The sequence below is a fragment of the Rossellomorea sp. y25 genome, from assembly GCF_038049935.1.
Lineage (GTDB): Bacteria > Bacillota > Bacilli > Bacillales > Bacillaceae_B > Rossellomorea.
In genome coordinates this window covers 4,438,185-4,553,527 of record NZ_CP145886.1, presented here as the reverse complement: position 1 = coordinate 4,553,527, position 115,343 = coordinate 4,438,185, and the positions used below count along the sequence as shown (strand labels likewise).

Below are 115,343 nucleotides of genomic sequence, written 5' to 3'. Positions count from 1 at the left end.
ATCGATACATGTTTGGTGTATAAAGCTTCCATCAAATCAATCGATATACGGTCAATCGGAATTTTTTTGTGATAGGTTATAGACAATAATGAAGAAGCGACGGCCATTTCATTCTGTTCCAGGAATAAGGAAGGAACAGATAATTGATCGCATATCTCTTTTGAATAATAATAGGGCAAGGCACCTGAGAAAAAAATGGCATCACAAGGCTTTAAGTGTTGGATCAATTCTTTGGATTGATAGGGATCTTGATAAGTGTAGGGGTCTATTTCGATGTCAGTCATGTGAGGTTCTATGGAGTGTAAATCCTGGATAAAGTCTTGAGACCCGATAACAGCAATTTTTATCTTTTCCATGCTTCCACCTACTTTCGGTTTAATTAGCGACTATATAACGACATTATACCAATTTGCAAATAGTAGTGTAAATGAAAAGGAGTTATGACCTATGAAAATTATCGGATTAAACGTATATGCTATTCGTCTGCCTCTTCATGTTCCTTTTGTGGTAAGCTACCATACTTATCATGATATGCCTTCCATCATTGTAGAGATTGAAACCGACGAGGGGATCACAGGGTACGGGGAAGCAGTGGCAGATGAGCACGTTACAGGAGAGTCCTGGGAGAGTACTTATCATGTATTAAAGAGCACTCTAGGGCCTGCAGTGTTAGACCAGAATCCAATGAATATAGAGAGACTTCATGTTCTCATGAATGAATCCATATATGGTGTTCCAACTGCAAAAGCAGCCATTGACATTGCCTGCTTTGATATCATAGGGAAAAAGCTCTCTCAGCCTGTTTATCAATTGATTGGGGGACGTTATCATGAAGAATTTCCCCTTACACATGTTTTAAGCATCGCAGAGCCTGAAGAGATGGCAGATGAGGCAGCGCTCATGGTGGATAAAGGATATCTTTCTTTTAAAATGAAAGTAGGTACGGAAGTAAAAGCAGATGTCGAGCGTATACAAAAGGTTCGTGCAAGGGTAGGGAATCATATTGCCATTCGGGTTGATGTAAATCAGGGATGGAAAAACAGTTCGCAAACGTTAAAGGCTCTCCGCTCATTGGAGGGCATCGATTTGGATTGGATAGAACAACCGGTTCTCGCTGATGATATCGACGGAATGGTGACTGTAAAGTCCAAGACGTCCATGCCTTTAATGATTGATGAAGGTCTTAAAGGAACAAGGGAAATGCGAGAAATCATTCAAAAACAGGCAGCTGATAAAGTGAATATCAAATTAATGAAATGCGGTGGGATCTATCCTGCTGTAAAGCTTGCTCATCAGGCGGAAATGGCTGGAATGGAGTGTCAGATAGGCTCCATGGTAGAGTCCTCTATCGGCTCTGCAGCAGGCTTCCATGTTGCTTTTTCAAAAAGGGTCATCACAAGCGTAGAGCTGACGGGACCATTGAAATTTTCAAAAGATGTGGGTAATCTTGTCTATGATGTTCCTATTATTCGACTTTCTGATAAGCCTGGATTAGGGGTTGAGATAAATAAATCGGTGTTGAAAGAACTGACGGTGTTTCAAGATTCGATTGGATGAGGAGGACAGCGTGTGAACGCACTTCACGAAGGAAAGTTAATCAAGGAGAACAGATTGTATACTGTCCATAAATTATCTATGCTCCACATTGAAGAAATTCTTTCATTGCAAGATATAGTAGTCGCTGATTTAGAGGATAAAACACGTTTACAACCCCTCGCGCGAGTTGAATATGAGTATATTCTTAAGGGGAAGGGCTTGATGGTTGGTGCTTTTCTGGAGCAGGAACTTATTGCGTTCAGAGCGCTTCTTCAACCTGAAATCGATGAAGAACATTTGGGATTGGATATAGGATTAAATGAAGATGAGTTAAATCAAGTCATCTACCAGGAAATCTCGATTGTAGACCCCATTTACCGGGGAAATCGATTGCAGCAAGTGTTAGGCGCTGTCATTATGGAGGAACTTCCCAACCTTCCCGGTGATTTCACGTATATTAGCTGTACCGTAGCTCCCTTTAATATACCAAGTTTGAAAGATAAATTTGCTCAAGGTATGGAAATAGCGGCCTTAAAAAATAAATACGGCGATCAAATGCGCTATATATTTGTTAAAAAAGTAATGAAACAATCTGTGCAAGCCGACCGGAAACGATTGATCATTCCAATGGACGATTTTCACACGCAGCAATCACTCCTGACAACAGGTTGGCGCGGTATTGGCATGAAGAACCTTCAAGAGAAATATCATATTGAGTTCGTTAAGTATCAATGAACCTTTATCAACAGTAGAACTAATGTACTCATAGGAGCAGTCTCATTTTAAGGAGGCTGCTCTTTTCTTATGCCATTTTTTTAAAAGATTTGTTTGAACCTTTAGGATTCCTATTATTTTCACCATTGTAATAATTTAATAGATTACTAGAGTAGTGGGTTGATAGTTACAAATCCTCCACTAAAATATGGATGTAAACAAAAATGTATACAAGTATACAAATACGTACACAATTGTAAACAAAAATGTATACAAGTATACAAACAAGTACACATATTGATATATAGGGATGTGTACAAAATATGTATACAACGATACAATTTGTATACATATTGACCTTGATTACGCTGCGAATATTCGATAGAAAAGTAGGATTGACCGGAGAGGTGAAATTGTATACTCTGAGAGTAAGAGTTGAAATTTTTTGACAAATTCTTACTCATGAATGAAAGGATGATTTTAATGACGAATTCACGAATTGCAGCCATTGACGTTGGTAATGATTCTCTTAAAGGTATTTTTGGAAAGATGGACGCTGAGGTAAATATTCCGAACGTCATTGCCAGGGATATTGAAGATCGCCCAATTATCGGAATCGAAGAGCTGGATACACAAGACCCACTTGACGGCATACATATCCGTGTCCACTCCCCTACTCTTAAAGATAATAATGCGATTTATCGTGTCGGTAATCTGGCAACGAAGAGCAATAACTCTACTGAACTGGATCCGGGCAGCAGTAAATCAGAAGAAGATCAAACACTGGTGATGCTGTTTGCTTCCATTGCACTTGATGCAGCACGCAATGATTCTAATTTTAAGAAGAATAATAACGTTATAGAAGCAAATTACACATTGGGTACAGGTCTTCCACTTCGCGAAGTAAAGGAAGGAAAAGATGTAGGGTACCGTTCTAGACTGTTAGGTTCAGTACACCAAGTTGAGTTTCTGGTAACTCCTCGCTACCAAGGCATCAAAGTGAATATTAAATTTGATGAAGTAAAGGTTTATCCTGAAGGGTTTGCCGCATTCATCAATCTTGTTATGGATAACAATTTAAATATCATCAATAAGGACCTCATTGATAAACGCATCTTAATTCAAGATATCGGCGGCTTATCAACGGATATCGCTGTGATTAAAGATCGAAAAGTAGATGACGATAAAGCTCAAGGATTCAACCTTGGTGTGTCTGAGTCCCTTGAATGGATCCGTGAAGAAATCCGCTCAAGACACGGAATTGAGCTGGACAGCCGTCGTGATGTGGTAGAAATCATCACGAAGAAAAATGATCGTAATCATATTATGGTTAAAGGAAGCCGTACAAGCGTACACGATATCGTTGACCGTATTATGCTTGAACTTGCTAAGAAGCAATATCGTCACCTGCGCAATATGTGGCAAAAGAATTCTCAAACTGAAATCTGCTACTTCATTGGCGGAGGATCAAGTGTTCTTAAAGAATATATCAAAACGCTTAATAACAATCTTGATGGTTACAATATCGACTTCTTTGAAGATGAGAAAGAAAGCATTTGGATGATGGCGAATGCTTATTATAAGCTAATTGCAGACTTCTCAAGAAAGAATCAAAAACAAGCACAAAAAGAAGATCAAAAATTAGCGAAAACCAAATAGGGTGATTGTATGAATGGAAAAGGGATGTCGAGGGGACAGCCGATTACGTTTCGAATTCCTTCTGATACACCTGATCATGTTTTAAAGCATTTACAAAAACTTAAGGAAACGGAAAAACGAAATTTCTCCAGTAAAATTGCAGAGCTTGTATTAAATGGAGTAAATGATACGATTTCCAAACAGAGAGAAGCCATTACGATCCCCCTTCCGAAGGGATTGGATAAATCCCAGCGTGACTGGTTGAAGCATGAACACTCAGAAGCGTTGTTAGGCAGTATCGTGTACCAGCTGTTATCAAACCCGGTTCGTACTGCCTCCCTTCTAGCTTCCTTAAGCAGTAATTCATTGGATATTGATGAAGCCCTCTATCTTCAGGAAGAATCTGCGGCAAGTCACGATTCTTCAAGAGAGTGGTCCCTTGATCAAGTGATGGATGATACTCCAGAAGAAATAGTAGATGAGCGCTCTTACTCTACTGACGAAGAATTGGACAACTTTGACTGGGACAGTGCCATGAAGCCCCAGGAAACCGTTGAAGAAGAACCTAAAGAAGAATCGATGGAAGATCTCTTAGGTGATTTTCTATCCCAAATGAATAAATAGGAAAAGAACCAGAAGCAAAGCTGAAAAGCATAATGCTTCTGGTTCTTTTTTTGCAAAGGCTTATCATGAGAATCAATTACCCCCCCTCCCCCGATGAAAATCACACTTCTCCTCTAAATTCAAACCGATTCCTCCTTTAGAAACTGTAATCTATTTGTCTTATTTGAATTATTCCTTCTACAAAAATCCTTACAAGCTATATAACTGTAAGAAAGAAATATTACAGAGTGAAAGAAACGCAATCAAACATGTATAAAAAATGGCAGTTTATTTCAAATGATTCCCAGGACCTAGTTTAGGGTAGGTGTAAAACGAGGTAAACACCGATTAAACCGAATATAAAATTTGCACACAGTCATTGGCTACACCAATAAAGAGGAGAGATTCGATGAGTATTCAAAAAAGTAACGATAGCTCAAGTCTCGCAGAAGTAATTGATAGAATCCTGGATAAAGGAATAGTCATTGATGCATTTGCCAGAGTTTCCTTAGTGGGAATAGAAATTCTTACAATAGAAGCGCGAGTCGTCATTGCAAGTGTAGATACATGGTTACGATATGCAGAGGCAGTTGGGCTCTTAAGAGACGAAGTCCAAGAAGAAGGTTTAGCCAAGCAGGAAAATGAAAGAGGAACAGCGTTTAGCATTTAAACAAGTAAATTAAATATAGTTTTACTATTTTTGTAGAAAAGAGGATGAATATGGCAGAAACAAAAAGCAGTCAACAAGTAGAAGAAACGAAAAACATTGAAGAAAACGGAGAGCAATCAGCTGAAAATAGACAATCCATGAATTATGCGATTATCGGTGGAGTAGTCGGAGCTGGTATCGGGTTACTTTCAAATCCAGGTACAGGAAAGAAAGTAGTGGACAGTTTAGGGAAATCAGAAGTGATGAAAGCAGCAAGTAAGGAATTGCGAAGATCAGCACAGGAATTTCTGACAGAGCAAGCCATTATCACATTAAGACAATCTGCTACCGGATATATGAGCAAGCTGGAAGGTGGCAGGCTTGCACCTAAGAAGAAAAAAGAAGAGGTATCGGAAAACACTGATGCCAAGGCAGATAGCGGTGAAAATTCTTCTAATAATTCAGAAGAATTAGAAGAAATCAAAGAAGAAAACAAGAATTTGAATGAGCGTTTAGAACGTATTGAAGAAATGCTTAACAGCTTAGTGGAGTCTAAGAAATAATCGCATCCCTGAAGGGGGCATTACATGAGTAAGCCGGTGAAAAAAGCAGTTGGGAAGATGGCTAAAAAAGCATACGATCACGCCCCGGAGCCCGTGAAAGAAAAAGTGAAAGATTCGATAAAAGAGAAGGCGAAAGAAACATTTGTAAACAGTGTCGAAGGCGGTATTCAATCAAAAGCCAATGAAGCATCTGAGAAGTTAGAGAAGGCCAAAGAGAAAAATGCTGATAATGTTCATACCAAAGCTGAAGAAGCAAAGGAAAAAGTACAGGATGTCCTGCTCTCCGTTCGAGAAAAATTAGGCAATGCAAAAGAAGCAGGAGAAGAATTTCAAAAGAAAATCTCTTCATCCAATGATAAACAAACAAAAGTTAAAGGTGTCGCAAATATTAAGGGGGCGAGTGACATCAAGAGCTCCTTTAATATTAAAAGTTCTACAGAAATTAAAAGTTCGGAAAATATTAAATCATCGAAAGACATTAAGACCATCTGTTCTTAAACACCGGAAGGAGAATAACAATTGGCTATTCAAAAGAGTAATAATAGTTCGAGTTTAGCGGAAGTAATTGACAGGATTCTCGACAAAGGTATCGTCATTGATGCCTTTGCAAGGGTATCTGTCGTTGGGATTGAAATCTTAACGGTTGAAGCAAGGGTCGTCATTGCCAGCGTAGATACATGGTTGCGTTATGCAGAAGCTGTTGGCCTGCTTCGGGATGATGTCGAAGAAAACGGTCTTGCTACTCAGCAGAACGAAAGAAGCTCCCAGTTTAGTGTTTAAACAGGGCAGTGGAGAAAAGAAAGTGAAAGGGGGCCATTATTGGCACCCTCCCGCTTTCATAACAGTAGGAGTAGGAGGCGACTATGGTTATCAAAGAGATTATGAATAATGTTACCGACTTCTTCAATGAACATGTAGCCCCGGTCCATAAGATTACGTCAGTGGAACTGACAGAAGATGAAGGCTGGAAGCTTCAAGTCGAGGTAATTGAAGAAAAAGAATATATGAAGAAATATGCTAAAGACGAAATGCTTGGAACATATGATGTTCAACTCAATAAAGAAAAGGAAGTCACATCATTTAAACGACGGGATATCCGTTACAGAAGTGCCATTGGACAGGAAATGTAGTGGATGAGCGAGTAGGAGGGAATTGTAAGTGACGGTCTTAACAAAACGGATCAAAAAGGATAGCAGGGCATTAATACAAGACGATGAAACGAAAGAATTGCTTTCGCGCTCATTGCAATACCTTAAAGCTGGATATCCTGTACATTTTACAGGTCCTTCCGGAGCCGGGAAAACCTCTCTTGCAATCGCTCTGGCGAAGAAGAGAAAAAGACCGGTTATGCTCATGCATGGTAACCATGAATTAAATAATAAAGATTTAATTGGTGATTTCACAGGGTATACGAGTAAAAAAGTGATCGATCAATATGTTCGATCAGTCTATAAAAAGGACGAAAGTGTCACCGAGACATGGAGAGACGGGCGATTACTGGAAGCAGTAAAGAATGGCTATACCCTTGTATACGATGAATTTACAAGATCTCAGCCGACAACGAATAATATCTTCCTATCTATTTTAGAAGAGGGGATCATCCCTTTATATGGATCGAAATTAACGGAACCTTTTATTCGCGTACACCCGGAATTTGCAATCATATTTACTAGTAATCCTGCAGAATATGCAGGGGTTTACCAAACGCAGGACGCTCTCCTGGATCGGTTAATTACCATTAACGTAGATTACAAGGGAGCAGAAAAAGAGGCAAAGATTGTATCCGAAAAAGCAAACTTGGTTATGAGTGAAGCAAGAGCGATTACAACCCTTGTATCTACATTACGTGATCAATGTACAAACGGAAAGAACGGACCGAGCTTGCGTGCTTCCTTAATGATCGCAAGGCTCGCCATTGAATCAGACATTCCCATAGACGGTAAGGATTCAGACTTTCAACGTCTATGTATTGATATAGTAGCACATAGTCTAAGTCGATGTATCGACGAAGAAAACCCACAAAAAAAAGCAGAACGATTAATTATAGATGCATGTAAACATATGAAGGTATCTGAGGAATAAAGGAGAGTTTCATGATGAGTAAGGAAGAAATGGGAATCTATATATTTTGTGCCATTCAAACAGAAGAAGACGATCAATTTGGCTCCATTGAAATTGAAGGCGAGGAACGCGAGACGTTCACGATCAGATATAAGGACTCCGCGATGGTAGCAGCAGAAGTACCGATGAAAATCTATCATCCCAAGAAGCAGAATCTTCTCATGCACCAGGGTGCCGTATCACGGGTGATGGATCAAAAGGATACGGTCATTCCGATCAGCTTCGGGAATGTCTTTAAATCAAGAGACGATGTGCAGGCTCTTCTGGAAAACCTTTATCCTCAGTTCGAAACCCTTTTCCCGGCAATTAAAGGGAAAATCGAGCTAGGGTTAAAGGTTATCGGTAAAAAGGAATGGCTGGAAGCGATGGTTAAAGAAAACCCGCAGGTAGAAAAAATGGCATCAGCCGTTAAAGGGAAATCTGAATCTGCCGCGTATTATGACCGCATTCAGCTTGGAGGAATGGCTCAGAAGCTATTTACTTCCCTTCAAAATGAGGTGAAGCAGGAAGTCTATGCCCCCCTTGAGGAAACAGCCGTATCAGCAAAGGCAAATGACCCTTCAAGTGAGAAAATGCTTCTCAACGCTTCTTTCTTAATTGATCGGGACCAGGAAGAAGTGTTCGATCAAAAGGTCAATGAAGCCCATGAAAAATGGAAGGATAAGGTCGAATTTAATTATAGCGGCCCTTGGCCGGCTTACAATTTTGTCAACATACGCTTGAAGGTTGAGGAAGGCTGATGATTCATAAATTGGTGAGTGCACCAATTAATTTAGTCATTAAAGTCGGCGAAAAGATTAAAGAAGAAGCAGACAAAGAATTGTACGACCTTCCTACCATTCAACAAAAATTGATTCAGCTTCAAATGATGTATGAATTAGGTGAAATCCCTGAGAAAGCATTCCAGGAAAAAGAAGATGAGTTACTAGCACGATATGAAATTGCGAAACAGATGGAAATGGAGCAATGGGAAGAACTAACGAAAAAGAAATAAGGGTGATCAGATGAGCGATTTACTTTATTTATACGGCTTAATCCCAACAAAAGAAGCAAATGAAAAGGCTCTTCCCTCCATGAAAGGATTCGATGGAGAAGGTGAACTATATACGATTGAAATCGGCGAAGTGACAGCAATTGTCTGTGATCTGCCACCGGATGAATACTCAGAAGAAACCATTAAGGACAAAGTCGATAACGATATGGACTGGCTTCAGGAAAAAGCGTTTCATCATCACGAAACCGTACTGATGGTTTCCAAGATGTATACCATCATTCCCTTGAAGTTCTGTACATTGTACAAGAACAAGGATAGCCTTATGGCCACGATAGAAGGCAATCGAAACAAGCTGGAAACGACCTTCGCACAGCTGGATGGTAATGAAGAGTGGAACGTCAAAATCTACTGTGATGATAAGCTGCTGAAGAAGCAGGTAAGCGAAAGCAACCCGTCTATCGAAGCCAAAAGAAAAGAAATCAGTGAATTACCAAAGGGCAGGCAGTTCTTTGAAAAGAAAAAAATCGATCAGCTGATTGATCGGGAACTTGAAAATGAAAAGAATCGTCTCTGTGAAGAGGTTCATGAAAAGCTGAAGGAACATTCCCTCCATGGAAATATCAAAAAGAATTGGAGTAAGGATGTCACAGGCAGACAAGAACATATGGCTTGGAACAGTGTGTTTCTCCTTCCAGTATCCAATGTTGATGAATTTGTAGAGGAAATTAAGCAATACGAAGAAGAACTGGGACACGCAGGTTGGAAAATTGAAGCATCAGGCCCTTGGCCACCTTATCATTTTTCTAGTTTTTCTTAATCACAAAACAAGGAATGAGAAATATGACAGTTAGAGAATCAATCGAGAACAAAGATATTGCCCTTATAGATATATTGGATGTCATTCTCGATAAAGGTGTGGCGATAAAGGGAGATTTGATTATATCCATTGCAGGTGTCGACCTCGTGTATCTGGATTTGCGAGTGCTGATTTCCTCAGTAGAGACATTGGTTCAACACAAGCAAGGGACGCGTAAAACGGTAACGTCCGATCAATTCGATAAAGAAAGGGAGGGATTGATTCATGCCACAGGCCAGCGGGACAAATGGGCGAATTAATTTCGACCCGGAAAAAGCAGAACAAGGCTTAGCGCAACTTGTATTGACCGTTGTAGAACTATTAAGGCAAATCGTCGAAAGACATGCAATGCGGCGTGTCGAAGGCGGTACTTTAACGGATGAACAAGTGGAGAATTTAGGCATAGCCCTGATGAACTTAGAAGAAAAAATGGAAGAGTTAAAAGAGGTATTTGGTCTTGATGCAGAAGACTTGAATATAGATCTTGGTCCTTTAGGGAGCTTAATGTAATGCCGATTAGGGAGGTTACATGATGGGAATGGAGCATCCGGTACAATCCAACACAATCGTGGATGTATTAGAAAAGATTTTAGATAAAGGAGTTGTCGTAGCAGGGGATATTACGGTGGGAATTGCCGATGTCGAGCTGCTCACGATTAAAATCCGCTTAATCGTTGCTTCCGTAGATAAAGCGAAAGAAATAGGCATGGACTGGTGGGAAAATGACCCGTACTTAAGTTCCAAAGCCGCAGATAACAACACGAAAGCACTTGAAGAGGAAAATAAGAAATTACAGGAACGATTGGAATCACTTGAAAAGAAACTGGATACGAACCGTCTTAACACGGCGGAAACAAACTAATTGGAGGTTTTACTGATGGCAGAAAAAAATACGCAAAACACAACAGTTGAGAATCAAGGACAAGAAAAGAATTCAACAAACGAGAACAAAACAAGAAGAAGCGGCCCTATCAAGAGAACCGTAGCTGGAAGTCTGTTGGGAGCAACTGTAGGATATCTGGCAACACCTGAAAATGGAAAAAAACTATTAGATCGTATCGATCAAGAGAAAATCAAAAGCAAAAGCCTGGACTTCGGGAAAGCAGCAAAAGAAAGATCCAGAAAAGCCGCTGTGTCCCTAAAATCATCAACAGCCAATCTGTTTAAGCGTGATAAAGATGAGGAAGCATCTGAAGACACGGAAACGGCCGTAAATTCAACAGAAACAAACAGCTCTGAAGAAGAGTCAAACCAGGACTATGATGCGCTTAAACAGGAAAATGAAGAACTTCAGGACCGTTTGCAGCAATTAGAAGAGAAAATGAATCAAATTGCCGCGACACGTGAAGATGGAAGTGATGAAGAGGAAGACGAGGATGAAGAAGAAAAAGAAGAAACCTCTTCAAGTAAGAAAGCTTCTAAAAAGTCTAAAGAAGAAGCAACAGATGAAGAAGATGACGATGAAGAAGACGAAGACACTAGTGAAGATGAAAATGAAGAAGATGAAGATGATAGCGATGATGAGGAAGAAGCCTCTAGCAAAAAGAAATCTAACGGTAAGTCAGGCTCTACAAAGGGCAAGAAACGTTCTACCCGCAAGTCAAGCGCTAAAAGTAAAAAATCTGCTAAGAAAGATGATGATAAAGACGAAGATCAAGAAGAAGATACAACACTCTCTACCGAAGACGACACAGTAGCTTAACGATAAAGGAGATGTGAAGATGAGTTTAGAATCTGGTACAGGAAAGGATAGCATCTTAGAATTTTTTGTACAGGCATCAAACAAACATGACTTTTCATTAGACATCACGTTAAACGTCAAGGGAGCCGTCATAACGGGTACCCTTGTTTCTGCAAAGGAATACTTCGACTCATTAAGTGAAACCTTCGAGGATGGCAGTGAGGTAGCACAGAAGCTGAGTGAGGAGCTTGCCAGAGCCGGGGAATCTGTAGATGAAAACCAAAATGCTGAAGCCCACTTTATTCACTTGAAGAACACAAAGGTATATTGTGGCGACAGCAAGCCGACCCCTTCAAAAGGGAAGATTATGTGGCGTGGTAAATTAAGTGAGATTGATGGCTTTTTCTTAGGAAAGATTTCTGAATCGAAGAGTAGTAAATAATAAAGAGCAACTGAACATAGAGTTCAGTTGCTCTTTATTATTTGAAAGAACGATACTTTGAATTATTTCCCGGGCAGAATATAACTTCAATTAAAAACAAGCTCCTTTCCAATGCTATGGAATGGAGCCTATCAATGTTTATTTCTTCTGCACGTTGAGCGTTTCTGTACTGTTTGCTGGAATGGTAAGTTGTACTTCAAGATACTGCTTACGATCAGATGCATAATTCTGAAGAACTTCGCCTGTTGATACGTTGTAATTTCCTTCTGTCATATATAAGGGGATGGTGACGGTTAAAGGTTTGTTTAAACGATTTGTCACTTCCACCTGTTGTGATGACGCACTCCCGTCATTACTTGTCTGGTAGGCAGCATCAAAGGACATCGTCCCACCTTTGGTATCACCATTTTGATAAACAGGGATTGAGTGGCCGGTTTCTTCATAATTGTAAGATTCGATCTGACCATCTTGAACAGAAAAACCCCTGAATCCGACCCACGGCTTACCAGTCAATTCAATCGCTGTGGTCGTTGTATATAAAATGCCATCTTCTTTCGTTACGTTATCAATATGAGTGTGCCCGTGGAGACTAACGGTTACATTGTTTTCTTTCATGACATTGATTAATTCTTTAGCATTTTCTCCATGCCATTGCTGGTCATATTTGATTCCCAGTTTTTCCCCGAGTAGTAGTGTTTGCAAACGCTGAGGATCATGCTGTTCATCGTATTGTTCCCAATAGGTTTGGACCTCTGGGTCATCCTTTGGCCACATTTCCCGATCACGCCACAGTGGATTATGATGGGAAAAGAGTCCACGGACTTGCCCGCTCTCTGCAGTCTGGGCATTGCGTTGTAAATCTTCTTTGACCCAATTGAGTTGTTCCTCGCGTATTTGCCCACCCCAGGTTGGAACAGAAACAGTTCCATTACCGCTTCGATCGAACTTGTGCCAGTCAAATGAGTTGTATCCGATGAAGTGGGCATAAGGGCCGTAATCAAAAGAAAAATATTGAGGACCGAAGTACTTTTCCCAGTATTTCGCTCCATCTGTTAGCGTAGCATCCTGAGCGTAGTAGTCATGATTCCCTGGAACAAGATAGACGGGTACGTTCAGTTTTTGAAGCATTTTATACGTTTCCTCATATTCGTATATATACTCCAAGGGATTCATTTGCCCATACATGAGATCTCCTGTCACAACCACAAAATCAGGGTTTTTTAAATTAACTTCTTTAATGGCTTTCTGTAAATATAACCATCTTTTTTGGGGATCCGGGTCCCACATGCCTGCTTCCTTTGCCAAAGCAGGATCTACAGAGGATGGATCTTCTGGATCACCAAGATTCCGAGGGGAACCAATATGAGTATCCGTCATATGCAAGAAGGTAAAATTCTTTTTGTACTCGTCCACTACTTTAACGGAATGTGGTTGTTCATCGTTGATCCTTTGTCCATTTCCAGTGTAGGCTACTTGTAAATCATATAGCTTTTGTGGAGTATTTTCAGGAATCGTGACAGTGACATCAACGATGGAGGAGCTGTCCTTCCAATGAGATTGTCCTTGTTGAACTGATTTGACAGGTAATTCATACTCACTAGTCTGAGAAGAGTGGTTTGTCTGCTTTAATTTGATACTCCATGATCCCGCTTCTTTACCCTGTGTGTCGATTTTTAAGGTAAGGTCCTCACCTTTCTTTTTAATGGCTGGTGTTGCGAATAGCGGGTAAATAATCTGGTTTACCTTCGGATCCAGGGAGATATTTGGAGCGGAATCCAGATAATGAGTACTGTTGCCGATACCGCCATCCCTTTCACCAGCTGAACTAAAAAGGGTTTCCAGTGCTTTCGCTGATAGAGGAAGAATCGATAATATTACAAGTGAAGCGAAACTTTTTTTGAACCATTTTTTCATTTTGGCTGCCTCCTTTTCTGCTTTAAGAGTATCTACCATATGTAAAGGAAGTGTTGATTCTTTTTTACAAATGAGGATTGGGAATGATTACCGACTTTGATTGGATATAGAGGTTTTCCGTTTGCTTAAAACGGGTAAACAACCTATAACAAAGGAGGTTACCTGCATGAAACGTTTAATTGGAAGACTGATCAAATGGGGACCTATTATTTACCCGTTTTATAAGAAGTATCGGAATAAAAGAAGACATAAGAAATCTATGACGTATTAAGAGGGCAGCCATCATTGGCTGTTTTTTTTTATATATTTTTAAGGGCAAATAAAAAACCCCTGGAATTCAGGGGTTTCAGTGTTTTTTAATGAGAAGTCTTTCTCATACCTCTTAACAGTAAGCTTAACAGGAATACAAAGATAATAGCTCCCAGTAAGGCTGGAATGATAGCGATTCCTGCAAGTGATGGTCCGAAGCTTCCTAGAAGTTCTCCACCGATCCATGCACCGATGATACCTGCGATGATGTTCCCGATGATTCCACCAGGAACGTTTTTACCTAATATAAGACCAGCTAACCAACCGATGATCCCACCTACGATTAAGTACAAGATAATACCCATTTTTCTAACCTCCATTTAATGTTTTTGTGATGTGTTGTTACTGATTTAATTCCCTTTTCTTGTGGGATTAAAACCTAATATGTCGTTACTTGGAAGATTTTTTGCAAGATATACATGACATATTTAAAGGCAGGCAGTTTATCCTGATATTCCTCATATTTAACGGTGTAGGTGCCATCATCGTTGTTCCAGATACGGTTAAAATACTGATCAATATCCGACATGGTTTTGCTGTCAGTTGGGGCCACAATCTTTATGTTCTCTTCTAAGTTATAATCATCTAAGTTTCTCGATGTGTAATTACTGGATCCCCCGATGACAGTACTCTCTTTTTTCCCTTTTATATAAATGAATTTAGTATGGTATTGTTCCTTATTGGTGTTATACCACCGAATTGTAATATGGTCATTGTCCAGGTTGTGCAGCTCTGATGCGATTGGCAGGTTGGGTAACCCTATCTTTTCTTGACCGAAGGCATTCTGATTGGGGTCAAGCACTAATCGTACCTCTACTTCACGGTCTGCAGCATCCCCTATGGCATCGATAATGTCCCGATCCGCAAGATAGAACATCCCGATCCAGACTTCATCTCCTTTATTGGCATTATTCATAGCGTTTACGACACTTGTTTGAACTTTCTTTTCAGTAAGGATTTGTGCTTTAACGGAGCTCTCTTTAGAAGAAAGCTTTTTAATAGACTGATCTAAGTCTTCCTCTGTAGGAAATGCCTCTACGTTCCCCCCTGAAAAAGCAGCGACTGCCTTTTCGGCTTTTACCATGTCCTTGAGGATTTCTCCCTTGACCTTGAATCCGATATTAGAGTGAAACCCACTTGCATCGTGGGGATTGGCGGAAAGTATTAGTCCCTCCCTTTCAGTGATGACGACTTTTCGGTGATTGGCTTTAACATTTAATAGTTTTAAATACGATCTCATGGTTACCTTGGGTGCAGATGAAGCCATAGGGTTAGGGAGCCAGCCATAGCCATCCTGACCGAACCAGCCCAGAGCGGTCCTCCACACCCCCGAGTATATGATATTGGGATCCCTGAGGCGGTTTAGATCGGTATAAATGACTTCAGCCCCGAGATCCTCTAAAGGCTCTAATTGCTTTGCGGAATGGGACCCATACGTGGTATTGACGATATCACTGATGAAGACAACCTTTAAATCAGGTTTCTTCTTCATCTGTGCTTGAATCGTTTTCGATAATTTTTCACTGATTCTCGGGTAATCACGATCACCCTTTGTATATCCATTTACTAAAAATAAGTCCAAGATAAGAAAATCCTCTGCTTCTTCAATGGTTTGGTATACTTCATCAAAGATCGAATGGTCATAGAGTTCTTTCCCATCCTTTTGGTATGTAAGGTCGTATAAGAACTCCACATCCTTTTCGGGTATGGTATAGGTATTACCTGCATAGGATATTCCCGGAGGCAACGGCTTAACGCGGTGGTATACCATAACGACGGTAAGGATCAATAGGAGGACACCCCCGATCCACCAGCTTTTCTTCTTATACCACTTTTTCTTTGTTTTCAATTGAATTCCCCTGTTCTACTGTTTTTTTCTTACTATACCCTTATTGGTAGTGGAGGAATCCATTCAGGCTAATATGAGCACTATTTATTTACAAATAATAAGGTCCAGGCAGATATACTGCCTGGACCAGATTTTATTGATGGTTGATTCTCTTGCGGTACAAGAATAATAGAATAAGGGATAGTGTCATTAATACGATCAGAACAAGGAATGTATTCTGAAATGAACGGACTGGGAAATCTGCTCCGCCCATCTCGACAATGATTCCTCCTAGAACAGAACCAGACGCACTGCCTACGAAGTGGGTAAGCTGTTTCATGCCGATTCCTGAAGCAATCAGCTCCTTACTCATGACACGGGATACTTCATTGGTCGAGCTTGACGAAAGACTTGAAAAGCCAAAGCTTGTAAACATATAAGCCAGCATAATCATGTATTCATTGAGGGGTGATAAGATATAAAAGATGACGGTTGAAATGATCAGAAGGATATGAGCAAGGAACATCACCCTCATATTTCCATAGCGATCAATCAGTCTCCCGACATATACAGCTGCCACTGCCGACAGCATCGCACCCGGAAAGATAATGAATCCAACTGCTGTGGGATTTTTACCAAATACATGCTGAAGCATAAGAGGCATGACGATTAGAATCGCAAAGTGAGTGGCGAAACCCAGGAAACTCATATATAGAATCTGACGGTATCCTTTGTCCCGTATCAAACTGGGTTGAATAAAAGGTAGTTCGATCTTATGGATCCGAATCCACAATCCTCCAAAGAATACAACGGCACCTGCGAAATAATACCAGTGGAACGTTGAAATGAACAGCAGAAAGAACGTAATTCCGATTCCGGTTAAAAGGCCTCCCCATACATCAAAGTACCCTTTCCTGGTCGTCTCATCCGGCAGGAAGCGGTAGAGTACAGGTATCATTCCAAGGACACATAACGTGATTAGAAATAAATAGTTCCAACTTAAATAATCGGTAATCACGCCACCTACGACGGGCCCTAATCCAAAGCCCAGGGAAGAAGCTGAGGCAATCATAGCCAATGCCCGGCCGCGTCTTGCCATCGGGACAAAACGTCCGGCAAACACCATGGATAACCCAGGAATGGCTGCAGCACCTGCCGCTTGGAATAAACGGGAGATCAATAGCCAGGTAAAGGTATGAGCAAAGAAACCTATGAACGATGCCAGCCCGAAAATGGAAATGCCCAGGATAAGCAGCCTCCTGATGGGAATGTAGTCTGCCAGGCGCGTATATGTAATGGTGCAAATGGCGAGTACGATAGAATATCCCGATACAATCCAGGCTCCTTCAGAAGGGGCTAAAGAGAAATCCTTTAAGACATTGGGGAGTGCTACATTAAACATGGTGGTATTCATGACAACCAGCCAGACGGTTAAGCTCAAGAACAGAATCGTCTTTGTATAGGAAGGAGATGCCTGTGCATGTGGTAGTTCTGCATTCATCGTGACCACCTCCATAATATATTTAGATACTCGAAGTAATATATCATAAAAAACGTGAATGTGAAATGAATTCGCTTAGAGGTGAAAAAGTTTAATTTATTTAAAATGGTCTATTATATAAGAAGAATGAAAGAGGAGGATGCGTATGTCAAATCTCAATATAAAGGCTTTTGTGTTCGATGCGTATGGAACTCTTTTCGATGTTCATTCCGTCATTGAAAAGTGTAATGAACTCTTTCCTGATAAAGGGAAGGAAATCAGCCAGGTGTGGCGCCAGAAGCAGTTGGAGTATAGTTTTTTACGTCAATTAATGGGTACGTATACGACTTTTTTTACAATAACGAAGGATGCTCTCCATTATGCGGCTAAGCAAGCAGGAGTTGACCTTACTGAAGTAAAAGAGAAGGAATTGCTGGAGGCTTACCTGGAATTAAATCACTACGAAGAAGTAGGGAGTGTATTGCAAGAACTGAAACTTTATCAAAAAGCCATCTTTTCCAATGGTTCACTGGATATGCTATCTCCTCTTGTTGAGCAATCTTCCTTTGGGCATTTGCTGGATGAGGTTTTGTCAGTTGATGAAGTGAAGCAGTTTAAACCAACCCCGATGTCTTACCAGCTTGTTCTTGAAAAGCTTGGGATCAGAAGAGAAGAAGTGTTGTTTATGTCTTCTAACCCATGGGACATTGCAGGAGCGACGAACTTTGGATTCTATACGGCTTGGATAAATCGTCAGGATAAAGTGATGGATGAATTAGGGGTCAAACCGCATTTTGTATATAAGGATTTAACCGGTATTCTGGAACATATGGGGTAACGAATAGGGATTGTTCTGTCTTGGAGATAAGATAGAATAATCCCTTGATTTTTTAGTAAGCTAAACCAATGGATTCATCCATATGCTTCTCTTGAACTATGCTTTGAAGCAGGAAGTGAGCGACATCAGCGCGGCCAATCTTTCTTCCCTTCGACGGAATCAATTCTGCGTCTTGACGGTACGATTTCGATAGAGGCTGGGTAGTCAATTGCATGGGTCTGGCAATCGTATAGTGGACGCTGCTTTTCATTATTTGTCCCACAGCATTCCTGTGATCCATTAAAACATTCCGAAGAATGAACTGAATGATCTTTCCTTGAAGGCCTGGTATTTCTTTATGAATACCAGCTGATGCCACATAGGCAATTCTCGTGATGCGATGTATCTCCATCCCCTTCAGGATATTTGTGGTCATATTGGTAAGGACGTTTGTTTTCTTCAATCCATCGGAACCTAAACAGGATATAACGGCTTCTTGCCCCGTTAATGCTTCTCTCACTTCTGTAGCGTTCAGAGCATCCCCTTTTACGAAAGTTAATTGCGGACTATCTTCTTCCAATTTAGAAGGATTCCGAACAAATACAGTGACTTCATGGCCATCTGCCAATGCTTGCTTCACTACTTCCTTGCCTGTTCCGCCGGTTGCTCCGAATACAATCAATTTCAAGAATCTTCCCCTCCCTTTCTTTTATTATTCATTGTATAGTACAGATAGATAATTAGGCTAGAATGAAGCTAGTAGTTTACGGTTTTAGTAGGAATAGTGACTATGTATATCGAAATTTACTGCATAAGGGGAGGATGATTATGACTGAAAAGCTGATAAAGGTGACCGGTGTGGAAGTGGATTCGAATACAAAGTGTAAACATTACCGAACAAGGAAGGATATCATCGCCATTAAATTTAAATGCTGTAACGCCTATTACCCTTGTCATACATGTCATGATGAAATGGCAGATCATGAACCTGTCCGATGGGGGAAGGATGAATGGAATGCCAAGGCGGTACTTTGTGGCGAGTGCAAAAGTGAGTTAACGATTTTACAGTATATGAACTGCCAATCGGTATGTCCCCATTGTCGAGCCTCTTTTAATCCGGGGTGTCAACATCATTATCATCTTTATTTTGAAGGATGAGTTTGTGTGAGAACGAAGGGTCATTAAATGTTTCACGTGAAACGAAAGGAGCGTTGAAATGGAGAAAGCAACCTTTGCTGGAGGATGTTTTTGGTGTATGGTGGAACCCTTTGATGAGCAGGAAGGAATTGAAAGTGTTGTATCCGGTTATACAGGGGGTGATATGGCCAATCCAACTTATAAAGATGTGACGTCAGGAGGGACAGGACATTATGAAGCCGTCCAAATTACATTCGACCCTGATCGGTTCCCTTATGAGAAACTGCTCGATCTTTATTGGAAACAAATTGACCCTACTGATTCAGAAGGGCAGTTCAATGATCGGGGTGACTCCTACCGTACAGCCATTTTTCATCATAACCACAATCAAAAAATGCTGGCCGAGGAGTCAAAACGAGAGCTGGAGCAGAGTGGAGTATTTAAGGAGACTGTTGTGACACAGATTCTCCCCGCACGTGAGTTTTATCCTGCAGAAGCTTATCATCAGGATTTCTATAAGAGAAATGCCTTTCGCTATGCACTTTATAAGCGTGGATCCGGACGAGAGGATTTCTTGAACAAATATTGGCCAAAAGATCGATCCCATTTAAAAGAACATCTGACGGAAATGCAATACTTCGTTACACAGGAAAATGGAACAGAGCCTCCTTTCGAAAATGAGTATTGGGATAATAAAGAGGAAGGGATCTACGTGGATATCGTTTCAGGTGAGCCTTTATTCACCTCAAAAGACCAGTATGATAGTGGGTGCGGCTGGCCAAGTTTTACAAAGCCTGTCATGGATGCAAGCGTCAAAGAACAATATGATCTCTCTCATCGTTCTACAAGAATCGAGGTAAGAAGCAGGGAAGCCGATTCTCATCTCGGGCATGTGTTCACAGATGGACCCGGTCCTAAAGGTCTTCGGTATTGCATCAATTCTGCTTCTTTACGATTTATTCCTAAAGGGAAATTAGAAGAAGAAGGGTATGGGGATTTTTTAATTTTGTTTAAAGGCAGATAAAAAGACATGGCAGCACAAAAGCCGCCATGTCTTTTTATCTTTCTATCTTCTCTTCAACTTTTTCCCAAAGATTTTCAATTCCTTGTACACGCTTAATAGACGTTATGGCTCCTTGATGTAAGCCTTCATGCCAGTTAGCAAAGGAAAGAACTTCACCCAAAGTGGTAAACGTAGTATGTTCACCAAGGACAAACGGCTTCTCTCCTGTTTCATCCAAACGACCGGAAAACGCTTCTTTCATCCTTTGCGGTTGTGCCTCCAGTTTCTCACGAAGTTCCTTCAGTGTAGGGGGTGTGAGCGCATTCCAAGTGGAAGGGCTTGTATGAAAGCCAAATAACTCCCCATATTCAGGTGGAAGTGTTTTACGGTCGTTTTCCCCTACAAAGGAGAATAACAGGTTTTCCTGAGACAGCAGGATATGTCCTAAATTCCATCGGATAGAATTTCTGAATCCTGGAGGCATTTCATCCGCCTGCTGTTCCGTTGTCGCATCAAGAGCAGCCAGTGTGCGAAGCCGAATGAATTCCATTTGTTGAAATAACATTTGTTCTTGCATCATCTATTCCTCCTAATCAATTTCTCTATAACGTATTCGAGGTCGGCAGTGAGATTCCTCTACGAAAAGATGAACGGACCAGGAGAAAAAAGAAAAGAATAACCTGACGCAGCGGTACTGCCGGTTATTCTTCAATCAGCTAGTCGTTACTAGTCTTGTGGTCGGTTTTTCTTCGTATTCGCTTGACCGGTTGTAAACTCCACTAATTCAGAACTTGTTCGATTTTGTTTAGCATTCGTATTACTTTGAGCATTACGGTTACCTTTTTTAGTACGTCCCATTCAGAATCCCTCCCCAAATAGTAACTCAAGCCTTTATAGTTTGAGACATAATCGAGGAAATATTCTTCTGTGAGATACGACAAAATATGTCAAATACTTTGGAAATCCGGTTTATTTCCCAGGCTATATTCGACAATAATCGGAAGCTTCCTTCCAGAGGTCCGTCCCTCAATCGGTCACTTCAAACCTGGTGAGAGGTTTCTTCGCAGGGCCTTCAATCACATCCCCATCAATGGAGAAACGGGATCCGTGACAAGGACAGTCCCATGTGTGGTCACCGTGGTTCCATTCGGTTTCACAGCCGAGATGGGTGCACGTAGTGTCTACGACGTGCAGCTTTCCTGTTTCATCCCGGTATCCACCACAGCGTCGCCCGTTCAGGTTCACGACATCGCCCTCGCCTTTTTGTAGCTCCTGTACCTTTTTAGTTGGGATTTGCAGCTTTCCTTTAATAAGTTGTCCAGCCACATTTATATTCTCTTTAAAGAAATGCTTAATGCTAGGGTCGGCAACAAATCGTGAAGGAGTGTACACATCAGCATAAATATGATGATTTCCTAAAATCTGATCAGATAGGATCTGCCCCGCTAGAGAACCGGATGTCATTCCCCATTTTTTAAAACCCGTCGCTACGAAAATGGATGGATGTTTTTCCGTTAACTTACCGATGTAGGGTACTTTATCTAGTGTAATGAGATCTTGAGCAGACCATCTGTAACGTACCTCTTCTACTCCAAGGACTTCCTCTCCGAACTCCTTCAGTGCATTGTAATGCTCCAATGTATCTTTACCTTGTCCCGTTTTATGATTATCCCCACCGATTAATATAAGCTTTTCCCCATTTTCATCGTCTTCAGAACGGAGGGAACGGGTAGGGTCTTCTGCGCTTAAGTACATGCCTCCCGGGTAATCCTTTTTCGCTTTCACTCCAAGGATGTACGAGCGTTCGGCATACATTTTTGTGAAATAGAAGCCCATGCCATCATAAAAAGGAAAGTGAGAGCAGATGACTACATGCTCGCTATCCAGGTGATATCCATCATCCGTCACCACTTGTGTGGAGTCTCCTTCGTTAATGGTTTTAGCGGGTGTTCCTTCAAATATTTGACCGCCAAGTCCCGTATAAGAATCAATCAAGGCTTTTAGATACTTTAAAGGGTGAAACTGTGCCTGTTCTTTCATTACGACTGCGTTTTTAATGGATAAATCGATCGGGAGTTTTTCAATGAGCTCTCCCTGAATCTCTAACTTCTGATACGCCTCGTACTCCTTCTCGATTTTTGTGGCATATTGATCAGTAGTCGCGTAAACATACGAGTCCTCTTCTGTAAAATGACAATCTATCTTTTCGCTGGAAATCGTATCTTTAATAAACTGAAGAGCCTTTGTCTGAGACAGGTAGTATTTCTTTGCAAACTCTACTCCAAAATGCTGGATGAGTTCATCATAAATCAATCCGTGTTGTGCCGAAATCTTAGCCGTTGTATGCCCCGTTGTCCCGTTCAATAAGTGGTCAGCCTCAATGAGAGCCACTTTTTTCCCGCCTTTAGCTAACAGATAGGCAGTGGTGATACCTGCAATCCCTCCGCCAACCACGGTTACGTCCACTTTTATGTTTTTATCAAGCTTTTTAAATAAGGGGAGTTTAGCCGTTTCCCTCCAATAGGGTTCCGGTGTTTCGGAAAAAGCATTTTGATGATGTGTGTCCATATGAACGCTCCTTTATCTTTCTATTCCTTACCATTCTTTCCTGAAATGTAGAAAAAATAAGTCCGAAATAGCAAAAAAAGAGACTGGCTCTCCTAAACGAGTCAGTCTCTTGAAATTTAAGGATTATGAATTTTGTAGGACCGAACCATATTTCTCAGCAGAATCAACGGTTTGTTTTAATAGCATGGAGATGGTCACCGGGCCAACTCCACCTGGTACAGGGGTAATCGCGCTCGCTTTTTCATAGCATGCGTCGTAATCGATGTCTCCGACGTTCCCTTTGTTATAGCCTGCATCAAGAACGACAGCACCTTCTTTTAACCAATCCCCTTGAATGAAGTTAGGTTTACCGACTGCTGCCACCACGATATCTGCAGTAGCGAGAATGTCAGGCAGATTCTCTGTATACGAATGACAGGTCGTCACCGTTGCGTTTCGATTCAACAGCATCATGGATACAGGCTTTCCTAGAATCGGACTTCTTCCTACTACGACAGCGTGTTTACCTTCAAGGGATACACCGTAGTAATCGATGATGCTCATGATCGCGGCAGGTGTGCAAGATGGATATTCACCAAACCCAAGAGAGTTTTGACCGAACCCGAGGCTTGTGACTCCATCAACATCTTTCTCAATGGAGATTGCTTCAAAAGCAGCACGTTCATCAATATGGTGAGGAACAGGGTGCTGCAAGAGAATGCCATGAACGGAAGAATCTTGATTAAGCTCCCGGATCACGTCCAACAATTCAGTTGTTGTCGTTTCCTTAGGAAGATGAATCCTTCTTGATTCCATTCCGATCTTCGCGCACGCATTGCCCTTCATCTTCACATACGTAGCAGAAGATGGATCGTCTCCAACAAGCACCGTGGCAAGGCATGGGGTAGTACCATTCTCCTTTAATACAGCGACTCTCGACTTTAGGCTTTCCTTTACCTCAGATGCAACAAGTTTCCCGTCTAATACTAGTGGTTCCACTGCAATCCCTCCTGATTATAGTAAAAGAAGACAAGGGTATCCCCTTACCTTCTGCCCAGGCGAACGGCTAATGGCTCATGATTTATAAGATTCGCAGCTCCCTTGTGGTTGATTCCACATTTTCGCCAGTCACTGCTCTATTTATTTTCAATTTGATTATAACACGAATATAAAACATATTTCTAGTATTAATGTTCGTGTTTTTATGAAACTACATCAAAAGGCTGATAGCTTGCTACATCTAATTTTCTATTCCCCATGACCACTTATAGACGATTTGTCGAAAGGAGATTTTTCATAAACTGTGAGTAATAAGAGTTATGAAAGGGGAAATAAAGATGTTGAAAAGCAAAGTAGTCATGATAACCGGAGCTTCAAAAGGGTTGGGAAGGGCCCTTTCCCTACAATGTGCCAAGGAAGGAGCAAAGCTTGCGATCTGTGCACGAACGAGTGGACCCCTTCGGGAGTTGGAGAAAGAATTGATAGCGTTAGGGGCAGAAGTGGTAGCCTTGGAAGCAGATGTTTCTGATTCCAGGGATGTAGACCGTTTTGTTTCTGTTACGGAGGAAGTATTGGGAAGAGTCGATGTTCTTTTTAACAATGCATCTGTCTTTGGACCTGGTCCCCGCCTTCTGGCTGATTATCCTGAAGAAGAATTCCTTGAGGTGCTAAGAATCAATGCATTGAACCCATTTTTAGTAACGAAAAGAGTCCTGCCGGGAATGATCAGCCGGGGTAAAGGATCAATCATAAACTTAACATCAGAAGCGGGTAAAACAGGCTTTGCTGAGTGGGGGGCATACGGAATTTCTAAATTTGCCGTCGAAGGATTGACTCAAACATGGGCCGACGAACTCAGTGATACAGGGGTAAGGGTGAATATGGTCGATCCAGGGGAAATGGATACGGACATGCACGACAAGGCTGTCCCGGAATGTGATTATCCCCTTGCGAACCCTCATGATCACCTTGACCTCTTTTTATATCTTGCTTCCGACGCTTCAGAACATGAGAACGGGAATCGATTTGAAGCACTGGAATTTCAGTGGAATCGAGGCGGGGAGAATGAATGAACTGGCTAAGACCTTTGATATCCCATCCCATTTAAACGCATCGACTCCCATTGAGCTTCAAGGATTCGAGCGAGACGAAGTAAAACTGATGGTGTTGAACCGGGAGACCGGTAAATGTGATCATACCCAATTCAAGCAGTTACCCGAATTTTTAAATAGGGGGGACGTACTGGTTTTAAACAACAGCCGGACCATTCCTGCCTCTCTCAAAGGGAAGCAAGGAAACAGGCAGTTCGAAGTTCGTTTATCCAGAAAAGTAGATGATAACTGTTGGGATGCGCTTATCATAGGAGACTTCCATCAAGCGGGGGAACCGATTTGTTTTTCAGAGGGAGTCCGGGCAAACATGGTGGGTGAGGGAAGTGAAAAACCACTTGTGCAATTGGAATTTAACAGGAGTGGTGTTGAGCTTTTTGATTTTATTTACAGAAACGGAGAGCCGATCCGTTATGAATATATTGATAGTCCTTGGCCACTTGATTGCTATCAAACCGTATATGGATCAGTCCCTGGATCTGTGGAAATGACATCTGCCGGAAGGGCATTTTCTTGGAAGTTGATACAATCCTTGAAGCAGAAGGGAATTGAGGTCGTGTTCATACAGCTTCACGCAGGCTTGAGCTATTACGGAAATGATTGCTGGCCGACACCAAAAAATCATCCGGAAGAATACCATGTAGGTTCAGGGACAGTGGACCAAATCCTCAAGGCAAAAAAGAGTGGGAAGCGGGTCATTGCAGTGGGCACTACAGTCGTTCGTGCCCTTGAGACCATCATGACGCAATATGGACAGTTAAAGCCTTCTGAAGGGATAACAAACTTATATATATCGGGGGATACCCCCCTTCAACTCGTAGATGGCCTCATCACGGGGCTCCATGAACCGGAAGCGAGTCATCTGGATCTCTTAAAGGCTTTTATTTCAGAGGAAAAATTAATGAACGCCTATCAAACTGCTCTGTTAAAAAACTATAAATGGCATGAGTTTGGCGATATGAATGTAATTTTGTAAGGAGAATGGCTATGAGAATTCATCATATGGGAATGAATGTAAAGAGTTTAGGGCGGTCGAAGGAGTTCTATCAATCTTACTTTGGGTTTGAAGAGGAAACGTATTTCGAATGGGGGTGTGAGAAGATACTATTTATGAAAAAGAACGATTGTCGGTTGGAGCTCATCGAAGAGCTTGGGGAGGATAACGGTTCGAAGCGGACATTTCTTCATTTAGCCTTGGCAGTCATCGATCTGGAAACGGAGATTGCTCTATTAAGGGAGAGCGGGTTAGTACCTGTTGAGGGTCCAGTTGTACTTGAAAATGGCTGGAAAGTGGTCTTTTTCTTTGGACCTGACGGGGAAATTATAGAGCTGGTTGAAGGGTAGAGAATTTTTTTGATGAGCTGCGTTGATTTCATGGATTTTCCACCATGATTTCTATTGTTTTATCAATGAAGAATGAGGATTTAAGTGGTTTTAATGTGTTCTCTGCTTTTTTTCGAGGCGCAGCTTAGTGAATCCAGCCGAAATGGGCGATAATCCAGCCGTTTTTCGTGAAAATCCGGCGGGAATGGTCATAAATCCAGCCGTTTTCAATGAAAATCCGGCCGAAATCACAAATAATCCAGCCGATTAACAAAAAATGTAAAAAAAGAACAGGCGCAATACCCTGAATGAATTATCCCCACCAACCCCATAGGTTTTATGAAATTTTTTTGTTTCTTATTCTGTGATACATTTATCCGGGTAATAAATGAAATGACTATGGTGTAGGAAGGGATTTTCATGAATAGAGAATTTGTATTACGTTGGTCGTTCTTCTTTACTGGCCTCCTTGTACTTGCGTTTGGCATAAGCTTGACGATCAAAGGGAAAGACCTTGGGATCGGACCTTGGGATGTGTTTCATTATGGGCTCTTTAAGCAGCTTGGATTGACGATTGGCACATGGTCCATCATTGCAGGATTTTTGATCTTATTCGTGACAGGTGTCGGAACAAAGACATTTCCTAAAGTTGGAGCCTTTATAAATATGTTGTTAATCGGTATTTTCATAGATTTATTTAATTATGTACTTCCTGACCCTCAATCGTTATTGGCACAGTCGATTGTGTTTGCGATTGGGATTGTGGTAATCGGGTACGGTATCGGATTATATGTGTCAGCTGACTTGGGGGCAGGACCCCGTGACAGTCTGATGCTGCTCGTAGTTGAGAAGACGGGCTGGAAAGTTCAGTGGGTACGGAATGGAATGGAGATCATTGTGTTTTTCTTCGGCTGGTTACTGGGTGGTCCTGTCGGGATCGGGACGGTCATTATCGCACTGGGACTCGGTTCCATCGTCGGGTTTTCATTACCTCAAAGCAAAAAGCTTCTTCACTTTTTCCTTATGAGACAACTGACAAAAAGAGACAATCCTTTAGCTAGCTGAGGGTTGTTTTTTTTGTTTAAAAAAGGTTTTTTACCCGATATTAAAGAAGTATGAAGAGAGTTATGCAGACGGGAGATGTTTTGATTGGAGAATATGCTGGATGATCAATTTAGTGGGAAGGAACCTGTTAAGAAATGAAAGAGCTGGTAGACTACTGTTATCTCTGTCAGAAGCCTCTTTATTGTTTAGACGGGTTTTTTAACGGTGTGCAAAAGGAGAATGGAAAAAGCAGTTGTTTTGAATGCGAAGAACAAAATCAAAAAGGGGAGAATAAGGATGGGGCATGAGTATTCAGATAAAATCATCACTCTATTAAAAAATCATCAAAATAGTGAAAATCGAGAAGCCATGGAAGCGTATATGAGGAATCAATTTCAGTTCTTTGGCATTAGGACCCCGGAGCGAACGGCGTTACTGAGGGATTTTCTAAAGGAGAACGGTAAGCCACCGGTTGAGGAATTACCTGACATTGTTCGTTCCCTTTGGTCTGAACCGCAAAGGGAGTGTCAGTATATCGGTCTTTCCCTTCTGGACAAACAATCCAGATATTTAACGAAAGACCACCTGCCATTTTTGGAAGAAATCATCACAGATAAATCCTGGTGGGATACCATCGATCATATTGCTCCCAATCATGTAGGGAAAATCTATCAAACGGAAGAAGATGACGCATACTTAGAGAAATGGATTCATTCCGATAATATGTGGTTGAATCGGATCTCTATTTTGCATCAATTGAAATATAAAGGAAAAACAGATCAGGATCGTTTGTTCAGATACATATTATTGCATAATGAATCAAAAGAATTTTTTATTCAGAAGGCGATTGGCTGGGCGCTCCGGGAGTATTCAAAAACGGACCCGGAAGCGGTACAGCAATTCATTGAATCAGAAAAGCTGGCACCGTTAAGTAAGCGGGAAGGAATGAAGCATATCCACAGAAGGGCCGGGGAAGGGAAAACCGTTGAAAAGTAGTGAGTGTATTAAGCATTTGGACATGACACTCATCTAATGTAAGTAAGGGGGATTCCTATTTTTAAATTAGGTATTCACCCCGTCCTCAATCTGGTATAAAGTAAGGACAGATATATGTGAGAGGGGTATTAGGATATGAATTGGAATGATTGCATCGAGAGAACAAACACTCACTCTGTGAAATGGTCGTTTCCTGCCGAGGATGTAATTCCTATGTGCATTGCAGATATGGACTTTCAAGTGTCGCCTGCCATTGTCGAAGCCATGAATCGCAAGGCTCAGCATGGCATATACGGTTATACGACATTTAGTGATCGATACTTTGAGTCTGTCATTTCATGGTGGAAGAGGCGCTTCCAAATGGATATAGAGAAAGAGTGGATCAGCTTTAGCCCAGGAATCATTCCGGGTATCAATGTATTGTTGTCCGTGTTAACGGAGCCTGGAGACGGTGTAATCATTCAGGATCCCGTTTATTATCCTTTTTACAGTACGATCGAGAACCATGGCTGCTCGGTTATGAAAAATACGTTGCTCTATCGTGATGGAGTATACTCGATCGATTTTGACGACTTGGAAGAAAAGGCGCGTCATCCCAGAACGAAACTTCTTATTCTCTGCAGTCCTCATAATCCTGTTGGACGGGTATGGACGAAAGAGGAATTAATGAAAATTGGTTCGATCGCTAAGCGGCATGACCTATGGATCATTTCAGATGAAATGCATGGGGACCTGGTATACAAAGGATATGAACACGTTCCTCTGTTTAAAGGGGATGAAAGCTTAGTAGAACGCAGTATTCTATGTGCGGCTCCAAGTAAAACCTTTAATATCGCGGGGCTTCAAACCTCCATCCTGCTCATACCGAACAAAGACCTGAGAGATAAGTATAATGAAAAGCTTACAGGCTATGGACTGATGAGACCGAATGTGTTTGGGATTGAAGGAACGATTGCGGCTTATGAGGAAGGCGAACCTTGGCTAAATGAGCTATTAATGGTGCTTGAAGAGAATAAACAATACGTGCTGAATTATCTGGATCAGCACCTTCCAGAGCTGAAAGCAATCCTCCCGCAAGCCACTCACCTTATTTGGATTGATTGCACGGAATTAGGAATGACAGGTGAAGGGCTGTGTACGTTTTTCTTAGAAAAAGCGAGGGTGAAGTTTGATGAAGGCTTTAAGTTTGGGCAGAGCGGACACTCGTTTGTCAGAATGAATATTGCCTGTCCGAAAGAGCGGATCGACTTGGCATTAAGGAGAATGCACGAGGCGATACTCGAGTACAGGGTCAACCGAAAGGTCATAAAATAAAGAGAGGATGAACAAATGGATGTCATTTGTTCATCCTTTCTTTTTAAAAGAAATAAAGCACGAGAGCACCGATACTCCCTGACAACAGAACGTATAATAACATCGGAACAACAGTTATCCGGATGATCTGACCTTCTTTTCCACTAAGCTGAACAACAGATGCAGCAGCAACTACATTCAGCACACATACCATATTTCCAGCGTTTGCTCCAAGTACCTGTAAGTATAAAACGGTTTGCGGATCTGCTCCGATTTGATCGGCAACACTAAACTGAAAGAGAGAAAACATCATGTTACTAAACGTTGCGCTTCCAGAGATAAACGAGCCGAGTGCACCGATGAGGGGAGCGACAAAAGGCCATCCTTCCCCCACTAAACCCGACACTAAAGTGGCAAGTTCCATTGGCATACTCACTAAATCACTTTCATTGACACCGGAATTAATGAAAATCCTTACCATGGGAACGGCAGCCATTAATGAGATGATACTTCCTTTAATCGTAAATAAAGATTGTCGGAACGTCTCTTTCATTTGTGGCTTGCTCATTTTATGAATCATGAATGTCAGTGCCATGACCAATACAAAGATTGTACCAGGAAGGTAAAGTGGCTCAAACTGAGTGGAAATGCCTGTTCCTAAAATATTGCTCCATCCAACTTTGATGCTTCTTAGCCACCCTTTGACAGGTAGAAGATCCAATCTTGTTAAAACCAACAGGAAAGCGACAAGCAAGTAGGGAATCCAAGCTAACCATATCGGCATTTTCCTCCCAGGAACGGATCCTGGAACAGGAACTTCTTTAGGGTGCGTTTCAAAGTCCCAAACCTCATCTGGTAATAAGAAGCCACGCTTCGCTGCAGGAACGACGATCAGCAGGCCGACTAGTCCACCGATAATGGAAGGAAACTCTGGTCCTAAGAAAGTGGCTACCAGTAAAGCCGGTAATGTAAACGATAGACCTGCAAAAAGAGAGAACTTCCACAGAGCAAGCCCTTCTTTAAAGGAGCGCTTCGGACCGAAAAAACGGGTCAGCATCACGACAAGCAATAGAGGAATGAAGCTTCCTATGAACAAATCGATACTCACAGCTTGACTGGCTACACCGCTTAAATAATCCATCATAGGTTTAGGTCCCACGGTTTGTTCCACTTGCCCTGCAAGGTTTCCTCCCTGTCTCAATCCTTGATCGATCCCTACCATAACGGGAGTACCCACCGCACCGAACGATACGGCACTGCTATCTGCAATAAGAGCGAGAGAAACGGCTGCGAGGGGCGGAAACCCTAACGCAACAAGCAACGGGGCTGCCAGGGCCGCAGGCGTTCCAAATCCAGCGGCACCTTCAATAAAAGAGCCGAATAACCAAGCGATTATTATGACCTGCACACGGCGGTCCGGGGAGATTATAGAAAATCCATTTCGAATGGTTTCCATGGCTCCGCTGTTTTGCAAGGTATTCAAAAGCAAGATCGCTCCAAAAACGATCCAAAGAATAGTGAAAGCAATGATCATTCCTTCAACCGTGGCAGCACTGATCTGTATCAGTGGGATTTTCCAGAATACAATACTTAAAATGACAGTCAGTAAGAAGCTGACAGGCATCGCAACAGAAGCTGGTAACCGCAGAATAACAAGGAATATGAGAACGGCTAATACTGGGGTCAATGAAGTTATGAGTTCAAAAACAGACATTTCCATCACCTGCTTTAAGATTATATGTCTATTCTATTATAAGTTTGTGAAATTATTCACATAATATGTGGATAGTTTATGACAGATGAAGAAAAGATAGTAGATTATTGTTTTGATTAATTGCATGAAGTAGCATATAGAAACACAAACTAAATCGATAAGATATATTTTGTCCATCACAAAAAAACATGTTAAACTAAGAAGCAGAATAATCATTAGCAATCATAAAGAATCAACTGATAGATTTTGTGTTTTTGGAGTGGACATTTGTTTTTAAAACGCTTACATAACGGGAGGATAAGTACATGACAAGTAAAACATTAGATCATTTTCTACAAGAAAATCTTGAGGATTTAAAATCAAGAGGATTATATAATGAGATCGATCCATTGCAAGGTGCAAACGGACCGATGATTACGATTAATGATAAGAAGCTTGTGAACCTTTCTTCTAATAACTATCTGGGGCTCGCTACTGATGAACGCCTTAAGAAGGTAGCGATCGAAGCGGTGAAAGAATACGGTGTAGGTGCTGGAGCTGTCCGTACAATTAATGGTACCCTTGATCTTCATGTGAAACTGGAAGAAAAGCTCGCGAAGTTTAAAGGAACAGAAGCCGCGATTGCATATCAATCAGGATTCAACTGTAATATGGCTGCCATTTCAGCGGTTATGGATAAGAACGACGCCATCCTTTCTGATGAACTGAACCATGCTTCCATTATTGATGGCTGTCGTCTTTCGAAAGCAAAGATCATCCGTTTTGGTCACTCAGACATGGAGGATCTTCGTGCGAAAGCAAAAGAAGCGAAGGAATCTGGTCAATACAACAAAATCATGATCATCACAGACGGAGTATTTTCAATGGATGGAGATGTATGTAAACTTCCTGAAATCGTTGAAATTGCTGAGGAATTTGATATCATGACGTATGTAGATGACGCTCACGGTTCGGGTGTCCTTGGAAAAGGTGCAGGAACGGTTAAGCACTTTGGCCTTTCAGACAAAGTGGACTTCCAAATGGGTACGTTATCGAAAGCAATCGGTGTAGTTGGTGGATACGTGGCAGGAACTCAGAACCTGATCGACTGGTTAAAGGTCCGCTCACGTCCATTCCTATTTTCTACATCCCTTACGCCGGCGGATGTAACGGCTTGTACAGAAGCACTTGACCTGATCATGAACTCCACAGAGCTTCAAGATAATATGTGGGAAAACAGCCGTTATCTGAAAGAAGAGCTGACGAAACTTGGATTTGACATTGGGAACAGTGAGACGCCTATCACTCCGGTTATCATCGGTGAAGAGCAGGCAACCCAGGACTTCAGTAAACGCCTATATGAAGAGGGTGTATATGCCAAATCCATCGTGTTCCCAACAGTACCAAGAGGAACAGGCCGTGTGAGAAACATGCCTTCAGCAGCACATACGAAAGACATGCTCGATCAAGCGATTAAAGCATATGAAAAAGTCGGTAAAGAAATGGGAATTATCTAATCCCGCTTTATGAATAACGTGATAGGGTATGGCTATAAAAGTCAGCCCTATCTGTATGAATATGAAATCATTCTATCACCATAGGGAAATGCAGGAGGAAATACGATGAAAAAGATTTTATTAACGGGTGCATTAGGACAAATTGGTTCTGAACTTACCAATAGACTACGGGAAGTATATGGTTCAGATAACGTTATTGCAACGGATATTCGTGAGACGGATAGTCCGGTTGTAAAGAATGGGCCATTTGAACAACTGGATGTCACGGATGCTCAAAGAATGTTTGATATCGCAAAATCAAATAATGTAGATACCATTATTCACTTGGCTGCTTTATTATCTGCAACAGCAGAAGCAAAACCTCTCCTTGCTTGGAATTTAAACATGGGTGGACTTGTAAATGCCCTGGAAGCAGCAAGAGAATTAGAATGTCAATTCTTCACACCAAGTTCGATTGGGGCATTCGGTCCAACAACACCAAAAGATTCAACTCCACAAGACACCATCATGCGCCCTACTACCATGTATGGAGTAAATAAAGTGTCTGGAGAACTTCTATCTGATTATTACTTCACTAAATTTGGTGTGGATACAAGAGGCCTGCGTTTCCCGGGACTGATTTCATATGAAACATTGCCAGGTGGTGGAACCACTGATTATGCAGTAGAGATCTATTATGAAGCAATCAAGAACAACCAGTATACCTCATACATCGGGGAAGGAACCTACATGGATATGATGTATATGCCCGATGCCCTTAATGCGATTATCGACCTTATGGAAGCGGATGGCTCAAAGCTTGAGCACCGTAACTCCTTTAATGTGTCAGCCATGAGCGTAGCACCTGAGGATATTGCAAAAGCGATCCGCGTCCACCAACCGGACTTTACGTTGGATTATAAGGTAGATCCTGTTCGCCAAGGCATTGCTGAAAGCTGGCCGAACGCCATCGATTCAAGCGCAGCCATGAACGAATGGGGATTCAAAACAGATTACAACTTAGCCAAAATGACAGCCGATATGTTAGAAAAGTTAAAAACGAAGTAAACAGAATGATTCCTGAGAAGCAATAGTTTCTTAGGGGTCTTTTTTTATTCCTTAAAAAGTATTCAACCTCTATCCAACTTAAAATTCTTAAATACGACAAAATATGACAATTGTTAATAGCAAATTGAAATGGAAATGGTATACTAAAAGGAAGCAACAAATCTCTGTTCCCCTCCCTTTTAGTGGAAAAAAATGGTGAAAACCTATATAAGTTATGCTAAAATTCAGAAGTCTAAGGATTTTACATAAGGGGGATTCAGATGAGAGAAAAGTTAAAAGTATTTGGTATACCTATAGGAATCATGCTCCTATTCATAGCTGCTTTGTTCTTTCACCAACTGCTATTAGTGAAAGAGTTACCTCAGCCCAACTGGAGCCGTTCTCTTCCATTCGATTTCACATCTAAAGAGAGACCACAGATTTTTCAAAACAATGGAAAGCTTTACTTGTCGAGCGAAGGGAAGGTCCACTCGTTTACAATCAATGAGGATATGCAAGTATCTGATGAAAAAGTCATGAAGACTAAGATTACTAGAGGTTATCCATTTTGGTCCAATGGGAATGATGTGATTTATTATAAAAATGGAGATCTGGTTCTGACTCAAAACAATGAGGATCAAATCCTCTCAGGAGATATTACAGGATTAGGAGCAGCCTCAAATAACGTTTATTATTGGAAGTACAATCAACTTTATGAATATAACATGCAAGAAGGTTCTTCTAATGAAATCTACACTTTTCAGTCTGAAATTTCTGATATTCATATAGGAGACAATGGAAGTGCCATCATTCAGGTAAAACAAGATGATACTCATGACTTCATCCACTATTTGAATGAAAACCGGGAAGTAAGTGAGAAGCCTTTTCTTCTGGTAAATACGGCACCGAATAAAAAGATGGATGGTTTAACATTTAAAGTAGCAGACGATCGGCTCACCTTGCTATATAATGAGAAATCACGCACTCAGGGCACACTGTCCTACAATGTATACAAGGTTCAGGTTCCATTAGAGGAACTGGGATCATCGATTTTAACCGGAAGTAAGATTGAATTTGAAAATAAAGATACCGGGGAAAAGTTGACGAGTCCTGGCGGGGTACAGTTTGTAAGCGTTGAGGGAGAAGATTCTGTGGTGTTCACTTCAGAAGGACAGCGGATTGGTGATAACAATGCGGTGAGCCTGTATTCGGCCCCTTTTCAAAATCAAGAAATCCTAGAAGGCTCTCCAATAAGCACGACAAAGCATGTCACATATTCTCCAGTGCAATTAACAGACGAGGCACTGGTTTGGTTTAATTATGATGGTGGTACATATGAACTATACGGGGCATCTCAGAACGATCAAGTTGTTTCAGAAAGTACGAACTGGTCAAACAGATCAGTGAAAGAAGCATTGAACAACGGCGTTCTCATGATGTTCAGCAGTCTGGTGACGATATTGACATCCTTTTACTGGGTGCTTCCATCACTCTTTTTATTAATATTATTGTATATATTCAGACCAAATGTGTTTGAAAAAGACGGGATCAGCTGGGCCGAGTATGCATCGATCATTATTTTTATGCTGATGCCGATCAGCTATACAGGCAATGCGATGAACGCTTATTTTTACCAGGTGGCTCCGGAATACTTTGTGTTTCCCGGAAGTGGCTACGCACTATTATTGGTGATTAGTGCGATCACCTGGGTAATCTGGAAATTAGGTCGTGATCCTGATTGGGGATCCTTTGCAGGTGCCTTTTACTTTATGGGAATCTATATATTATTTTATATTACTTCGATCGGTCCATATATATTTAACTTATTTTAACGAACAAAAGTATGAGTGAGACGGGTGACGGGATGAGAGAGAAAAAGAATCGCATAATGACACACACATTCTATAACAAAATAATGATCCTCATGGCTCTATTTGTCTTTCAGCTCACCGTTGTACTCATTCTGGATGAGCCATGGAATGTAATCGCAGCCCTTCTATCAGCCATTGTGGGGGGAACGGTTCTGGCTCTCTTATTAAGAGAAGGGAGATCGTTTCTGGCAGAGCATCAAAAATTACTGGAAGAAGAAAATCAGCTCTCTACTCTTCTTCATTCCCTGCCGGATTTTGTGTGCTTTAAGGATGGAGAAGGCCGTTGGTTAAAGGTCAATCAATTTGGTCGTAGGTTGTATAATCTTGAGGGAATCGATTATGTAGGAAAGACAGACCGTGATCTGGGGAAACTCGTCCCATTCTTTAAAGACGCCTTCGACTATTGTATTGACTCCGATGAACAATCGTGGAAAGCGGAAAAAGTAACGAGATGTGAAGAGGGATTCTACCTTCCGAACGGTGAATTCAAGACTTTTGATGTCATAAAAGTCCCATTATTTCATTCGAATCACACCAGAAAGGGATTAGTCATCATTGGCAGGGATATTTCACAGCAGAAAATAGCAGAAGAAATGCTATTAAGAAAAGAAAAGCTTTCTGTGGTCGGAGAACTTGCGGCAGGAATCGCCCATGAAATCCGAAATCCCCTAACAAGCATCAAAGGCTTCATTCAACTGCTGGAAGAGAATAAGCATGTACCGGACCATTATCTTACCGTCATGTCTTCCGAGATGGATCGAATCAATCAAATCGTCGGTGAGTTACTCATTTTATCCAAACCTCAAATGAGGGAATACCGACTCTTTGATATGAGTGAAGTTCTTCATTATGTGATCAAGGTAATGGGGCATGAAGCGATCCTTAAAGGAATATCATTAAATGTCCAAGTACCGTCATCTCCGATTTATGTATTTGGAGATAAGAATCAATGTGTACAGGTGTTTATTAATATTATTAAAAATGCGATCGAATCGATGGATGAAGGAGAAATCCATGTCGATTGGAACGTTCTGAACGATATGATCACCATTGCTATACAAGACCAAGGGGTTGGGATACCCCCTGATCGTCTAAAGAGACTGGGAGAGCCGTTCTTCACCTTGAAAGAAAAAGGGATGGGGCTCGGGCTGACCATTAGTCAAAGGATCATTGAAGACCATAAAGGGTCTATACTCATTGAATCAGAAATGAATAAAGGAACAAGAGTAGAAGTAACCTTGCCGGTGAAAAATAAGTGAAATCAAAGGCTGCCTCATATTGGTGCAGCCTTTTACTATGCAAACAGGAGGAAACCAAGTGACGAGGACATTGCAAGCTGTCATTTTTGATATGGATGGAGTCATCACAGACACCATGCCTTTTTATTTTCAAGCCAATCAAGAGCTGATGCGTCCCTATGGGATTCAATATACTGAGGAGCAAAATAATAAACTAAAGGGAATAGGTAGAAAAGAAACGGTCCAACATTTGTTGAAGGAAGGAAATGTTCAAGTTTCAGAGAAACAAATCACCGAACTGGCCAATAAGCGTAATGAGATTTATCTATCACTGATTTCAGAACTTACACACCAGCACGTTTTACCCGGTGTAATAGAATTTTTAGAAGAATTGATGAGAGAAAACGTACCTGTCGCACTTGCTTCTTCAAGTCGAAATGGACCCTATGTACTGGAGAAAGTAGGGTTACAGGAGTATTTTCCTGTCGTTATTGACCCGTCTTCTTTAAAAAAAGGAAAACCGGATCCCGAAATTTTCTTGAAGGCGGCATATGCTCTTGGGGTACCGGAAGAAAACTGTGTGGGCATTGAAGATGGCGAAGCAGGGCTGCAGGCTCTTCTGAATACGAAAATGTTTACAGTCGGAGTAGGGGCAGATGACTATATGAAACATGCTCATTGGACTATCTCTTCGACTAGTGAGCTCAGCCTGGAGCAGTTAAGGGAGCGGATGAAAAAGGATTAATGAATAGGAATGTACATGAATAGGATGAAAGGAGCGTTCATACGGGCTTGCTTGATTAGACATAGTTATTGGCTCTTATTCAGAGAAATAAAGGAGATGTGAAGTAATGTCGAAACCAACCGTCCTCCATTCCTTTCATCCATTAGGTCAGCTAGAACAATTCCGGAAGGATCCACTAGTGTTTTTAGAAAAGATGGCAAGGAAACACGAAGAGAAAGTTCAACTCCGTTTTGCCAATCGAACCGTTCATTTACTGATGTGCCCTGCATTGGTGAAAGAGGCACTCGTCACCCAGTCAGACTCCTTTCATAAATCAAAGCAATTCCGAGAACTGTCCCTATTGATTGGAGAAGGACTTGTGACGAGTGAGTCTCCGCTACATACAAAACAGAGAAAAACGATCCAACCTTATTTTACCCCGCGTCATATTCAGCAGTATATGACTGAAATGATCGAGTCTGCTTCTTCCATGATGGAAGGCTGGGAGATAAACTGTTCCCGGGACATCTCCAAGGATATGATGGAGGTTACCCTGGCGGTCATTACGAAAACCATGTTTAATATGGATGTAAAGGAAGGCCATCAGAAAGTTGGTGTGCACCTTGAAACCATTATGGAGACTGCTACAAAACGAATACGATCCTTCCTTAAGCCACCGCTATCTTGGCCGACTGCTGAGGTGAAGCAATATAAGACATCCATTCAAGAATTAAAGCGGGTGGTGGAGGAGATCATCCATCAAAAAGAGTATCATCGAGATGGGAAAGAGGATTTACTTCACGCCTTACTTCATGCCCGGGATGAGGAAGGCAACAGTATGTCCAGAAACCAGCTTATGGACGAAGTAATGACCATCTTTGTGGCTGGCCATGAAACGACAGCGAATCTCCTTTCCTGGTTCTTCCATGCGCTTGAGTGCGATAAGAAGGTGAAAGAACAAGTTTATGAAGAAGTCGATAGAGTGGTAGGAACCGATGAATTAAGTAGTGGGCATCTCTCGCACCTCCATTATACGCGGCAAGCACTTCAGGAAACACTACGCTTGTATCCTCCCGTTTGGATGTTTGGAAGAATCGCGGTTAAAGATGTTATGATTGGTCCTCACCATATCAAAGAAGGTGAGAATGTCCTTGTTTCACCATATCTGATGCATAGGAATGAGAAGTATTTCCCCGATCCTTCAACATTTGATCCTGAGAGATTTCTAGAGGCCAGATTGAAAAAGATTACGCCCTATGCCTACTTTCCTTTTGGGGGAGGACCCAGAGTCTGTATAGGCAATCACTTTGCCTTACAAGAGGCATTGATCATTGCTGCCTTATACGTGCAACGCTTTTCGTTTAAAATGTCCGTCAATCAGAAGGTGGAGTGTCATCCTCTCATTACGTTAAGGCCCAAAGGCGGAATAACTATGAAGATAGGAAAAAGGGTATAACCGCTTGTAAGTAAAGTCTGTTTTGTAAAGGTTTTAGTAATACTTCTATCAATGCATATTAAGAATGTGGAAGCACAGAGTGGATTGTAGCGGAAGGCAATTGACTCCTGCGGGAAATAGAGGAAAGGTCGAGACCCCGCAGGGCAAAGCCCGAGGAGGCTTGACTTCCTCCCCGCGGAAAGCAATTGCCTGGAGCGGAAAGGAACGGTCAATGATTTTTTAACACTTACACTCATTTTATGCAAAGCAAATGGGTGAAAACCAGCGGTAAGCGAGTGACTGAAAAGTTTAATAGTAACAAAGGAAATAAAAAACCCAGGTTCAAATCTGAACCTGGGTTTCATTCATCCATCAAAAAATCATATGAGCAATCGCAACAATGACAAGTAAAGTCAAGAATGTACGCTGTAAGAAGATGATCACTAAGTCTTTGAAATCAACCGGAATCTTAGAACCTAGTAATAATCCACCCACTTCAGACATGTAAATCAATTGTGTTACAGATAAACAAGCAATCACAAAGCGTGTTAAATCACTCTCAATTCCAGATCCGAAGATGGCTGGAAGGAACATGTCTGCAAAACCGACAAGAATCGATTGAGACGCTTCTGCTGCTTCTGGAATTTGTAAGAGCTCCAGTAATGGAATAAGCGGCATACCGATGTATTCAAAGAACTTCGTGTTTTCCGCTACAATAAGCGCCGTTGTACCGATTGCCATAACAATTGGTGCAACACCCATCCACATATCCAACACATTCTTCATGCCGTCAGTGAAAAATTTAGAAGTACTGTTGTTGTTTTTTGCTTGAACAAGGGCTTGCTCGTATCCATAACCAACGCGGCTATAGCCTTCTGGAATGACCTCCATCGTGTTCTTGCCTTCTTGTCCATTATAGTATGTGTCAGGCTTACGGGATAGAGGCGGGATTCGTGGCAGTACAATTGCTGCAATAATCCCTGAAAGAGCTACTGTAAGGTAGAAAGGAATGAAATAATCACCAAGACCAACCTCTGAAATGACGACTAAACTAAAGGTAATGGATACAACGGAGAAGGTCGTACCAATGATTGCTGCTTCCTTCTTGGTGTAGTACCCTTCCTCATACTGTTTGCTTGTCAGTAGCACCCCGATGGTTCCATCTCCCAACCAGGAAGCTAAACAATCGATGGAAGAACGTCCTGGCAGACCGAATACGGGCCGCATCACTCTCGTTAAGAGAGCACCGAATAATTCAAGTAAACCGAAATTTAATAATAAAGGTAGAAAAAGTCCGGCAAATAAAAATACAGAGAAAAGAATGGTAAGAAGTCCATCCGGGTTTAAAAGGAGTCCACCCGTTGCGTCAGACCATACCCATTCAGGTCCTAATTTGAATAGCGTCATGATTGCAAACACAGCACCAAGGACTCTGACAAAAACCCATACAGGTCTCACATCGAATAGGCTCGTGAAAAACGGTGATTTTTCAATAAAGGCTGGATGTAAGAGCTTTGTGATCAACGTTCCTAATACGGTAAGGATGATTAGTCCCGTCATGATCGCAGGTATATAACTACCAATCCAGTCCTGTAATAGCCCTGAAAGAACCGCGATTGGTATCGTGATTCCGTCTTCCTGTGGAATCGGCACCATAAAAAGAAAAATTCCCAATAGGGAAGGAATGATAAATCGTAAATGACTTGTTAATGTAAAGCGATGTTGATTCATAAATTCACCTCAGATGTAGTTATAACGGAAAATGAAACATTATTCATTTTAATGCATACATATAAATTTGTCCATAGGAAGTTCCCAGTAGGGAGATTATGCATTACCTAGCTGTTTTTCCCAAAAGGTGTGAATGTGAAACATGAAATGCCGAATGTTCGATCTTGTAAATAATGTATACGAAAAAGAAAGCGCTATCTTTCAGTACCTCTCTATTTTACTAAAATTTTTAAAAATTTCAATTATAAGCTGAAAAACATTTCACTTATTTATTTTCATAGAGTTAAATATAGGATTTTAGGATTAAAATAAATGCTCTTTTCACAATGATTGTTGTTTTTTAACATATTCTCTACTAACCTTAAATAAGGTTGTTTGCTAAAATTCTTGTTTTACTGATTTCCATTAAGGATACATGCTCAGAGAGTTGATTGGAGCGGAAGGAGGCTCGACTCCTGCGGGAATAGCTGGACAGGTGAGACCCCGGAGGCACAGCCGAGGAGGCTCACCGCCAGCCCCGCGGAAAGCGAGCCTCCTGTAGCGGAAATCAACTATTACTTTCTAATCTATAATAGTAAAAAATTATACGAAAAAAGACAAAATAAATAATTAAAAATCTCGATAAAGAGGTTTATATGTTGGTTAAGAGGGTATTAGGAATTCATACCTTTGTTAGTCAGGAGTTGTAATCAATGACATCTTTAACAAAACTTACGGAAGAACAATTGGCTAATGTCTACCAATTAGCACAAGAAGAAGGATTAGAAGAAGAATTTATTGAGATGTTAGAAGGGGAGCTAGAGAGAAGAGAAAATGTTCGATAGAATGGAAGCCAATATAGAACATAATGAACGGTCATAGATAACGGCTGGTCTCTAAGGGGATCAGCTTTTTATTTTCATCAGAAGAAAACACCTTAAACTGTCTCACCAGAGGCGAAACGGTTCAAGGCGCTTTTGACTTTTATATTATAAGAATAATAGTCCCAATGAAATGACGACTCCACTAATGACAAGGATGATAACACAATATCCCATAATATCCTTTGCCTTTAATCCCGCAATTGCCAGAGCAGGCAATGCCCAGAATGGCTGGATCAGATTTGTCCAGGCGTCCCCCCATGCCACTGCCATAGCAGTCTTTGCGACAGAAGCATCAAGGGTTTGAGCGGCATCAAGCATAATGGGAGCCTGGACGGCCCATTGTCCTCCTCCTGAAGGGACAAAGAAGTTCACAATCCCGGCGCTGAGGAAAGCGAAGAAGTAAAAGGTCATATCATTTGAAATCGATACAAAGGCCTCAGACATCACGACAGCAAGACCTGATGCTGTCATCATCCCCATGATTCCCGCGTAGAAAGGGAATTGAATGACAATCCCGCTTGCGCCCTTGATCGCTTCTTGAACAGCCGCAAGGAACCGCTTAGGGGTCCCGTGAAAGAGAATGCCCAGGAATAAGAATAGAAAATTGACAATATCTAAATTAAGGGCGAAACCATTTTGAATAAAGTATGAGAACAGGAATGCAATCCCGAGAACGGCGACAATAATCGATAAAACCATACTGTTTTCCAGACGCTCAGCAGGTGTTAACGCCTCTTTTTCCAGAGTGGCAGCTGTCTCATTAAAGAGCTCGGGATCTACGGTTACGGTCTCTTCTTTTGACGGCATCAGCATTCGGTTGATGATGGGAAGAACAATGAATAGTGTTAAGACAATCAGGACATTGAACGTAGCGAATATCGTCTCACTCGTAGAGATGACACCGATCATATCCTGGAAAGGATGATCTGCAGTCGCGATGGATAACGGAATGGAACCTGAGAAACCTGCATGCCAGACAACAAATCCAGAATAGGCACTGGCAATGAGCAATCGGTAATCGACACCTTTCACCCGTTTGGCAAGCTCTTTCGCAAATAATGCCCCAATGACCAGCCCAAAGCCCCAGTTGATCCAGCTTGCAATCATAGAAACGATGGTAACGATGACAATCGCGGAACCGGGTGACTTCGCAAATGACGCCAGGAAACCAAGGAACCGTTTAAAAAGTGGACTGCTTGCCAGTACATACCCTGTAACAAGCACGAGAACCATCTGCATCGAAAAGGCAAGCAGGCTCCAAAAACCATTGCCCCAATACTGAACCATCTCAAGGCTCGAGCTATCAGTGAAAATAAGACCAAACCCAAATACAACCAATGTTAAAATGACAACAAATAAAAATGGATCAGGCAGATAGCGTTGCATAATCTTGTTCGATAATGATATAAGTGCTTTCATCTCATAATCCCCCTTATTTAATACACACCCTTTCTATTCTTCTATAATTGCGTGTGAAAACCCTTTCAATTAAGTGAATTAACAGAAAATTAACTCGCGTGTATTAATTTTGTTAAGAGTAAGGTACATCAGTACAAGAGGATAAATAATTCATGATACAATGGCTAAATTAAGAATACTCAACCATAGAAAGGTGTCTGCTTATGATTACATGTATTGCAACAGATATGGATGGAACCCTTTTAAATGAAAATCAAGAGATCAGTGAAGCAAACAAACAGGCCATACTGGATGCTCAGCAAAGAGGAGTTGAAGTGATTGTTGCCACAGGAAGATCGTATGAAGAAGCCAGATATGTCATAAAGGAAGCTGGCATCTCATGCGATATTATTTGTGCCAACGGTGCCGAGGTTCGAAATAAAAAAGGTGAAATCGTTTATCAGGCCGGTATTGAATCAGCACGGGCGAAAGAAATCGCCGCTGCACTAAACGAGACGGGCATTTACTTTGAAATATACACTGATCAAGGAACGTATACTGAAAACTATGAAATGGGGATCGAGCTGATTGTCGACATTTTTACAACAGCCAATCCAAATGTGTCGGAAAAACAAGTGAGACAGGCAGCAAAAGAACGATTTGAAAAAGGTCATATTAAATTGGTCGATGATTATGGGATCCTTTTCGAAGATTCTTCTCAACTTGTTTACAAATTTCTTGTTTTCTCTTTTGATGAAAAGCAATTAACAGAAGCGAACGAAAAATTACATGAAATAGCTGGCATCGCGATCAGCTCATCTGGTAAAGAAAATATTGAAGTGAATAGTCTGGAAGCTCAAAAAGGAGTCGCTCTGCAAAAACTTCTGGATGACAAAGGGCTTTCAGTCAAAAATGTAATGGCCATGGGCGATAACCTTAATGATCTATCCATGATGAGAGTAGTTGGAAGACCAGTTGCCATGGGAAATGCCCTTGATCAGGTAAAAGAATTCTGTTCGTTTATCACCGCAACCAACCGTGAGGACGGTGTCGCAAAAGCGATTCAAGAGGCTCTTCAACAGACAGCTAAGTAATGAGAACATCTTACTTTGTCCATAATGGTTAAAAAGTGAATAAGGGAGCTAAAAAATTGAGAAACCAAAAAAATCGCAGTTGGTTCTTATTCGTCATTGGTCTTACCTTACTACTTAATGCCTGCTCAATGGGACAGCCAGATGGACAGCAGGAAAAAAGTGAATCCGTCAGCAAACCGAGTGTCGAAAGCAACGTGATCGCCCAGGACCTCTCCATTCCCTGGTCGATAAATAAGCTCGGTGATGATTTCTACCTCACCCAGAGAACGGGTGATATTGTTGAAATACGTGATGGAAAAAAAACGGTCGTGAAAACCAATCTTTCAAAACCGTTATCGAAGCGACCTGAAGCGGGATTACTGGGATTTGTGCTTCACCCGGACTTCAAGACTAATCAACAGGCTTATGCCTACTACACATACGATGAATCTGGAGACCCTTACAACCGGGTAGTGGTATTGCAACGAACGGAAAACGGGTGGAGCGAGGAAAAAGTGCTACTGGACCGAATTCCAAGCGGTCAATACCACCATGGGGGAAGACTTGAAATCGGTCCGGATAACAAGCTCTACATTACGGCAGGGGATGCCACCCAACAGGATAAGGCCCAGGATCTCTCCTTTCTTGGCGGAAAAATTCTTCGGATGAATTTGGATGGGGGAATACCGGACGACAATCCATTTAAGGATTCATACGTTTACAGTTACGGCCATCGCAATCCTCAGGGACTTGCCTGGAACGAAGCCGGGGAGCTATATGCAACGGAGCACGGACCAAATGGATATGATGAAGTGAATCGTATCGAAGCTGGTAACAACTATGGCTGGCCAAAGATTACAGGGGATGAAAAAGAGGATTCATTGATTTCGCCTCTCGCTCACTCCGGCGAACCTTCATGGGCCCCGTCAGGAGCTGCCTTTTGGAATGAGGATTTAGTGTTTGCATCTCTCGCTGGTCAAAGTGTGAAGAGATTTGACCCCGAAACCCGGAAGGTATCGGACTTGCTTACAGGTTTCGGCAGGATTCGCGATGTATTTGTGGAAGGGGATACCCTTTACTTTGTCTCAAATAACACAGATGGCCGCGGAATTCCCCGTGAAAATGATGATAAATTGTATGAAGTGAATTTGAATTCACTTAAAATTGAGGAATAGAGGTTTGGAACCTTCTTTAGCATTGAGCTGGGGAAGGTTTTTTTCCTTTCAAAAAAATAACACGCTCTTCAGCGTGTTTATGAATTCTTATTCTCATCATTGTCTTTAAATTTTAGAATAGCGATCACAAACATCCCAAAGCTGAGCATCAGAGATAAAACTTCAAATGTATTCATGTATACATCGCCTCCTTACTTAAAGGCTTCCCGGACTAAGGTTTGTCCTATACGCTTTGAAAAAATAAAAAAACATGAAACCTCTAAGATAAGTGTTTCATGTTTGATAATATACTCAGGATATGACTGATACAGCATCAACGTATAGAAAAAAAGGTTGAGCATCGCGGCTCAACCTTTTACATGTGCTTCATTCACATTAAGCAAGATGATACTCAATGAAAGTAAAATCAACGTTACCCAATAATTGTTATTCATTAATAGGAGAGTAATTCCCGAGCAGCTAAGCAATACAGCGATGGACCCCCAAACAAATTTGATCAATTTACATATCCTCCAGCTTCAACTATTTCTCGTTTTTACTAAACGCTTTAGATAGGGAGTGGATGGCCAATTCCAGCTGCTCCAATTTCTTCTCCAGTTTCACCAATAAAAAGAGTGTGACGGCAATGGGAAATCCGAAATTTCCTAGTAATTGAACAAATACGGAATAATCCATTGTAACTCCTCCTTAGGTGCAAGCCGGCCTAAGCCAGCCTGCGTTTTGTTAAGGTTTGAGATTAAGTGCTTTTGCTATTCCAGCTGCAGTGGCATTGGCCAACCCAGTAAGAAAGATTGGATCTTTTAAGAGATTCGTATCATTCACGCTGTCGATAAACAGGTTTTCCAGTAATATCGCGGGCATAGCGGTTTCTCTTAATACCGCGAAGTTCGCTTCCTTTTGTCCACGATCTCTTAATCCGTATTTTGAGTAAAAATTCATTAATTCCCCGTGGAGGACATCTTGTCTTCTTCCCGTTTCAGAGGCTGCTGAACCTGGATAAATAAAGCTTTCAAACCCTGTACCACCGCCGGCATTATGGTGAAGGGATACAAAGTAAGAGGCGCCTAATCCATTTGCAAAATCCGCCCGCTCTGATAATCCTGCGTATACATCCGTTTCTCTTGTTAAACGAACATCCACCACAAAGTTGTCTTCTAAAACTTTCTGAACCTTTAATCCGATATCCAGCGTGAGATTTTTCTCCTGCAGTCCGTTTCCAACAGCGCCTGGGTCTGTTCCCCCGTGACCTGGATCAAGTACAATGATTGGCATAATTTTATTTCCTCCCTTCCTTAAGCCCAGTAAAACGATTGAGAACCATAAGGATACTCGATACGGCTATCAACATGAACAAATGTTGTATATTTAATGATCCCGCTAAATCCGCATGTTTTGGCAATTTCAGCTACTTGAGCAGGCGTTTTCCCTGAAGGATCAACATCGGCTGCGATTCCGTAAGTGTGCATACTATTTGAGGCACCGCCGACATTTCGGTTATGAGTGATGCTTCTGAATCCAGAATTGATCACAACAGGCGGATTCCCAAGTTTTTTACGAAGAGCTTCAAGCTTGTACATTAATCGTCGTACATTCTCCTTAACTTGAGTAGAGCCGACATTTCCTCCCGAGAAGCCGCTTCCGTCCTTCGAATAGAATTCACTGAAAGCAAAGTTGACCGTCGAGCCGTCGCTTGCTTCAAGGGCGTTCAATTTGCTATGTGTTTGCGGTCCTGCGATTCCGTCAGCTGAAAGACCGTATGCACTTTGGAATCGTTTAACAGCAGCTTCCGTTCCCGGTCCGAATGCTCCATCCACCGACACATAAGTTTGGGAAGGGGAACCTGCTGCCCATCCTGCAACTCGAATCTGAAGTTCCTTTACATCGCTGCCTGAATCACCTTGTCGTAATGTTCTTGTCCAATTCATTCATCATCGCTCCCTTTGTATGTTTGAGGCAAAAAGGGATGAAGAGAAAGAAAGACCATCCCAATCTCTCTCACTCTGTTTTGTTTGCCTTACACTCTATAAAGAAGAATAGGGGGGCGAAATGACAACCTGCAGCCGGAAGTTTTTGAGGAAACTCGATTCAGCATAGAAAAAGGACAAGCACCCACAGGTTTTGTGAGTGTTTGTCCTTTTTTATTGTTTATTTAAATCAAATAATCCTGGTACATTCTCTAATGAATAATCCCTGACATAACGTATCACTTTGATCTTTAACTCTTGTTCAAGATCGTCTCTATTTTCTACTCTGGTTAAATACAATGATTTCTTTATTTTCGGTTCGAAGGTTTGTATGACGTTCGTTTCATATGCTGTGTTACATTGAGCTTCTTTTACCAGGTCATATAATATTCCCATGCTTTATGATTCTCCTTTTTCTAAAATTGTTTTTAAGGTGCTTAATGCTTTTCGATGAGTTTTTGATACAGCCTGTTGAGATATGCCAAGAATTCGTGATATTTCAGTATCATTGAATTCCTGTACATAAGCTAAGTCGAGAATTAGCTTTTGTTTGTCTGTTAACGCTTCATATGCCTGAAGCAATTCTTCATTCTCAAGGCACTCTGTTAAGGTCGAATAGTTTGCAAAAGGGGGTATTTCTGATGCAGGATCGGGCACAAGATCAATAAAAGATCCGCCTTCATGATCGACTTTGTTATCAAGGGTCAAAGGATGACGTTCACTATATTTCCTAACATGTTTGTCAAAGTTCACACTGTGAAAATAGAGGGATGAACTGACGTATGAGGTAAACCGAATATCAAAGTAATGGGCCTTAAAGGCTTCGTTTAAACGTTCTTCCTTACGCGCGCTCGGGTGACATAAAAAATCTTCTATTAATTTCTGATTTTCCGTTTGACTGATAAAGGAATCAACAGCTTTATTATGTTTGAGATGAGGATAATGACGATAAAATTTCCTAATTAACGAATCCATTTTTTCACCACCAACAGAACGTATGTTCGATTTTGAAGTAAAAAAAAGAGGAGAAAGATCTCTCAGCTTTTACTTTATAAAGAAGCGATAGGGTTCAATTCCACAACCTTCTTCTCAATTATCGTTCCATAGTACTATTTATTAAACCATAATTTACTGAATGGTGTAAGTGATGAATGCACTAATTTTTACTTTTTATCCACTTATTAACTTACTAAAGGAACACCGTTCGTGCTTGAACGGTGTTCTGTAAGGGTTTATCAACGCATCACGCTTCCTCCTGAAATCTTCACCGACTCTCCAACAATATTCACGGCGGCATCACTTAATAGATACACAATCGTATTCGCGACCTCGGTCGGTGAGGTCAACCGTCCAGAGGGGATACTGTCTTTCGCGATCTCTAATTGCTCCTCATAGCTTCTGCCTTCTCGTTCGCCTTTTGATTTGATGGCGTTTCGTCCCATTTCGGTATCTACATAACCGGGGCAAATGGCATTCACTCGTATATTGTTTTCAATTGCTTCATGGGCAAATGCCTGGGTAAACCCGGTGACCGCAAATTTGGATGCACTATACGCACTATTGCCGTGAGTTCCTCTCAGTCCTGAAAGGGAGGAGATGTTGACGATGGATCCACTCCCTCTATCCTTCATTTGTTTATATACTGCCTGTGAGAGTTGGACCAATGAGAAATAGTTCAACTCCATGATCTCTCGTGCAACTTCTTCTGATAACTTCTCTACCATATCACCGCCGCCTATTCCAGCAGAATTAACGAGACCGGTGATGGGGCCATGTTCTTCAATAGCGGATGATAGCAGCTGTTCCAGGTCCTGAGCGTTTGTAAGGTCTGCCTTATACATGAAGACCCTGTTTGGATCCTGACACTCATCTTTTAGTTGATTCAGCTTTTCTTCATTTCTGCCTGTGATGGTTACCTTGGCTCCGACCTGCACTGCCACTTTCGCCGTTTCGAATCCGATGCCGCCTGTTGCACCAGTGATGAGAATATGTTGTTCTTTCAATGTACTCTCGTGGAAAAGAAAACTCATTTTTCTACCTCCTTGTGCTGATAGTAGGTTTTACCCGTTTAGGTCAGGGGGGAAACGAACGGAGGGGTAAGTCATTCAGGGAGAATTGAAAATAAAATCTGGGATTTGAAAACAAATCATGGAAAATTGGAAATGAAATCAGAAATTTGAAAATAAACTCCTCCAAATAGGTAGGAGGGGGCTTAAATTAAGCTTTCGAGTGGCAACTTCAGTTCTGTTTCCGGCTTTCTAAACTAAAAAAGAGCTCCAAATTGAATATTTGGAGCTCTTCCCACACTTTTATCCCTTCCCAATCCCATTCACAATCATCTGCACTGTCATCTCGATTTCCTTCTCATCATCCCAATCTTCTTCGGGAAGGAGGAGATACCGGACCAGGAGCAATCCGAAGATACTGGTGGCTGAAAACCGAACAACCGCCGGAGAAGGCAAGTCTATTATTTGTCCTTTTTCCTTGTAATAATCGACGAGTCGGACGAATTTCCCGAACACTTTTTCAGCGATATGCTCTTTGAATTGTTCTTTTAATTCCGGATGAAAAGGGATTTCCTGTATTAAAATCTTAAAAGCGGTCATGTTCTCTTTTAAAAACTCCTGTCGGTTAAGAATCATGGCTTTAAGGAAATCCTCATACCGATCATACTTCGCATCTAACACTTTATTAATATCCCGGATCACAAACGGAGCAATCAGTTTGGCCATCGTAGGAGATACGATGGAAAGAAGCAGGTCCTTCTTCGTCTTATAATGCCTGAAGATGGTTCCTTCTGCGACGCCGGCTTTTTTGGCGATTTGGCTGGTAGAGGTGGAGGCATAGCCTTTTTCAGCGAACATTTCAATAGCTGCTTCTACTATTTTCTGTTGTTTCTCCGTCAGTGTTTCCTCTTGGTCAAATAGATGCTTGAATAGATTATTATCTTCTAACATGCTTAAACCCCTAACTTGTCGTTTCTCACCCTATATTTTACGGTATTTTCGTAGGGCTGCAACATTAAGAACAATAAAGAGTAAAGAAAATCCAATAAGCACGGATAGGTTAAAGAGCAGGTTTTCAAAGGCAAAACCTCTTATCATCACATCCCTTAATGCATCCGCTGCGTAATAAAGAGGGGTGATCGGTCCAATCCAGCTTAGCCATCCAGAAATCGTATCCAAGTTAAATAATCCTGAAAAGAAAATTTGCGGTAAGACCACTATTGGAATAAACTGCATCATCTGTAATTCATTCTTGGCAAAAGCAGATAACAATATTCCTAATGTAAGAGCTGTAAACGATAGGGAGACAATGATAATCAACAGATTGAAAAAGCTTCCTTTCATCATCATGTCCAACACATAAATCGAATACCAGGAAATCAATGATGCTTGAAGAAGGGTGACGATGCCGAATCCAATCACGTAGCTTGCGACCATCTCCCAAATCTTGATCGGTGAAGCAAGCAATCTTTCAAGTGTCCCGGTCGTTCTTTCTCTCAAGAATGATACCCCGCTGATTAAAAACACAAAGAAGAAGACGAAAAATCCAAGAAGTACAGGGCCAAAGGAGTCAAACATCTCCATATCCTTGCTTCCGTACACATACTCCATTTGACCTGATAGTTTTTGAGAGTTGGCGGGAAACAAAGTTTGAACTTTCTTCATCACAGCCCCGTTGACAGTGGGGTCACTGCCTTCAATGACGATGGAAGGACTGGTTGGATCATCGAATGAAATATAGCCATCCAACTTGCCATTTTTAATATCTCTTAACGCTTTATCCGTACCTGGATATGTTTCAAAATCACTCGTATCGACCTTTGCTTCAAGCTGTTGTGGCAAATCCACAATCGCCACCTTGGCATCGTAATCATCAGAGTTAAATACGAGGGACAACATACTCAGAATCAATAAAGGAGCTAGAAACATCAAGGCCAATGTTCGTTTGTCCCTGAGCAGCTGTTGAAGAATCCGAATGACAAACCCTCTAATCCTCAATGGTAACACCTCCATTTTTCAAAAATACATCTTCAATCGAAGTCACCCCATAGGTTCCTTTAATGGCATCCGGCGTATCACTTGAAATGATTTCTCCATGCTGTAATAGACCTAACCGGTCGCATCTTTCTGCTTCATCCATCACATGGGTTGTAATGATAAGGGTTCTGCCTTCTTCCTTAAGACGTTGAAAGCTATCCCATATTTCCTTTCTTAAAACGGGATCAATCCCAACGGTCGGTTCATCCAAAAATAAAACCTCGGGATCATGTAAGAGGGCAATGGCAAGGGACAGTCTTCTTTTCATGCCTCCTGAATACTGATGAACAGGTTTATGAAGGTGATCCAGAAGGTCGACGGTCGTCATCACTTTCTCCATTTGTTCGTTTCGTTTCTTTTTCTTTAATCCATAGAGAGAAGCCATGAAAGATAAATTTTCTTTCGCTGTCAGCTCATCATATAGGGCATCTGATTGAGCCATATATCCGATGGTTGGGTACAGCTCTTTTGCTTTCAGCTTGTTCCCTTTGAAGGTTACACTCCCTGTCGATGGGGTTTCGAGTCCGATCATAAGTTTGATCAACGTCGTTTTGCCCGAGCCAGAGGGGCCCAATAATCCATAGATATCTCCTCTTGGGATGTTAAGAGATACATTTCTTAACACTTCTTGAGAGCCGAATGACTTGGACAGCCCGTTCAATTGGATGATGGAATTCAATTGAATCACACCTTTCATAAGTTAGTGAGTGGTTACTCACTTTTAATATAAGGTATGCAGAGTGACTTGTAAAGTGAGTAATCACTCATTAATTAGTTGTATTTATTGTATTCACCAAATTCCCCATTAGAAGAGCACAATAAAAAAAGAGCTCGAGCAAAGCCCAAACTCTTTTCATAATCATTATTCTACTTTGTCATTTCCCCACTGGTAACTCCAAAATCGTTCCACTGTCACCCATTTTAGGGCTTCGGGGTCATTTTGTTGAATGCCTTTTTCCAAATCCTTCAGCATCCACGCTGTTTGAGAAATGTGAGCCTTCATGGCACCGATTTTTTGATCTTTAACAGGTGTGATATCAACAAGGATATCAGGCTGACCTAATTCTGCTTCGCAATCCTTTGAGAAAGCAAGGCAGTGAAGCTTCGGTCTTGATTCTTTTGGCAAGCGTCGAACGGCACGGACCACGGCTCTTGCTGTTGCTTCATGATCGGGATGAACAGAGTAGTCCGGGTAGAACGTGATGATGAGTGAAGGGTTTAATTCTTCAATTAACTCTGTCACCATGTTTGAAAGTTTCTCATCATTTTCGAATTCTAGGGTCTTATCCCGGTATCCCATCATGCGTAAATCCTGGATTCCCATCACATCGGCCGCTTTTTGTAATTCTTTTTTACGAATCTGTGGAAGCGATTCTCTTGTTGCGAAAGGTGGGTTTCCTAAGTTTCTTCCCATTTCCCCTAACGTGAGGCAGGCATAGGTGACGGGCGTTCCATTTTTTACGTGAGTGGAAATGGTTCCTGATACACCAAATGCTTCATCATCGGGATGTGGAAAGATGACAAGTACTTGTCTTTCTTTTTCCATGTTGACCTCTCCTTTTATAGTTGGTTCATATCGTTTAGTTAAAAGGTGTCGGGCTGATTTCAAGGGCAACGGCAAGTTTTCCATCGGCACCGTGTCCTGCAAGTAACAGGCGACCCTGTTCATCAAATTCATAATGAGTCAGTCCTTCAGCATAAATCCAGCCGATCTCAATTTTCAATCCGACACGGTAAGGTCCGTCCCCAATGATTTTTCCGTGCTCATAGTTGACTTTCGCGTTTCTTATATAGGCTCCGGCAGAAAAGAAACCTTCATTAAAGTGAGAAGCATAGGCTCCGTTGGTAGTTTCTAAATGTATATAAACGTCCTGACGGGCAAGTTGGGTAATGATCCCGTGCACATCAGCAATCTTGATCGGTTCCATCTTTTTTCCTCCTTAGATACAGAAAAGACTCTTAACCATTATGTACTATCTTACTAAAATTCATGAGTGATTGCGAAAAGTATGATTGAGGAGGAGAGAGTGGAATTCGACAGGAGAGGTCCGTCCCTCAAAAAAAGTGCCAGGCACAAAATGGTTCTTTCGTGCCTGGCACCGGTCCAAGATTATTTTTCGAATCGGTTGTAAGCTCCGTGCATGACAGGACCTACGTATTCGTTCAGTTTGAAACCATGTTTGATGGCTGCTGTAACGAATGTTTTCGCGTTTTGTACCGCTTCTTTCACGTCTTGTCCATTTGCAAGGTTTGACGTGATGGCTGCTGCGAATGTACAGCCAGCACCGTGGTTGTACGTCGTTTCTACTTTTTCTTCTTCTAGCAGAGTGAATTCGTTTCCGTCATAGAATAAATCAAGAGCTTTATCGTGTTGTAATTGCTTTCCACCCTTGATGACAACATTTTTCGCCCCAAGATCGTGGATTTTCTTTGCGGCTTCCTTCATTTCATCAATGGTCTTGATCGGACCAGACCCGGCAAGCTGACCTGCTTCGAATAGGTTAGGAGTTACCACAGTGGCACGCTTGAGCAAATGCTCTCTCATGGCATCCGTTGTTTCAGGGTTTAATACTTCATCTTCACCCTTACATACCATTACTGGGTCGATGACGACTTTATCCAACCCGAATGCATCTATTTTCTTCGCTGCAAGCTCAATGATTTCAACTGTACCGAGCATGCCTGTTTTCATGGCATCGATTCCGACAGAAAGAACCGTTTCCAGTTGTGCTTCCAATGTATCAATGGATAGTGGATGAACCTGGTGATGCCAATGGTTGTTCGGATCCATTGTAACAACCGTTGTAAGAGCAGTCATGCCATACACGCCATGCTCCTGGAATGTTTTAAGATCGGCTTGGATCCCGGCTCCACCGCTTGTATCGGATCCAGCGATCGTAAGGGTTTTTTTTAATGTCATGGTTGCATTCCTCCTAAGAAAGTAACTCGTTATAATTGTAAAAGTAAAAGTCTGACTAAAGAATATAATAACGTGCGGGTAAATACAAATTCTTTTGGCTATTACAAAAAAAGACGCCGGGAATGATTTCCTCGGGCGTCTTTTGGAATTGAATGAATCGTTAATACTTAGAATGGTTTCGCATTATTATTTGTTGCTTCTTTGGAAGCGACGATGACAAGTTTACCTTTATCCAGTTCTTCTTCATAGGCATCCGCTTCTGCCTGGTTCATCCCCACGGACTTCATTTTCGACCGTAATTCATCTCCGCGGCTGTTGAATAGATTACCCATGGACTCAATGATTCCCTGTTCTTTTATACCAGTGGATTCCGTATGGGTTGCCTCGGTGATGTGTTCAGAACGATGTTTGTCGTGTGCAAACACATAGATTTCATCTTTAGAGTAACCTTCACTTGTAAACATTTCTATTTCTCTTTTCGCTTCTACCACATTTTCAGCAGTTTGAACTTTATACATGATCATACCCTCCATTTAATTTTAATGTCTTTTCCCTTCTTTTCCCGGTTGTAGGAAATTAAAACTTCCATAATATAGAAATGGTTTTGGGAGAATAATTGTTTCCAAGATTCTACATTATTTCCTATAATAGAAGAGAGGAAGGTGAAGCATTTGACAAATCAATACAAGAAAATACAAGAAATTGAAGCGATTTTAGCAGATTTGAAAGCGAGTGAGAGAGAAACCAGTGCCTCTTTGGCGTATGAGAATAGAAGCAGTAGACGTTTTTCGGCTTGGAAATTAGCAACATCCGTTCTGTCCTTTTGGAAAAATAGAGTGTTGTTGATTCTCCTTCTTTTCATCCTATTAGTAGGAGGAGTATCCATAGGGGTCTATTCATGGCTATCCGGATCCACCTTTACAGAAGAGAAGGGGGCTTTTGTAGAGAGGATTCAAGAAATGAGTTCATTGGCGACGGCTCAAGGATTTGTAAAGGCTGTAATCGAACAGGAGGATAATCAATTATTTGGGAAAGACATCAATACAGATCTACCCGGGACAAAACGGAAGCTTCTGATGGTGGTCCCTGGAACCGTCCTGGCAGGGGTTGATTTACAGGGAATCGATGAAGACAATATAGTAGTTAATGAAGAGAAGAAAGAAATTCAATTAACCCTGCCACGTGCTGAGATTCTGCAGGACCCTTCCATTGATACTGAGAACATTAAGACCTTCTCCGTAGAAGGGATTTTCAGAAATGATGTGGACTGGAACGAAGGGTTTGCCCTTGCGGAAGTGGCCAAGGACCAAATCAGTCAGGAAGCGGTTGAGCAGGGGTTGCTTCAAGCCGCGGAGAAAAATGCTGAGAAATCATTGAAGGGTTTCTTTGAACAATTAGGCTATGACGTTACGATTCAATTTCAGGACTAGAAAGGATGTCTAACAGTGACGACGATTTTTCAAAACGATTGGGCAGACATTCTGGAAGATGAACTTCAGATGGAATATTATCAGACCTTGAGAGAATGGCTTAAAGGGGAATATGAAGCGAACACAACTTATCCTTCTATGCATGATATCTTCAATGCTTTTCATTACACAGCGTACGAAGACGTGAAAGTTGTATTGCTTGGACAAGATCCTTATCATGGACCGAATCAGGCAGAAGGCTTAAGCTTTTCTGTCAAAAAAGGAGTCAAGGTTCCTCCGTCATTACGAAATATGTACAAAGAACTTCAGGATGATATCGGATGCCCGATCCCTGCCCATGGCTCCCTGGTGAAATGGGCAGAGCAAGGCGTCCTGCTGTTAAATACGGTATTAACCGTGCAAGATGGGAAGGCCCACTCCCACCGGGGAAAAGGGTGGGAACAATTCACAGATCATGTCATCTCGATCCTGAATGAACGAGAGAAGCCGATGGTGTTTATTTTATGGGGGAAACCTGCTCAGGCGAAGCAGTCGTTCATTGATTCTTCCAAGCACTATATCGTCACGGCTCCTCATCCGAGCCCGTTATCCGCACACCGGGGTTTCTTTGGAAGTAAACCATATTCAAAAACAAACGAGTTTTTACGGGAACAAGGGATAAAAGAGATTGACTGGTGTATCGAATAACCGGATGTTTCACGTGAAACAATGGATGGCCCCTCGTATATGGAGGGGTTTATTTTGTAGGGGGGCGCCAAATGAAAAACGAGAAGCGTATAAATTGCTTTCAATGTCATTATTTCTATACCACCTGGGAGCAGGCTCATCCCCGGGGTTGTAAAGGCTACGGGTTCAAAACGAAATCCATGCCTTCACTGGTGGTTTTTCAATCCTCGGGGAGTCCTTGTCTGAAATTCAGGCCTAAACAGAGATGATGACGAGAAGATATTTGCGAAATCTTTCATTTAGAATTAGGATAATGATGTAGGTCATCTCTAGGAAGTACATACTCTAAGTAAAACGATAAATCATGTACGGGAAGACTTGTGGAAGGAGTCATCAATTGTGAATATCCCGCATCAATCATTAATAAAGAAAATAGAAAACGAACTCGGAAAAGCAAAATCAGCCGAAAAGTCACAGCAAATTCGTGAGCATGTGTATTCAATAAAGGCTCTATGCGAGGTTTTGTTGGAGGAAAACCACGGGGCATCTACTGCAGCACCTTCGTTTCAACTTCAACAAACATTGCCATATTTACAGGAATCACAACCGAGTCAGAAGCCTGTCACCATCCAGAAAGAAGAGCCTCTGGAAACGGATGATGGAGCGAATGGAAATTCTTTATTCGATTTTTAATCACTAAGTGAAGAAGGAGCAGGACCATTATGAAAACATTTATTATCATTGGAGCAATCAACGCCTTTTTATCTGTCGCTTTAGGAGCTTTCGGTGCCCACGCCTTGGAAGGGAAGATCTCTCAGAAGTATATTGACACATGGAACACTGGAGTCCTGTATCAAATGTTCCACGCCATCGGAATCATCATCGTCGGGGTCCTCATGGGAAATGTGACACCTACATCCTTACTGTCATGGTCCGGATGGCTGATGCTGATTGGAACGATTTTATTCTCAGGAAGCCTTTATGTACTGAGTCTATCTGGAATTAAGGTACTTGGAGCGATCACTCCTCTTGGTGGGGTGAGCTTCCTAGTTGCATGGGTGCTTCTGATTATGTTTGCAGCGAAAACATTATAAAATGAAAATACCCTGTAAGGAAAATGATTTCCTTACAGGGTATTTTTTTATCGTTGGGAATAGCCTTGCATAGAGCCGCCTGCTCCAAACGGATATTCATATTCAATTTCTTCATCAAATGTAATGTAGTCTAGATAAATCATTGGGATGAGGTACCTGGTCCCGGTTTGTGGATCACTCAGGATAAGATGATCACGGCCTGCCGCTTCGATGATTCCCTTGAAAATCTTTGCGTTCCACTCCTTGTTATTTTCAAACGTGGTATATACAGTCGCTACTTTTCCTTTGTTCAACCTGAGAATATTCTCGATATACGACTCTTCAATCGGAAGCATTCCAGGAACATTTTGAGAAGGTGCCGGAGCGCTCGTCGGTGGAGGTATTTGATAACCTCCACCACTTTGCTGCTGAGGATAATACTGGCCCTGACCTTGCCCTCCACCGTAATACTGACCATATGGATTATATGCTGATTGATTATACCCTTGCATATACGGGTTTGATTGTTGATTCGCCAAACCGAATACCTCCTTTTAATAAAGTTAATATACTTTTGGACAATCGCCTCTGGTGGGTTGATAGAAGCAGTGGGATTTGAATCGTCCTGAGTTTGCCTGGTTATACCATTGACCAGGACAGTCGCCTGCAGGTTTGAAAAACCATAGGGAGAATTGAGCAGGGTGATATCTGCCTCCTTTAATGGTCTTTCTTGCTAAATCGATTTCCTTTTGTCGTGCCCGTTGATAGAAGTAGCCTTTTTGAGTGGCCTCGAATCCACCTGGACTTTGAAACACCATGTCTTGAAGAGAAGCTAATTTCTTGAAGTCAAGGCAATCGGATCGTACTCGGTTCACCCCGACATTCCCTACCATCAGCATGCCAAGCTGTCCTTCTCCTTCGGCTTCAGCCCTCATCAGTCGAGCCAGGAGCTTTACCTCCTTCTCGTTATAAGGAATAACAGCCATATTCCCACCTCGCTTTAGGAGATGCTATATGTCTCACTATTTCATGTCTATGTGGGGGGAGAAAAATATATTCGTTTGTTTTTTTGAATGAGGGAGAGGCCATTTTTATTCAGATGAGTGGTTGTGTGAAAAATGGACCGTTCCTGTCCGTTCCAGGCACACTGATTGAAGAGCCCTTGCACAACCAAACTTATTGAACCACAATGTTTCCGAAAAGCGCCTTTTTCATAAAAAAACGACAAGCCGCAAGAGCTTGTCGTTTAGAGTGTATTTAGTTCACGTGAAGGAATTTCGCAATCGCTTCTTCTTTTAATAGATTACCTACGTAGAAGGTACCGAATTCGCCGTAGCGCGCACTTACTTCATCAAAACGCATTTCGTACACAAGCTTTTTGAATTGAAGCACGTCATCAGCAAATAAGGTAACACCCCACTCATAATCATCAAAACCGACAGAACCAGTAATGATCTGTTTTACTTTTCCTGCGTATTGACGACCGATCATGCCATGACTTCTCATCATGTCACGACGCTCTTCCATAGGAAGCATATACCAGTTATCATTCCCCTGGCGACGCTTGTCCATTGGGTAGAAGCAAATATGGTTCGCTTTCGGAAGGATCGGGTAGATACGTTCCTGTACATATGGATTCTCATAAGGATCGCCTTCAGAAGGCATGTAGTTACCAAGTTCCACAACGGAAACATAAGAGAATGTCGGAATCGTAAATTCAGCGATTTTCAGCTTGTTGAATTCATTTTCCAGCTCATTCAGTTCTTCCATCGTAGGACGAAGGATCATGAACATGAAGTCTGCTTTTTGACCAACGATGGTGTAAAGAGCGTGACTTCCTTCTTTTGCATCCTGCGTGCTGTTTAACTTATCTAAGAAACGGTGGAATTCAGCAATCGCTGAGGCTCTTTCTTCACTCGGAAGCATCTTCCAGGTAGTCCAATCCATCGCGCGAAAATCATGCAGGGAATACCAACCATCTAATGTTTGTGCCGGTTCTGCCAACGTAATCACTCCTTAAAGTACTTTTTCCAACTTTACTATATCATAGTTTGACCTTAGAGTAAGAATACAAAACCCAATGTCGATAAAATGGCACAAATAGTGGATAGGCAAGGGATATGTGGAACACACTATCTTAGTGGATTATTACATAGGCTTAGGGGTGTAGAGAAAAGGGTAGAAGGAAATAGGAATTATTAGAAAACAAAGACTTTTCCTATGAAACCGATAACATTTCCCCTTTTCCTTGAATTCCTATATGAGAAGAGTATTCTAAGATTGGATATGTATAAATCAAGGAGGTCCCTCTATTGAGCAACTTATTTACAACACTAACAGATAAAGTAAAAGGCAAAGAGTTAAAAATCGTTTTCCCTGAAGGTACAGATGAACGTATTCTGGCAGCAGCCTCCCGTTTAGCGAGTGACGGCATCTTGACACCGATCGTAGTCGGTAACGTGGATGAAGTCAATGCAAAAGCCGAGCAGCTTGGTGTGAAGCTTGACGGTTGTGACGTTGTAGACCCGGCATCATTCCCTGGAATGGACGAGCTTGTGAAGGCATTCGTAGAGCGCCGTAAAGGAAAAGCATCAGAAGAAGATGCGAAAAGAATCCTATTAGACGGAAACTATTTCGGAACGATGCTTGTATACACGGGCAAAGCTCACGGTCTTGTAAGTGGGGCAGCTCACTCGACAGCTGATACGGTTCGTCCGGCTCTTCAAATCATCAAAACAAAAGAAGGCGTCCGCAAAACGTCCGGTGTCTTCATCATGGTACGTGAAGAAGAGAAGTATGTATTCGCTGACTGTGCGATCAACATTTCACCTGACAGCCAGGATCTGGCTGAAATCGCGATCGAAAGTGCGAAAACAGCTGAAATGTTTGACATCGACCCACGAGTAGCAATGCTAAGCTTCTCTACAAAAGGTTCGGCTAAATCACCTGAAACGGAAAAAGTGGTTGAAGCCGTTTCCGTTGCAAAAGAAAAAGCACCGGAACTGACTGTCGACGGTGAATTCCAATTCGACGCTGCATTCGTCCCATCTGTAGCAGAGAAAAAAGCACCGGGTGCAGACATCCAAGGTAACGCGAATGTCTTTGTATTCCCGAGCCTTGAAGCAGGAAACATCGGGTACAAAATCGCCCAGCGTCTAGGAAACTTCGAAGCAGTCGGCCCAATCCTTCAAGGACTGAACGCACCTGTGAACGATCTTTCACGCGGCTGTAACGAAGAAGATGTGTATAAGCTTGCGTTGATTACGGCTGCTCAGGCGCTGTAATTTAATAGATGTTGTGAAGAAAGCCGGATCCTTTTGGGGTTCGGCTTTTTTTCGTTTGGGTGTGCTGGATTGGTTCCTGGCACCAGGAGAGACTTACCGTTTGGCTTGTTAAATATCACTCATTTTTTAACAGGCAAATATATCGGAATATTCATCTGTGAAAATGACCGTAGTTTTTAACAGGTAATCAACCTCAAACGAAAAGCGAACCCCCTTGGATTGTCCACCCCTTTTTAGCAACCCCGCCATTATATGATATAATGAGCTCGCATGTTGTGAGTGAAGGAGAAGCGTTATGGATAAGGAAAAAGCATATGCACTGCTTCGTCAAGATAGATGGAGAGTGATCGATCAATCAAGCTTGGGACCGATGTTCGGGGCACTGCAGTCGTTTGCCATGGATGATACGTTGTGCACGGCGATCGGAGCAGCTCAGTCAGACCCGACGGCACGCTCATGGGTTCACCATCATACGGTCGTACTGGGCATTCAGGATACAAAGCTGCCGTTTCTTTCTGATGCCTTGAAGGTGTTGGAAGAAGAAGGCTATCAATATATCGTAAGAAACTCCGGAGGCCTTGCCGTTGTATTGGATGAAGGAGTATTGAATCTATCATTGGTTTTCCCCGATTCAGAAAAAGGGATCGATATTAATCGTGGCTACGATGCCATGTGGTTACTTGTGAAGGATATGTTCAAGGACTTTGATGTGAAGATCGAGGCGAAGGAAATCACGCAGTCCTACTGTCCTGGAAGTTATGATTTAAGTATCAATGATCAAAAATTTGCGGGCATTTCTCAGCGCAGAATCCGAAATGGAGTAGCTGTACAGGTGTACCTTTGCGTCAATGGAAGCGGTTCTGAACGGGCGAGGCTGATTCAGCGTTTTTATGAGACCGGCTTGAAGGATGGAACGACGAAGTTTACGTTTCCTGTTATTGATCCTGAAGTGATGGCTTCTTTATCGGAACTGCTTGGAGTCGAGTTATCGATTCAAGACGTGATGCTCAGGTTCCTTCAGTCTTTAAAAGAGTTCAGCGGTGAATTTTATAGCAGTGCACTTCAAGGGGAAGAGTACGGAATGTATGAAATGTATTATCAGAGGGTCGTTGATCGGAATGAGAAGTTTTTGGGATAGAAGGGATGGCTGGACTTCGGTTGGAATGGGGTCCGGCTTTTTATGTTGGTGTCAGAATTGTCCACCCAACCAAAAAACCAGCACGCCCATAGACGCACTGGTTGGGAATCACGCTTATTCAGCTACTTTTTCTAAGTTTCCGTTACGGTCCATTTTGAATCGTGGCGCTTTGGCATCGTCTTCATCGAAAAGGACAAGCTTTCTTGCACGGTTCATGATTTGCATAAGTGTTTCGTAATCTTCCTGCATGGTGACGGAATTGTTTTCAAGAGCTTTGACTTTCTTTTCAAGCTCGCTGTTTTCTTTTCTGAGTTCGGCGATTTCTTGCTTTAATCTCTGATTCTCAATTTTTACATAGTCGGAATTCATGTTGGTTTGAGCCAGGTTTTGCAGGAACGCAATGACTTTCTCTAGTGTCACTTCACCCTTTAGTCCTGAAGGCTTTACCACATGGTTAGCTGCAGGTGCCTGCTGCGGAACGTAGGCTTGTTCTTCGCTTACTTCCACTTCAAAGTTCGGCGCTTCTTCGGACTCTTTCCCCAGTTGTTCCGTTTCTGGTACGTAGTTCTCGTATTGCTCGAATTCCATTTCTTCCTCAGCTTCAGACATTGATAGAGACATAGCGTCTAAATCTTCGAATGAAGGAGTAGGTGGCTGATATAAAAGCTTCTTCTTGCCGCCCTGATCTTTACCGAGGATGCGGTGGCGCTGCTTGCGTTGTTTTTTTGCTAGTTGAAGAGCTTTCTCGTATTGGTGACGCACCACTGCGTTCCAGCGGAAACCACATGCGGCAGATGTGCGGTTCAGTTTGTCTCCCACTTCTTCAAAGGCATTTAATTGTGTACTGCCTTCTCTTACATGACGAAGGACCGTTTCTGCTAATAATAGATCATTTTCTTCCGTCCAGGCATCCTGTCTTGTTTTCATCATCATTTCATCTCAACTCCCATAGTTTTCTTAAATGATTCGTTGGTTAAAGGATGGACAGTTTTATAGGTTTTTATACGAATATGTTAAATTTATTTTTTGTCTGCTAGTTTCGTTGTATAAGTGAGGATTCCCACAAGCTGGAAACGATGTTCTCTTGCAAAACATTGCAGAAAACTGTATTCTATAAATCGATGTTTACGACGAATGAAATCCATTTCAATAGATAGAAAGGGTTGTTGACAGATGGCAAACGAATTCCGTGTTTGCGATGATTGTCAGGCCGTTAACCTAAAAACCTTAATTCCCAAATTAAAAGAAATTGACCCGGAGGCACCGATCGATATTGCGTGTCAATCCTATTGTGGTCCAGGACGCAAGAAGACATTCGCCTTTGTGAATAATCGTCCTGTAGCGGCGTTGACTGAAGAAGAGCTAATGGAGAAAGTGATCAAGAAAATAAAGAAATAAAGGAAAACTTCCAGTGAGGGAGTTTTTTCTTTTCTATGGATAAAAATAAATAAAGGTTTGCGCCTCTTTGGAAAAGGAAACTAGTTAAGGGGTAGAGAATTATTATTTAGAGGTTTTGTCAAGCGTCCAACTTTTTTTGAAGGATTTGGAACGCTTGCGGTTGATCATTCAAAGGCCAAATACCTATTTTTTTCGACAAAATTCGAGATGAATACGAAGAAAAGAGTCGCTATAATAGAAATATGCTAGTTTAGGAAGAGGGTAGAAGATGGAGTATGCCAAGCAGAAATTACATGAAGAAAAAGTATTTAAAGACCCTGTTCATCGGTATGTTCATGTAAGGGATCGCGTGATTTGGGATTTGATTGGAACGAAAGAGTTTCAACGACTTCGCAGGATCAGGCAGCTGGGGACCACCTACCTGACCTTTCATGGTGCGGAACATAGCCGGTTCAATCATTCTCTTGGAGTGTATGAGATCATCCGCCGAATCGTGGACGATGTATTTGCCGGCAGGCCGGAGTGGAACCAGGATGAACGATTATTGTCTCTATGCGCTGCGTTATTACATGATCTTGGGCATGGACCGTTTTCTCATTCCTTTGAAAAAGTGTTTCACCTGGATCACGAGCATTTCACTCAAGCCATCATTTTAGGAGATACAGAGGTGAATGCGGTTCTCAGAAAAGTGGGACCGGATTTTCCGAAGCATGTAGCGGAAGTGATTGCGAAGACGTATGAGAACAAACTGGTAGTCAGCCTGATTTCAAGTCAGATCGATGCGGACCGAATGGATTATTTGCAGCGTGACGCTTATTTTACCGGAGTCAGCTACGGTCATTTCGATATGGAGAGAATTCTTCGTGTCATGAGACCCCGTGAAGACCAAGTGGTGATCAAACAAAGCGGAATGCATGCAGTGGAAGACTATATTATGAGCCGCTATCAGATGTACTGGCAGGTATATTTCCATCCGGTTACCCGGAGTGCAGAAGTGATTTTAACGAAGATTCTACATAGAGCGAAGGAGCTCCATGAAGAGTTTTATTCCTTTAAGCAAAGCCCGATCCATTTTTACTCCCTGTTTGAAGAAGAGGTTTCCCTTGAGGATTATTTAAAACTGGATGAAGCGGTCATTATGTATTATTTTCAAATTTGGCAGGAAGAAGAGGATCCGATTTTACGGGACTTATGTGAACGGTTCATGAACCGTAATTTATTTAAGTACGTGGAATTTGATCCGGCGAAGGAATATAAGAAGCACAGTGAGCTTGAAACCCTGTTTAAAAAAGCGGGGATCGATCCTGACTATTATTTAGTGGTAGACTCATCTTCAGACCTTCCATACGATTTCTACAGACCGGGCGAGGAAGAAGAACGGCTTCCGATTCATTTATTAATGAGAAATGATGACCTGCGCGAGTTATCGAGGCAGTCGGATATCGTCGATTCCATTTCCGGAAAACGCCGAACCGATCATAAATTATATTATCCGGTGGATTTACTATATGACGAATCAACGAAGAAAAATATTAAGAGACAAATACGTACGATCCTAGAACTGACATAAACGACGCGACACAATGAGGATCTACAAACGCAATACTAGGAGTAGGAGATGACGTACATTGTTGAAAGATCATGCAAAACTAATGAGTGCCTTCTTAGCCTCAGGTGAAGTGGTGGGAAGAAAAAAGCTTCAAAAGATGATCTTCATCGCGAAGAAGCTTGAATTCCCGTTTCAGGAAAAATTTCAGTTCCATTTTTATGGTCCGTATTCGGAAGAGCTTACGCTTCGGGTGGAAGAGCTCTGCAATATGGGATTCATCTCCGAGGTGAAGGAGAAAAAGGGCGGGTATTATCAATACCGCTACACCGTCACCAAAGAGGGAGAAGACTTCCTGCAAATATATGAAAAAGAAATGCCCTGCTTAGGAGATTGCCTGACCGATATGAACATTCAATCAGCACGCTTTCTTGAACTAGTTTCGACAGTCTTATATTTTGATAACCTTCCAAAAGAAGAAGTCGTGGAGAAAGTATTCACACTTAAGAGTAAGCAGAAATATACAACAGAAGAAATTGACGAAGCGTTCGCATACATCGAAGGATTAAAAATGAAAAAAATCGTCCAATAGTGGACGTTTTAATATGAATGATGGGGATCACTCTTTGGAGTGATCCCCTTTTTGGCAGGATCAGGTAAAATTTGGATAGGGTATCAAGCCGCCTCCGCTTTTCTATTGTACAGCTCCGGCGGCTAGTCCCTCGAGGTCATAAGCTAAATTGGCCAAAAAGGCAAAGAGCGCCTTTCCGGCAGGTTCGCCTTATGCTTGTCGCCTCTGGGCAAAGCCCTTCCGCTTTTCTACATGTCCAGCTCCAGGGGCTTGGGGCTCGAGGTCATAAGCCAAGTAACCCAAAAAGGCAAAGAACGCCTTTCCGGGTTACTCGTCTTATGCTTGTCGCCCCAGAGCAAGCCCCTTCCGCTTTTCTACATGTCCAGCTCCAGGGGCTTGGGGCTCGAGGTCATAAGCCAAGTAACCCAAAAAGGCAAAGAACGCCTTTCCGGGTTACTCGTCTTATGCTTGTCGCCCCAGAGCGAGCCCCTTCCGCTTTTCTACATGTCCAGCTCCAGGGCTTAGAGGCTCGAGGTCATAAGCCAAATCCACAAAAAAGGCAAAGAGCGCCTTTTGTGCGGATTCGTCTTATGCTTGTCGCCTCTGGGCAAAGCCCTTCCGCTTTTCTATTGATCACTTAAACGTTTTCCACCTACCGCATAGTGACCTTTCGTCATTTCTTCAATGAAGACAACGATTTTTTCTTCAGGTGCCCCTGTTGTTTCACTTACGGCTTCGGTTACTTTTTCGACGAGGGCGCGTTTTTGTTCTTCTGAACGGCCTTCAAGCATTTTTACTGTGATATAAGGCATTATGATTCGCTCCTTGCTTTTTGTTTTGGTACAATCGGTGGTAGGCATGTTCATTCTGCCTCCCTATTAAATGTAATGGGTAGGGGATGTGAGAGCAAGTTTGTTATGATGAGAAATAGGAATTGTCATGAATGCAGGAATTTTTCTGTATACTATTGAATAAGAAAGTAAACCATTTTTTAAAGGAGTACATACTTTGGATACATTTAGCTCTATTTTTGAGTCATTTTCCGTCTTTCGGTTGGAAGAGCTTCCGTTTGTGGTGATCGCCCTGGTCATGGCCTTTACAGTTCATGAGTTTGCCCATGCGTTTGTGGCATACAAATTTGGTGATACGACAGCGAAAGATCAAGGACGACTCACATTAAATCCGATTCAACATCTGGATCCACTTGGAACCATTTTAATATTAATTGCGGGGTTTGGCTGGGCGCGTCCTGTGCCGGTCATGAGATCCCGGTTTAAAAATCCCCGTTTGGCAGGGGTATTAGTTTCAGTGGCAGGTCCCCTGAGTAATTTCTTACTTGCATTCATTGCATTTGGATTTTTTTATTTTTTTGTAGGAGTAACTGGTGGAGTAGGGGTTCCTCCTTTTGTCATCGATCTTTTGCAGATGATTGTGTATCTGAATGTGTTGTTATTTGTGTTTAACTTACTGCCGTTCCCTCCGCTGGATGGATACCGGATCATAGAGGACCTGTCACCGAATCATATCAGGGCAAAATTGACTCAGTATGAACAGTATGGAGTCGTTTTATTCCTGATCATCGTGATTACACCTCTTGACGAGTATACAATCTGGCCGTTGCTACAAGGTGGGATGACAGCAACAAACCAGGCTTTCAGTGCGATTTTTACGACTGTTTTTTCAGTCTTTAGCTAGGTATGTCGACTTTGAAGGAGTGAAGATACATGGAAAAGAAAAAGAACATTGGATTTAATATCATCAAAAGTGACCCAACGGACGGTCACGGTGGCTATGGTGTAGGCTCATTAAGTCTAGATAATGTTTCCCCTGTAATGATTGATGTCGAAGAAGGGGAAGCCACGATTGAAATCGGAGCGATGCATGCGAGGAGCCCGATCGAAAAAGGGATAAAATTCACGAATAACCGTGAGGACTCAGCAGGCGGTAAGCCGTATTGGTTGATCTGGGTGACCATTGACCGTATGGAAAACGGTCCTTATTATGCGGGGGTTACGGCTTGTGAAATGGTTGTGAACCGTGAGAAGCGTAGAGGCTACAAGTCCATGCCGGAGCATGTGAATAATATGGATAAATCGATTAAAAGGAAAATTGTCCTCGATCAATTGGACGACAAGTCGAAAGGGATTCTTTCCGAATTCTTGAAGAAGCATGATGAGGGTATGTGGGAACGCTCAAAAGATGAATTAAAGGAAGCGTTAAAAGTTTAAAAAGATAGAAAAAATTTCTTTTGTGAACAAACTATGACATTTTTTTGAATATGTCGTTCACATCTTGCCCTTACGCTTGAAAAAAAGTACACTTAAATCACAGTTTGCACATAAACTAGGACATGAAAAACCACGGGTTCGCACAAACCCGTGGTTTTTCGTTTTTTGTTTTTTTATAGAGATTTGGCGTGATTTGTAGGCGTGAATTGGATTTGTTGCGGCGCATTCGGACGAACTTGCGGCACTTTTAGGGTTTGCTGGGGCACATTCGAATGAACTTGTGCCACTTTCCGGTTTTGTTGTGCCACATTCGAACTTTGTTGCGCCAAATTGTGAACACCGACTTTTCTGCCTGCCCAAGCCGCCTCCGCTTTTCGGTTAAAAAATCCAATCCTTCACCTTTTCATACCATGGCTTTTCTTCTTTTTTCGCTGGCGCTTTCTCTTTCGGTGTTTCATTATCACCCAGATGTTCGTGGCAGTATTCGGTTGGTTCTGTTCCTTTTACAAAGTACGTGAAGCGCTGCACGGGACAGTCTTCTGTAGCAAGTAATCCGTTATGGGGATTCACAGCTACACCGACCACACCCTTTGTTGGTTTGAAGTTTTTGACGGGTTCATCTTTCAGGGCTTCCTCCATGAAATTCACCCATAGTTTCTTGGCTAAATATTTATCGTCCACCAGGGAGATTTCTTTTTCTTTATCATATCCTGTCCATACTCCTGCCGTAAGCTGAGGTGAGTAGCCGATCATCCAGTTGTCTGTGTTGGTTGTACCAGATTTTCCTGCATAGGGACGGGTGGCGTCTTTCCGGATCTGGATCCCCGTCACCGTTGAGTAATCATTGAGCTTTGGATCAAATATTCCACTCAGCATATGTGTCATGACATACGCTTGATCAGGGTCCAAAACTTGTTCTTTCTCGGATGTATTTTCGTAAATGACGTTACCGGACCAGTCTTCCACACGCGTGATGAATACCGGTTTCACCTTATAGCCGCCGTTTGCAAAGATATTGTAGGCGTTGACCATATCGATGACTCTTGCCCCTGATGTACCGAGTGCCGAGGAAGGGTACTTTTTTACCTTTGTCGTTAATCCGAATTTCTCTTGGGCTGTTTTCGTTAAGGTATCCTGACCAATGAAAAGGTGGGTCTTCACTGCATAAACATTATCTGAAAGAGCAATGGCCTGAGCGAGGGTAATGTCATCACCTGCATATTTGTTATTGTAGTTATGAGGTGTATATTTCTCTTTTCCGTCATCAAATGTAAATGAAGTTAACTCACTCTTCATGGTCGTTGAAGGAGTGAAGCCTTGCTCCAGGGCAGAATAGTAAAGGAGAGGCTTAATCGTTGATCCAGGCTGCCGGATGGCCTGCACCGCACGATTAAACGGGCTTTCCTCGTAGCTTCTTCCACCAACAAGCGCTGTAACAAATCCATTCTTAGGATCCATGGATACAAAGCCCAGTTGAATATCAGACTCATCAGGGATTTGTTCCTTCACTACTTTTTCGGCTACTTGTTGATGGTCGGATTTGAGGGTTGTGTAAACTTTTAATCCGCCCATTTCGATGGTTCGCTCTTCGATACCTAAGTCAGAGCGTAGAATACTTTTTACAACGTCCTGAAAATATGGCGCCGTTTCTGCCTTTTGATGGGCGTGCTCGCCAGTAATGGTAATCGGAGCCGCTTTGGAAACTGTCTGCTGCTCTTCTGTAATGAAGCCGTCCTCGGTCATGGACTTAAGGATAAGCTCCTGACGCTTCTTGGCATTCTCCATATTGGCGACGGGTGAATAGTAAGTTGGCGCTTTGGGGATTCCTGCCAGCATTGCAGCTTCGCCAACGGTCAATTGATTGGCATCCTTACCAAAATAGTAAAGACTTGCTGCCTCAACTCCGTAAGCACCATGTCCATAATAGATGGTATTTAAATAGCCTTCTAGAATTTCTTTCTTCGAATAGTTCATTTCGATTCGAATCGTGTAGAGGGCTTCTGAGATCTTTCTTTTCCATGTTTTGTCATGAGATAAAAATAGATTACGAGCATACTGCTGGGAAATGGTACTGGCTCCTTGCACCTTTGCCATGGCTTTCAGGTCGGCAAGTGCTGCTCCCGCCATACGTTTGATGTCGAAACCATAGTGCTGATAGAAGCTTTTGTCCTCGATCGAAATAGTAGCTTCGATGAGTGCCGGCGAAATTTCCTTCAGGCCCACCCAATAGCGTTTCTCTCCTGTATTGGTTTCCCCTATAACCTTTCCATCCTCGCTGTAGAGCAAAGTGGACTGGGGCACGGCAAGAGGAGGGGGTCCCTGAATTTTAGCGTACGTTAAAATCCCGATCAGACCTGCCAGAAAGAGGATCATAACCAATAAAGCCCCAACGACTGCCGCTCTGGCATATTTTTTTGTTTTCTCCATTCCAGCAATAAGTTCCATACCTCTCCCTGCTTTCTCTACCTGAGGTCCGTCCCTCACTAGGGACGGACCTCGGATTTTATATAGTGGACTTGGATAGAAATCCTCATTATGTTTAGCGTGTAGTATTAGTATGAAAAGTTTTACGAGTTTTTAAACGTCAAAGTTTTAGAAAAAATTTCACTTGAAATTTTGCTAGATTCCACTATACTTTTTCTCATGTTTGTATTTATCATGATAGGGAAGGATAAAACTGACGTCTGCTTTGGACGTTTTTACAATATAGAAGGAAAAGCCCGTTATTTCAGGCTTTGGCTTGATTGAGTGATCTATTTTGTCCTTAAGATGAACGTGTGAAAACTCAAACTAGTGGTATATGATTTTTACAGCGAAGAACGGAAATTGCGGAAAGATCGATAAAAAACAAGAAGGGAAGTTGAAACAATGAGTGGACTTTGGTACACAGAAAAACAAACAGAAAACTTCGGAATCACGATGAAAATCAAGAAGACTTTACATACAGAGCAAACGGATTTTCAATATCTTGAAATGGCAGAGACAGAAGAGTGGGGTAACATGCTATTCTTGGATGGAATGGTGATGACAAGCCAAAAAGACGAGTTCGTCTATCATGAAATGGTAGCTCACGTTCCGTTATTCACACACCCTAATCCTGAGAAGGTATTAGTTGTCGGTGGCGGAGACGGTGGCGTAATCCGTGAAGTATTAAAGCACCCAAGCGTGAAGAAAGCGGTACTTGTTGAAATCGACGGAAAAGTGATCGAGTACTCTAAGAAGTATCTGCCGGAGATTGCCGGAGAATTGGAAAACGAGCGCGTTGACGTACAAGTGGACGATGGCTTCATGCACATCGCGAAAAGTGAAAACGAATATGACGTCATCATGGTAGACTCAACTGAGCCGGTTGGGCCAGCTGTAAACCTATTCACAAAAGGTTTCTATGCAGGGATTTCGAAAGCATTGAAAGAAGACGGAATCTTTGTCGCTCAATGTGATAATCCTTGGTTCAAAGCGGATCTGATCCGCCAAGTACAAAGTGATGTAAAAGAGATCTTCCCGATTACACGTTTGTACACTGCAAATATCCCGACATACCCAAGCGGACTATGGGCATTCACGATCGGTTCGAAAAAGCACGATCCAATTGAAGTGCCGGAAGATCGTTTCCATGATATCGAAACAAAATACTACACACCAGAACTGCACAAAGCAGCATTCGCCCTTCCTAAATTCGTTAAAGACCTGACGAAATAAAGAAAATTTGAGGGACGGACCTCAAATTTCAATGAAAATAGTACAAATTCAATAGGGACGGGCCTCAGGAGGTGCTATGCACCTCCTAGAGGTCCGTCCCTCTAAAAAGAGAGGTTGAAGAATATGCGTTTTGATGAGGCTTATTCAGGTAATGTGTTTATTAAAAGTCATCCTTCTTATAAAGACAGCCAGGTCGTTCTTTACGGTATGCCGATGGATTGGACGGTTAGCTACCGTCCCGGTTCCCGTTTTGGTCCGGCCCGTATTCGTGAAGTGTCGATCGGTTTGGAGGAGTACAGTGCGTATCTCGACCGCGAGCTTGAAGAAGTGAAATTCTTTGATGCCGGGGATATTCCATTGCCATTCGGTAACCCGCAGCGAAGCATCGATATGATTGAAGACTATATCGACGGTCTTCTTGGAGACGGAAAAATCCCGTTCGGAATGGGTGGGGAGCACTTGGTATCATGGCCGGTCATGAAAGCAGTCGCTAAGAAATATCCGGACCTTGCGATCATTCATATGGACGCTCATACCGATCTTCGTGAAGAGTATGAAGGAGAGCCATTATCCCACTCCACTCCGATCCGCAAGATCGCCGAGCATATCGGGCCGAAAAATGTCTATTCATTCGGAATCCGTTCCGGGATGAAAGAGGAATTCCAATGGGCGAAAGAAAACGGTATGCATATCTCGAAATTTGAAGTACTTGAGCCGTTGAAGGAAATTCTTCCGCAGCTTGCAGGGCGTCCTGTGTACGTGACGATCGATATCGATGTACTAGACCCTGCCCATGCTCCTGGAACAGGAACCGTGGATTGCGGTGGGATTACGTCTAAAGAATTACTGGCATCGATCCATGCCATCGCTCACTCTGACGTAAATGTGGTAGGAGCAGACCTTGTGGAAGTTGCCCCGATCTATGATCCATCAGAGCAAACAGCCAATACAGCAAGTAAGCTGATTCGTGAAATGCTCCTTGGTTGGGTAAAATAAACAGCACAGCCTCTTCTGATTGTCGGAAGGGGCTCTTCTTTTACCATAAATCCGCTTACATCCACTCCGCAATATGAAAACTCCCAGTGTTCCATTGCAATTTCCCACAATACTTCTTATACTTAATTAGTTAGAAGGAAGGGACGTCTAAAAGAGGGACGGACCTATCACTTGATCGGACCCTAATATAGAAAAGGATGTGAGTGGTTTGACGGCAAAAACGGATTACACCCCTGTCAAAGTTCACTTGAAAACCAAAATCACAATAGGAGAGGAAAGTGACTCTTTTGAACTGGTATCATTTGGTCGATACTATGAAAAAGGAGATGCCGTTTTCCTGAAGTACGATGAGGTGCAAGAGGAAGGAACCACCCATACGATCGTTAAAGTCTCGGATCAACAAGCTCTCATTCTCAGAAGCGGTGCAGTGAAAATGAGAATGGCCTTTAACGAACGGGAGGAACAAAATGGTTCTTATGAAAGCCAGATGGGTACTCTCTTACTTACAACCAAAACAAAAAAACTTTCACATACACAAAGTGACTCTAAACTGGAAGGGGATTTCAACCTTTCTTACGAGTTAAAAATGCAAGACAGTCCAGTAGGGGATTATGTTATGTCCATTCACTATAAGGAGGAAGCATAGACGCATGAATATTGTCGAAAAAGTACAAGAAAACCTGAAATCCGAAATCAAAGCAGCAGTTCTGAAAGCGGGACTCGCAACAGAGGATCAGATTCCTGATGTTATCCTAGAAATCCCGAAAGAAAAATCCCATGGTGATTACTCTACCAATATGGCGATGCAGCTTGCACGCGTAGCAAAAAAGGCACCGCGCATGATTGCAGAGGACATTATGGCGAACTTCGACCAGTCCAAAGCATCCATTGAAAAAATGGAGATCGCAGGACCTGGGTTCATTAACTTCTACATGAACAATGAATACCTGACCGATTTGATTCCATTGATTCTTGATCAAGACCAGGAATATGGTCAATCAAATGCGGGGAATGGCGAGAGAGTGAACGTGGAGTTTGTATCTGCCAACCCGACAGGTGACCTTCACCTTGGACATGCCCGTGGAGCGGCTGTAGGTGATTCCCTATGTAACGTTCTTGAAAAAGCAGGCTATAAAGTAACGCGTGAATACTACATCAATGATGCAGGAAACCAAATCCATAACCTGGCTGTTTCCGTCGAGGCCCGTTATTTCCAAGCTCTTGGAGAAGACAAAGCGATGCCTGAAGATGGATATCACGGGGCGGACATCATCGGAATCGGGAAGAAACTAGCGGAAGAATTCGGTTCGAAATATGCGGAAGTAAGCGACGAAGAGCGCTACAAGTTCTTCCGTGAGTACGGACTGAAGATCGAAATGGCGAAGCTTCAAAAGGACCTGGAAATGTTCCGTGTGCCATTCAACGTGTGGTACTCTGAAACGTCACTCTACGAAAACGGTAAAATTGACGCTGCGCTAAAAACACTAAAAGACAATGGTCACGTTTATGAAGAAGACGGCGCGACCTGGTTCCGTTCGACTGAACTTGGGGATGACAAAGACCGTGTTCTGATCAAGAATGATGGGACGTACACGTACTTGACCCCGGATATTTCCTATCACCAGGACAAATTCGAACGCGGACACGATGTGCTGATCAATATCTGGGGTGCTGACCACCACGGATACATCCCTCGTATGAAAGCGGCGATTGAGGCACTTGGTTTTGACCGTGAGAAATTAGAAGTAGAAGTGATTCAACTTGTTCACCTTTATAAAAATGGTGAGAAGATGAAGATGAGTAAACGTACAGGTAAAGCAGTCACTTTACGTGAGCTTGTTGAAGAGGTCGGCCTTGATGCAGTCCGTTATTTCTTTGCCATGAGAAGTGCCGATACGCATATGGACTTTGATTTGGACTTAGCGGTTTCACAGTCTAATGAAAATCCAGTGTACTATGCTCAATATGCCCACGCGCGTATTTGCAGCATTCTTCGTCAAGCAGAGGAGCAAGGACTCTCTTCAGAAGACAAGATCGACTTAAAGCTGATCGGTACTGAAAAAGAAGTGGATTTACTGAAAAAATTAGGTGAATTCCCACAAATGGTTGCCGATGCTGCTGAGAAACGTACACCTCACCGAGTGGCGAACTACATTAACGACCTGGCATCAGCTTTCCATAGCTTCTACAATGCCAATAAGGTTCTGGATGAAGAAAACCGTGAACTTACAACGGCTCGTCTGGCTCTTGTAAAAGTGGTTCGAGTCACATTACAAAACGCTCTTGCATTAATCGGAGTTGCTGCTCCGGAAAAAATGTAATGACGATAGATGAAAAAGGTCCGTCCCTCGGGGTGGACCTTTTTCTTATATTTCTTCAGCTTTAACGTATAATAAAAGTAGACATATTGTTCAGGAGGATGTTATGAAAACAGTTATTTTAGCGATTGTGACCGGTTTCCTGGTTGGTTTTATTTTTGCCCTATTCAAGCTCCCCATTCCGGCACCACCAGCCTTGGCCGGGATTGCAGGAATCGTAGGCATTTATCTTGGGTTTAAAGCCTTCACAGCCATTCAGCCTTGGATCGAATCGGTCTTTAAATGAAATTTACATAGGAATCGATTCCATGTCCGGTAGCTTCCAACGACCATAAAAGTTACCGGATCTTAAAATAGACAAAACAAAAAAGACGAACAACAACGTGTTCATCTTTTCTCTACCATTCCAAAGCCCCGCCACTAATCCTTTTCACTCCCCGAATCGTCGATAGATCCTCTATCAGCTTCAACATGGCCAGATCTTTATGCTTTGCCTCAATCATAAAGTCAACGTCCTGATCGAACGTCTTGAGTGTTTTGAAAAATCCTTCTACAAAGCCTGCATCCACCAAATCAGCGTGAGAGCGGAATGCTTTGTCCGATTTCGGCGAGGAAATATGTATTTTTGGAACGAGATCTCTCTTTTCCCAGGTGGCAAAAATCGCTTCAAGATAATCTCCTAATGGCTTTTCACTAAGGTTGGCCTCGTGATGGTGGATATCAAGGACCATGGGGATGTTTTCTCTTTGACAAACACCTAATGTTTCTTCTACCGTATAGGTTTTGTCGTCGTTCTCCAGGGTCATGATTTCTTTCACATCAGTCGGGAGGCTTTTCAAATTCTCATAAAAGCGTACAAGCGTTTCTTCCTTATCACCATAGCTTCCACCGATATGAATGTTAATGACAGAGCTATCCTCAATCCCCATATATTCAAGCATGCGATAATGATAAACCATATCCTTTACGGCGTTGTCAGTGACATGCTGCTTGGGACTGGTGAATAAAGTGAATTGATTGGGGTGAAAGCTTGCCCTGATCCCAAACTTCTTGATTAGATCCCCAAGCTCTTTCCATTCGTCTTTAAAGGGGGTATAGAAGTCCCATTCTACTTCCGGATGAGTAGCTAACGGAACAAGTGAGCTTGATAGTCGGTACAGTTCAATTTCGTGAGCTGCACACAGATACAGAATACGTTTCGTATGTTCCAGGTTTAATTTTGTTACTTCCTTCAAACGATCCATTCGTTCCTCTTTCGGAAGCTCAGTATATCGTTTGAAGGTCATGGTTTTGGCAGGGCTCGCGTCCCACAAGGAGAGGGAGTTAGCAACAAATCCCAATCGGATTTTCATGTGATTTCCCCCCTAAAGTAAAATGGAAATGGATGAAGCGACACGTTCCTTTATACGAGTAAATATGGAAACAGAATCGAGGTCACTGACGCTTAGTATATCCGAAGCGTCCATATCCTTCGTCATCTCATTTTTCAATGTGTGAATGAACTCTTTGTCGAATATAAGGTTATTAATTTCAAGATTGATAAAAAAGCTTCTTTTATCAAAATTGGCCGTTCCTAAATCACAGAAATGATCGTCTACGATCATTACCTTCGCATGGTAAAACCCGTTCATAAATTGATACACCTTTGCCCCTCTAGCCAGTAAGGTTCTAAAATAAGGGAATGCGGCTTCCTTCACCAACATATGATCGGCATTATTTGGAATGATGATCCTTACAATGACGCCACGCTCCAATGCATCACATAATGCCCCCATTAAAATCGGGGTGGGGATGAAATAAGGACTCCCAATGATGACTTCCTCCTTGGCTTCATCGATGAACTTCTTGAAGAAATCCTCGATATTCACCCCTTCTGTCGGAAAAATCTGATGTGGGATGCTTCCTTTTTCGGCTGGAGGAAAGTATTTCGTTTCGTCTTTCAGATCCTTTTTCGTCGCTCTGAACCAATCGATGCAAAATTCTGTTTGTAAGTCGTGAACGCCTTCACCATCCAAACGGAGATGATAATCCCTCCAAGGAGACAGCTCGGGTTTGTCATTCTCATCAATATATTCTTTCCCGACGTTATAACCGCCCAAATATCCAAACTTGCCGTCAATCACCGTGATTTTCCGGTGATTCCGCTGTTGGGAGGAGAAAAATAAGAAAGGCAAACTGACTTTTTGGCAGAAGGCCACTTCCACACCAGCGTCACGTAGCATTCTCACTTTTGATTTAGGGACGTTATGACTCCCGATCTGATCCATTAACAAGCGGACCTCTACGCCTTCTTTTGCTTTATCCTTCAATAAATCCATAAACCGTAAAGCAAAATGGTCATCTTGGACGATATAGAATAAAACATGAATGGAAGATTTGGCTTCTTTCATTTCTTTAAACATTCGATCAAACAGCTCCGGACCTCTGGAAAATAATTCGATATCGCTGTTTCGTTTTTCATAATCTCTTCTTGTCCGTGTCCGGATGAAATGACTTCTACCCAGCTTAAAGTCGATCATTAACCAGCCTATGACAACAACTATTATTAACAGTAGGATGAACCACCACATATAATCACTCTCTCATCTGCATTAGCATTAGTATGTCCTTAAATCTTACCTACTTTGCACTCTTTCTTCTTTTACCTTAAATGATTCATATTGAAACCTATGGGGGGTACAAAAAGTCCTGGTTACTCCCGACGAATGAATGACCATTCATGTAAAGGTTTTCATTTTTCTTGGTAAAAACCATTGACTGAATGCTCATTCATAATATAATGGATATATGAACTATTCAGAATATTAATTTGGTTTGTAAAAGTTTGAACAAAGGGGAAGTTCGGGTCAAACCAAAGAAGGGGGAGTGTTTTTCAATGAATGGGTTACTCATTCTCAATTGGGTTGCATTTATTCTTGTGACCGTTTACGCACTTAGTCTGTTTGTGTATGTAGTAAAGACGAGAATTGAATATATTAAGCTCGGAAAGAAAGTGGAGTTCGACCAACGATTCAAGGAACGATTCCAGAAGATCGTGGTCAACGTCTTCGGCCAGAAGAAGCTCTTGAAGGATAAGAAGAGTGGAGTAATCCACGTCATGTTCTTCTACGGCTTCATTTTAGTCCAATTCGGAGCCATCGATTTCATCTGGAAAGGACTGGCGCCAGGAAGTCACTTGCCACTGGGACCTTTATATCCCGGATTCACGTTCTTCCAGGAGATTGTCACACTCATGATCCTGGTAGCGGTTGTTTGGGCCTTCCACCGCCGCTATGTGGAGAAGCTGGTTCGTTTGAAAAGAGGATTTAAATCAGGATTGGTTCTCTTATTCATCGGGGGACTAATGCTATCGGTTCTTGTAGGGAACGGGATGGGCCTTATCTGGCACGGTGAAGAGCTTGCCTGGACAGAGCCTGTAGCGTCACTCATTGCAGGAGCACTTGGAGCCATTGGAGAAACAGCTTCCATCGTCATTTTCTATGTGGCATGGTGGATCCATTTATTATTCTTACTGGCATTCCTTGTATATGTTCCACAATCCAAGCACGCTCATTTAATCGCTGGTCCTGCGAATGTCTACTTTAATCGATTAGACAACCCTGGAAAGCTTAAGCCCATCGACTTTGAAGACGAGTCAGCCGAAAGCTTCGGGGTAGGGAAAATTGAAGAGTTCACGCAACATCAAATGATCGATTTCTACGCTTGCGTGGAATGCGGTCGTTGTACGAATATGTGTCCTGCTACAGGAACAGGGAAAATGCTTTCCCCAATGGATTTAATCGTCAAACTGCGTGATAATCTGACGAATCACGGTGCCGTCGTTACGCAGAAAAAACCTTGGGTGCCTACATTTGCATTCAATGGCACCAAAGGAAATCAACTTGCGATGGCGAGTGCCACTCAAGCAGCAGAAGAAGCGGCTGCCGGTGCTGCGTACAGTCCAAGCCTGATCGGAGACGTCATCACAGAAGAAGAAATCTGGGCATGTACGACGTGCCGTAACTGTGAAGACCAATGTCCGGTCATGAACGAGCACGTAGATAAAATCATCGACCTTCGCCGTTACCTGGTCCTGACTGAAGGAAAGATGGACGCAGATGCACAGCGTGCGATGCAAAATATCGAACGTCAAGGGAATCCTTGGGGTCTGAACCGTAAAGAACGTGAAAACTGGCGTGAAGCGAGAGAAGATGTTCATATTCCTACAGTGAAAGAAATGAAAAAAGCGGGAGAAGACTTCGAATACTTATTCTGGGTTGGATCCATGGGTTCATTCGATAACCGCAGCCAAAAAATCGCGTTATCCTTTGCCAAGCTGCTGAATGAAGCAGGCGTTAAATTCGCGATCTTAGGAAACAAAGAGAAGAATTCCGGTGATACACCACGTCGACTCGGTAATGAGTTCCTATTCCAGGAGCTTGCAGGTCAAAACATCGCCGAATTCGAAAAGAATGAAATCAAGAAAATTATTACGATCGATCCGCATGCGTATAACATTTTCAAAAATGAGTATCCTGACTTCGGATTGGAAGCGGAAGTGTATCACCATACAGAGCTTCTATATGACCTGGTAAAAGAAGGGCGTCTGAAGCCGAAATACGAAGTGAATGAAACGATCACCTTCCACGACTCCTGTTACCTGGGACGTTACAACGAAGTATACGATCCACCACGCGAAATCCTGAAATCGATCTCTGGAGTGAAATTGGTTGAAATGGAACGTAACCGTGAAAAAGGTATGTGCTGTGGAGCAGGTGGAGGACTCATGTGGATGGAAGAAGACGCAGGTCACCGCGTGAACGTTTCGCGTACAGAGCAGGCACTTGAGGTCAGCCCATCGGTCATCAGCTCGGGTTGTCCATACTGCCTGACGATGCTATCTGATGGAACGAAAGCGAAGGAAGTAGAAGAAACCGTCTCTACTCAGGATGTGGCAGAAATCCTTGAAAAAGCGGTATGTGGCGATCAAAAAGATCAGCCGGCTGCTTCGTAAAAAGAATATTATCTGTTTAATAATGAAAAGTCCGTTTCTCAGTAGTTGAACATCTAGGAGTGAAACAAAAGCCTCTACCTGCGTTTCACTCCTATTATTTTTCTACAATAATGAATTTAATAGAAAAATAAAAACTTTCTAAAAAATCATTACGTTCTAAACGAATATGAAGTACAATAAAGGTATATAAGGGACAAAAACTGTCCCTTCTCTTTTGGGGACTGGTTGAGCGAGCGTTCAGTCGAATATCAGTAAGTTCTATTTTTTTGAGTGCTGTTGAAAGCGTATACAATTTGTTTTTGTCGAATCAAATCATTCAGATATAAAGGAGAGCGATTGAGATGGGAAAAACGGTTATTTTAGATGGAGCAAGAACGCCATTCGGTAAATTTGGTGGGAGCTTAAGCAGTTTTACAGCTTCAGAGCTTGGCGGTTTTGCCGTGAAGGAAGCCCTGAAACGATCAGGCATTAATGGAGAAGAGGTAGAGGAAGTGATCCTCGGTTCTGTTTTACAAGGGGGGCAGGGACAGATTCCTTCCCGACAAGCATCCCGTCATGCCGGATTACCGTGGAACGTCAAAACGGAAACCATCAACAAAGTATGTGCTTCAGGAATGCGCAGTGTGACAATGGGTGACCAAATCATCCGTGCAGGCGACGGTGAAGTCATCGTGGCAGGCGGAATGGAATCCATGTCAAATGCACCGTACATCCTTCCGAAAGCTCGCTGGGGCTTCAAAATGGGTGATTCCCAAGTGAAGGACTTAATGGTTCACGACGGATTGACGTGCAGCTTCAACAATGTCCACATGGGAACGTACGGAAATGAGACAGCGAAAGAGTTTGAACTATCAAGAGAAGAGCAGGATCAGTGGGCACTTAGAAGCCATGAACGTGCAGTGAAAGCGACAGAAGCAGGCGTTCTGGGAGAGGAAATTGTAGCGGTTGAAGTTCCACAACGCAAAGGCGACCCAGTTGTCGTCAATAAAGATGAAGCGCCACGAAAAGAAACGTCCATCGAGGCTTTGGCCAAATTAGGTCCGGTCTTCGGATCAGAAGGAACCATCACAGCAGGTAACGCACCGGGGGTCAACGATGGTGCGGCAGCCATGGTACTCATGAGTGAAGAAAGAGCCATAAAAGAAGGGAAGCAACCATTGGCCACCATCCTTGGCCACACGGCCATTGCCGTCGAAGCAAAGGACTTCCCGCAAACACCGGGACTCGTCATCAATGAGCTGCTGAAGAAAACAGGCAAATCACTTGAGGAAATCGACCTGTTTGAAATTAACGAAGCATTCGCAGCGGTGGCCCTGACAAGCGGGAAAATCGCTGGATTAGATCCTGAAAAAGTCAATGTAAACGGTGGAGCAGTCGCCCTCGGTCATCCGATCGGAGCAAGCGGAGCACGGATCATCCTGACGCTCGCATACGAGCTGAAGCGTCGCGGAGGCGGTGTAGGAATTGCATCGATCTGCAGCGGTGGCGGTCAAGGGGATGCGATTATGATCGAGGTGGCGAAGCAGTAGGGCGTAGGAGAGTGTTGTACCTGGTACGCAACAATGGTACGCATAATTATGATCAGCTACAACTTCAATTACAAACGAAACCAACCAGATAACTAGCTTTAACAAAGGGGAGAAAATAATGAACATCAAAAAAGTAATGGTCATCGGGGCAGGACAAATGGGATCAGGAATTGCTCAAGTGTGTGCACAAGCGGGATTCGACGTCTACCTGAACGATCTGAAAGCAGAATTTGTTCAAAAGGGAATCGGCGTGATCACAAAGAACCTGACGCGCTCGGTTGAAAAAGGAAGAATGTCTGAAGAAGATAAAACAGCTACCGTGAACCGTTTAACGGCATCAACCGATATTCACGACGCGAAGCAAGTAGACCTTGTCATCGAGGCAGCGGTTGAAAACATGAATATCAAAACAAAAATCTTTGCTCAACTGGATGAAATAACTCCGGAGCACACGATCCTTGCTTCTAACACTTCTTCACTGCCGATTACAGAAATCGCTGCAGCGACGAAGCGTCCCCAGCAAGTGATCGGAATGCATTTTATGAACCCGGTACCGGTCATGAAGTTGGTGGAAATCATTCGCGGACTTGCGACGACGGATGAAGTGTATCAAGTGATCGAAGACATGACGAAATCCCTCCACAAAGTTCCGGTTGAAGTCGAGGACTTTCCTGGATTCGTCTCCAATCGAATCCTGATGCCGATGATCAACGAAGCGATCTACACCCTGTATGAAGGGGTAGCGAGTAAAGAGGCGATTGATGAAGTGATGAAGCTCGGTATGAATCACCCAATGGGTCCTCTTACTCTGGCAGACTTCATCGGGCTTGATACATGCCTATACATCATGGAAACACTGCACGAAGGCTTCGGTGATGACAAATATCGCCCATGCCCGCTACTTAGAAAATATGTGAAAGCCGGCTGGTTGGGTAGAAAAACAGGCCGTGGTTTCTATTCATACGAGTAACAACGACGAACATCAGGGAGGAACCATTCATGGAGTTACGATTTACGGAAGAGCAACAGATGATGAGAAAGATGGTACGGGATTTTGCTGAAACAGAGATTCAGCCGTTTGTAGAGAAGATGGAAGAAGGACAATTCCCGAGAGAAATTTTAAATAAAATGGCTGAACTTGGCCTGATGGGAATCACGATCCCTGAGAAATATGGCGGCTCCGAGATGGATTTCACGTCGTATATAATTGCGATTCATGAGTTGTCAAAAGTAAGCGCAACCATCGGGGTCATTCTGTCTGTGCATACTTCGGTGGGCACGAACCCGATACTTTATTTCGGTAATGAAGAGCAAAAGCAAAAATACCTTCCAAAGCTAGCGACAGGTGAATACTTAGGGGCTTTCTGCTTAACGGAACCGAGTGCTGGGTCGGATGCGAAAAGCTTGAAAACGAAAGCCGAAAAACGTGACGATCACTATGTATTAAATGGCTCAAAAGTATTTATTACAAATGGTGGCGAAGCAGATACGTATATTGTCTTTGCCGCAACGGACCAGTCAAAAGGGAGTCGGGGAGTATCAGCCTTCATCGTAGAGAAAGATACACCGGGCCTTGTGATTGGAAAAGACGAACATAAAATGGGTCTCCACGGTTCGAGAACGGTTCAGTTGACGTTTGAAGATATGAAAGTCCCGGCTGAAAACCTTCTGGGTCAAGAAGGGGAAGGCTTCAAGATTGCCATGGCGAATCTGGATGTAGGCAGGATCGGGATTGCAGCCCAGGCATTGGGAATCGCTGAAGCGGCTTTCGACTATTCCACCGCTTATGCCAAAGAGCGTGTGCAATTCGGGAAGCCGATCGCAGCCCAACAGGGGATCGGATTCAAGCTTGCAGATATGGCGACGGCTGTTGAAGGTTCGAAGCTTCTGGTGTACCGTGCGGCGAATCTTCGCTCAAACAACATTTCCTGTGGAAAAGAAGCAAGCATGGCAAAGTTATTTGCTTCTAAAACAGCAGTGGAAGTCTCGACAGAAGCCATTCAGGTTTACGGAGGATATGGTTATACGAAGGAATATCCAGTTGAGCGTCTGTTCCGTGATGCGAAGGTGACGGAGATTTATGAGGGTACGAGTGAGATTCAGAGAATGGTGATTGGGAAGAATTTGTTGGTTTAGTGGGATGGGGTAGCTTGAAGTCTTGGCGGAGTATCTTTGGGCATGCATTCTAAAGCGCGTCAGGCACCCGATCTTGATAGTGATGTTTCGTGGTGTAAAGGGGTTTGTGGCATCGCCTGACTTGTAAGGGTGCCAGACCCGGTATATAGATGATAAGAGGAGGAATTGAGATGAATTTTAAATTATCGGAAGAGCATGAAATGATACGTAAAATGGTGCGTGATTTTGCGCGGAATGAGGTAGCGCCGACTGCTGCAGAGCGTGATGAGGAAGAGCGCTTTGATATGGACTTGTTTAAGAAGATGGCCGAGCTTGGATTGACGGGGATTCCTTGGCCGGAAGAATACGGTGGAATCGGGAGTGACTACCTCGCATACTGCATCGCCGTTGAAGAGCTTTCAAGAGTGTGTGCTTCTACGGGGGTAACCCTTTCAGCTCATACGTCTTTAGCGGGATGGCCTGTATATAAATTCGGTACAGAAGAGCAAAAGCAGAAATATCTTCGCCCGATGGCCCAAGGTGAGAAGATCGGTGCTTACGGTCTGACTGAGCCGGGTTCAGGTTCAGACGCTGGTGGCATGAAAACGACGGCTCGTTTAGAAGGAGATCACTACGTATTGAACGGCTCGAAAATTTTCATCACTAACGGTGGGATCGCCGATACGTATATTGTATTTGCTTTGACAGATCCTTCTCAGCGCCAGCGTGGAACGAGTGCGTTCATCGTTGAGGCAGACTTCGAAGGGTTCTCTGTCGGAAAGAAAGAAAAGAAGCTCGGGATTCGTTCATCGCCAACGACTGAGATCGTATTCGAAGACTGCAAGGTACCTAAAGAAAACATGCTAGGAAACGAAGGCGACGGATTCAAAATTGCCATGATGACTCTTGATGGCGGCCGTAATGGAATCGCCGCTCAGGCAGTTGGGATTGCCCAAGGTGCCCTGGATGCGTCTATCGTGTATGCAAAAGAGCGTGAGCAATTCGGGAAGCCGATTGCTGCAAACCAAGGGATTTCATTTAAGATTGCCGATATGGCAACGTCCATCGAAGCTTCCCGTCTATTAACCTATCAAGCTGCGTGGCTAGAGTCAGAAGGCCTTCCATACGGAAAAGAATCGGCGATGTCGAAGCTGATGGCCGGGGATACAGCGATGAAGGTGACAACGGAAGCGGTTCAAATCTTTGGTGGGTATGGTTATACGAAGGATTATCCGGTGGAGCGTTATATGCGTGATGCGAAGATTACGCAGATTTATGAGGGGACGCAGGAGATTCAGAGATTGGTTATTTCGCGGATGGTGACGAAGTAGGGATCTGGGTGTAATGGGATTTTTGTAGAGAATTTCTTAATCGTCCTGAAGCGTGTCAGGCACTTGATAGGTTCTACTATGCTTCGTGGTGTAAAGGGGTTCGTATCATTGCATGCGACTTTAGGGTGCCAGACCCGGTATGAGTGGATATAGTTAGAGAGATAGATGACCTTCTGCTTTGTTGGGGGATGAGGCAGGTGGTCTTGAAATGGGGTCAATGGGAGAATCGGATAGAAAAGGCGGTCGGTTGTTTTGAATAAGAAGAGGGAAGTTCATGCTTCGGTTAAGGATGAGCGTTTAGTAGAAAAGCGGCGTGATCAGATGATCCGTGGGGCCGTCTCTCTATTTAAACAAAAGGGGTTTCACCGCACCACGACAAGAGAGATCGCAAAGGCCGCCGGATTCAGTATCGGAACGCTATATGAATATATTCGGACAAAGGAAGATGTCTTGTATTTAGTGTGTGACAGCATTTATGAGCAGGTCCGGCTGGAGCTTGAGGAGCTGGATGTCGGAAAAGGAACTCTGGAGAGCTTAAGGCTTGGGATTACTCACTATTTTCAAGTGATGGACCGGATGCAGGATGAAGTCCTGGTCATGTATCAGGAGGCGAAATCTTTATCTAAGGACGCCCTTCCATATGTACTGCGTAAAGAACTTGAAATGGTGGGGATGGTGGAAGATCTCATCATAGGCTGTGTCAAGAGTGGAAAGCTTGAGCTTGATGAAGATCAAATCCATATGCTGGCTCAAAATGTATTCGTCCAGGGACAGATGTGGGGATTCCGTCGCTGGGCACTTCAGAAGCGTTTTACACTAGACGAATACATCAATCTTCAAATCGAACTCACTTTTGCAGGCGTCATAGGGTTTGAAAAACAAGGGAGAACAGGGGGAATAATATGAGTACGGTTGAGATTTATAAACCAAAGCACCATGTTCGTTTTGTCACGGCATCGAGTCTGTTTGACGGACATGATGCATCGATCAATATAATGCGTCGGATTATCCAGGCAAGTGGAGCGGAGGTTATCCATTTAGGGCATAATCGCTCCGTTGAGGAAGTCGTCAATGCTGCCATTCAGGAAGATGTACAGGGAATCGCGATTTCCTCTTATCAGGGTGGACACGTTGAATATTTCAAATACATGTACGATCTTTTGAAAGAAAGGGGAGCGTCTCATATCCGCATTTATGGCGGAGGCGGGGGCGTGATCATTCCACGTGAAATCAAGGAACTCCATGAATACGGCATTGCCCGCATCTTCTCACCTGAAGACGGTCGAAAGCATGGTCTTCAAGGAATGATCAACAACATGATCGAGGAATGTGATTTTCCAACGATTAAAGGAAGCGTGAATCAAGAGGTTGAAAAGCTTTCTTCTGGTAATGTAAACACGATCTCCAAGCTGATTTCACTCGCTGAATATCAAGTCGGAGCGAATGAAGAAGTGGCGGCGACGGCCCAAACCGTTTTTTCTGAAATAAAGAACTTAGCGAAAAAAGTTCCTGTTCTGGGGATCACAGGAACAGGTGGAGCAGGGAAGAGCTCCCTGACGGATGAACTGATCCGTCGTTTCATAAACGAGCTTCCTGAAAAGAAGATCGCGATACTATCCATCGATCCTACGAAACAAAAAACGGGCGGAGCCCTTCTAGGGGACCGTATCCGTATGAACGCGATCTTCAATCCTCGTGTCTATATGCGAAGCCTTGCAACCCGTGGATCCAAAACGGAGCTTTCACTGGCCATCAAAGATGCGATCAATGTGGTCAAAGCAGCAGGCTATGACTTGATCGTGGTCGAAACGAGCGGAATCGGGCAGGGGGATGCGGAAATCGCTGAAATCTGTGACATGTCCATGTACGTCATGACAAGTGAGTTCGGTGCTCCCTCACAGCTTGAGAAAATCGATATGATCGATTTTGCCGACCTCATCGTCATCAATAAATTTGAGCGCAAAGGCTCCGAGGATGCAAGACGTCAGGTGCAGAAACAGTATCAGCGCAGCCACTTACTTTTTGATAAAGACTTAGATGACATGCCCGTATACGGGACGATTGCCAGCCAGTTCAACGACCCAGGAACGAATGCACTATTTGCTGCGATCGTGGAAACCGTGAATAAGAAAATGGAGCTGGACTGGAAAACAAGCTTCTCCAAGGACGTCGATGTGGAAAAACAAAACGTCATCATCCCAAATAACCGTCGTTATTATCTGCGTGAAATCGCGGAAACCGTCCGTAACTATCACAAAAAAGCAGAAGAGCAAGTGAACCTTGCCCGCCGACTGTTCCAGCTTGAAGGGGCAATCGAAGCGGTCAACGAAAAAGAAACGAATGATGGAGTCGTCACTTCCCTTCAAACATTAAAAGAAGAAGTCGAAAATAAATTAACAGCTGAATCGAAACAGATTTTACAAAAATGGGATGGGTTAAAAGAAACCTACAGCAAAGATCAGTTCATCACGAAAGTCCGTGATAAAGAAATTGTCACTGAATTGAAGACAAAGAGCTTGTCGGGTCTCGATATTCCGAAAGTATCCCTTCCGAAATACAGGGACTATGGTCAAATTTTGGATTGGGTATACAAAGAAAATGTTCCAGGCTCATTCCCTTATACAGCAGGAGTATTTCCTTTTAAACGAAAAGGGGAAGATCCGAAGCGTCAGTTTGCCGGTGAAGGGACTCCTGAACGGACGAACCGCCGTTTCCACTATCTATCTAAAGATGATGACGCGAAACGCCTGAGTACAGCGTTTGATTCTGTAACGTTATATGGTGAAGATCCGGATCACCGTCCGGACATCTACGGAAAAGTAGGGGAGAGCGGCGTAAGCATTTGTACACTTGAGGATATGAAAAAGCTATATGCCGGCTTTGATTTATGTGCTCCTTCTACGTCCGTTTCCATGACGATCAATGGACCTGCCCCGATCATTCTGGCTATGTATATGAACACGGCGATCGATCAGCAGATCCGTATGAAAGAAGAAGAGCTTGGCCGTGTGCTGACGGTGGAAGAGTATATGGAAGTAAAGGAACAAACGCTGCAAGTCGTTCGTGGAACCGTGCAAGCCGATATATTAAAAGAGGATCAGGGACAAAACACGTGTATCTTCTCGACTGAATTTGCCCTTCGCATGATGGGTGACATTCAGCAGTACTTCATCGATCACAAAGTAAGAAACTATTACTCTGTATCGATTTCCGGCTATCATATCGCGGAAGCGGGAGCCAATCCGATTTCACAACTTGCCTTCACATTGGCGAACGGGTTCACGTACGTTGAATACTATTTAAGTCGCGGAATGGACATCAATGCGTTTGCACCAAATTTATCGTTCTTCTTCTCGAACGGACTCGATCCCGAGTATACAGTGATCGGACGTGTGGCCCGCCGCATTTGGTCAACGGTGATGCGGGATAAATATGGTGCCAATGAAAGAAGTCAAAAGTTGAAGTATCATATTCAAACATCAGGTCGCTCCCTTCATGCCCAGGAGATTGACTTCAACGATATCCGTACGACGCTTCAAGCCTTGATGGCCCTGCAGGATAACTGTAACTCCCTGCATACCAATGCTTATGATGAAGCCATCACGACACCTACAGAGGAATCGGTCCGTCGTGCCATGGCGATTCAGATGATCATCACGAAAGAACACGGACTTTCGAAAAATGAAAATCCGCTTCAAGGATCATTCATCGCAGAAGAGCTGACCGATCTAGTGGAGGAAATGGTTCTGACAGAATTTGATCGCCTGAATGATCGAGGCGGCGTACTTGGATCGATGGAAACCCAGTATCAACGGGGGAAAATCCAAGAGGAATCCATGTACTACGAAATGAAAAAGCATTCCGGGGAACTTCCGATCGTGGGAGTGAACACGTACCTGAATCCAACCCCGCCTTCAGAGGAACAAATGGACAGTATGGAACTTGCACGTGCAACGAAGGAAGAGAAAGAAACACAAATTCATAACCTGCGAGACTTCCAATCACAACACAAAGACAAATCCGAAGAAGCACTGACCCGCTTAAAACAAGCAGCAGTGAACGGAGGAAACATCTTTGAAGAACTCATGGAAACCGTGAAAGTAGCCAGTCTTGGCCAAATCACACGAGCCCTCTACGAAGTAGGCGGGCAATACCGTCGTAATATGTAACAACATAGAAGAAAAAGAGACTACTGTGGTGATGCAGTGGTCTCTTTTTCTAGGTGCCTCTATAGCAGGGGTATCAATAAACGTATTAACAACCTTGCACACATAACGAAATATGTTTAAAAAGTCCATAAACAGTCTATCCTTTAAACAAAATCAACCAATTTTTAACACGATCTTAATAGTAGTCGGGTATCATTTCCTTTATAATGAGAATTATCAGACAGGTGAATGGATAAGAACGATATATACGTTTGGATGTGAGACTGTGAAGACCATTTTTCGTTATATACTATTGACCATCATCATATTCGCAGCTGTATTTCTATATCAATTGCAATTAGGGGCGATTCCTTTTTTTCTACTCTCTTTCTATCTTTTCTATGAAGCGTTCCGTGTGATCCGAAACGGTGAAAAAGAAGAGGAGTGGGAAAGTGGGAGGCCATCCTGACCCCAGGTTGTGAAAAAAATGCGAGAAAAACTAGATAGCTATAGCATAAAGTCTTTTATATTGTTTATAATGATTAATATGGTTAGAATTGATAATGGAGAATTTTTGCCCTTTTTTACTCTACTTAGTAGAGTGTGAAATAGAGAAAGGAAGTGCGTAAATTGAGTCTTAAGCAGTTATCCAAAGAAGAATTACGTCAAACATCATTTATTGAGTTGGCACATGAAATTTTAGTAGAGAAAAAGCAAGCAATGGCATTCGAAGAAGTAGTCAAAGAAATTAAAGGTTTGCTTGAAATCTCTGATAAAGAGGTTCGCAGCCGTTTACTTCAATTCTATACGGACCTGAATATCGATGGACGCTTTATTGCCATGGGTGATAATCGTTGGGGATTAAGAGAATGGTATCCGGTTGATCAAATCGAGGAAGAAACCGTTCCAACAATGAAATCCAGCAAAAAGAAAAAAGCGAAGAAAAAAGACGATGAAGATCTGGATCTGGATGATTTCGATGATCTGGACGATGAAGATCTTGATTACGATGACCTTGATGACACGGACGATGACGACGATCTGACGGATGACGACGACGATGTGGATGCCGTTGACGATGAAGACGAAGATCTGGACATCGATGAAGACGATGATGAACTCGAAATCGATGAATTTGATGAAGTAGATGATGATGAAGACGAAGAAGAAGAAGAGTTAGAAGAAGATGAGGAAGAGAAGTAATCTCTTCGACTGGAATGGCTGCTCCCCAAAAGGTATTTTGCCTTCGGGGAGCTTTTTAATATGCTCAAAATGATTGAAAATTCTATTCTTATTCAGTGCTTGACTTCTTCCTCACAGGAAGGTAGTATTTTATTTGGGCTCCCTAAAAAGGGACGAATAACGTATATCACGCTCCCCTTACATGTTTGTAAGCGGGGCGTTTTTTATTTTTGTAAGAAGAAAGCTTTGACATAATAGGGTTTTACCTAAACCTTATGTGTGGAGGATCTATCTTTTCAAAACCCCTTACATTTTTATGTATATTGATAATAAGAGGCTGTCTTTTAGCGGTTTATGCAGATGAATTTATTTTATGAGAATGGACTTGTCCTTCTTTGAACAAGATAAATTCATGACATGAATACATAGGAGACACCCTCTACTTTTTTTGAACCAAACTTACTTTGAAGGGGGACATATACATGACTAAGTATATTTTCGTAACAGGCGGCGTAGTGTCGTCACTAGGGAAAGGGATCACAGCAGCGTCCCTTGGTAGACTATTGAAAAACCGTGGAGTGAGCGTCACGATCCAGAAGTTTGATCCATACATCAACGTGGATCCAGGAACGATGAGTCCATATCAGCACGGTGAAGTATTCGTAACCGATGATGGTGCAGAAACGGATCTTGACTTAGGTCACTACGAGCGTTTCGTTGATATAAACTTAACGAAATACAGCTCTGTGACAACGGGTAAAATCTATTCAACTGTACTGAAGAAAGAGCGTCGCGGTGATTATCTTGGTGGAACGGTACAAGTTATCCCACACATCACGAATGAAATCAAAGAGCGCGTATACCGTGCCGGACGCGAAACCAATTCAGATGTCGTAATCACGGAAATCGGCGGAACAGTAGGGGATATCGAATCTCTGCCATTCCTTGAAGCCATTCGCCAGATCAAGAGCGATGTAGGCCGTGACAATGTGATGTATATCCACTGTACACTTGTACCTTACATCAAGGCAGCTGGTGAAATGAAAACAAAACCGACTCAGCATAGCGTAAAAGAGCTTCGCAGTCTTGGTATACAGCCAAATGTCATCGTCGTGCGTACAGAAATGCCAATGACTCAAGACATGAAAGACAAAATCGCGTTATTCTGTGATATTGATAAAAATGCTGTAATCGAAGCAATGGACGCAGATACACTATACTCTGTACCACTTGCACTACAGGATCAAAAGCTTGATGAAATCACATGTCAGCACTTGAAGCTTAATTGCCACGAAGCAGACATGACCGAGTGGAATGAACTCGTTGATAGAGTGAAAAACCTGTCCCGTAAAACAAGAATCGCCCTGGTAGGGAAGTATGTTGAACTGCAGGATGCGTATATCTCAGTAGTGGAAGCCCTTCGTCACGCAGGCTACCATTTCGATAGCGACATCGAAGTAAGATGGTTGAACTCTGAGCTGATCGACAACGCAAATGTAGCAGAAAAACTGGCAGATGTAGATGGAATCCTTGTACCAGGTGGCTTCGGTGACCGTGGAGTAGAAGGGAAAATCGCTGCGACTCAATATGCCCGTGAAAACAAGGTACCTTTCCTCGGAATCTGCCTTGGTATGCAGCTGGCATCTGTAGAATACGCACGTAATGTTCTTGGATTGGAAGGAGCTCACTCTGCTGAGTTAAATCCTGAAACGCCATACCCTGTCATCGACCTTTTACCAGAACAAAAGGATATCGAAGATCTTGGTGGGACACTGCGTCTTGGACTATACCCATGTAAGCTGACAAAAGGTTCAAAAGCCTATGCGGCCTACGACGGAGAAGTGGTTTATGAGCGTCACCGCCACCGCTTCGAATTCAACAATCACTACCGTGAGCAAATGGAAAAAGCCGGCTTCATCTTCTCAGGCACAAGCCCTGATGGCCGTCTTGTGGAAATCATCGAGCTAAGCGATCACCCATGGTTCGTCGCATCTCAATTCCATCCTGAATTCACTTCACGCCCGACACGCCCGCAGCCTCTATTCAGAGACTTCGTGGAAGCGTCACTTGCGTATGGTGAGAAATAAGATTTGATTATGTAACTGCTCTCCCAGGTTTGGGAGGGCGGTTTTTTTTAGGGTGGGGGTGGCCGATTTTTAAGGGGAATCGGAATTTATCGACCATTCTACAAATAACGACAATTTTCACGAACTCCTCTTTTATCTCATCTATAAAATTTTCCAAAAAAGAATATTGACAATATTCCCGCATATCGTTAACATATCGTTTATAGCATGCGAACTATACCAAATTTCATAATCTCTTATAAAGAGTTGGCAGAGGGACTGGCCCGATGACGCCCGGCAACCTACCGTTTAGACGGAAAGGTGCTAAGACCTGCAGGAAGAATTTCCTGAGTGATAAGAGTACGTTTATTTATACATAAACCTCTTTTCTCTTGGGAAAAGGGGTTTTTTTATTTGCAAAGAATGTTTTGTGAACTTTGTTGCTTTTAAAGGGAAAGTGCTGATTGATTTCCGCTCCAGGTGTACGGAGGTCGATAATAGCTTTAAAGTAGGGATACTTTCCTTTAGATTGCTCTGTCAATACTGAGCTCTGTCACGGAAATCTCTTATAGATGGTGAGGGGAACTGCGTAGACTCCTGCGGAAAAACGGGCGTGCCGAGACCCCGGAAGCGAAGATGAGGAGGCTCGGCCGTACGCTAGCTGCAAGCGGAGCGGTTCCCCTCACCATCCAGCACATACTGGTTGACAGAGCCTTTGCAGATCCCGGTTTTAAAACAACAAATATCTTTTATGAAAAGAATATTTTAAAAAATTGAGGCATATCACCTCGGGAGGAGAAAAGAAAGATGAAAAAAACGGCATCATTATTCGTATTACTCGCACTTATTTTCAGTTTAGTCGCTTGTCAGCCAAAGGTATCCCAGGAAGCGGACGCAGACAGTGGAGAGAAGAAGGAAGCAACATCTGATCATCCATTGGCCAATAAAAAGATCGCCCTTATTATGCAAATCAATTTAGGGACATTTTCCGCTCAATACATAGAAGGTGTCAAAGAGCAGGTAGAGAAGTTTGGGGGCAAGATTCAAGTATTTACGTCTGAAGGGGACCTGGCAAAAATGTCTTCTAACCTGGATGCGGCCATCAATCAAAAGTTTGATGGGATCCTCATCGATCATGGAACGAAAGAAGCACTGCAATCAGGGGTGGAAAAAGCGAAGGAACAAAACATTCCGGTTGTCGTATTCGATGCGGATGTTGCTTCAGAAGAGGTGACGGTCCTCGAACAGGGTGATCAGCAAATGGCTGAACAAACCTTGACGAAGCTTTCAGATGAGATTGGCGGTAAGGGTGAGATCGTGAAAATTTGGGTTGCAGGCTTTGCCCCGATGGAAAGACGCCAAGTAGCCTATCAGGAGTTTTTAGAAAAAAATCCTGATATTAAAGAGGTGGCGGCATTTGGAGCGGCTACTCAGAATACAGCACTGGATACACAGGCTCAAATGGAGGCCATATTGAAACAGTATCCGAACAAAGGTGACATCGATGCTGTTTGGGCTGCTTGGGATGAATTTGCAAAAGGCGCCGTTCGGGCAATCGAAGCGGCAGGGAGAGATGAAATCAAAGTATATGGAATCGACATGAGTGATGAAGACCTGCAAATCATTCAAAAAGATGGAAGCCCGTGGGTGGCATCGGCAGCCGTTGATCCGAAAGATATCGGACGCGTGCAGGTCCGGTTTTTATATCAAAAGCTAAATGGCGAGGAAACGCCTGAGAAAGTAAAGCTTGAGCCGGTATTTATTGAAAAAGAAGCATTGCCTGAAGAAACGATTACCACAGATCAATTACACGAGCATGTAGATGGCTGGGGAGCAAGTGAGCAAGGCTATACAGATGAATTAAAAACGCTTGAAGGATCGTTCAAAGAGTAGAAAGGAGTTAAAAGAGATGACGTCTCCACTGTTAGAAATGATCAATATCAATAAAACCTTCTCAGGAGTGAAAGCCCTAAAGAATGCAAGCTTCGATGTGAAAGAGGGGGAGGTCCATGCCCTCTTGGGGGCGAATGGTGCTGGGAAAAGTACGCTGATGAAGATTTTATCAGGAGCCTATGTGCAGGACAGCGGAGACATCATCCTTCACTCTGAAAAAAGAGACTATCAATCTCCGAAAGAAGCGAAGGAGCATGGCATCCATTGCGTGTACCAGGAAGTGGACACGGCCATTGTCCCTGGACTTTCTGTAGCGGAAAATATCGTCCTTGATCAGTTCTCACAAAAAGGTTTCTTCTTTATTACTAAAAAGTCATTAAAGAAAGAAGCGTCGGAGGCGCTTAGACGCATCGGGGCAGAAACCATTCCCCTCGGTCAGCCTGCGTCACACTTAAGTCTCGCTGAAAAGCAGCTGGTGCTCATTGCCAGAAGCCTGCTTCAACAAGCGAAAGTATTGATTTTGGATGAACCAACGGCACCTTTAAGTTCTTCTGAGACGGAAAAGTTATTCCGAGTCATAGAAGATTTAAAGAAAGAGAGAGTAGGGGTCATTTTCATCTCTCACAGGCTCCCGGAAGTATTTCAGCTTTCCGATCGCATCACGGTCATGAGAGACGGAGAGACCATTGGAACGTTTGGAACACAACAAACAACCTCTCACAAGATCATTGAAGCCATGCTTGGAGGAACATATAGAGAAGAGTTTCAGAAAAGAACGCTGCCGATCGGTGAAACGCTTTACGAAGTGAGGGGGCTCGAAGACGGACAAAAGGTGAAGGATATCCATTTATCCGTTAAGGCAGGAGAAGTAGTCGGAGTGGTCGGGCTTGTGGGAGCGGGAAAAACCGAGCTTGCCAAAGCCTTATTCGGAGCCTCTCAGGTAGAATCGGGTGACTATTTTCTGGGAGGAAAGAAGCTGAGGATTCACTCTCCCCGGGATGCGGTTCAAAATGGTCTGGCACTTGTTCCGGAAGAAAGACGAAAAGAAGGGTTGTTCATTCATGAAACCGTTCAGCACAACCTTAGCTTTCCTTCTTTAAGAAAAGTCTCCAACTGGTTATGGATCAACGGTCGCAAAGAACGTGAGCTGGCCCGTGAAAAAATCCGATCCCTTGGAATTAAAACCGCTCATGAAAGAATCCAGGCCAACTTTTTAAGCGGAGGAAACCAGCAGAAGGTTTCAATAGGGAAATGGCTGTCCGATGAAGCTTCGGTGTTTTTATTTGATGAACCGACGAAGGGCGTGGACGTGGGAGCGAAGAAAGAGATATTTTCCCTGATTCAATCCCTTGCAGAAAAAGAGAAGGGTATTCTCTACTTTTCCTGTGAAATACAAGAAATCCTGGCGATCTCGGACCGGATACTCGTCATGTATGATGGCCGGATCGTCAAAGAACTGACAAAAGAAGAAGCAACTCAAGAACTCATATTGTTTTATGCTTCAGGAGGGATCCAAGCGCATGAAAGGCAAGATACTCGACTTACTATTTAAATACGGGGCCATCGTGTTGATGGCCGCGATTCTACTATTTTTCAGCTTATATAATCCATTTTTCTTCACCTATGGAAATCTATCAGACATTCTCCGCTCGATTTCCATCGTCACATTAGTGGCATTAGGGGTAACCTTTACTCTCGTCGTCGATGGCTTTGACCTTTCAGTGGGATCGACGGTTTCCCTGTCTACCGTTGTGACGGCTTCATTGATGGTCTGGTATGAAGCGCCGTTGTGGATCGTGCTCCTTGTTCCATTGTTGGTGGGAGCGGGAGTCGGGTTATTCAATTCGCTGTTGATCGTTAAATTTGGAATTCCGGATTTGCTTGCTACATTAGGGGCCATGTATATTATTTCAGGTGTTCATCGGACGTATACGGAAGGGTACTCGATCTACAATCATATGCCGATGACAACTGGCGGGACAGCCCCGGGGGAATTTTCAGAAGCGTTCCTCTGGATCGGCCAGGGAAAGTGGCTCGGATTGCCGGTACCGGTATGGATCATGCTCGTGTTGGTCGGAATCGTCTATGTGATCATGCATTTCACGAGATGGGGGCGCATTTTGTATATGACAGGGGGTAACGCAGAAGCGTCACGCTTATCAGGTGTCAGGGTGACCCGGGTGAAGTTGATTGCCTACGTTCTCTCAGGTGTATTCGCATCGATTGGAGGAATCCTGTTCACAGCCCGGGTCGGATCAGGACAGATGGATGCCGGTGGCCCGCTCCTCATGGAAGCAGTCGCCGCTGTGTTTGTCGGCTTCTCCGTCTTGGGCGCAGGAAAACCGAATATCCTCGGCACCTTCTTTGGGGCAGCGTTGATAGGGGTCCTGCTGAATGGATTGACGATGATGAATCTACCATACTATGCATTTGAAATTATTAAAGGAAGCGTACTGGTATTGGCATTGGCAGTGACGTATGTGCATGCCAAGAAGGTGCGGGGGGCTTGAAGTTTGTAAGAGAGGCGCCCTATTTGGATGCCTCTCTTTTTTTTGGTTGAGGATTACTCCTCATACTCCTCCAACATCTCACGGATCACAAACCCCAGCGCAAAATAAAGATAAAGGGCAGCCATGCTGGAAGGGAAGCTTACACGCTCACCGATTTCATCGCCTGGAAGCATGCCTTTGATCACTTTCGTATCTAAGTGAACATCGGCTAAGTCCAACAGATTCTCTGCACCCTCTACCAATCCAGAGACAGCCACGAATGGCACACCTTCATCAGCCAGTTTTTTCCCTAACTCCACAGCATCCTCATCAGTTGAAAAGCGGCTGACGACTAATACACGATCAGCTTCCGTCAGTTGGGTAGAACCATTATATCTTTTAGCAGAAGGAAGAGGTTCAGCACCAAACAAAGCCTCGGCTGTGACGGCTTCCATCTCCCCGTGACCTGCAATGTAAATATTCCCCTGCCCGATGGCAGCTTGGGCAAGCAGGCGGGCACCGTCTTCAATTTCGAATTCCTGCTTATCATAAATGCGTTTGAACAGTCCAGTTAACTGTGTTGTAAACATTTTTATCATAGAATGAACTCTCCTTATATATTTAGCTTCGACATTTGTCATCGTAACGCTTATTATAAAGGGGGAAAAGGTCTTAAGTAAAATCTTGATAAGAAGCAGGATTTTTTACAGGAAAAAGAGAATTAGTAATAAATATACAATTATTAGCCGGTTATTTTGCTTAGTAATACATAACTTACTTTAATAATGAAGGGGATTGGGATGGATGAATGAGAAAATTCTTATTGTAGACGATCAATTTGGTATTAGGATTCTATTAAATGAAGTGTTACAAAAGGAAGGCTACCAAACATTTCAGGCAGCGAACGGAATCCAGGCGCTTGAAATTGTAGATCAGCATTCCCCTGATTTGGTTTTGCTGGATATGAAGATTCCGGGTATGGATGGGATCGAAATCCTGAAGAGAATGAAGCAGAAGGATGCAGATATCCGCGTCATTATTATGACAGCGTACGGAGAATTGGATATGATTCAGGAAGCAAAGGATTTGGGAGCGCTTACTCATTTTGCGAAGCCGTTTGATATCGACGACATCAGACAGGCGGTAAAACAATATATTCCAGCTTAATGGTATTATTTGAATAGTGAAAATAGTAGTATTTTTAACAATTCGCCTCTTCAGTTGGTAAAATCAATTCTGTTTTGGTATGATACAAGTGAAATTGTAAACAATGTCACATGGTGCTATAAATAACACCGCCATTTCTACTAGAATGGCTCACTGACTGAATAAAAGGAGGAAATTACTATGCCTTTAGTTTCAATGAAAGACATGCTAATTCAAGCAAAAGAAAACAGCTATGCGGTAGGTCAATTCAACCTGAATAACCTTGAGTTCACTCAAGCGATCCTACAAGCGGCTGAAGAAGAAAAATCACCTGTCATCCTTGGTGTTTCTGAAGGGGCAGCGCGTTACATGAGCGGCTTCAAAACAGTTGTGAAAATGGTTGAAGGTCTTATGGAAGACTTAAACATCACAGTACCTGTTGCGATCCACTTGGACCACGGTTCAAGCTATGACAAATGTAAAGAAGCAATAGATGCAGGATTTACTTCTGTTATGATCGACGCTTCTCACGGTCCTTTTGAGGAGAACATTGAAATCACTTCTAAAGTGGTTGAATATGCCCACTCTAAAGGTGTTTCTGTTGAAGCTGAGCTTGGAACTGTTGGTGGACAAGAGGATGACGTAGTAGCAGATGGCGTTATCTATGCAGATCCAAAAGAGTGTCAAGAATTAGTGGAACGCACTGGTATTGATACACTTGCACCTGCACTTGGTTCTGTTCACGGTCCTTACAAAGGTGAACCAAATCTTGGATTCAAAGAAATGGAAGAAATCGGTGCGGCGACTGGAGTACCTCTAGTACTTCACGGTGGTACTGGAATTCCTACAAAAGATATCCAAAAAGCGATTTCTTACGGAACTGCTAAAATCAACGTAAACACTGAAAACCAAATTGCTTCAGCTAAAGCAGTACGTGAAGTGCTTGCAGCTGACACTGAAGTATATGATCCACGTAAATACATGGGGCCGGCTCGTGAAGCGATCAAAGCGACAGTTGCTGGAAAAATGCGCGAATTTGGTTCTTCTAACCAAGCGTAATAGATAGGTAATGTTTGGAAAGTCCTTCGTGATAGATTACGGACATTCCTTATGTGGTAGAAAAAGAATGAAGCGGTAGGATGGGACTGGCACCAGGAGAGGGTTGATACCTTTTTGGGTCAGTCCCTTCCGTTCATTAAAAGATGATTGAAAATTTTGTCGAAAATGGGGTATAGTGAATGAAATTTTTCATAGACACAGCAAACATGAGTGAAATTCAAGAAGCATTTGAATGGGGTATTCTTTCAGGAGTGACAACGAATCCGTCGCTTGTCGCGAAAGAAAAAAACGTAACATTTGAAGATCGATTAAAAGAAATCACAGATTTAGTTCCTGGTTCTGTAAGCGCTGAAGTCATCGCGACAGATGCTGAAGGAATGATCAAAGAGGGCAGGGAGCTTGCTAAGATCGCACCTAACATTACGGTTAAGCTTCCAATGACGCCGGATGGCCTGAAAGCGACATCTACTTTTGCTAAAGAAGGAATTAAGACAAATGTCACGCTGATTTTTAGTGCGAACCAAGCGCTTTTAGCGGCTCGTGCTGGAGCGACGTATGTTTCGCCTTTTTTAGGAAGATTAGATGATATCGGTCATGATGGTCTTGAGCTTGTATCCAAGATCGCTGAAATCTTTGCGATTCATGGTTTGGAAACAGAAATCATTGCAGCTTCAACCCGTCACCCTCAGCATATTACTGAAGCTGCCTTAAGAGGAGCGCATATTGCGACAGTGCCTCTGAAAGTGTTGAAGCAATTGTTCCATCATCCGCTGACGGATAAAGGAATTGAAGCGTTTCTGAATGATTGGAACAACCGCTAATCTTAGGTCAATCGGTCTAACCTAAAAAAATTCGATTATCCTATACATGTTTTGACGAATTATGTATACACTAGTAGACAATACTTCTTAGAACGTCTTCTATTGGAAAAATAATCCTTTTTGTTCTTGGTGTGCGGAGTCTTACAGCCATGGGGCTTCTTCGTCAACGAACAGTGGAAGGGAGTTTAATATGGAAAAGCTAAAAATTGCAGGAGGTTATCCCCTTGAAGGAACCATTAAAGTCAGTGGGGCCAAAAATAGTGCGGTAGCCTTGATCCCGGCAACCATTCTTGCTGATTCACCAGTCACAATCGAAGGGTTACCAGACATCTCTGATGTACGGACACTGAAAGATCTATTAGAAGAGATCGGTGGTTCAGTCACGTTGGAAGATGGGGATATGAGTGTAGATCCAAGCCAAATGGTGTCCATGCCTTTACCGAGCGGAAAGGTGAAGAAGCTTCGTGCTTCCTATTATTTAATGGGAGCGATGCTTGGACGATTCAAAAAAGCGGTCATCGGATTACCGGGTGGATGTCATCTTGGCCCGCGTCCGATTGATCAACACATCAAGGGCTTCGAGGCTCTTGGAGCAGAAGTGACGAATGAACAAGGTGCGATATATTTACGCGCCGATGAATTAAAGGGTGCCCGTATCTACCTTGACGTTGTCAGTGTAGGGGCAACCATTAATATTATGCTTGCCGCTGTACGGGCAAAAGGCAGAACGATTATTGAAAATGCGGCAAAAGAACCTGAGATCATCGACGTAGCTACATTACTAAGTAATATGGGTGCGAAGATCAAAGGGGCAGGAACCGATGTGATCCGCATTGATGGTGTAGACGAGCTTCACGGCTGCCGTCATACAATCATCCCTGACCGGATAGAAGCTGGAACGTTCATGATTCTTGCAGCAGCAGTCGGGAAAGGTGTGCTTGTTGACAACGTTATCCCATTACATATGGAATCTGTCATTGCCAAGCTCCGTGAGATGGGCGTTCCTGTTGAAACAAACGACGATCAAATCTATATCGGCAGAGCGGACAAGCTCAAATCCGTTGACGTGAAAACACTGGTGTACCCAGGGTTCCCGACAGATCTGCAGCAGCCGTTTACCACATTATTGAACCGGGCAGAAGGTTCCGCTGTCGTAACAGACACCATCTATTCAGCCCGCTTCAAGCATATCGATGAACTGAGAAGAATGAATGCGACGATCAAGGTGGAAGGTCGCTCGGCCATCGTCAATGGACCTGTACAATTACAAGGCGCCAAAGTGAAAGCAAGTGATCTGCGCGCAGGAGCGGCCCTTGTCATCGCCGGCCTAATGGCAGAAGGAATCACAGAAGTGACCGGTCTCGAGCATATCGACCGCGGCTACAGCGACCTCGTTGCCAAGCTCGAAGGCCTAGGAGCGACAATCTGGCGTGAAAAAATGTCAGCGGAAGAATTGGAGCAGATGAAGTCATAGATTCTTAAAGCTGTACTATTGCATAGAAGGTTGTTTCCACTAGGAGTAATGGTAAAACATTTAAAACTAAGTTGATTGGAACGGAAGGGTGCTCGACTCCTGCGGGAGAAGCGGGAAAGTAAGAAAAGCGGAGGCTCACCGCCCGCCCCGCGGAAAGCAAGCACCCTGGAGTGGAAATCAACAACTACTCGCTTTTTGTTAATTTCCTTAAATATTTCCAATATGACCAGTTCTTTTTCGACTATATGAACCATTGTGTCCTACTTTTTTCGAAAAAAAATCTCTCCACCCTCTTTAATGTGTTACAATAAATCTGTTAATATGTTATACAATTAAAGAATATTGTAAAACAAAAGGGAATACGGGAGGCTATATACATGGAAAGAAGTTTATCAATGGAGCTTGTTCGAGTAACAGAGGGGGCTGCCCTTGCATCGGCTCGCTGGATGGGTCGCGGTAAGAAGGATGAAGCAGATGATGCTGCAACCTCTGCTATGCGCGATGTATTCGATACAGTACCGATGAAGGGAACAGTTGTCATCGGTGAAGGTGAAATGGATGAAGCTCCAATGCTTTATATCGGTGAGAAACTAGGGACAGGCTATGGTCCGCGTGTAGATGTGGCCGTTGATCCGTTGGAAGGAACGAATATCGTTGCTTCCGGAGGCTGGAATGCACTGGCGGTACTCGCGGTGGCAGACCACGGAAACCTACTGAACGCACCGGATATGTATATGGATAAAATCGCAGTAGGACCAGAAGCAGTTGGGGAAATTGATATTAACGCTTCTGTGATCGATAATCTAAAGGCCGTTGCAAAAGCAAAGAACAAAGACATCGAAGACGTAGTTGCAACCGTCTTGAATCGTCCTCGTCATGAGCATATCATTCAGCAGCTGAGAGAGGCGGGAGCCCGTATCAAGCTGATCAATGATGGTGATGTAGCAGGAGCTATGAATACAGCATTCGATCATACGGGTGTCGATATTTTATTCGGTTCCGGCGGTGCTCCAGAGGGGGTACTTGCTGCCGTTGCGTTGAAATGCTTAGGTGGAGAAATCCAAGGAAAGCTTTTACCACAGAACGATGCCGAACTGCAGCGCTGTATCAGCATGGGGCTGGATGTGGACAAGATCCTTCGAATGGAAGACCTCGTATGCGGTGATGATGCGATCTTTGCAGCAACAGGTGTAACGGACGGGGAACTGTTAAGAGGTGTTCAGCTTAAAGGAACATACGGTTTGACTCATTCCGTCGTTATGCGTGCGAAGTCTGGAACCGTCCGCTTCATAGACGGCCGTCACAGTCTTCAGAAAAAGCCAAACCTGGTTATGAAATAATAAATAGACATTGAAACATAGAGAGAGAAACAAACTCTTCTTATAAGAGATGAGGGATGGGCAGAGTGTCTTACCATTCTGCCCATGACTACTCTTATCACTCACTTTTTTTCTTCATAGGTGAAGAAATGCTGCCTATCTACAAAATTACCTTCCTTTTTTTACCCAGTCATTGATTCTTGATTAAAAGTATGGTTACAATAGATAAGGTTTTTATCTTCAGCATTTTTTCTATTAGTTTATGCTTCAACATATTTCTTCATTTTTAGAAAAATCTACCCTTCTTTTTATTTATTTTAGGTAGGACAAATTAATAAAGCGTGGTGTCATGATGGAAGAGTTAACAATCTCTAGCTTAGAAAATATGAAGCTTAAAGAGCTTTACGAGCTAGCCAAACAATACAAAGTTTCTTATTATAGTAAATTAACAAAAAAAGAATTGATTTTCGCTATCCTTAAAGTTCGTGCAGAACAAGAAGGCTTCTTCTTTATGGAAGGTGTTCTTGAAATCATCCAATCAGAGGGCTTCGGTTTCTTAAGACCGATCAATTATTCACCAAGCTCTGAGGATATTTATATTTCTGCATCACAAATCCGCCGTTTCGACCTTCGTAACGGGGATAAAGTATCAGGGAAAGTGCGTCCTCCGAAGGAAAACGAACGTTATTTCGGACTGCTTCATGTTGAAATGGTCAATGGAGAAGAACCGGAATCCGCGAAAGAACGTGTCCATTTCCCAGGTCTCACGCCTTTATATCCTGACCGTCAAATGAAACTTGAAACAACACCGAACAAAATCTCAACGCGCATCATGGACCTTATCGCGCCTGTCGGTTTTGGACAACGTGGTTTAGTCGTTGCGCCACCTAAAGCCGGTAAGACGATGCTGATCAAAGAGATCGCAAACTCGATCACAACGAATCATCCTGAAGCGGAATTAATCATTCTTCTGATCGATGAGCGTCCAGAGGAAGTAACGGATATCGAACGTTCTGTAGAAGCAGAAGTCGTAAGCTCTACATTTGATGAAGTACCGGAAAATCACATCAAAGTGGCAGAACTTGTTCTTGAGCGCGCGATGCGTTTAGTGGAGCACAAACGTGATGTGATCATTCTGATGGATAGTATCACTCGTTTAGCCCGTGCTTATAACCTGGTCATCCCTCCAAGTGGACGAACGCTATCCGGAGGTATTGATCCTGCGGCGTTCCACCGTCCGAAACGATTCTTCGGTGCTGCACGTAACATTGAAGAAGGCGGAAGCTTGACAGTTCTCGCTACTGCGCTAGTGGATACAGGATCCCGCATGGACGATGTCATTTATGAAGAGTTCAAAGGAACAGGGAACTTAGAGCTTCATCTTGATCGTTCTCTTGCTGAAAGACGTATTTTCCCGGCCATCGACATCCGTCGTTCCGGAACTCGTAGAGAAGAACTTCTGATCAAACCGGATCATCTTGAAAAGCTATGGGCAATCCGTAAAGCGATGTCCGATCAGCCTGATTTCGCTGAGAAGCTTATGCGCAAGCTGAAGCAATCGAAGACGAATGAAGAGTTTTTCAATGTGTTGACAGAAGAGTCGAAGAAGCGTTAATCTAGTAATCGAATGATTGGAACGATGTCTGTAACTTCCAATTTTTCAGGTTGCAAATATTACTTGTCCTTGTTATAATAGTGTCAATGTGTTTTTAAAAACTGGATGTGGTAAGGGGCTGGCTATAACTCTCATGCTTATGCTCATATCACATATATCTTCGTAATAAATTACTCTGTTTCAGATGATTCAGGGCGGAAGGAGATGAAAGAAATGAAATCAGGAATTCATCCAAAGTACAACACGATCAAAGTTAGCTGTGCTTGCGGTAACGAATTTGAAACTGGTTCTGTAGCGGAAGAAATGCGCGTTGAGGTATGTTCTGAATGCCATCCATTCTACACAGGACGTCAGAAATTCGCTGACGCTGGTGGACGTGTTGACCGTTTCAACAAAAAATACGGTCTTAAAAATCAACAACAATAATGAAGAGCTGGAAGGTCATATCAAATTTCTTTGTGCGTAAGGCATAAAGATATGAGATTGTCACTTCTCTTCTATTAGAAAAACAGGCAAGGATCTTCATGCTTGCCTGTTTTTTATTCTCTTTAAAGCAAATGGTTGAAGAAATAGAGGCAGTTCCAATTGAGCTGTGCCTCTTTTTTTCTGCCAAATTACTGAAAATCAAGCATTATTCCCGTACATAAAGGAATGCTTTATACTAAAGAGTAGTCCGTTTTTACTAACAGTCAGGCTGTTTTCTATAGAATATTGTATAAGGAAGGAGAGGCGCTTTCGTGTATGTCATGAAACAAACGGGTTGGGTAGAAGTCATTTGCGGCAGCATGTTCTCAGGGAAATCCGAAGAACTGATCCGCAGGGTACGACGCACTCAATTTGCTAAACAAGAAATTGCTGTGTATAAGCCAAAACTAGATAATCGCTATAGCGATGAATCGGTTGTATCTCATAACGGTACCTCTGTAATCGCCAAAGCAGTCGAGGGTTCAAATGTGATTCTCGATGACCTGAATCCTGAGGTAGATGTAGTTGCTATTGATGAGGTTCAATTTTTTGACGAAGGCATTGTAGAGGTCGTCCAAAAATTAGCAAACAGTGGGTATCGTGTCATCCTCGCAGGACTTGATCAGGATTTCCGCGGAGAACCATTCGGTCCGATGCCTGATTTAATGTCCATTGCCGAGCAAGTGACAAAACTTCAAGCCGTTTGTGCAGTCTGCGGCTCTCCTGCAAGTCGAACGCAACGATTAATCAACGGCGAACCAGCTTGCTATGATGACCCCATCATCCTTGTGGGTGCATCTGAAGCTTATGAGCCAAGATGCCGTCATCACCATGAAGTTCCAACTGGAATGAGCGTGACACCTGATATGGTGAAGGAAGTTTAAATAGTGAATGAAGCCCTTTATTTAGGGCTTTTTTTATTTGGCTCATTTCAACTTATTGAAAATGCGATACTTACCCCGAAGCACTCCAAACTTTAAGTGCATAAGCACTTTCCTGTAGGAAATCCTAAAAACAGGAGGTGTGAAAGCATGAAAAAACTACTGTTAGCTTTATCCTTTACCGTATTCTTCATTTTAATCACCGCGTGTGGAGTGAATCAGGAATCAGAATTCGGTATGCACGAGGATCAAAATGGTACACGATTCATTGATAATCGAAAAGATGATATGAATGATCGTCAAGATAGAAGCGTCAGAAATACGACAAATGAAAACCCGAACTTTCCAAACCTGACGAACTCACCAGGCACAACTTCGACGACAACTGGCGTGTATGAAGACAAAGCACGTGAGGTTGTGAGGGAATATTCCAACTTTGAACCAGATGAAGTCTGGATCAATGGCGAACAAATGTGGGTGACGGCACATACACAGAATGAAATGAGCATGGCTGAGACGGATAAAGAAGAAGCGATGTTAAAAGAGAGATTAGAAAAAGCCATCCCAAGGTTCAATGTTAATGTGAAAATCACCGAAAGATAAAAAAGTGCAAGCAGGTCTGTATGCTGATCTGCTTGCCTTCTACATAATATCCACCACTTTATGCCTTCTGCCTGATCCCGATCCTCCTTGTGTTTACATGCACCATATAATATAATTAGACTGTTATGGACTAAAATTGAGGTGAATAGCTGTGTTCGATCGTTTACAAGCAGTGGAAGATCGCTATGATAAGTTAAATGAACTATTGAGTGATCCAGAAATTGTGAATGACCCAAAGAAGCTAAGAGATTATTCGAAAGAGCAATCAGACATCCAAGCAACGGTAGAAGCATATCGAGAATATAAAGAACTTACTGGACAGTATAAAGACGCTAAGGCGATGTTGGATGATAAGCTTGATGCTGATATGCGTGAAATGGTGAAAGAAGAAGTTTCCGAGCTTGAAGAACAAATTGAAGCATTGGAAGCCCGTCTGAAAATATTATTGATCCCGAAAGACCCGAACGATGATAAGAACGTAATCATGGAGGTACGTGGTGCTGCAGGTGGAGATGAAGCAGCCCTGTTTGCTGGTGACTTATACCGTATGTACAGTCGCTATGCAGAATCGCAAGGCTGGAAGACCGAAGTGATGGAAGCGAACTCCACTGGTGTTGGTGGATATAAAGAGATTATCTTTATGATCAACGGAAATGGCGCATTCTCCAAAATGAAATACGAAAACGGAGCACACCGGGTGCAACGTGTACCTGAAACAGAATCCGGCGGACGTATTCATACGTCGACCGCAACGGTGGCCTGCCTGCCAGAAGCGGAAGAGGTCGAAGTGGATATTCACGACAAAGATATCCGTGTCGATACCTTCGCATCCAGTGGCCCGGGAGGACAGAGTGTTAATACAACCATGTCTGCTGTGCGTCTGACTCACTTGCCGACAGGTGTAGTCGTTTCATGTCAGGATGAAAAGTCGCAAATCAAGAACAAAGAGAAGGCAATGAAAGTATTACGTGCACGCGTTTACGATAAATTCCAACGTGAAGTTCAAGCTGAATACGATGCAAACCGTAAATCAGCCGTTGGTACAGGTGATCGTTCCGAACGTATCCGTACGTACAATTTCCCACAAAACCGCGTCACGGATCACCGCATCGGATTGACGATCCAAAAGCTCGACCAAATCCTTGAAGGAAAGATGGATGAAGTCATCGATGCATTGATTATCGAAGACCAATCCAAACTTCTTGAAAGACTGGAAGAGTAGTCATGGTGACGGTATTTGAAGCCCTGAAATGGGCTTCTTCTTTTTTAGTCGAAAATGGCCGTGATGAAAATGTGGGAGAAATCTACTTACGGCATCTAATGGGAATGTCACGGTCACAACTGCTGGCAGAACAGCGGAGGTCCGTCCCTCAAGAGAGTTGGGAAGAGTTTCAGAATGGGATCCGGGAGCATGTAGGCGGGGTGCCGATTCAGCATATTATCGGGGTTGAGGAGTTTTATGGTCGGGAGTTTGTGGTGAATGAGCATGTGCTGATTCCGAGGCCGGAGACGGAAGAGCTTATTTACTATGGTCTGGAGAAGATGAAGGATTTATTTGGTGAAACGGTCCCTCCTCTTAAGGCTGCCGATGTCGGAACGGGCAGCGGAGCGATTGCCGTTACGTTGAAGCTTGAGTCGAAGCGCTTGCCTCTTGAGATGATGGCCGTCGATATTTCGAATGAAGCACTGGCGGTTGCGGGTGAGAATAGCTCGAAGCTCGGGGCGGATGTCCGTTTTTTCGCAGGGGATCTGTTACAGCCTTTGATCGCAGATGGTGTGAAGCTGGATATTCTGTTATCGAACCCTCCGTACATTCCCTTGACGGATCGGGAAACTCTATCAGATATCGTGATCGATCATGAGCCGGAACTTGCTTTGTTCGGTGGGGAAGATGGCTATGATTTATATAAACGTTTCATGGATGAGTTGCCTCGTGTGATGAAGGAAAAATGTCTGATCGGTTTCGAAGTCGGCGTCGGGCAGGGAGAGACTGTGGCGGATCTGCTGCGCAAGACCTTCCCGGACGCGGAAACGGAAGTCGTTCATGATATCAATGGGAAAGATCGCATGGTGTTTTGTGTAAGAAAATAAGGAAGTGTGCCTTCGATTGTGATGATCGGGGGTGTTTTTTTGAAAAATTGGAATGGATCTGGATAAATATAGATTCTCGCTTCTGCTCTGACCTGCTCGTCGTCATGTTTATTTTCAAAACTGAAGTTATATTTTCAAAAACAGCCCACATATTTTCAAAAACAAGATTTTATTTTCAAAAAGTCCCCCTGGCCAAATTTCCACACCCAAAATGTTATTTTACTAGTTTAAGATTTCCCCTTTTTGACTAGACTGTTTTACTGAGGGGGAGATAAAAATGAAAACAAAACATACGGTGTTATTGTATATCTTGATTCTATCATTAGGAACGATTCTAAGTTTATATATACCAAAGCAGGAAATGGCGGCCCAGGAGACGATGGTGATCCCGGAAGAAGCGATTCGACTTCGGATTCTGGCAAACAGTGATCTGGAACAGGATCAAAACGTCAAAAGACTCGTTCGTGATGAAGTAAATAAAGAGATTACGAATTGGGTAGAGACTCTTACATCACAAGAAGAGGCGAAATCAGTGATTAAAGCAGGTTTACCAGAGCTGCAGAAAATTGCGGAAGAGGTTGTCGCTGAGCAAGGTTTAGATCAATCGGTGAAAATTGATTTTGGAAAAGTTGAGTTTCCTACCAAATTATATGGTCAGTATCTATACCCGGCAGGTGAATACGAAGCCGTGTTGATTACACTGGGTGCAGGAGAAGGAGCGAACTGGTGGTGTGTCCTTTATCCGCCTCTATGCTTCCTTGATTTCTCGACTGGAAATGCGGTAAGAAGTCCTGGATTTGAAACGAAAGTAGAAGCCAGTGGAAATGAGATCACCGAAGTGGATCCTGAAGATGAGGAAGATGTCAATGGGATTTCGGAAATGGATTCGGATGTAGAAGAAATGAAATCTCCTGAAACTGAAATGGAAGATGTGATTGCTTATAAAGGAGTCGAGCTGGAAGCAGTGGAAGCAGAAATGACGGAAGAAGCAGTAGCTGCAGATGAAACAAAAGAAGAGCTTCTAGTAAAAGTAAGCAGCGTGAAAACAGAGACGGAAGCAGTCTTCGTTGAAGAAGGAGAAGAGGAAGAGGTTAAGGTCCGCTTCTTCGTGGTAGATCTTTTCAAAGGATTATTCAATAAGTAAAATGTAGAGCTTCATCCATGAGATGAAGCTATTTTTATGCCTATCTTTCTAGTATTTTTTCACAACAACCTGTTCTATTCTCTCCTTTCCCTCATACATTAACACTAGGGGATGATAGAAAAGGGAGGAAGAAATGATGTTAAAAGTGATTCGCCAGGCAACACAGGAAGATATTCATGAAGTAGTAGCCTTCTTAACGAAAGCGGGTTTAAGTACAGAAGGCATTAAAAATAGTGTTGATTGTTTTTTAGTAGTGGAAGACTCAGAGAAGCAGTTGATTGGAACACTTGGGATCGAAGTTCAGGATAAAATCGGTCTTCTGCGCTCACTCGTTGTGACTTCTTCTTTTGAAAGTGAGGAATTGTTTGCTCTATTTCAAGAGATTTTAAAATTGGCGAAAGAGAAAGAACTTACGCGCCTTTACTTAATATCCAATCGGAAAGCGTCGCTAAATTTCTTTGACCTATTAGGTTTTCAACAGGAAAAAGAACCTTTTGTGGATGAACTGAAGAATTTTGTTCACGCTAAAAAGTTATCCACAGTGGATAACTGCATTGCGATGAGGCTTGATCTTTAGGGTGAAATGAGAGGTTTCGACAAATTTCCACTGCAATAAACTATTTTGCGATAGTAGTCTGCTAGTAGACTGAATCATTTTTATTAAGAAATGATTCAGTTTTTTTATGTGTAAAATTCGACAAAAAACGTAAGGTGCCATTCACTAACGTAAATATCTCTTTTTTCAGAATTATTCACACCATCCACAGGTTTATCCACAGTCTGTAGTATTTTATTAACGTTTTGTGGACAATACTTGAGAATTTTTGGGGTTTCTTTTATACTTTCAAAAGAGTACGATAGTTGAACGCTTGTTAATTCAGTATTTATACACACTGTTTGAGTGTTGAAATAAAAAGGTGGATGACGGAAATGATGAAACACTGGATTGTGGAAAGTGATGTGGATAACAATAAAAGTTATCCACAAATTGTGGATGCAGCGAAGGTTCTTCAACAGAATGAGGTGGTGGCCTTCCCGACAGAGACGGTTTATGGTCTGGGTGCGAATGCGAAATCAGATTGTGCTGTGGAGAAAATCTTCGAAGCAAAGGGAAGACCATCGGATAACCCACTGATTGTCCACATATCAAATAGAGATCAGCTGGAAGGATTGGTGGCGGAAGTTCCTGAGGATGCAGCGAGCCTCATCGATGCTTTTTGGCCGGGTCCGTTAACCATTATTTTTAAAAATAAGAAAAACGTATTTTCTGAAAAGGTAACAGCGGGTTTACCGACCGTGGGGATCCGGATGCCTGATCACCCTGTTGCCCTGGCAATCATTGAAGCATCAGGACTCCCGATTGCGGCTCCAAGTGCGAACCGCTCAGGGAAACCAAGTCCGACAACGGCTCAGCATGTCATCGATGATTTGGAAGACCGAATTGCAGGAGTGGTCGACGGAGGAGAAACGGGTGTAGGCGTTGAGTCGACGGTTGTAGATTGCACCGGACCAAGCCCGATTATTTTACGTCCCGGAGGAGTCACGAAAGAACAGCTGGAAGAAGTAGTCGGTAAGGTGGAAGTAGATCCCTCATTAAAAGAAGGGAAAGGGGCTCCGAAATCCCCAGGTATGAAGTATACGCACTATGCTCCCGACGCTCCCGTTTATTTAGTGGACGGTACGAGGGCGGACCTTCAGAAATTAGTAGACATTAAGAAGGAAGAGGGTCTCAGAGTAGGTGTGTTAACAACAGAAGAATTTGTGAATGACTTTCAAGCAGACGTCATTCTATCCGTTGGTCGAAGAGAAGACCTGAGTACAGTCGCACAAAATCTTTATGATACACTGCGCACTTTTAATAGAAGTAACGTGGATATTATTTTTTCCGAAATGTTTCCGGAAGAAGGAGTTGGTTTAGCGATTATGAACCGACTTCAGAAAGCGGCCGGGTATCGGGTGATGAAAGGATAATGTTTTGCCCCTATGGTTTGAGAGAACCGTAGGGTTTCTTTGTGAGAGGACCAATATTCACTATAGCAACAAGGTTTTTACAATAATGCCCAATCTCCACTCCATTTCTCATTCTATTTTCCCTGGGACGTGCATACATTTGTTCTGTAGGCATGTCCGGAGGGGGAAAAACAAAGATGACAACAATTATTGGAGAACTGATTACCTTGATGTTAATGGCATTTGCTCTTGGGATGGATGCCTTTTCGATCGGAATCGGAATGGGTATGTTTCAGCTGAGATTAAAGCAAATTTTATATATAGGATTAGTCGTTGGAATCTTTCATGTGTGGATGCCGCTCCTCGGGATGATGACGGGAAAATTTTTATCCGAACAATTCGGGTCTTTTGCAGCCTATGCCGGTGGAATTCTTTTGATCATTCTAGGGATTCAGATGTTTATGTCAAGCTTCAAGGAAGAGGAAACGACACTCATTTCTCCAGTAGGGTTTGGATTGGTACTCTTTGCCTTGAGTGTCAGCTTGGACAGCTTTTCAGTCGGACTGACCCTGGGTATTTTCGGTGCCAGAACAGCAATCGCCCTTTTCTGTTTTGGAATAGCGGCCACGGTGTTGACTTGGGCCGGTTTATTGATAGGACGGAAATTTCAGGGGGTACTTGGGACGTATAGTGAGGCCCTTGGCGGAAGTATTTTGTTTGCATTTGGGATTAAACTGTTGCTGCCGTTGTAAAAAAGATCGCTAAATGCAGATTGCGAGTTTTATAGACGAAGGTCCGTCCCTCATGGTGATGGACTTTTTTGTTTTACCGTTTATGCTTGTTGCTTCAGGGGAGCCCCCTGCGCTTTTCTTTTTTTGTGAATGGGCTATGGGCAGATTGGAAAATATTTTATAATAGGCTGTAAGGAGGATGACGTGATGAATATTTTATTTGTTTGTACAGGAAATACGTGCCGAAGTCCTATGGCGGAGGCGGTCTTGAAACATAAGGGCGCGGAGAAGTTTGATGTGAAGTCTGCAGGGGTTTTTGCCATGGATGGAAGTGATGCTTCATTTCAGACTAAAGAAGTGCTAAAAGAGAACGATATAATACATAGACACCAATCGAGTTCACTTTCGAGAGAGAATCTGGACTGGGCTTCCTATATTTTTACGATGACATCGAATCATAAGCGGGCGATTGTGGATCAGTATCCACATGTGGCGGACAAAATCTTCACACTAAAGGAGTTTGTCCTTGAAGATCCTGCTGACTTGGATGTGTCGGATCCTTACGGGGGAAGCGTGGACATCTATAGAAATACATACAGAGAGTTGGATTCATTGATTGAGGATTTAATGAAAAAGCTGGAATAAGGACGAGACAGGGAGAGAAAAAGGATGGGGAAAGAGAGAAGCTACAAATCGGGTCTTAGAAAGAAGTTGGTTCTCTTTATCACGCTTCTTGCGGTGGTGACGTATTCAACAAGTGCACTTTTTATTTATTTTATCAAGCCTACTTTTGCACCTGATATGAAAGAGCTTTTATTTACGAGCATGACACTGGTTATGGGTGTGTTCTGGTCGGGTGTGCTGGCTTTCTTTGCGGCAGGATTTATCGTCAAGCCACTTCAGCGTTTGGAACAGGCGGCGTTGAAAGCAGCACGAGGGGACATTGCGGTGGAAGTAGAGGTGCCGAAGTCGGATGATGAAATCCGATCGCTCGCATTGGCCTTCAATCGCATGCTTCATAACCTCCGCGACATGGTATCGAGTATCGACGAGAATTTCACCAAAACAAATTCGAATGTGATAGAGCTGTCGAGAGCATCGGAAGCAGCTTCCACTCAAGCGGATTCCATTTCCAAAACGATCAGCGAAATTTCAGCAGGTGCCGAAAGCTCGGCCACGGCCATTCAAACGACGGCTGAATCTGTTGAAGATGTGATTCGAATCGCGCAGGAAGTACAAAATCACTCCAAATCATCTGAGCAAATGTCCAAGAATATGGTGACGGAGCTTCAAGGGAGCAAGGAAGTCATTCATTCCCTGGTGGAAGGTATCAGTCGGCTTGCGAAAGGTAATGAAGATTCATTGGACGCCGTGCACAGATTGGAAGACAATGCGAAAAAGGTTGAGCAGATCATTCAACTGGTCGGGGATATTGCAAACCAGACCAATCTTCTCGCCTTGAATGCCTCCATTGAAGCGGCGCGGGCAGGAGAACACGGTAAGGGATTCGCTGTTGTCGCCGAGGAAGTCCGAAAGCTGGCAGACGAAAGCGGCAAAGCGGTACAAGGCATTTCAAAACTCATCAAGAACATTCAAACTGAGGTTGGCAGTGTGGTTGGACATATCAAGACTCAAGTCGATTCAGCTAATTCCGAAGCAAAAAAAGGGACCCAGACCAATGAAATGATCGAAACCATGACGAAAACGATCCATGAAGTGGCGGACGCGGTTCAAAACATTTCAGTCCTTGTAGATCAGCAGATGGAAAGCATCCGATTGACTTCAGAGCAATCCCAGGAGGTTGCTGCGATTGCAGAAGAAACCTCTGCCGGAGCGGAAGAAGTGTCTGAATCTACAAGAGAACAAGCGGTTGTGATGAGCGACGTACAGAAATTGGCATTGAACCTTAAAGAGCAAGCGGAATTACTGAAGAGTACGATTACTCGGTTTCATTTGTAAATGAAAAAAGGATGGCCCCAAAAGTTATTTTGGGGCCATCCTTTTTTCGGGTGCACATCTATCTAGAATAGGTCACTCCAGAAAATATACATAGTGGGAGTTGACCCATCTCATTATTAGTACTCTCCTATAAACAAATTCCCCCAACTAAATATCAATTTATCAGCTCAATCCTACTAAAAAAAATTCATATTACGCTCAAACTGAAAGATATTTTTACAATTGATGAGATGAAAGTACTAAACAAAAACCCCATAGCCTCTCTACTTAAATATTATTACGATAAAGATAGTGAAAAAAACTAAACTTTATAGAGAGAAAAGGTAGAGGGGGACACTATGAACGTTCAATCGGTAATTAAAAAAGGAGCTGCGGTTGTCTTTACGACAAGCTTGCTTGTTTCACCGCTTAATCCGTATTTTTCTTCAGAAACAGCTGATGCAGAAGAACAAAAGGCAAAAGATATACTATCTTCTTTGACAGAAGAGCAGAGAAAAGCTCTCCATACATTAGAGACATCTCAACAAACTGGCCTATTGGTGGATCCTTCCATTAGGTTGGATGCTGATGATATGACCGATATCATTGTACAATTTCATCAGTATACAGCTAAAACAGAAGTCGCTGCTGGTGTGAAGATGGGAAAAACGATTTCGTTGTCAGAAGCCAATGAGAGAGTAGAAAGATCGCACCAAAAATTTAAGAAAGACGTTGAAGCTTTAATCGGAAAGAAGAAAACCGGCAAAACGGCTTATGAAATAACACATTCTTATAAACAGGCATTTAACGGGGTGGCGATGTCCCTGCCGGCAAACGAGATTGAGAAATTACTGGATTCGGATGTTGTCAAAGCCATCTGGAGTGACAAGGAAGTAGAGGGGATTCAACCTGTAAAGGAGAAAGCCGAACGGCCGATCATGACATCCCCGTCTCATAACATGGAAACGAGTCATACAGAAGGCTTTACCGGTGAGGGAATCAAAGTCGGAGTCATTGATACAGGCATCGACTATAATCATCCCGATTTGAAGGATGCATACAAAGGCGGATATGATTTCATAGACGATGATGCTGATCCGATGGAAACTACTTACGAAGACTGGAAAAAGTCAGGAAGACCGGAAGTTGCGTCTGGCAGTGTCTATTACACCCTCCACGGTACTCATGTAGCCGGCATCATAGCAGGACAAGGGACAAGCGGCAGTGAATTTAGTGTGAAGGGTGTCGCCCCTGGAGCGGATTTATATGGATACAGGGTGCTGGGACCTTACGGGAGAGGAACGAGCAGTGACATCATTGCGGCAATCGATCGTGCTGTTTCAGATGGGATGGATGTGATCAACTTATCATTGGGGGCGGAAGTCAATGACCCGCTTTATCCAACTTCAGTCGCTGTTAACAATGCGGTGCTGGCAGGAGTCACATCGGTGGTTGCTGCAGGGAACAGCGGAAGTGGCATGAAAACCCTTGGCTCCCCGGCAACAGCAACCTTGGCACTGAGTGTCGGGGCGAACGATGTGGATATAGTAGTGAATACATTTACCGGGACAGTTCCGCTGAGTAACGGAAGTGCCGATGTAGAATTACGCTTGATGGCACAGGATTTTAGTGATGCTATGTCCGGGTGGGATGGACAAAGCCTTGAGGTTGTAGATGTTGGACTAGGACAGAACGCAGATTATCAAGGGAAAGATATGAAAGGGAAAGCCGTGCTTGTATCCAGGG

The 115,343-nt window shown here is 42.9% G+C and carries 120 protein-coding genes and 2 riboswitches (2 of these 122 cut by a window edge); of the genes, 84 read left to right on the top strand and 36 right to left on the bottom strand.

What is annotated here, in order from left to right; translation table 11 throughout:
* A protein-coding gene (locus tag AAEM60_RS22695) for a transcriptional regulator (RefSeq protein WP_299745383.1) crosses the window boundary here: on the bottom strand, nucleotides 1–356 show its 5' end (the start). The gene continues 910 nt to the left of window position 1, outside the view; 356 of the gene's 1,266 nt are visible here — the first part of the coding sequence; the start codon lies at nucleotides 354–356; its stop codon lies off the left edge, out of view.
* Nucleotides 357–447: 91 nt separating this feature from the next.
* Here AAEM60_RS22695 and AAEM60_RS22690 point away from each other — a divergent pair, with 91 nt between their 5' ends.
* The 18 genes from AAEM60_RS22690 to gvpU all read left to right on the top strand — a co-directional run bounded on the left by AAEM60_RS22690 (nucleotide 448) and on the right by gvpU (nucleotide 11,797).
* On the top strand, nucleotides 448–1,557 hold the full coding sequence (locus AAEM60_RS22690; protein ID WP_299745380.1) for a dipeptide epimerase: 1,110 nt from the start codon (nucleotides 448–450) through the stop codon (nucleotides 1,555–1,557).
* 12 nt (nucleotides 1,558–1,569) lie between these two features.
* Nucleotides 1,570–2,271, top strand: a complete 702-nt coding sequence (locus tag AAEM60_RS22685) for a GNAT family N-acetyltransferase (protein WP_299745378.1) — start codon at nucleotides 1,570–1,572, stop codon at nucleotides 2,269–2,271.
* A gap of 462 nt (nucleotides 2,272–2,733) precedes the next feature.
* The gene (locus AAEM60_RS22680; RefSeq protein ID WP_299745375.1) at nucleotides 2,734–3,909 is read left to right on the top strand and encodes a ParM/StbA family protein; all 1,176 of its coding nucleotides are present in this window, start codon (nucleotides 2,734–2,736) and stop codon (nucleotides 3,907–3,909) included.
* Nucleotides 3,910–3,918: 9 nt separating this feature from the next.
* Nucleotides 3,919–4,512 (top strand): hypothetical protein, encoded by a 594-nt coding sequence (locus AAEM60_RS22675; RefSeq protein ID WP_299745372.1) that lies wholly within the window; start codon nucleotides 3,919–3,921, stop codon nucleotides 4,510–4,512.
* Nucleotides 4,513–4,900: 388 nt separating this feature from the next.
* A complete protein-coding gene (gene gvpA / locus AAEM60_RS22670; protein ID WP_060674023.1) occupies nucleotides 4,901–5,161 on the top strand; it encodes a gas vesicle structural protein GvpA in 261 nt (86 codons plus the stop codon).
* A gap of 50 nt (nucleotides 5,162–5,211) precedes the next feature.
* On the top strand, nucleotides 5,212–5,703 hold the full coding sequence (gene gvpT / locus AAEM60_RS22665) for a GvpT/GvpP family gas vesicle accessory protein (RefSeq protein ID WP_341357204.1): 492 nt from the start codon (nucleotides 5,212–5,214) through the stop codon (nucleotides 5,701–5,703).
* Between the two features lie 24 nt (nucleotides 5,704–5,727).
* The gene (gene gvpQ / locus AAEM60_RS22660) at nucleotides 5,728–6,201 is read left to right on the top strand and encodes a gas vesicle protein GvpQ (protein ID WP_299745360.1); all 474 of its coding nucleotides are present in this window, start codon (nucleotides 5,728–5,730) and stop codon (nucleotides 6,199–6,201) included.
* A gap of 21 nt (nucleotides 6,202–6,222) precedes the next feature.
* A complete protein-coding gene (gvpJ, locus tag AAEM60_RS22655) occupies nucleotides 6,223–6,483 on the top strand; it encodes a gas vesicle protein GvpJ (RefSeq protein ID WP_299745357.1) in 261 nt (86 codons plus the stop codon).
* An 83-nt stretch (nucleotides 6,484–6,566) separates the two neighbouring features.
* A complete protein-coding gene (gvpO, locus tag AAEM60_RS22650) occupies nucleotides 6,567–6,833 on the top strand; it encodes a gas vesicle protein GvpO (protein WP_299745355.1) in 267 nt (88 codons plus the stop codon).
* 28 nt (nucleotides 6,834–6,861) lie between these two features.
* Nucleotides 6,862–7,785 carry a gas vesicle protein GvpN gene (gvpN, locus tag AAEM60_RS22645; RefSeq protein WP_299745352.1) on the top strand — a complete coding sequence of 308 codons (924 nt, stop codon included), beginning with the start codon at nucleotides 6,862–6,864 and terminating at the stop codon, nucleotides 7,783–7,785.
* Nucleotides 7,786–7,796: 11 nt separating this feature from the next.
* The gene (locus AAEM60_RS22640) at nucleotides 7,797–8,564 is read left to right on the top strand and encodes a GvpL/GvpF family gas vesicle protein (RefSeq protein ID WP_299745349.1); all 768 of its coding nucleotides are present in this window, start codon (nucleotides 7,797–7,799) and stop codon (nucleotides 8,562–8,564) included.
* Nucleotides 8,564–8,818 (top strand): gas vesicle protein GvpG, encoded by a 255-nt coding sequence (locus tag AAEM60_RS22635; RefSeq protein ID WP_299745348.1) that lies wholly within the window; start codon nucleotides 8,564–8,566, stop codon nucleotides 8,816–8,818. Before AAEM60_RS22640 ends, AAEM60_RS22635 begins: the two co-directional genes overlap by 1 nt.
* A 10-nt stretch (nucleotides 8,819–8,828) precedes the next feature.
* Nucleotides 8,829–9,635 (top strand): GvpL/GvpF family gas vesicle protein, encoded by an 807-nt coding sequence (locus AAEM60_RS22630; protein WP_341357203.1) that lies wholly within the window; start codon nucleotides 8,829–8,831, stop codon nucleotides 9,633–9,635.
* A gap of 23 nt (nucleotides 9,636–9,658) precedes the next feature.
* Nucleotides 9,659–9,934 (top strand): gas vesicle protein, encoded by a 276-nt coding sequence (locus tag AAEM60_RS22625; protein ID WP_044340208.1) that lies wholly within the window; start codon nucleotides 9,659–9,661, stop codon nucleotides 9,932–9,934.
* The gene (locus AAEM60_RS22620; RefSeq protein ID WP_148970611.1) at nucleotides 9,900–10,184 is read left to right on the top strand and encodes a gas vesicle protein K; all 285 of its coding nucleotides are present in this window, start codon (nucleotides 9,900–9,902) and stop codon (nucleotides 10,182–10,184) included. Before AAEM60_RS22625 ends, AAEM60_RS22620 begins: the two co-directional genes overlap by 35 nt.
* A gap of 22 nt (nucleotides 10,185–10,206) precedes the next feature.
* On the top strand, nucleotides 10,207–10,536 hold the full coding sequence (locus AAEM60_RS22615; RefSeq protein WP_113969330.1) for a gas vesicle protein: 330 nt from the start codon (nucleotides 10,207–10,209) through the stop codon (nucleotides 10,534–10,536).
* Nucleotides 10,537–10,551: 15 nt separating this feature from the next.
* The gene (gene gvpT, locus AAEM60_RS22610; protein WP_299745338.1) at nucleotides 10,552–11,376 is read left to right on the top strand and encodes a GvpT/GvpP family gas vesicle accessory protein; all 825 of its coding nucleotides are present in this window, start codon (nucleotides 10,552–10,554) and stop codon (nucleotides 11,374–11,376) included.
* Between the two features lie 19 nt (nucleotides 11,377–11,395).
* A complete protein-coding gene (gene gvpU, locus AAEM60_RS22605) occupies nucleotides 11,396–11,797 on the top strand; it encodes a gas vesicle accessory protein GvpU (protein ID WP_299745335.1) in 402 nt (133 codons plus the stop codon).
* A gap of 138 nt (nucleotides 11,798–11,935) precedes the next feature.
* Here gvpU and AAEM60_RS22600 read toward each other — a convergent pair whose 3' ends face one another.
* The 4 genes from AAEM60_RS22600 to AAEM60_RS22585 form a co-directional block, all read right to left on the bottom strand.
* The gene (locus AAEM60_RS22600; protein WP_341357202.1) at nucleotides 11,936–13,711 is read right to left on the bottom strand and encodes a metallophosphoesterase; all 1,776 of its coding nucleotides are present in this window, start codon (nucleotides 13,709–13,711) and stop codon (nucleotides 11,936–11,938) included.
* A gap of 356 nt (nucleotides 13,712–14,067) precedes the next feature.
* A complete protein-coding gene (locus AAEM60_RS22595; protein ID WP_098438646.1) occupies nucleotides 14,068–14,325 on the bottom strand; it encodes a GlsB/YeaQ/YmgE family stress response membrane protein in 258 nt (85 codons plus the stop codon).
* Between the two features lie 74 nt (nucleotides 14,326–14,399).
* On the bottom strand, nucleotides 14,400–15,869 hold the full coding sequence (locus AAEM60_RS22590; protein ID WP_299745320.1) for a phospholipase D family protein: 1,470 nt from the start codon (nucleotides 15,867–15,869) through the stop codon (nucleotides 14,400–14,402).
* Between the two features lie 133 nt (nucleotides 15,870–16,002).
* Entirely contained in the window at nucleotides 16,003–17,349 is a 1,347-nt protein-coding gene (locus tag AAEM60_RS22585; protein WP_299745317.1) for an MFS transporter, read from the bottom strand.
* Nucleotides 17,350–17,494: 145 nt separating this feature from the next.
* On the opposite strand from AAEM60_RS22585, the gene AAEM60_RS22580 reads away from it, so the two are divergent.
* The gene (locus AAEM60_RS22580) at nucleotides 17,495–18,166 is read left to right on the top strand and encodes a haloacid dehalogenase type II (RefSeq protein WP_299745314.1); all 672 of its coding nucleotides are present in this window, start codon (nucleotides 17,495–17,497) and stop codon (nucleotides 18,164–18,166) included.
* Between the two features lie 52 nt (nucleotides 18,167–18,218).
* On the opposite strand, the gene AAEM60_RS22575 is transcribed toward AAEM60_RS22580, so the two are convergent.
* A complete protein-coding gene (locus tag AAEM60_RS22575) occupies nucleotides 18,219–18,833 on the bottom strand; it encodes an NAD(P)-binding oxidoreductase (protein ID WP_341357201.1) in 615 nt (204 codons plus the stop codon).
* 140 nt (nucleotides 18,834–18,973) lie between these two features.
* Here AAEM60_RS22575 and AAEM60_RS22570 point away from each other — a divergent pair, with 140 nt between their 5' ends.
* Both AAEM60_RS22570 and msrB read left to right on the top strand, forming a co-directional pair.
* Complete coding sequence (locus AAEM60_RS22570; protein ID WP_299745308.1) at nucleotides 18,974–19,303, top strand: CHY zinc finger protein; 330 nt, start codon at nucleotides 18,974–18,976, stop codon at nucleotides 19,301–19,303.
* 58 nt (nucleotides 19,304–19,361) lie between these two features.
* A complete protein-coding gene (gene msrB / locus AAEM60_RS22565; RefSeq protein WP_341357200.1) occupies nucleotides 19,362–20,306 on the top strand; it encodes a peptide-methionine (R)-S-oxide reductase MsrB in 945 nt (314 codons plus the stop codon).
* Nucleotides 20,307–20,340: 34 nt separating this feature from the next.
* Here msrB and AAEM60_RS22560 read toward each other — a convergent pair whose 3' ends face one another.
* The 4 genes from AAEM60_RS22560 to AAEM60_RS22545 form a co-directional block, all read right to left on the bottom strand.
* Nucleotides 20,341–20,865: a DinB family protein gene (locus AAEM60_RS22560; protein ID WP_299745303.1), complete on the bottom strand. Its 525-nt coding sequence runs from the start codon at nucleotides 20,863–20,865 to the stop codon at nucleotides 20,341–20,343.
* 146 nt (nucleotides 20,866–21,011) lie between these two features.
* Nucleotides 21,012–21,143, bottom strand: a complete 132-nt coding sequence (locus tag AAEM60_RS22555) for a hypothetical protein (RefSeq protein ID WP_262372000.1) — start codon at nucleotides 21,141–21,143, stop codon at nucleotides 21,012–21,014.
* 168 nt (nucleotides 21,144–21,311) lie between these two features.
* Nucleotides 21,312–22,853 carry an FAD-dependent oxidoreductase gene (locus tag AAEM60_RS22550; RefSeq protein WP_341357199.1) on the bottom strand — a complete coding sequence of 514 codons (1,542 nt, stop codon included), beginning with the start codon at nucleotides 22,851–22,853 and terminating at the stop codon, nucleotides 21,312–21,314.
* A 123-nt stretch (nucleotides 22,854–22,976) separates the two neighbouring features.
* Nucleotides 22,977–23,837 carry a tetrahydrofolate dehydrogenase/cyclohydrolase catalytic domain-containing protein gene (locus AAEM60_RS22545; RefSeq protein ID WP_299745622.1) on the bottom strand — a complete coding sequence of 287 codons (861 nt, stop codon included), beginning with the start codon at nucleotides 23,835–23,837 and terminating at the stop codon, nucleotides 22,977–22,979.
* Between the two features lie 40 nt (nucleotides 23,838–23,877).
* Nucleotides 23,878–23,974: riboswitch (ZMP/ZTP riboswitch) on the bottom strand.
* 195 nt (nucleotides 23,975–24,169) lie between these two features.
* On the opposite strand from AAEM60_RS22545, the gene AAEM60_RS22540 reads away from it, so the two are divergent.
* The 7 genes from AAEM60_RS22540 (at nucleotide 24,170) to AAEM60_RS22510 (ending at nucleotide 29,617) form a co-directional block, all read left to right on the top strand.
* The gene (locus tag AAEM60_RS22540) at nucleotides 24,170–24,904 is read left to right on the top strand and encodes an SDR family oxidoreductase (RefSeq protein ID WP_299745292.1); all 735 of its coding nucleotides are present in this window, start codon (nucleotides 24,170–24,172) and stop codon (nucleotides 24,902–24,904) included.
* Nucleotides 24,858–25,916 carry an S-adenosylmethionine:tRNA ribosyltransferase-isomerase gene (locus AAEM60_RS22535; protein ID WP_341357198.1) on the top strand — a complete coding sequence of 353 codons (1,059 nt, stop codon included), beginning with the start codon at nucleotides 24,858–24,860 and terminating at the stop codon, nucleotides 25,914–25,916. Before AAEM60_RS22540 ends, AAEM60_RS22535 begins: the two co-directional genes overlap by 47 nt.
* 11 nt (nucleotides 25,917–25,927) lie before the next feature.
* Entirely contained in the window at nucleotides 25,928–26,284 is a 357-nt protein-coding gene (locus AAEM60_RS22530; RefSeq protein ID WP_299745286.1) for a VOC family protein, read from the top strand.
* Nucleotides 26,285–26,411: 127 nt separating this feature from the next.
* Nucleotides 26,412–26,534, top strand: coding sequence for a hypothetical protein (locus tag AAEM60_RS22525; RefSeq protein ID WP_341357197.1), 123 nt, complete (start codon nucleotides 26,412–26,414; stop codon nucleotides 26,532–26,534).
* Between the two features lie 149 nt (nucleotides 26,535–26,683).
* Nucleotides 26,684–27,328: a YitT family protein gene (locus AAEM60_RS22520; RefSeq protein WP_341357196.1), complete on the top strand. Its 645-nt coding sequence runs from the start codon at nucleotides 26,684–26,686 to the stop codon at nucleotides 27,326–27,328.
* Between the two features lie 219 nt (nucleotides 27,329–27,547).
* Entirely contained in the window at nucleotides 27,548–28,303 is a 756-nt protein-coding gene (locus AAEM60_RS22515) for a DNA alkylation repair protein (protein ID WP_299745278.1), read from the top strand.
* 135 nt (nucleotides 28,304–28,438) lie between these two features.
* Entirely contained in the window at nucleotides 28,439–29,617 is a 1,179-nt protein-coding gene (locus tag AAEM60_RS22510) for a MalY/PatB family protein (RefSeq protein ID WP_299745275.1), read from the top strand.
* Between the two features lie 43 nt (nucleotides 29,618–29,660).
* Here AAEM60_RS22510 and AAEM60_RS22505 read toward each other — a convergent pair whose 3' ends face one another.
* Entirely contained in the window at nucleotides 29,661–31,310 is a 1,650-nt protein-coding gene (locus tag AAEM60_RS22505) for an L-lactate permease (RefSeq protein WP_341357195.1), read from the bottom strand.
* 305 nt (nucleotides 31,311–31,615) lie between these two features.
* Between AAEM60_RS22505 and AAEM60_RS22500 the strand changes: the two genes are divergently transcribed.
* The 6 genes from AAEM60_RS22500 to AAEM60_RS22475 all read left to right on the top strand — a co-directional run bounded on the left by AAEM60_RS22500 (nucleotide 31,616) and on the right by AAEM60_RS22475 (nucleotide 39,121).
* Nucleotides 31,616–32,806, top strand: a complete 1,191-nt coding sequence (locus AAEM60_RS22500) for a glycine C-acetyltransferase (protein ID WP_148996291.1) — start codon at nucleotides 31,616–31,618, stop codon at nucleotides 32,804–32,806.
* A gap of 105 nt (nucleotides 32,807–32,911) precedes the next feature.
* Nucleotides 32,912–33,853, top strand: a complete 942-nt coding sequence (locus AAEM60_RS22495) for an L-threonine 3-dehydrogenase (protein WP_299745266.1) — start codon at nucleotides 32,912–32,914, stop codon at nucleotides 33,851–33,853.
* Between the two features lie 260 nt (nucleotides 33,854–34,113).
* Nucleotides 34,114–35,664, top strand: coding sequence for a hypothetical protein (locus AAEM60_RS22490; RefSeq protein WP_299745263.1), 1,551 nt, complete (start codon nucleotides 34,114–34,116; stop codon nucleotides 35,662–35,664).
* Nucleotides 35,665–35,696: 32 nt separating this feature from the next.
* Complete coding sequence (locus tag AAEM60_RS22485; RefSeq protein WP_299745261.1) at nucleotides 35,697–36,962, top strand: ATP-binding protein; 1,266 nt, start codon at nucleotides 35,697–35,699, stop codon at nucleotides 36,960–36,962.
* A gap of 58 nt (nucleotides 36,963–37,020) precedes the next feature.
* Nucleotides 37,021–37,686: a beta-phosphoglucomutase gene (pgmB, locus tag AAEM60_RS22480; RefSeq protein WP_299745259.1), complete on the top strand. Its 666-nt coding sequence runs from the start codon at nucleotides 37,021–37,023 to the stop codon at nucleotides 37,684–37,686.
* 106 nt (nucleotides 37,687–37,792) lie between these two features.
* A complete protein-coding gene (locus tag AAEM60_RS22475) occupies nucleotides 37,793–39,121 on the top strand; it encodes a cytochrome P450 (protein ID WP_341357194.1) in 1,329 nt (442 codons plus the stop codon).
* A gap of 351 nt (nucleotides 39,122–39,472) precedes the next feature.
* On the opposite strand, the gene AAEM60_RS22470 is transcribed toward AAEM60_RS22475, so the two are convergent.
* The gene (locus AAEM60_RS22470; protein ID WP_299745255.1) at nucleotides 39,473–40,831 is read right to left on the bottom strand and encodes a YjiH family protein; all 1,359 of its coding nucleotides are present in this window, start codon (nucleotides 40,829–40,831) and stop codon (nucleotides 39,473–39,475) included.
* Nucleotides 40,832–41,523: 692 nt separating this feature from the next.
* Here AAEM60_RS22470 and sda point away from each other — a divergent pair.
* A complete protein-coding gene (gene sda, locus AAEM60_RS22465; protein WP_082051344.1) occupies nucleotides 41,524–41,655 on the top strand; it encodes a sporulation histidine kinase inhibitor Sda in 132 nt (43 codons plus the stop codon).
* A 144-nt stretch (nucleotides 41,656–41,799) separates the two neighbouring features.
* Here the strand turns inward: sda and AAEM60_RS22460 are convergent, their stop codons facing one another.
* Nucleotides 41,800–43,113 carry a short-chain fatty acid transporter gene (locus tag AAEM60_RS22460; protein ID WP_341357193.1) on the bottom strand — a complete coding sequence of 438 codons (1,314 nt, stop codon included), beginning with the start codon at nucleotides 43,111–43,113 and terminating at the stop codon, nucleotides 41,800–41,802.
* Nucleotides 43,114–43,316: 203 nt separating this feature from the next.
* On the opposite strand from AAEM60_RS22460, the gene AAEM60_RS22455 reads away from it, so the two are divergent.
* Together AAEM60_RS22455 and AAEM60_RS22450 are read left to right on the top strand one after the other, a co-directional pair.
* A complete protein-coding gene (locus tag AAEM60_RS22455; RefSeq protein ID WP_341357192.1) occupies nucleotides 43,317–44,186 on the top strand; it encodes a Cof-type HAD-IIB family hydrolase in 870 nt (289 codons plus the stop codon).
* A gap of 56 nt (nucleotides 44,187–44,242) precedes the next feature.
* Nucleotides 44,243–45,340 (top strand): PQQ-dependent sugar dehydrogenase, encoded by a 1,098-nt coding sequence (locus AAEM60_RS22450; protein ID WP_341357191.1) that lies wholly within the window; start codon nucleotides 44,243–44,245, stop codon nucleotides 45,338–45,340.
* A 347-nt stretch (nucleotides 45,341–45,687) separates the two neighbouring features.
* On the opposite strand, the gene AAEM60_RS22445 is transcribed toward AAEM60_RS22450, so the two are convergent.
* The 14 genes from AAEM60_RS22445 to AAEM60_RS22380 form a co-directional block, all read right to left on the bottom strand.
* The gene (locus AAEM60_RS22445) at nucleotides 45,688–45,840 is read right to left on the bottom strand and encodes a hypothetical protein (protein WP_299745244.1); all 153 of its coding nucleotides are present in this window, start codon (nucleotides 45,838–45,840) and stop codon (nucleotides 45,688–45,690) included.
* Nucleotides 45,841–45,862: 22 nt separating this feature from the next.
* Nucleotides 45,863–46,015, bottom strand: coding sequence for a YvrJ family protein (locus AAEM60_RS22440; RefSeq protein ID WP_299745241.1), 153 nt, complete (start codon nucleotides 46,013–46,015; stop codon nucleotides 45,863–45,865).
* Between the two features lie 48 nt (nucleotides 46,016–46,063).
* Nucleotides 46,064–46,612, bottom strand: coding sequence for an N-acetylmuramoyl-L-alanine amidase (locus tag AAEM60_RS22435; RefSeq protein ID WP_299745238.1), 549 nt, complete (start codon nucleotides 46,610–46,612; stop codon nucleotides 46,064–46,066).
* Between the two features lie 20 nt (nucleotides 46,613–46,632).
* Nucleotides 46,633–47,265 carry a D-Ala-D-Ala carboxypeptidase family metallohydrolase gene (locus AAEM60_RS22430; protein ID WP_341357190.1) on the bottom strand — a complete coding sequence of 211 codons (633 nt, stop codon included), beginning with the start codon at nucleotides 47,263–47,265 and terminating at the stop codon, nucleotides 46,633–46,635.
* A 213-nt stretch (nucleotides 47,266–47,478) separates the two neighbouring features.
* Nucleotides 47,479–47,700 carry a hypothetical protein gene (locus AAEM60_RS22425; protein WP_299745233.1) on the bottom strand — a complete coding sequence of 74 codons (222 nt, stop codon included), beginning with the start codon at nucleotides 47,698–47,700 and terminating at the stop codon, nucleotides 47,479–47,481.
* 3 nt (nucleotides 47,701–47,703) lie between these two features.
* Nucleotides 47,704–48,279 (bottom strand): sigma-70 family RNA polymerase sigma factor, encoded by a 576-nt coding sequence (locus tag AAEM60_RS22420; RefSeq protein WP_299745230.1) that lies wholly within the window; start codon nucleotides 48,277–48,279, stop codon nucleotides 47,704–47,706.
* 260 nt (nucleotides 48,280–48,539) lie between these two features.
* Nucleotides 48,540–49,334 carry an SDR family oxidoreductase gene (locus tag AAEM60_RS22415; protein WP_299745227.1) on the bottom strand — a complete coding sequence of 265 codons (795 nt, stop codon included), beginning with the start codon at nucleotides 49,332–49,334 and terminating at the stop codon, nucleotides 48,540–48,542.
* 279 nt (nucleotides 49,335–49,613) lie between these two features.
* A complete protein-coding gene (locus AAEM60_RS22410; protein ID WP_299745224.1) occupies nucleotides 49,614–50,261 on the bottom strand; it encodes a TetR/AcrR family transcriptional regulator in 648 nt (215 codons plus the stop codon).
* A 30-nt stretch (nucleotides 50,262–50,291) separates the two neighbouring features.
* Nucleotides 50,292–51,308 (bottom strand): ABC transporter permease, encoded by a 1,017-nt coding sequence (locus AAEM60_RS22405; protein WP_341357189.1) that lies wholly within the window; start codon nucleotides 51,306–51,308, stop codon nucleotides 50,292–50,294.
* Nucleotides 51,298–52,035 (bottom strand): ABC transporter ATP-binding protein, encoded by a 738-nt coding sequence (locus AAEM60_RS22400; protein ID WP_341357188.1) that lies wholly within the window; start codon nucleotides 52,033–52,035, stop codon nucleotides 51,298–51,300. Before AAEM60_RS22400 ends, AAEM60_RS22405 begins: the two co-directional genes overlap by 11 nt.
* Nucleotides 52,036–52,209: 174 nt before the next feature.
* Entirely contained in the window at nucleotides 52,210–52,893 is a 684-nt protein-coding gene (bshB2, locus tag AAEM60_RS22395) for a bacillithiol biosynthesis deacetylase BshB2 (RefSeq protein WP_341357187.1), read from the bottom strand.
* Nucleotides 52,894–52,927: 34 nt separating this feature from the next.
* Nucleotides 52,928–53,275: a YojF family protein gene (locus AAEM60_RS22390; RefSeq protein WP_299745212.1), complete on the bottom strand. Its 348-nt coding sequence runs from the start codon at nucleotides 53,273–53,275 to the stop codon at nucleotides 52,928–52,930.
* A 182-nt stretch (nucleotides 53,276–53,457) separates the two neighbouring features.
* Complete coding sequence (pdxK, locus tag AAEM60_RS22385) at nucleotides 53,458–54,267, bottom strand: pyridoxine/pyridoxal/pyridoxamine kinase (RefSeq protein ID WP_299745210.1); 810 nt, start codon at nucleotides 54,265–54,267, stop codon at nucleotides 53,458–53,460.
* Nucleotides 54,268–54,434: 167 nt separating this feature from the next.
* Nucleotides 54,435–54,785 (bottom strand): general stress protein, encoded by a 351-nt coding sequence (locus AAEM60_RS22380; protein WP_044340173.1) that lies wholly within the window; start codon nucleotides 54,783–54,785, stop codon nucleotides 54,435–54,437.
* A gap of 153 nt (nucleotides 54,786–54,938) precedes the next feature.
* Between AAEM60_RS22380 and AAEM60_RS22375 the strand changes: the two genes are divergently transcribed.
* The 4 genes from AAEM60_RS22375 to AAEM60_RS22360 all read left to right on the top strand — a co-directional run bounded on the left by AAEM60_RS22375 (nucleotide 54,939) and on the right by AAEM60_RS22360 (nucleotide 57,457).
* Nucleotides 54,939–55,697 (top strand): DUF4230 domain-containing protein, encoded by a 759-nt coding sequence (locus tag AAEM60_RS22375; protein WP_299745193.1) that lies wholly within the window; start codon nucleotides 54,939–54,941, stop codon nucleotides 55,695–55,697.
* Nucleotides 55,698–55,712: 15 nt separating this feature from the next.
* A complete protein-coding gene (locus AAEM60_RS22370) occupies nucleotides 55,713–56,384 on the top strand; it encodes a uracil-DNA glycosylase (RefSeq protein WP_299745190.1) in 672 nt (223 codons plus the stop codon).
* A gap of 378 nt (nucleotides 56,385–56,762) precedes the next feature.
* The gene (locus AAEM60_RS22365) at nucleotides 56,763–57,056 is read left to right on the top strand and encodes a YwdI family protein (protein WP_299745184.1); all 294 of its coding nucleotides are present in this window, start codon (nucleotides 56,763–56,765) and stop codon (nucleotides 57,054–57,056) included.
* A gap of 29 nt (nucleotides 57,057–57,085) precedes the next feature.
* Nucleotides 57,086–57,457 carry a DUF423 domain-containing protein gene (locus AAEM60_RS22360; protein ID WP_044340168.1) on the top strand — a complete coding sequence of 124 codons (372 nt, stop codon included), beginning with the start codon at nucleotides 57,086–57,088 and terminating at the stop codon, nucleotides 57,455–57,457.
* Between the two features lie 47 nt (nucleotides 57,458–57,504).
* Here AAEM60_RS22360 and gerQ read toward each other — a convergent pair whose 3' ends face one another.
* The 3 genes from gerQ to hemQ all read right to left on the bottom strand — a co-directional run bounded on the left by gerQ (nucleotide 57,505) and on the right by hemQ (nucleotide 59,440).
* The gene (gene gerQ / locus AAEM60_RS22355) at nucleotides 57,505–57,948 is read right to left on the bottom strand and encodes a spore coat protein GerQ (RefSeq protein WP_299745619.1); all 444 of its coding nucleotides are present in this window, start codon (nucleotides 57,946–57,948) and stop codon (nucleotides 57,505–57,507) included.
* Between the two features lie 51 nt (nucleotides 57,949–57,999).
* A complete protein-coding gene (locus AAEM60_RS22350) occupies nucleotides 58,000–58,422 on the bottom strand; it encodes a cell wall hydrolase (RefSeq protein WP_299745178.1) in 423 nt (140 codons plus the stop codon).
* A gap of 271 nt (nucleotides 58,423–58,693) precedes the next feature.
* A complete protein-coding gene (gene hemQ / locus AAEM60_RS22345) occupies nucleotides 58,694–59,440 on the bottom strand; it encodes a hydrogen peroxide-dependent heme synthase (protein ID WP_299745175.1) in 747 nt (248 codons plus the stop codon).
* A gap of 308 nt (nucleotides 59,441–59,748) precedes the next feature.
* Between hemQ and pta the strand changes: the two genes are divergently transcribed.
* Nucleotides 59,749–60,720, top strand: a complete 972-nt coding sequence (gene pta / locus AAEM60_RS22340; protein WP_299745172.1) for a phosphate acetyltransferase — start codon at nucleotides 59,749–59,751, stop codon at nucleotides 60,718–60,720.
* Nucleotides 60,721–61,015: 295 nt separating this feature from the next.
* The gene (locus AAEM60_RS22335; protein WP_299745169.1) at nucleotides 61,016–61,858 is read left to right on the top strand and encodes a lipoate--protein ligase family protein; all 843 of its coding nucleotides are present in this window, start codon (nucleotides 61,016–61,018) and stop codon (nucleotides 61,856–61,858) included.
* A gap of 114 nt (nucleotides 61,859–61,972) precedes the next feature.
* Here the strand turns inward: AAEM60_RS22335 and AAEM60_RS22330 are convergent, their stop codons facing one another.
* Nucleotides 61,973–62,785, bottom strand: a complete 813-nt coding sequence (locus AAEM60_RS22330; RefSeq protein WP_299745617.1) for an RsfA family transcriptional regulator — start codon at nucleotides 62,783–62,785, stop codon at nucleotides 61,973–61,975.
* Between the two features lie 246 nt (nucleotides 62,786–63,031).
* Between AAEM60_RS22330 and AAEM60_RS22325 the strand changes: the two genes are divergently transcribed.
* From AAEM60_RS22325 to AAEM60_RS22315, 3 genes are all read left to right on the top strand, one after another.
* Complete coding sequence (locus AAEM60_RS22325) at nucleotides 63,032–63,256, top strand: DUF1450 domain-containing protein (protein ID WP_044340592.1); 225 nt, start codon at nucleotides 63,032–63,034, stop codon at nucleotides 63,254–63,256.
* A gap of 268 nt (nucleotides 63,257–63,524) precedes the next feature.
* Nucleotides 63,525–64,826, top strand: coding sequence for an HD domain-containing protein (locus AAEM60_RS22320; protein WP_341357186.1), 1,302 nt, complete (start codon nucleotides 63,525–63,527; stop codon nucleotides 64,824–64,826).
* Nucleotides 64,827–64,884: 58 nt separating this feature from the next.
* A complete protein-coding gene (locus AAEM60_RS22315; protein WP_299745162.1) occupies nucleotides 64,885–65,394 on the top strand; it encodes a YwgA family protein in 510 nt (169 codons plus the stop codon).
* Between the two features lie 605 nt (nucleotides 65,395–65,999).
* Here the strand turns inward: AAEM60_RS22315 and AAEM60_RS22310 are convergent.
* The gene (locus tag AAEM60_RS22310) at nucleotides 66,000–66,185 is read right to left on the bottom strand and encodes a 2-hydroxymuconate tautomerase (protein ID WP_034765056.1); all 186 of its coding nucleotides are present in this window, start codon (nucleotides 66,183–66,185) and stop codon (nucleotides 66,000–66,002) included.
* Between the two features lie 277 nt (nucleotides 66,186–66,462).
* Between AAEM60_RS22310 and AAEM60_RS22305 the strand changes: the two genes are divergently transcribed.
* Together AAEM60_RS22305 and AAEM60_RS22300 are read left to right on the top strand one after the other, a co-directional pair.
* Entirely contained in the window at nucleotides 66,463–67,068 is a 606-nt protein-coding gene (locus AAEM60_RS22305; RefSeq protein WP_149154984.1) for a site-2 protease family protein, read from the top strand.
* Between the two features lie 29 nt (nucleotides 67,069–67,097).
* Nucleotides 67,098–67,601, top strand: coding sequence for a YwhD family protein (locus AAEM60_RS22300; RefSeq protein WP_299746566.1), 504 nt, complete (start codon nucleotides 67,098–67,100; stop codon nucleotides 67,599–67,601).
* A gap of 378 nt (nucleotides 67,602–67,979) precedes the next feature.
* Here AAEM60_RS22300 and AAEM60_RS22295 read toward each other — a convergent pair whose 3' ends face one another.
* A complete protein-coding gene (locus AAEM60_RS22295) occupies nucleotides 67,980–70,046 on the bottom strand; it encodes a PBP1A family penicillin-binding protein (RefSeq protein ID WP_341357185.1) in 2,067 nt (688 codons plus the stop codon).
* Nucleotides 70,047–70,469: 423 nt separating this feature from the next.
* Here AAEM60_RS22295 and speE point away from each other — a divergent pair, with 423 nt between their 5' ends.
* The 5 genes from speE to AAEM60_RS22270 all read left to right on the top strand — a co-directional run bounded on the left by speE (nucleotide 70,470) and on the right by AAEM60_RS22270 (nucleotide 74,900).
* Nucleotides 70,470–71,300 (top strand): spermidine synthase, encoded by an 831-nt coding sequence (gene speE, locus AAEM60_RS22290; protein ID WP_148996313.1) that lies wholly within the window; start codon nucleotides 70,470–70,472, stop codon nucleotides 71,298–71,300.
* Between the two features lie 123 nt (nucleotides 71,301–71,423).
* Nucleotides 71,424–72,296: an agmatinase gene (gene speB / locus AAEM60_RS22285; RefSeq protein ID WP_299746557.1), complete on the top strand. Its 873-nt coding sequence runs from the start codon at nucleotides 71,424–71,426 to the stop codon at nucleotides 72,294–72,296.
* A 208-nt stretch (nucleotides 72,297–72,504) separates the two neighbouring features.
* Entirely contained in the window at nucleotides 72,505–72,942 is a 438-nt protein-coding gene (locus AAEM60_RS22280) for a DUF1934 domain-containing protein (RefSeq protein ID WP_282138385.1), read from the top strand.
* Between the two features lie 4 nt (nucleotides 72,943–72,946).
* A complete protein-coding gene (argS, locus tag AAEM60_RS22275) occupies nucleotides 72,947–74,617 on the top strand; it encodes an arginine--tRNA ligase (RefSeq protein WP_299746552.1) in 1,671 nt (556 codons plus the stop codon).
* 103 nt (nucleotides 74,618–74,720) lie between these two features.
* Nucleotides 74,721–74,900: a DUF1427 family protein gene (locus AAEM60_RS22270; RefSeq protein WP_148970668.1), complete on the top strand. Its 180-nt coding sequence runs from the start codon at nucleotides 74,721–74,723 to the stop codon at nucleotides 74,898–74,900.
* Nucleotides 74,901–75,012: 112 nt separating this feature from the next.
* Here AAEM60_RS22270 and uvsE read toward each other — a convergent pair whose 3' ends face one another.
* Nucleotides 75,013–75,966, bottom strand: coding sequence for a UV DNA damage repair endonuclease UvsE (uvsE, locus tag AAEM60_RS22265; protein WP_299746548.1), 954 nt, complete (start codon nucleotides 75,964–75,966; stop codon nucleotides 75,013–75,015).
* Nucleotides 75,967–75,978: 12 nt separating this feature from the next.
* Entirely contained in the window at nucleotides 75,979–77,184 is a 1,206-nt protein-coding gene (gene cls, locus AAEM60_RS22260) for a cardiolipin synthase (RefSeq protein WP_341357184.1), read from the bottom strand.
* A 305-nt stretch (nucleotides 77,185–77,489) separates the two neighbouring features.
* Between cls and AAEM60_RS22255 the strand changes: the two genes are divergently transcribed.
* From AAEM60_RS22255 to AAEM60_RS22195, 13 genes are all read left to right on the top strand, one after another.
* A complete protein-coding gene (locus AAEM60_RS22255) occupies nucleotides 77,490–79,607 on the top strand; it encodes a 4Fe-4S dicluster domain-containing protein (protein WP_299746542.1) in 2,118 nt (705 codons plus the stop codon).
* 341 nt (nucleotides 79,608–79,948) lie between these two features.
* Nucleotides 79,949–81,136, top strand: coding sequence for an acetyl-CoA C-acetyltransferase (locus tag AAEM60_RS22250; protein WP_341357183.1), 1,188 nt, complete (start codon nucleotides 79,949–79,951; stop codon nucleotides 81,134–81,136).
* 118 nt (nucleotides 81,137–81,254) lie between these two features.
* Complete coding sequence (locus AAEM60_RS22245; protein WP_299746536.1) at nucleotides 81,255–82,106, top strand: 3-hydroxybutyryl-CoA dehydrogenase; 852 nt, start codon at nucleotides 81,255–81,257, stop codon at nucleotides 82,104–82,106.
* A gap of 29 nt (nucleotides 82,107–82,135) precedes the next feature.
* A complete protein-coding gene (locus AAEM60_RS22240) occupies nucleotides 82,136–83,272 on the top strand; it encodes an acyl-CoA dehydrogenase (protein ID WP_341357182.1) in 1,137 nt (378 codons plus the stop codon).
* Nucleotides 83,273–83,442: 170 nt separating this feature from the next.
* Nucleotides 83,443–84,582, top strand: a complete 1,140-nt coding sequence (locus tag AAEM60_RS22235) for an acyl-CoA dehydrogenase (RefSeq protein ID WP_341357181.1) — start codon at nucleotides 83,443–83,445, stop codon at nucleotides 84,580–84,582.
* Nucleotides 84,583–84,834: 252 nt separating this feature from the next.
* Nucleotides 84,835–85,488 (top strand): TetR/AcrR family transcriptional regulator, encoded by a 654-nt coding sequence (locus tag AAEM60_RS22230; RefSeq protein ID WP_299746528.1) that lies wholly within the window; start codon nucleotides 84,835–84,837, stop codon nucleotides 85,486–85,488.
* The gene (icmF, locus tag AAEM60_RS22225) at nucleotides 85,485–88,751 is read left to right on the top strand and encodes a fused isobutyryl-CoA mutase/GTPase IcmF (protein WP_341357180.1); all 3,267 of its coding nucleotides are present in this window, start codon (nucleotides 85,485–85,487) and stop codon (nucleotides 88,749–88,751) included. Before AAEM60_RS22230 ends, icmF begins: the two co-directional genes overlap by 4 nt.
* Before the next feature lie 265 nt (nucleotides 88,752–89,016).
* Nucleotides 89,017–89,199 (top strand): hypothetical protein, encoded by a 183-nt coding sequence (locus tag AAEM60_RS22220; RefSeq protein WP_299746522.1) that lies wholly within the window; start codon nucleotides 89,017–89,019, stop codon nucleotides 89,197–89,199.
* A gap of 152 nt (nucleotides 89,200–89,351) precedes the next feature.
* Nucleotides 89,352–89,933: a DNA-directed RNA polymerase subunit delta gene (gene rpoE, locus AAEM60_RS22215; RefSeq protein ID WP_341357179.1), complete on the top strand. Its 582-nt coding sequence runs from the start codon at nucleotides 89,352–89,354 to the stop codon at nucleotides 89,931–89,933.
* 461 nt (nucleotides 89,934–90,394) lie between these two features.
* On the top strand, nucleotides 90,395–91,999 hold the full coding sequence (locus tag AAEM60_RS22210; RefSeq protein ID WP_044340571.1) for a CTP synthase: 1,605 nt from the start codon (nucleotides 90,395–90,397) through the stop codon (nucleotides 91,997–91,999).
* 233 nt (nucleotides 92,000–92,232) lie between these two features.
* Nucleotides 92,233–92,339: riboswitch (SAM riboswitch) on the top strand.
* Nucleotides 92,340–92,785: 446 nt separating this feature from the next.
* A complete protein-coding gene (locus AAEM60_RS22205; RefSeq protein ID WP_341357178.1) occupies nucleotides 92,786–93,871 on the top strand; it encodes a sugar ABC transporter substrate-binding protein in 1,086 nt (361 codons plus the stop codon).
* Nucleotides 93,872–93,887: 16 nt separating this feature from the next.
* Nucleotides 93,888–95,423: a sugar ABC transporter ATP-binding protein gene (locus AAEM60_RS22200; RefSeq protein WP_341357177.1), complete on the top strand. Its 1,536-nt coding sequence runs from the start codon at nucleotides 93,888–93,890 to the stop codon at nucleotides 95,421–95,423.
* Entirely contained in the window at nucleotides 95,392–96,381 is a 990-nt protein-coding gene (locus AAEM60_RS22195; protein ID WP_299746505.1) for an ABC transporter permease, read from the top strand. Before AAEM60_RS22200 ends, AAEM60_RS22195 begins: the two co-directional genes overlap by 32 nt.
* A 53-nt stretch (nucleotides 96,382–96,434) precedes the next feature.
* Here AAEM60_RS22195 and AAEM60_RS22190 read toward each other — a convergent pair whose 3' ends face one another.
* The gene (locus AAEM60_RS22190) at nucleotides 96,435–96,959 is read right to left on the bottom strand and encodes a DUF2529 domain-containing protein (RefSeq protein ID WP_299746503.1); all 525 of its coding nucleotides are present in this window, start codon (nucleotides 96,957–96,959) and stop codon (nucleotides 96,435–96,437) included.
* A gap of 205 nt (nucleotides 96,960–97,164) precedes the next feature.
* Here AAEM60_RS22190 and AAEM60_RS22185 point away from each other — a divergent pair, with 205 nt between their 5' ends.
* From AAEM60_RS22185 to AAEM60_RS22100, 18 genes are all read left to right on the top strand, one after another.
* Nucleotides 97,165–97,527 (top strand): response regulator, encoded by a 363-nt coding sequence (locus tag AAEM60_RS22185; protein ID WP_148971206.1) that lies wholly within the window; start codon nucleotides 97,165–97,167, stop codon nucleotides 97,525–97,527.
* 180 nt (nucleotides 97,528–97,707) lie between these two features.
* Nucleotides 97,708–98,565, top strand: a complete 858-nt coding sequence (gene fdaB / locus AAEM60_RS22180) for a class IIb fructose-bisphosphate aldolase FdaB (RefSeq protein ID WP_299746498.1) — start codon at nucleotides 97,708–97,710, stop codon at nucleotides 98,563–98,565.
* A 179-nt stretch (nucleotides 98,566–98,744) separates the two neighbouring features.
* Nucleotides 98,745–99,386 (top strand): fructose-6-phosphate aldolase, encoded by a 642-nt coding sequence (fsa, locus tag AAEM60_RS22175; RefSeq protein ID WP_299746496.1) that lies wholly within the window; start codon nucleotides 98,745–98,747, stop codon nucleotides 99,384–99,386.
* A 190-nt stretch (nucleotides 99,387–99,576) separates the two neighbouring features.
* Nucleotides 99,577–100,860 (top strand): UDP-N-acetylglucosamine 1-carboxyvinyltransferase, encoded by a 1,284-nt coding sequence (locus tag AAEM60_RS22170; protein WP_098351489.1) that lies wholly within the window; start codon nucleotides 99,577–99,579, stop codon nucleotides 100,858–100,860.
* Between the two features lie 377 nt (nucleotides 100,861–101,237).
* Complete coding sequence (glpX, locus tag AAEM60_RS22165) at nucleotides 101,238–102,200, top strand: class II fructose-bisphosphatase (protein ID WP_299746491.1); 963 nt, start codon at nucleotides 101,238–101,240, stop codon at nucleotides 102,198–102,200.
* Nucleotides 102,201–102,531: 331 nt separating this feature from the next.
* Nucleotides 102,532–103,794: a transcription termination factor Rho gene (gene rho, locus AAEM60_RS22160; protein ID WP_044340561.1), complete on the top strand. Its 1,263-nt coding sequence runs from the start codon at nucleotides 102,532–102,534 to the stop codon at nucleotides 103,792–103,794.
* 213 nt (nucleotides 103,795–104,007) lie between these two features.
* Complete coding sequence (rpmE, locus tag AAEM60_RS22155) at nucleotides 104,008–104,220, top strand: 50S ribosomal protein L31 (RefSeq protein WP_034765123.1); 213 nt, start codon at nucleotides 104,008–104,010, stop codon at nucleotides 104,218–104,220.
* 311 nt (nucleotides 104,221–104,531) lie between these two features.
* Nucleotides 104,532–105,143, top strand: a complete 612-nt coding sequence (locus tag AAEM60_RS22150; RefSeq protein ID WP_341357176.1) for a thymidine kinase — start codon at nucleotides 104,532–104,534, stop codon at nucleotides 105,141–105,143.
* Between the two features lie 147 nt (nucleotides 105,144–105,290).
* On the top strand, nucleotides 105,291–105,743 hold the full coding sequence (locus AAEM60_RS22145; protein ID WP_299746481.1) for a hypothetical protein: 453 nt from the start codon (nucleotides 105,291–105,293) through the stop codon (nucleotides 105,741–105,743).
* A 151-nt stretch (nucleotides 105,744–105,894) separates the two neighbouring features.
* A complete protein-coding gene (gene prfA / locus AAEM60_RS22140; protein WP_044340559.1) occupies nucleotides 105,895–106,965 on the top strand; it encodes a peptide chain release factor 1 in 1,071 nt (356 codons plus the stop codon).
* A gap of 2 nt (nucleotides 106,966–106,967) precedes the next feature.
* On the top strand, nucleotides 106,968–107,834 hold the full coding sequence (gene prmC, locus AAEM60_RS22135) for a peptide chain release factor N(5)-glutamine methyltransferase (RefSeq protein ID WP_341357175.1): 867 nt from the start codon (nucleotides 106,968–106,970) through the stop codon (nucleotides 107,832–107,834).
* A 277-nt stretch (nucleotides 107,835–108,111) separates the two neighbouring features.
* Nucleotides 108,112–108,978 (top strand): stage II sporulation protein R, encoded by an 867-nt coding sequence (spoIIR, locus tag AAEM60_RS22130; RefSeq protein ID WP_341357174.1) that lies wholly within the window; start codon nucleotides 108,112–108,114, stop codon nucleotides 108,976–108,978.
* A gap of 133 nt (nucleotides 108,979–109,111) precedes the next feature.
* Nucleotides 109,112–109,555, top strand: a complete 444-nt coding sequence (locus AAEM60_RS22125) for a hypothetical protein (protein ID WP_299746472.1) — start codon at nucleotides 109,112–109,114, stop codon at nucleotides 109,553–109,555.
* Between the two features lie 356 nt (nucleotides 109,556–109,911).
* Nucleotides 109,912–110,949 carry an L-threonylcarbamoyladenylate synthase gene (locus AAEM60_RS22120; protein WP_299746573.1) on the top strand — a complete coding sequence of 346 codons (1,038 nt, stop codon included), beginning with the start codon at nucleotides 109,912–109,914 and terminating at the stop codon, nucleotides 110,947–110,949.
* A 176-nt stretch (nucleotides 110,950–111,125) separates the two neighbouring features.
* Nucleotides 111,126–111,680 carry a manganese efflux pump MntP family protein gene (locus tag AAEM60_RS22115; RefSeq protein WP_299746469.1) on the top strand — a complete coding sequence of 185 codons (555 nt, stop codon included), beginning with the start codon at nucleotides 111,126–111,128 and terminating at the stop codon, nucleotides 111,678–111,680.
* A gap of 186 nt (nucleotides 111,681–111,866) precedes the next feature.
* Entirely contained in the window at nucleotides 111,867–112,304 is a 438-nt protein-coding gene (locus AAEM60_RS22110) for a low molecular weight protein arginine phosphatase (RefSeq protein ID WP_341357173.1), read from the top strand.
* A 24-nt stretch (nucleotides 112,305–112,328) separates the two neighbouring features.
* Nucleotides 112,329–113,618: a methyl-accepting chemotaxis protein gene (locus AAEM60_RS22105; RefSeq protein WP_299746464.1), complete on the top strand. Its 1,290-nt coding sequence runs from the start codon at nucleotides 112,329–112,331 to the stop codon at nucleotides 113,616–113,618.
* A gap of 338 nt (nucleotides 113,619–113,956) precedes the next feature.
* On the top strand, nucleotides 113,957–115,343 hold the 5' end (the start) of the coding sequence (locus AAEM60_RS22100) for a S8 family serine peptidase (RefSeq protein ID WP_341357172.1). The gene runs 2,699 nt beyond the window's last position; the window shows 1,387 of its 4,086 coding nt (coding positions 1–1,387); it begins with the start codon at nucleotides 113,957–113,959; its stop codon lies off the right edge, out of view.

Coding starts and splice junctions, on each gene's coding strand:
- AAEM60_RS22540 (WP_299745292.1), top strand. CDS start 24,170: ATGTTGAAAAGCAAAGTAGTCATGATAACCGGAGCTTCAAAAGGGTTG.
- AAEM60_RS22460 (WP_341357193.1), bottom strand. CDS start 43,113: ATGAAAGCACTTATATCATTATCGAACAAGATTATGCAACGCTATCTG.
- gvpU (WP_299745335.1), top strand. CDS start 11,396: ATGAGTTTAGAATCTGGTACAGGAAAGGATAGCATCTTAGAATTTTTT.
- AAEM60_RS22580 (WP_299745314.1), top strand. CDS start 17,495: ATGTCAAATCTCAATATAAAGGCTTTTGTGTTCGATGCGTATGGAACT.
- AAEM60_RS22615 (WP_113969330.1), top strand. CDS start 10,207: ATGGGAATGGAGCATCCGGTACAATCCAACACAATCGTGGATGTATTA.
- fdaB (WP_299746498.1), top strand. CDS start 97,708: ATGCCTTTAGTTTCAATGAAAGACATGCTAATTCAAGCAAAAGAAAAC.
- AAEM60_RS22380 (WP_044340173.1), bottom strand. CDS start 54,785: ATGTATAAAGTTCAAACTGCTGAAAATGTGGTAGAAGCGAAAAGAGAA.
- AAEM60_RS22330 (WP_299745617.1), bottom strand. CDS start 62,785: ATGAAAACAAGACAGGATGCCTGGACGGAAGAAAATGATCTATTATTA.
- gvpT (WP_341357204.1), top strand. CDS start 5,212: ATGGCAGAAACAAAAAGCAGTCAACAAGTAGAAGAAACGAAAAACATT.
- AAEM60_RS22255 (WP_299746542.1), top strand. CDS start 77,490: ATGAATGGGTTACTCATTCTCAATTGGGTTGCATTTATTCTTGTGACC.
- AAEM60_RS22570 (WP_299745308.1), top strand. CDS start 18,974: ATGACTGAAAAGCTGATAAAGGTGACCGGTGTGGAAGTGGATTCGAAT.
- AAEM60_RS22620 (WP_148970611.1), top strand. CDS start 9,900: ATGCCACAGGCCAGCGGGACAAATGGGCGAATTAATTTCGACCCGGAA.
- gvpO (WP_299745355.1), top strand. CDS start 6,567: ATGGTTATCAAAGAGATTATGAATAATGTTACCGACTTCTTCAATGAA.
- AAEM60_RS22455 (WP_341357192.1), top strand. CDS start 43,317: ATGATTACATGTATTGCAACAGATATGGATGGAACCCTTTTAAATGAA.
- AAEM60_RS22205 (WP_341357178.1), top strand. CDS start 92,786: ATGAAAAAAACGGCATCATTATTCGTATTACTCGCACTTATTTTCAGT.
- AAEM60_RS22240 (WP_341357182.1), top strand. CDS start 82,136: ATGGAGTTACGATTTACGGAAGAGCAACAGATGATGAGAAAGATGGTA.
- rpmE (WP_034765123.1), top strand. CDS start 104,008: ATGAAATCAGGAATTCATCCAAAGTACAACACGATCAAAGTTAGCTGT.
- AAEM60_RS22190 (WP_299746503.1), bottom strand. CDS start 96,959: ATGATAAAAATGTTTACAACACAGTTAACTGGACTGTTCAAACGCATT.
- AAEM60_RS22430 (WP_341357190.1), bottom strand. CDS start 47,265: ATGAATTGGACAAGAACATTACGACAAGGTGATTCAGGCAGCGATGTA.
- AAEM60_RS22270 (WP_148970668.1), top strand. CDS start 74,721: ATGAAAACAGTTATTTTAGCGATTGTGACCGGTTTCCTGGTTGGTTTT.
- AAEM60_RS22120 (WP_299746573.1), top strand. CDS start 109,912: ATGAAACACTGGATTGTGGAAAGTGATGTGGATAACAATAAAAGTTAT.
- AAEM60_RS22235 (WP_341357181.1), top strand. CDS start 83,443: ATGAATTTTAAATTATCGGAAGAGCATGAAATGATACGTAAAATGGTG.
- AAEM60_RS22115 (WP_299746469.1), top strand. CDS start 111,126: ATGACAACAATTATTGGAGAACTGATTACCTTGATGTTAATGGCATTT.
- AAEM60_RS22520 (WP_341357196.1), top strand. CDS start 26,684: ATGAATAGAGAATTTGTATTACGTTGGTCGTTCTTCTTTACTGGCCTC.
- AAEM60_RS22210 (WP_044340571.1), top strand. CDS start 90,395: ATGACTAAGTATATTTTCGTAACAGGCGGCGTAGTGTCGTCACTAGGG.
- AAEM60_RS22440 (WP_299745241.1), bottom strand. CDS start 46,015: ATGGATTATTCCGTATTTGTTCAATTACTAGGAAATTTCGGATTTCCC.
- AAEM60_RS22510 (WP_299745275.1), top strand. CDS start 28,439: ATGAATTGGAATGATTGCATCGAGAGAACAAACACTCACTCTGTGAAA.
- AAEM60_RS22185 (WP_148971206.1), top strand. CDS start 97,165: ATGAATGAGAAAATTCTTATTGTAGACGATCAATTTGGTATTAGGATT.
- AAEM60_RS22585 (WP_299745317.1), bottom strand. CDS start 17,349: ATGAATGCAGAACTACCACATGCACAGGCATCTCCTTCCTATACAAAG.
- AAEM60_RS22680 (WP_299745375.1), top strand. CDS start 2,734: ATGACGAATTCACGAATTGCAGCCATTGACGTTGGTAATGATTCTCTT.
- gvpA (WP_060674023.1), top strand. CDS start 4,901: ATGAGTATTCAAAAAAGTAACGATAGCTCAAGTCTCGCAGAAGTAATT.
- AAEM60_RS22630 (WP_341357203.1), top strand. CDS start 8,829: ATGAGCGATTTACTTTATTTATACGGCTTAATCCCAACAAAAGAAGCA.
- argS (WP_299746552.1), top strand. CDS start 72,947: ATGAATATTGTCGAAAAAGTACAAGAAAACCTGAAATCCGAAATCAAA.
- cls (WP_341357184.1), bottom strand. CDS start 77,184: ATGTGGTGGTTCATCCTACTGTTAATAATAGTTGTTGTCATAGGCTGG.
- AAEM60_RS22110 (WP_341357173.1), top strand. CDS start 111,867: ATGAATATTTTATTTGTTTGTACAGGAAATACGTGCCGAAGTCCTATG.
- bshB2 (WP_341357187.1), bottom strand. CDS start 52,893: ATGGAAAAAGAAAGACAAGTACTTGTCATCTTTCCACATCCCGATGAT.
- AAEM60_RS22600 (WP_341357202.1), bottom strand. CDS start 13,711: ATGAAAAAATGGTTCAAAAAAAGTTTCGCTTCACTTGTAATATTATCG.
- AAEM60_RS22500 (WP_148996291.1), top strand. CDS start 31,616: ATGACAAGTAAAACATTAGATCATTTTCTACAAGAAAATCTTGAGGAT.
- fsa (WP_299746496.1), top strand. CDS start 98,745: ATGAAATTTTTCATAGACACAGCAAACATGAGTGAAATTCAAGAAGCA.
- AAEM60_RS22410 (WP_299745224.1), bottom strand. CDS start 50,261: ATGTTAGAAGATAATAATCTATTCAAGCATCTATTTGACCAAGAGGAA.
- AAEM60_RS22390 (WP_299745212.1), bottom strand. CDS start 53,275: ATGGAACCGATCAAGATTGCTGATGTGCACGGGATCATTACCCAACTT.
- AAEM60_RS22515 (WP_299745278.1), top strand. CDS start 27,548: ATGGAAAAAGCAGTTGTTTTGAATGCGAAGAACAAAATCAAAAAGGGG.
- AAEM60_RS22560 (WP_299745303.1), bottom strand. CDS start 20,865: ATGATGCAAGAACAAATGTTATTTCAACAAATGGAATTCATTCGGCTT.
- AAEM60_RS22125 (WP_299746472.1), top strand. CDS start 109,112: ATGATGTTAAAAGTGATTCGCCAGGCAACACAGGAAGATATTCATGAA.
- AAEM60_RS22550 (WP_341357199.1), bottom strand. CDS start 22,853: ATGGACACACATCATCAAAATGCTTTTTCCGAAACACCGGAACCCTAT.
- AAEM60_RS22295 (WP_341357185.1), bottom strand. CDS start 70,046: ATGGAACTTATTGCTGGAATGGAGAAAACAAAAAAATATGCCAGAGCG.
- AAEM60_RS22625 (WP_044340208.1), top strand. CDS start 9,659: ATGACAGTTAGAGAATCAATCGAGAACAAAGATATTGCCCTTATAGAT.
- AAEM60_RS22490 (WP_299745263.1), top strand. CDS start 34,114: ATGAGAGAAAAGTTAAAAGTATTTGGTATACCTATAGGAATCATGCTC.
- AAEM60_RS22475 (WP_341357194.1), top strand. CDS start 37,793: ATGTCGAAACCAACCGTCCTCCATTCCTTTCATCCATTAGGTCAGCTA.
- AAEM60_RS22245 (WP_299746536.1), top strand. CDS start 81,255: ATGAACATCAAAAAAGTAATGGTCATCGGGGCAGGACAAATGGGATCA.
- AAEM60_RS22470 (WP_299745255.1), bottom strand. CDS start 40,831: ATGAATCAACATCGCTTTACATTAACAAGTCATTTACGATTTATCATT.
- prmC (WP_341357175.1), top strand. CDS start 106,968: ATGGTGACGGTATTTGAAGCCCTGAAATGGGCTTCTTCTTTTTTAGTC.
- AAEM60_RS22300 (WP_299746566.1), top strand. CDS start 67,098: ATGGAAAAGAAAAAGAACATTGGATTTAATATCATCAAAAGTGACCCA.
- AAEM60_RS22200 (WP_341357177.1), top strand. CDS start 93,888: ATGACGTCTCCACTGTTAGAAATGATCAATATCAATAAAACCTTCTCA.
- AAEM60_RS22310 (WP_034765056.1), bottom strand. CDS start 66,185: ATGCCTTATATCACAGTAAAAATGCTTGAAGGCCGTTCAGAAGAACAA.
- AAEM60_RS22335 (WP_299745169.1), top strand. CDS start 61,016: ATGGATAAGGAAAAAGCATATGCACTGCTTCGTCAAGATAGATGGAGA.
- AAEM60_RS22415 (WP_299745227.1), bottom strand. CDS start 49,334: ATGAGTTTTCTTTTCCACGAGAGTACATTGAAAGAACAACATATTCTC.
- AAEM60_RS22425 (WP_299745233.1), bottom strand. CDS start 47,700: ATGGGAATATTATATGACCTGGTAAAAGAAGCTCAATGTAACACAGCA.
- AAEM60_RS22505 (WP_341357195.1), bottom strand. CDS start 31,310: ATGTCTGTTTTTGAACTCATAACTTCATTGACCCCAGTATTAGCCGTT.
- AAEM60_RS22555 (WP_262372000.1), bottom strand. CDS start 21,143: ATGGGACGTACTAAAAAAGGTAACCGTAATGCTCAAAGTAATACGAAT.
- pdxK (WP_299745210.1), bottom strand. CDS start 54,267: ATGACATTAAAAAAAACCCTTACGATCGCTGGATCCGATACAAGCGGT.
- AAEM60_RS22320 (WP_341357186.1), top strand. CDS start 63,525: ATGGAGTATGCCAAGCAGAAATTACATGAAGAAAAAGTATTTAAAGAC.
- speE (WP_148996313.1), top strand. CDS start 70,470: ATGAGTGGACTTTGGTACACAGAAAAACAAACAGAAAACTTCGGAATC.
- AAEM60_RS22485 (WP_299745261.1), top strand. CDS start 35,697: ATGAGAGAGAAAAAGAATCGCATAATGACACACACATTCTATAACAAA.
- speB (WP_299746557.1), top strand. CDS start 71,424: ATGCGTTTTGATGAGGCTTATTCAGGTAATGTGTTTATTAAAAGTCAT.
- AAEM60_RS22595 (WP_098438646.1), bottom strand. CDS start 14,325: ATGGGTATTATCTTGTACTTAATCGTAGGTGGGATCATCGGTTGGTTA.
- icmF (WP_341357180.1), top strand. CDS start 85,485: ATGAGTACGGTTGAGATTTATAAACCAAAGCACCATGTTCGTTTTGTC.
- AAEM60_RS22435 (WP_299745238.1), bottom strand. CDS start 46,612: ATGCCAATCATTGTACTTGATCCAGGTCACGGGGGAACAGACCCAGGC.
- gerQ (WP_299745619.1), bottom strand. CDS start 57,948: ATGCAAGGGTATAATCAATCAGCATATAATCCATATGGTCAGTATTAC.
- AAEM60_RS22360 (WP_044340168.1), top strand. CDS start 57,086: ATGAAAACATTTATTATCATTGGAGCAATCAACGCCTTTTTATCTGTC.
- sda (WP_082051344.1), top strand. CDS start 41,524: ATGACATCTTTAACAAAACTTACGGAAGAACAATTGGCTAATGTCTAC.
- msrB (WP_341357200.1), top strand. CDS start 19,362: ATGGAGAAAGCAACCTTTGCTGGAGGATGTTTTTGGTGTATGGTGGAA.
- AAEM60_RS22105 (WP_299746464.1), top strand. CDS start 112,329: ATGGGGAAAGAGAGAAGCTACAAATCGGGTCTTAGAAAGAAGTTGGTT.
- AAEM60_RS22675 (WP_299745372.1), top strand. CDS start 3,919: ATGAATGGAAAAGGGATGTCGAGGGGACAGCCGATTACGTTTCGAATT.
- rho (WP_044340561.1), top strand. CDS start 102,532: ATGGAAGAGTTAACAATCTCTAGCTTAGAAAATATGAAGCTTAAAGAG.
- glpX (WP_299746491.1), top strand. CDS start 101,238: ATGGAAAGAAGTTTATCAATGGAGCTTGTTCGAGTAACAGAGGGGGCT.
- AAEM60_RS22325 (WP_044340592.1), top strand. CDS start 63,032: ATGGCAAACGAATTCCGTGTTTGCGATGATTGTCAGGCCGTTAACCTA.
- AAEM60_RS22250 (WP_341357183.1), top strand. CDS start 79,949: ATGGGAAAAACGGTTATTTTAGATGGAGCAAGAACGCCATTCGGTAAA.
- AAEM60_RS22635 (WP_299745348.1), top strand. CDS start 8,564: ATGATTCATAAATTGGTGAGTGCACCAATTAATTTAGTCATTAAAGTC.
- AAEM60_RS22145 (WP_299746481.1), top strand. CDS start 105,291: ATGAAAAAACTACTGTTAGCTTTATCCTTTACCGTATTCTTCATTTTA.
- AAEM60_RS22195 (WP_299746505.1), top strand. CDS start 95,392: ATGAAAGGCAAGATACTCGACTTACTATTTAAATACGGGGCCATCGTG.
- uvsE (WP_299746548.1), bottom strand. CDS start 75,966: ATGAAAATCCGATTGGGATTTGTTGCTAACTCCCTCTCCTTGTGGGAC.
- AAEM60_RS22640 (WP_299745349.1), top strand. CDS start 7,797: ATGATGAGTAAGGAAGAAATGGGAATCTATATATTTTGTGCCATTCAA.
- gvpT (WP_299745338.1), top strand. CDS start 10,552: ATGGCAGAAAAAAATACGCAAAACACAACAGTTGAGAATCAAGGACAA.
- AAEM60_RS22170 (WP_098351489.1), top strand. CDS start 99,577: ATGGAAAAGCTAAAAATTGCAGGAGGTTATCCCCTTGAAGGAACCATT.
- AAEM60_RS22305 (WP_149154984.1), top strand. CDS start 66,463: ATGGCCTTTACAGTTCATGAGTTTGCCCATGCGTTTGTGGCATACAAA.
- AAEM60_RS22495 (WP_299745266.1), top strand. CDS start 32,912: ATGAAAAAGATTTTATTAACGGGTGCATTAGGACAAATTGGTTCTGAA.
- spoIIR (WP_341357174.1), top strand. CDS start 108,112: ATGAAAACAAAACATACGGTGTTATTGTATATCTTGATTCTATCATTA.
- AAEM60_RS22350 (WP_299745178.1), bottom strand. CDS start 58,422: ATGGCTGTTATTCCTTATAACGAGAAGGAGGTAAAGCTCCTGGCTCGA.
- gvpQ (WP_299745360.1), top strand. CDS start 5,728: ATGAGTAAGCCGGTGAAAAAAGCAGTTGGGAAGATGGCTAAAAAAGCA.
- AAEM60_RS22690 (WP_299745380.1), top strand. CDS start 448: ATGAAAATTATCGGATTAAACGTATATGCTATTCGTCTGCCTCTTCAT.
- AAEM60_RS22530 (WP_299745286.1), top strand. CDS start 25,928: ATGAGAATTCATCATATGGGAATGAATGTAAAGAGTTTAGGGCGGTCG.
- AAEM60_RS22420 (WP_299745230.1), bottom strand. CDS start 48,279: ATGGATTCGTTAATTAGGAAATTTTATCGTCATTATCCTCATCTCAAA.